The 115,343-nt window shown below is 64.2% G+C and carries 100 protein-coding genes, 1 tRNA gene, 1 other RNA gene, 1 pseudogene and 1 riboswitch (2 of these 104 only partly in view); of the genes and pseudogenes, 42 read left to right on the forward strand and 61 right to left on the reverse strand.

What is annotated here, in order from left to right; all coding sequences use genetic code 11:
* The 6 genes from ARTH_RS13250 to ARTH_RS13275 form a co-directional block, all read right to left on the reverse strand.
* A protein-coding gene (locus ARTH_RS13250; RefSeq protein WP_011692450.1) for a F0F1 ATP synthase subunit B crosses the window boundary here: on the reverse strand, nt 1-61 show its 5' portion. It extends 488 nt beyond the left edge of the window; 61 of the gene's 549 nt are visible here — the first part of the coding sequence; its start codon is at nt 59-61; its stop codon lies beyond the left edge, outside the window.
* A 52-nt stretch (nt 62-113) separates the two neighbouring features.
* Nucleotides 114-332, reverse strand: a complete 219-nt coding sequence (gene atpE, locus ARTH_RS13255; RefSeq protein ID WP_011692451.1) for an ATP synthase F0 subunit C — start codon at nt 330-332, stop codon at nt 114-116.
* An 80-nt stretch (nt 333-412) separates the two neighbouring features.
* A complete protein-coding gene (atpB, locus tag ARTH_RS13260; RefSeq protein WP_011692452.1) occupies nt 413-1,213 on the reverse strand; it encodes a F0F1 ATP synthase subunit A in 801 nt (266 codons plus the stop codon).
* Nucleotides 1,214-1,304: 91 nt separating this feature from the next.
* The gene (locus ARTH_RS13265) at nt 1,305-1,604 is read right to left on the reverse strand and encodes a hypothetical protein (protein ID WP_011692453.1); all 300 of its coding nucleotides are present in this window, start codon (nt 1,602-1,604) and stop codon (nt 1,305-1,307) included.
* A gap of 16 nt (nt 1,605-1,620) precedes the next feature.
* Nucleotides 1,621-2,112, reverse strand: a complete 492-nt coding sequence (locus ARTH_RS13270) for a hypothetical protein (protein ID WP_011692454.1) — start codon at nt 2,110-2,112, stop codon at nt 1,621-1,623.
* 107 nt (nt 2,113-2,219) lie between these two features.
* On the reverse strand, nt 2,220-3,380 hold the full coding sequence (locus ARTH_RS13275; protein ID WP_011692455.1) for an MraY family glycosyltransferase: 1,161 nt from the start codon (nt 3,378-3,380) through the stop codon (nt 2,220-2,222).
* A gap of 296 nt (nt 3,381-3,676) precedes the next feature.
* On the opposite strand from ARTH_RS13275, the gene ARTH_RS13280 reads away from it, so the two are divergent.
* Nucleotides 3,677-4,573 carry a glycosyltransferase gene (locus ARTH_RS13280; RefSeq protein ID WP_011692456.1) on the forward strand — a complete coding sequence of 299 codons (897 nt, stop codon included), beginning with the start codon at nt 3,677-3,679 and terminating at the stop codon, nt 4,571-4,573.
* An 18-nt stretch (nt 4,574-4,591) separates the two neighbouring features.
* Here the strand turns inward: ARTH_RS13280 and ARTH_RS13285 are convergent, their stop codons facing one another.
* The 10 genes from ARTH_RS13285 to argS all read right to left on the reverse strand — a co-directional run bounded on the left by ARTH_RS13285 (nt 4,592) and on the right by argS (nt 17,378).
* Nucleotides 4,592-5,350 (reverse strand): WecB/TagA/CpsF family glycosyltransferase, encoded by a 759-nt coding sequence (locus tag ARTH_RS13285; RefSeq protein ID WP_011692457.1) that lies wholly within the window; start codon nt 5,348-5,350, stop codon nt 4,592-4,594.
* Nucleotides 5,347-6,084 (reverse strand): L-threonylcarbamoyladenylate synthase, encoded by a 738-nt coding sequence (locus ARTH_RS13290; RefSeq protein ID WP_011692458.1) that lies wholly within the window; start codon nt 6,082-6,084, stop codon nt 5,347-5,349. Before ARTH_RS13290 ends, ARTH_RS13285 begins: the two co-directional genes overlap by 4 nt.
* Nucleotides 6,085-6,156: 72 nt before the next feature.
* Complete coding sequence (prmC, locus tag ARTH_RS13295) at nt 6,157-7,053, reverse strand: peptide chain release factor N(5)-glutamine methyltransferase (RefSeq protein ID WP_011692459.1); 897 nt, start codon at nt 7,051-7,053, stop codon at nt 6,157-6,159.
* 18 nt (nt 7,054-7,071) lie between these two features.
* Entirely contained in the window at nt 7,072-8,145 is a 1,074-nt protein-coding gene (prfA, locus tag ARTH_RS13300; RefSeq protein WP_011692460.1) for a peptide chain release factor 1, read from the reverse strand.
* A 108-nt stretch (nt 8,146-8,253) separates the two neighbouring features.
* Complete coding sequence (rho, locus tag ARTH_RS13305; protein WP_011692461.1) at nt 8,254-10,443, reverse strand: transcription termination factor Rho; 2,190 nt, start codon at nt 10,441-10,443, stop codon at nt 8,254-8,256.
* Nucleotides 10,444-10,792: 349 nt separating this feature from the next.
* A complete protein-coding gene (gene thrB / locus ARTH_RS13310; protein WP_043429874.1) occupies nt 10,793-11,779 on the reverse strand; it encodes a homoserine kinase in 987 nt (328 codons plus the stop codon).
* Nucleotides 11,780-11,781: 2 nt separating this feature from the next.
* Nucleotides 11,782-12,888 (reverse strand): threonine synthase, encoded by a 1,107-nt coding sequence (gene thrC / locus ARTH_RS13315; protein ID WP_011692463.1) that lies wholly within the window; start codon nt 12,886-12,888, stop codon nt 11,782-11,784.
* On the reverse strand, nt 12,889-14,205 hold the full coding sequence (locus ARTH_RS13320) for a homoserine dehydrogenase (RefSeq protein ID WP_011692464.1): 1,317 nt from the start codon (nt 14,203-14,205) through the stop codon (nt 12,889-12,891). It abuts the gene before it with no gap.
* Nucleotides 14,206-15,708: a diaminopimelate decarboxylase family protein gene (locus ARTH_RS13325; RefSeq protein ID WP_011692465.1), complete on the reverse strand. Its 1,503-nt coding sequence runs from the start codon at nt 15,706-15,708 to the stop codon at nt 14,206-14,208.
* Nucleotides 15,709-15,713: 5 nt separating this feature from the next.
* Complete coding sequence (argS, locus tag ARTH_RS13330; protein ID WP_011692466.1) at nt 15,714-17,378, reverse strand: arginine--tRNA ligase; 1,665 nt, start codon at nt 17,376-17,378, stop codon at nt 15,714-15,716.
* 165 nt (nt 17,379-17,543) lie between these two features.
* Here argS and ARTH_RS13335 point away from each other — a divergent pair, with 165 nt between their 5' ends.
* The 6 genes from ARTH_RS13335 to ARTH_RS13360 all read left to right on the forward strand — a co-directional run bounded on the left by ARTH_RS13335 (nt 17,544) and on the right by ARTH_RS13360 (nt 22,113).
* The gene (locus ARTH_RS13335) at nt 17,544-18,008 is read left to right on the forward strand and encodes an FMN-binding protein (protein WP_011692467.1); all 465 of its coding nucleotides are present in this window, start codon (nt 17,544-17,546) and stop codon (nt 18,006-18,008) included.
* 39 nt (nt 18,009-18,047) lie between these two features.
* Nucleotides 18,048-18,920 (forward strand): FAD:protein FMN transferase, encoded by an 873-nt coding sequence (locus tag ARTH_RS13340; protein WP_011692468.1) that lies wholly within the window; start codon nt 18,048-18,050, stop codon nt 18,918-18,920.
* Between the two features lie 5 nt (nt 18,921-18,925).
* Nucleotides 18,926-20,437 (forward strand): FAD-dependent oxidoreductase, encoded by a 1,512-nt coding sequence (locus ARTH_RS13345; RefSeq protein ID WP_011692469.1) that lies wholly within the window; start codon nt 18,926-18,928, stop codon nt 20,435-20,437.
* 77 nt (nt 20,438-20,514) lie between these two features.
* Nucleotides 20,515-20,587: transfer RNA gene (locus tag ARTH_RS13350), tRNA-Arg, on the forward strand.
* Between the two features lie 114 nt (nt 20,588-20,701).
* Nucleotides 20,702-21,745 (forward strand): M4 family metallopeptidase, encoded by a 1,044-nt coding sequence (locus tag ARTH_RS13355; protein ID WP_011692470.1) that lies wholly within the window; start codon nt 20,702-20,704, stop codon nt 21,743-21,745.
* A 65-nt stretch (nt 21,746-21,810) separates the two neighbouring features.
* Entirely contained in the window at nt 21,811-22,113 is a 303-nt protein-coding gene (locus tag ARTH_RS13360; protein WP_011692471.1) for a protealysin inhibitor emfourin, read from the forward strand.
* A gap of 56 nt (nt 22,114-22,169) precedes the next feature.
* Here the strand turns inward: ARTH_RS13360 and ARTH_RS13365 are convergent, their stop codons facing one another.
* Complete coding sequence (locus ARTH_RS13365; RefSeq protein ID WP_043429879.1) at nt 22,170-23,138, reverse strand: GlxA family transcriptional regulator; 969 nt, start codon at nt 23,136-23,138, stop codon at nt 22,170-22,172.
* Nucleotides 23,139-23,219: 81 nt separating this feature from the next.
* On the opposite strand from ARTH_RS13365, the gene ARTH_RS24110 reads away from it, so the two are divergent.
* Nucleotides 23,220-23,387 (forward strand): hypothetical protein, encoded by a 168-nt coding sequence (locus ARTH_RS24110; RefSeq protein WP_198011511.1) that lies wholly within the window; start codon nt 23,220-23,222, stop codon nt 23,385-23,387.
* A 144-nt stretch (nt 23,388-23,531) separates the two neighbouring features.
* Entirely contained in the window at nt 23,532-27,512 is a 3,981-nt protein-coding gene (hrpA, locus tag ARTH_RS13370; protein ID WP_011692473.1) for an ATP-dependent RNA helicase HrpA, read from the forward strand.
* 37 nt (nt 27,513-27,549) lie between these two features.
* Here the strand turns inward: hrpA and ARTH_RS13375 are convergent, their stop codons facing one another.
* The 3 genes from ARTH_RS13375 to ARTH_RS13385 all read right to left on the reverse strand — a co-directional run bounded on the left by ARTH_RS13375 (nt 27,550) and on the right by ARTH_RS13385 (nt 30,038).
* A complete protein-coding gene (locus ARTH_RS13375; protein ID WP_011692474.1) occupies nt 27,550-27,978 on the reverse strand; it encodes an HIT family protein in 429 nt (142 codons plus the stop codon).
* A complete protein-coding gene (locus ARTH_RS13380) occupies nt 27,975-29,138 on the reverse strand; it encodes an NAD(P)-dependent alcohol dehydrogenase (RefSeq protein WP_011692475.1) in 1,164 nt (387 codons plus the stop codon). Before ARTH_RS13380 ends, ARTH_RS13375 begins: the two co-directional genes overlap by 4 nt.
* A 63-nt stretch (nt 29,139-29,201) precedes the next feature.
* Nucleotides 29,202-30,038 carry a sulfurtransferase gene (locus ARTH_RS13385; RefSeq protein WP_011692476.1) on the reverse strand — a complete coding sequence of 279 codons (837 nt, stop codon included), beginning with the start codon at nt 30,036-30,038 and terminating at the stop codon, nt 29,202-29,204.
* A gap of 110 nt (nt 30,039-30,148) precedes the next feature.
* Between ARTH_RS13385 and ARTH_RS13390 the strand changes: the two genes are divergently transcribed.
* Nucleotides 30,149-31,243, forward strand: a complete 1,095-nt coding sequence (locus ARTH_RS13390; RefSeq protein WP_011692477.1) for a PLP-dependent cysteine synthase family protein — start codon at nt 30,149-30,151, stop codon at nt 31,241-31,243.
* Here the strand turns inward: ARTH_RS13390 and ARTH_RS13395 are convergent.
* A pseudogene (locus tag ARTH_RS13395) lies at nt 31,240-31,895 on the reverse strand (MBL fold metallo-hydrolase). The gene ARTH_RS13390 and the pseudogene ARTH_RS13395 sit on opposite strands and share 4 nt — an antisense overlap.
* A 120-nt stretch (nt 31,896-32,015) precedes the next feature.
* Here ARTH_RS13395 and ARTH_RS13400 point away from each other — a divergent pair.
* Nucleotides 32,016-32,480, forward strand: a complete 465-nt coding sequence (locus ARTH_RS13400; protein WP_011692479.1) for a Fur family transcriptional regulator — start codon at nt 32,016-32,018, stop codon at nt 32,478-32,480.
* Nucleotides 32,481-32,509: 29 nt separating this feature from the next.
* On the opposite strand, the gene ARTH_RS13405 is transcribed toward ARTH_RS13400, so the two are convergent.
* From ARTH_RS13405 to ARTH_RS13430, 6 genes are all read right to left on the reverse strand, one after another.
* Nucleotides 32,510-33,397, reverse strand: coding sequence for a metal ABC transporter permease (locus ARTH_RS13405; RefSeq protein ID WP_011692480.1), 888 nt, complete (start codon nt 33,395-33,397; stop codon nt 32,510-32,512).
* Nucleotides 33,398-34,234, reverse strand: coding sequence for a metal ABC transporter ATP-binding protein (locus ARTH_RS13410; protein ID WP_011692481.1), 837 nt, complete (start codon nt 34,232-34,234; stop codon nt 33,398-33,400).
* Between the two features lie 39 nt (nt 34,235-34,273).
* The gene (locus ARTH_RS13415; RefSeq protein ID WP_011692482.1) at nt 34,274-35,239 is read right to left on the reverse strand and encodes a metal ABC transporter solute-binding protein, Zn/Mn family; all 966 of its coding nucleotides are present in this window, start codon (nt 35,237-35,239) and stop codon (nt 34,274-34,276) included.
* Nucleotides 35,240-35,374: 135 nt separating this feature from the next.
* Nucleotides 35,375-36,445: a hemolysin family protein gene (locus tag ARTH_RS13420; RefSeq protein WP_011692483.1), complete on the reverse strand. Its 1,071-nt coding sequence runs from the start codon at nt 36,443-36,445 to the stop codon at nt 35,375-35,377.
* Nucleotides 36,442-37,779, reverse strand: coding sequence for a hemolysin family protein (locus tag ARTH_RS13425; protein ID WP_011692484.1), 1,338 nt, complete (start codon nt 37,777-37,779; stop codon nt 36,442-36,444). Before ARTH_RS13425 ends, ARTH_RS13420 begins: the two co-directional genes overlap by 4 nt.
* A 361-nt stretch (nt 37,780-38,140) precedes the next feature.
* The gene (locus ARTH_RS13430; protein ID WP_011692485.1) at nt 38,141-39,619 is read right to left on the reverse strand and encodes a GuaB1 family IMP dehydrogenase-related protein; all 1,479 of its coding nucleotides are present in this window, start codon (nt 39,617-39,619) and stop codon (nt 38,141-38,143) included.
* Nucleotides 39,620-39,929: 310 nt separating this feature from the next.
* Between ARTH_RS13430 and ARTH_RS13435 the strand changes: the two genes are divergently transcribed.
* The 6 genes from ARTH_RS13435 (at nt 39,930) to ARTH_RS24550 (ending at nt 47,617) form a co-directional block, all read left to right on the forward strand.
* Nucleotides 39,930-43,763 (forward strand): multifunctional oxoglutarate decarboxylase/oxoglutarate dehydrogenase thiamine pyrophosphate-binding subunit/dihydrolipoyllysine-residue succinyltransferase subunit, encoded by a 3,834-nt coding sequence (locus tag ARTH_RS13435; protein ID WP_043429882.1) that lies wholly within the window; start codon nt 39,930-39,932, stop codon nt 43,761-43,763.
* A gap of 179 nt (nt 43,764-43,942) precedes the next feature.
* A complete protein-coding gene (locus ARTH_RS13440) occupies nt 43,943-44,542 on the forward strand; it encodes a GDSL-type esterase/lipase family protein (protein ID WP_011692487.1) in 600 nt (199 codons plus the stop codon).
* A 97-nt stretch (nt 44,543-44,639) separates the two neighbouring features.
* Nucleotides 44,640-45,929 carry a serine hydrolase domain-containing protein gene (locus ARTH_RS13445; protein ID WP_011692488.1) on the forward strand — a complete coding sequence of 430 codons (1,290 nt, stop codon included), beginning with the start codon at nt 44,640-44,642 and terminating at the stop codon, nt 45,927-45,929.
* Nucleotides 45,930-46,008: 79 nt separating this feature from the next.
* On the forward strand, nt 46,009-46,836 hold the full coding sequence (locus ARTH_RS13450) for a DUF4097 family beta strand repeat-containing protein (RefSeq protein WP_011692489.1): 828 nt from the start codon (nt 46,009-46,011) through the stop codon (nt 46,834-46,836).
* A complete protein-coding gene (locus tag ARTH_RS13455; protein ID WP_011692490.1) occupies nt 46,837-47,460 on the forward strand; it encodes a PadR family transcriptional regulator in 624 nt (207 codons plus the stop codon).
* An 82-nt stretch (nt 47,461-47,542) separates the two neighbouring features.
* Complete coding sequence (locus ARTH_RS24550; RefSeq protein ID WP_369299106.1) at nt 47,543-47,617, forward strand: 50S ribosomal protein bL37; 75 nt, start codon at nt 47,543-47,545, stop codon at nt 47,615-47,617.
* A gap of 127 nt (nt 47,618-47,744) precedes the next feature.
* Here ARTH_RS24550 and rsrA read toward each other — a convergent pair whose 3' ends face one another.
* Together rsrA and ARTH_RS13465 are read right to left on the reverse strand one after the other, a co-directional pair.
* The gene (gene rsrA / locus ARTH_RS13460) at nt 47,745-48,005 is read right to left on the reverse strand and encodes a mycothiol system anti-sigma-R factor (protein WP_011692491.1); all 261 of its coding nucleotides are present in this window, start codon (nt 48,003-48,005) and stop codon (nt 47,745-47,747) included.
* On the reverse strand, nt 48,002-48,784 hold the full coding sequence (locus ARTH_RS13465) for a sigma-70 family RNA polymerase sigma factor (protein WP_011692492.1): 783 nt from the start codon (nt 48,782-48,784) through the stop codon (nt 48,002-48,004). The genes rsrA and ARTH_RS13465 overlap by 4 nt, the downstream gene beginning before the upstream one ends.
* 375 nt (nt 48,785-49,159) lie before the next feature.
* Between ARTH_RS13465 and ARTH_RS13470 the strand changes: the two genes are divergently transcribed.
* The 11 genes from ARTH_RS13470 (at nt 49,160) to ARTH_RS24415 (ending at nt 57,898) form a co-directional block, all read left to right on the forward strand.
* Entirely contained in the window at nt 49,160-49,708 is a 549-nt protein-coding gene (locus ARTH_RS13470; RefSeq protein ID WP_011692493.1) for a DoxX family protein, read from the forward strand.
* Between the two features lie 6 nt (nt 49,709-49,714).
* Nucleotides 49,715-51,097: a 3-phosphoshikimate 1-carboxyvinyltransferase gene (gene aroA / locus ARTH_RS13475; protein ID WP_011692494.1), complete on the forward strand. Its 1,383-nt coding sequence runs from the start codon at nt 49,715-49,717 to the stop codon at nt 51,095-51,097.
* Nucleotides 51,087-52,202 carry a ribosome small subunit-dependent GTPase A gene (gene rsgA / locus ARTH_RS13480; RefSeq protein WP_011692495.1) on the forward strand — a complete coding sequence of 372 codons (1,116 nt, stop codon included), beginning with the start codon at nt 51,087-51,089 and terminating at the stop codon, nt 52,200-52,202. Before aroA ends, rsgA begins: the two co-directional genes overlap by 11 nt.
* Before the next feature lie 40 nt (nt 52,203-52,242).
* Nucleotides 52,243-53,055: a histidinol-phosphatase gene (gene hisN / locus ARTH_RS13485; protein ID WP_011692496.1), complete on the forward strand. Its 813-nt coding sequence runs from the start codon at nt 52,243-52,245 to the stop codon at nt 53,053-53,055.
* A 230-nt stretch (nt 53,056-53,285) separates the two neighbouring features.
* Nucleotides 53,286-53,399: riboswitch (SAM riboswitch) on the forward strand.
* A gap of 35 nt (nt 53,400-53,434) precedes the next feature.
* Complete coding sequence (locus ARTH_RS13490) at nt 53,435-54,847, forward strand: aminotransferase class V-fold PLP-dependent enzyme (RefSeq protein WP_011692497.1); 1,413 nt, start codon at nt 53,435-53,437, stop codon at nt 54,845-54,847.
* Nucleotides 54,848-54,910: 63 nt separating this feature from the next.
* The gene (locus ARTH_RS13495) at nt 54,911-55,684 is read left to right on the forward strand and encodes a class I SAM-dependent methyltransferase (RefSeq protein WP_011692498.1); all 774 of its coding nucleotides are present in this window, start codon (nt 54,911-54,913) and stop codon (nt 55,682-55,684) included.
* Between the two features lie 31 nt (nt 55,685-55,715).
* Nucleotides 55,716-56,429 carry a metal-dependent transcriptional regulator gene (locus ARTH_RS13500; protein ID WP_011692499.1) on the forward strand — a complete coding sequence of 238 codons (714 nt, stop codon included), beginning with the start codon at nt 55,716-55,718 and terminating at the stop codon, nt 56,427-56,429.
* Nucleotides 56,430-56,444: 15 nt separating this feature from the next.
* The gene (locus tag ARTH_RS13505) at nt 56,445-56,864 is read left to right on the forward strand and encodes a fluoride efflux transporter FluC (RefSeq protein WP_011692500.1); all 420 of its coding nucleotides are present in this window, start codon (nt 56,445-56,447) and stop codon (nt 56,862-56,864) included.
* The gene (locus ARTH_RS13510) at nt 56,861-57,229 is read left to right on the forward strand and encodes a fluoride efflux transporter FluC (RefSeq protein WP_011692501.1); all 369 of its coding nucleotides are present in this window, start codon (nt 56,861-56,863) and stop codon (nt 57,227-57,229) included. The genes ARTH_RS13505 and ARTH_RS13510 overlap by 4 nt, the downstream gene beginning before the upstream one ends.
* 82 nt (nt 57,230-57,311) lie before the next feature.
* Nucleotides 57,312-57,683 carry a hypothetical protein gene (locus ARTH_RS13515; protein WP_011692502.1) on the forward strand — a complete coding sequence of 124 codons (372 nt, stop codon included), beginning with the start codon at nt 57,312-57,314 and terminating at the stop codon, nt 57,681-57,683.
* A gap of 80 nt (nt 57,684-57,763) precedes the next feature.
* Nucleotides 57,764-57,898: a hypothetical protein gene (locus ARTH_RS24415; protein WP_011693993.1), complete on the forward strand. Its 135-nt coding sequence runs from the start codon at nt 57,764-57,766 to the stop codon at nt 57,896-57,898.
* 114 nt (nt 57,899-58,012) lie between these two features.
* On the opposite strand, the gene ssrA is transcribed toward ARTH_RS24415, so the two are convergent.
* The 13 genes from ssrA to ARTH_RS13575 form a co-directional block, all read right to left on the reverse strand.
* Nucleotides 58,013-58,381: a transfer-messenger RNA gene (gene ssrA / locus ARTH_RS23330) on the reverse strand.
* 134 nt (nt 58,382-58,515) lie between these two features.
* A complete protein-coding gene (smpB, locus tag ARTH_RS13520; RefSeq protein ID WP_011692503.1) occupies nt 58,516-58,986 on the reverse strand; it encodes an SsrA-binding protein SmpB in 471 nt (156 codons plus the stop codon).
* A gap of 138 nt (nt 58,987-59,124) precedes the next feature.
* Entirely contained in the window at nt 59,125-60,513 is a 1,389-nt protein-coding gene (locus ARTH_RS13525; protein ID WP_043429885.1) for a peptidoglycan DD-metalloendopeptidase family protein, read from the reverse strand.
* 27 nt (nt 60,514-60,540) lie between these two features.
* On the reverse strand, nt 60,541-61,455 hold the full coding sequence (ftsX, locus tag ARTH_RS13530) for a permease-like cell division protein FtsX (RefSeq protein WP_011692505.1): 915 nt from the start codon (nt 61,453-61,455) through the stop codon (nt 60,541-60,543).
* The gene (ftsE, locus tag ARTH_RS13535; RefSeq protein WP_043429887.1) at nt 61,452-62,249 is read right to left on the reverse strand and encodes a cell division ATP-binding protein FtsE; all 798 of its coding nucleotides are present in this window, start codon (nt 62,247-62,249) and stop codon (nt 61,452-61,454) included. The genes ftsX and ftsE overlap by 4 nt, the downstream gene beginning before the upstream one ends.
* 188 nt (nt 62,250-62,437) lie before the next feature.
* Complete coding sequence (gene prfB / locus ARTH_RS13540) at nt 62,438-63,553, reverse strand: peptide chain release factor 2 (protein ID WP_011692507.1); 1,116 nt, start codon at nt 63,551-63,553, stop codon at nt 62,438-62,440.
* 43 nt (nt 63,554-63,596) lie between these two features.
* Nucleotides 63,597-64,010 carry a pilus assembly protein TadG-related protein gene (locus tag ARTH_RS13545; protein ID WP_011692508.1) on the reverse strand — a complete coding sequence of 138 codons (414 nt, stop codon included), beginning with the start codon at nt 64,008-64,010 and terminating at the stop codon, nt 63,597-63,599.
* A gap of 44 nt (nt 64,011-64,054) precedes the next feature.
* Nucleotides 64,055-64,561 carry a hypothetical protein gene (locus ARTH_RS13550; protein WP_011692509.1) on the reverse strand — a complete coding sequence of 169 codons (507 nt, stop codon included), beginning with the start codon at nt 64,559-64,561 and terminating at the stop codon, nt 64,055-64,057.
* Complete coding sequence (locus ARTH_RS13555; protein WP_043429889.1) at nt 64,542-64,931, reverse strand: TadE/TadG family type IV pilus assembly protein; 390 nt, start codon at nt 64,929-64,931, stop codon at nt 64,542-64,544. Before ARTH_RS13555 ends, ARTH_RS13550 begins: the two co-directional genes overlap by 20 nt.
* 84 nt (nt 64,932-65,015) lie before the next feature.
* Nucleotides 65,016-65,267, reverse strand: coding sequence for a hypothetical protein (locus ARTH_RS13560; protein WP_043429891.1), 252 nt, complete (start codon nt 65,265-65,267; stop codon nt 65,016-65,018).
* A gap of 62 nt (nt 65,268-65,329) precedes the next feature.
* Nucleotides 65,330-66,271 carry a type II secretion system F family protein gene (locus tag ARTH_RS13565; protein ID WP_011692512.1) on the reverse strand — a complete coding sequence of 314 codons (942 nt, stop codon included), beginning with the start codon at nt 66,269-66,271 and terminating at the stop codon, nt 65,330-65,332.
* Nucleotides 66,268-67,122: a type II secretion system F family protein gene (locus tag ARTH_RS13570; protein WP_011692513.1), complete on the reverse strand. Its 855-nt coding sequence runs from the start codon at nt 67,120-67,122 to the stop codon at nt 66,268-66,270. The genes ARTH_RS13565 and ARTH_RS13570 overlap by 4 nt, the downstream gene beginning before the upstream one ends.
* The gene (locus tag ARTH_RS13575) at nt 67,122-68,345 is read right to left on the reverse strand and encodes a CpaF family protein (RefSeq protein ID WP_011692514.1); all 1,224 of its coding nucleotides are present in this window, start codon (nt 68,343-68,345) and stop codon (nt 67,122-67,124) included. The genes ARTH_RS13570 and ARTH_RS13575 overlap by 1 nt, the downstream gene beginning before the upstream one ends.
* A gap of 296 nt (nt 68,346-68,641) precedes the next feature.
* Here ARTH_RS13575 and ARTH_RS13580 point away from each other — a divergent pair, with 296 nt between their 5' ends.
* Nucleotides 68,642-71,131: a lysozyme gene (locus ARTH_RS13580; RefSeq protein ID WP_011692515.1), complete on the forward strand. Its 2,490-nt coding sequence runs from the start codon at nt 68,642-68,644 to the stop codon at nt 71,129-71,131.
* Nucleotides 71,132-71,361: 230 nt separating this feature from the next.
* Here the strand turns inward: ARTH_RS13580 and ARTH_RS13585 are convergent, their stop codons facing one another.
* Genes ARTH_RS13585 through ARTH_RS13610 form a run of 6 tightly spaced genes read right to left on the reverse strand, consistent with a single transcriptional unit; the run spans nt 71,362 to nt 78,074 of the window.
* Nucleotides 71,362-72,642: an oligosaccharide flippase family protein gene (locus ARTH_RS13585; RefSeq protein ID WP_011692516.1), complete on the reverse strand. Its 1,281-nt coding sequence runs from the start codon at nt 72,640-72,642 to the stop codon at nt 71,362-71,364.
* Nucleotides 72,642-73,760: a glycosyltransferase family 4 protein gene (locus ARTH_RS23550; RefSeq protein ID WP_011692517.1), complete on the reverse strand. Its 1,119-nt coding sequence runs from the start codon at nt 73,758-73,760 to the stop codon at nt 72,642-72,644. The genes ARTH_RS13585 and ARTH_RS23550 overlap by 1 nt, the downstream gene beginning before the upstream one ends.
* 19 nt (nt 73,761-73,779) lie before the next feature.
* The gene (locus ARTH_RS13595; protein WP_011692518.1) at nt 73,780-74,814 is read right to left on the reverse strand and encodes a glycosyltransferase; all 1,035 of its coding nucleotides are present in this window, start codon (nt 74,812-74,814) and stop codon (nt 73,780-73,782) included.
* A gap of 11 nt (nt 74,815-74,825) precedes the next feature.
* Nucleotides 74,826-76,250: a sugar nucleotide-binding protein gene (locus ARTH_RS13600; protein ID WP_011692519.1), complete on the reverse strand. Its 1,425-nt coding sequence runs from the start codon at nt 76,248-76,250 to the stop codon at nt 74,826-74,828.
* A 3-nt stretch (nt 76,251-76,253) separates the two neighbouring features.
* Nucleotides 76,254-77,252, reverse strand: coding sequence for a dTDP-glucose 4,6-dehydratase (gene rfbB, locus ARTH_RS13605; protein ID WP_011692520.1), 999 nt, complete (start codon nt 77,250-77,252; stop codon nt 76,254-76,256).
* 51 nt (nt 77,253-77,303) lie between these two features.
* The gene (locus ARTH_RS13610; RefSeq protein ID WP_011692521.1) at nt 77,304-78,074 is read right to left on the reverse strand and encodes a glycosyltransferase family 2 protein; all 771 of its coding nucleotides are present in this window, start codon (nt 78,072-78,074) and stop codon (nt 77,304-77,306) included.
* Between the two features lie 149 nt (nt 78,075-78,223).
* On the opposite strand from ARTH_RS13610, the gene ARTH_RS13615 reads away from it, so the two are divergent.
* From ARTH_RS13615 to ARTH_RS13640, 6 genes are all read left to right on the forward strand, one after another.
* The gene (locus tag ARTH_RS13615; protein ID WP_011692522.1) at nt 78,224-78,973 is read left to right on the forward strand and encodes a glycosyltransferase family 2 protein; all 750 of its coding nucleotides are present in this window, start codon (nt 78,224-78,226) and stop codon (nt 78,971-78,973) included.
* Nucleotides 78,974-78,977: 4 nt separating this feature from the next.
* On the forward strand, nt 78,978-79,421 hold the full coding sequence (locus ARTH_RS13620) for a DUF2304 domain-containing protein (RefSeq protein WP_011692523.1): 444 nt from the start codon (nt 78,978-78,980) through the stop codon (nt 79,419-79,421).
* Between the two features lies 1 nt (nt 79,422).
* On the forward strand, nt 79,423-80,310 hold the full coding sequence (locus tag ARTH_RS13625) for a glycosyltransferase (RefSeq protein WP_011692524.1): 888 nt from the start codon (nt 79,423-79,425) through the stop codon (nt 80,308-80,310).
* 26 nt (nt 80,311-80,336) lie between these two features.
* Entirely contained in the window at nt 80,337-81,431 is a 1,095-nt protein-coding gene (locus ARTH_RS13630; protein ID WP_011692525.1) for an NAD-dependent epimerase/dehydratase family protein, read from the forward strand.
* 12 nt (nt 81,432-81,443) lie between these two features.
* Nucleotides 81,444-82,343: a glycosyltransferase gene (locus ARTH_RS13635; RefSeq protein WP_011692526.1), complete on the forward strand. Its 900-nt coding sequence runs from the start codon at nt 81,444-81,446 to the stop codon at nt 82,341-82,343.
* Between the two features lie 133 nt (nt 82,344-82,476).
* Nucleotides 82,477-84,423, forward strand: coding sequence for a hypothetical protein (locus tag ARTH_RS13640; RefSeq protein ID WP_043429894.1), 1,947 nt, complete (start codon nt 82,477-82,479; stop codon nt 84,421-84,423).
* Nucleotides 84,424-84,485: 62 nt separating this feature from the next.
* On the opposite strand, the gene ARTH_RS13645 is transcribed toward ARTH_RS13640, so the two are convergent.
* Nucleotides 84,486-86,690 (reverse strand): acyltransferase family protein, encoded by a 2,205-nt coding sequence (locus tag ARTH_RS13645; protein WP_011692528.1) that lies wholly within the window; start codon nt 86,688-86,690, stop codon nt 84,486-84,488.
* Between the two features lie 83 nt (nt 86,691-86,773).
* Between ARTH_RS13645 and rfbA the strand changes: the two genes are divergently transcribed.
* On the forward strand, nt 86,774-87,637 hold the full coding sequence (rfbA, locus tag ARTH_RS13650) for a glucose-1-phosphate thymidylyltransferase RfbA (RefSeq protein ID WP_011692529.1): 864 nt from the start codon (nt 86,774-86,776) through the stop codon (nt 87,635-87,637).
* A gap of 56 nt (nt 87,638-87,693) precedes the next feature.
* Entirely contained in the window at nt 87,694-89,691 is a 1,998-nt protein-coding gene (locus ARTH_RS13655; RefSeq protein ID WP_011692530.1) for a DUF6541 family protein, read from the forward strand.
* A gap of 3 nt (nt 89,692-89,694) precedes the next feature.
* Here the strand turns inward: ARTH_RS13655 and ARTH_RS13660 are convergent, their stop codons facing one another.
* From ARTH_RS13660 to glf, 5 genes are all read right to left on the reverse strand, one after another.
* Complete coding sequence (locus tag ARTH_RS13660; protein ID WP_011692531.1) at nt 89,695-91,842, reverse strand: acyltransferase family protein; 2,148 nt, start codon at nt 91,840-91,842, stop codon at nt 89,695-89,697.
* Nucleotides 91,843-91,952: 110 nt separating this feature from the next.
* Complete coding sequence (locus ARTH_RS13665) at nt 91,953-92,678, reverse strand: ABC transporter ATP-binding protein (RefSeq protein ID WP_011692532.1); 726 nt, start codon at nt 92,676-92,678, stop codon at nt 91,953-91,955.
* A complete protein-coding gene (locus ARTH_RS13670) occupies nt 92,679-93,560 on the reverse strand; it encodes an ABC transporter permease (RefSeq protein WP_011692533.1) in 882 nt (293 codons plus the stop codon).
* Nucleotides 93,557-95,572: a glycosyltransferase gene (locus tag ARTH_RS13675; protein ID WP_011692534.1), complete on the reverse strand. Its 2,016-nt coding sequence runs from the start codon at nt 95,570-95,572 to the stop codon at nt 93,557-93,559. The genes ARTH_RS13670 and ARTH_RS13675 overlap by 4 nt, the downstream gene beginning before the upstream one ends.
* Nucleotides 95,569-96,756 (reverse strand): UDP-galactopyranose mutase, encoded by a 1,188-nt coding sequence (gene glf / locus ARTH_RS13680; RefSeq protein ID WP_011692535.1) that lies wholly within the window; start codon nt 96,754-96,756, stop codon nt 95,569-95,571. Before glf ends, ARTH_RS13675 begins: the two co-directional genes overlap by 4 nt.
* A 198-nt stretch (nt 96,757-96,954) precedes the next feature.
* Here glf and ARTH_RS13685 point away from each other — a divergent pair, with 198 nt between their 5' ends.
* The gene (locus tag ARTH_RS13685) at nt 96,955-101,007 is read left to right on the forward strand and encodes an FtsK/SpoIIIE domain-containing protein (RefSeq protein ID WP_043429896.1); all 4,053 of its coding nucleotides are present in this window, start codon (nt 96,955-96,957) and stop codon (nt 101,005-101,007) included.
* Here ARTH_RS13685 and ARTH_RS13690 read toward each other — a convergent pair.
* Nucleotides 100,964-101,419, reverse strand: a complete 456-nt coding sequence (locus ARTH_RS13690; RefSeq protein ID WP_011692537.1) for a hypothetical protein — start codon at nt 101,417-101,419, stop codon at nt 100,964-100,966. The two genes, ARTH_RS13685 and ARTH_RS13690, sit on opposite strands and share 44 nt — an antisense overlap.
* Before the next feature lie 240 nt (nt 101,420-101,659).
* On the opposite strand from ARTH_RS13690, the gene ARTH_RS13695 reads away from it, so the two are divergent.
* The gene (locus ARTH_RS13695; protein WP_003804966.1) at nt 101,660-101,908 is read left to right on the forward strand and encodes a WhiB family transcriptional regulator; all 249 of its coding nucleotides are present in this window, start codon (nt 101,660-101,662) and stop codon (nt 101,906-101,908) included.
* A gap of 83 nt (nt 101,909-101,991) precedes the next feature.
* On the opposite strand, the gene ARTH_RS13700 is transcribed toward ARTH_RS13695, so the two are convergent.
* Genes ARTH_RS13700 through ARTH_RS13715 form a run of 4 tightly spaced genes read right to left on the reverse strand, consistent with a single transcriptional unit; the run spans nt 101,992 to nt 110,358 of the window.
* Entirely contained in the window at nt 101,992-103,461 is a 1,470-nt protein-coding gene (locus ARTH_RS13700) for a sensor histidine kinase (RefSeq protein WP_011692538.1), read from the reverse strand.
* Nucleotides 103,462-103,495: 34 nt separating this feature from the next.
* Nucleotides 103,496-108,349, reverse strand: coding sequence for an NAD-glutamate dehydrogenase (locus ARTH_RS13705; RefSeq protein ID WP_011692539.1), 4,854 nt, complete (start codon nt 108,347-108,349; stop codon nt 103,496-103,498).
* A 57-nt stretch (nt 108,350-108,406) separates the two neighbouring features.
* Complete coding sequence (locus ARTH_RS13710) at nt 108,407-109,717, reverse strand: AAA family ATPase (protein WP_011692540.1); 1,311 nt, start codon at nt 109,715-109,717, stop codon at nt 108,407-108,409.
* Nucleotides 109,714-110,358, reverse strand: a complete 645-nt coding sequence (locus ARTH_RS13715; protein ID WP_011692541.1) for an SAF domain-containing protein — start codon at nt 110,356-110,358, stop codon at nt 109,714-109,716. Before ARTH_RS13715 ends, ARTH_RS13710 begins: the two co-directional genes overlap by 4 nt.
* 154 nt (nt 110,359-110,512) lie before the next feature.
* On the opposite strand from ARTH_RS13715, the gene ARTH_RS13720 reads away from it, so the two are divergent.
* Nucleotides 110,513-110,728, forward strand: a complete 216-nt coding sequence (locus ARTH_RS13720; protein ID WP_011692542.1) for a helix-turn-helix domain-containing protein — start codon at nt 110,513-110,515, stop codon at nt 110,726-110,728.
* A 43-nt stretch (nt 110,729-110,771) separates the two neighbouring features.
* Here the strand turns inward: ARTH_RS13720 and ARTH_RS13725 are convergent, their stop codons facing one another.
* Nucleotides 110,772-111,350, reverse strand: coding sequence for a hypothetical protein (locus ARTH_RS13725; RefSeq protein WP_011692543.1), 579 nt, complete (start codon nt 111,348-111,350; stop codon nt 110,772-110,774).
* A 158-nt stretch (nt 111,351-111,508) separates the two neighbouring features.
* Between ARTH_RS13725 and ARTH_RS13730 the strand changes: the two genes are divergently transcribed.
* Both ARTH_RS13730 and ARTH_RS13735 read left to right on the forward strand, forming a co-directional pair.
* Nucleotides 111,509-112,303, forward strand: coding sequence for a LysM peptidoglycan-binding domain-containing protein (locus ARTH_RS13730; protein WP_011692544.1), 795 nt, complete (start codon nt 111,509-111,511; stop codon nt 112,301-112,303).
* A 53-nt stretch (nt 112,304-112,356) separates the two neighbouring features.
* Nucleotides 112,357-112,905, forward strand: a complete 549-nt coding sequence (locus ARTH_RS13735) for an Rv3235 family protein (RefSeq protein ID WP_011692545.1) — start codon at nt 112,357-112,359, stop codon at nt 112,903-112,905.
* Between the two features lie 131 nt (nt 112,906-113,036).
* Here the strand turns inward: ARTH_RS13735 and secA are convergent, their stop codons facing one another.
* Nucleotides 113,037-115,343, reverse strand: partial view of a preprotein translocase subunit SecA gene (gene secA, locus ARTH_RS13740; protein WP_011692546.1) — the 3' portion only. The gene runs 432 nt beyond the window's last position; only the last 2,307 of its 2,739 coding nucleotides appear in the window; its start codon lies beyond the right edge, outside the window; its stop codon occupies nt 113,037-113,039.

A 115,343-nucleotide genomic window follows, 5' to 3' on the forward strand; every position in this document is an offset into this window, starting at 1 on the left:
AAGGGTTGGGAACGAGCGGATTAGTGCCTTCGGTGGCGGCTGAGATGATCGTCTGATTCATATTTCACCCGTCCTTATCTACTCGGTTCTGGATGTTCGCTAGGTTCTAACGATTAGGAGAGAACGAAAGCGAAGACCAGGCCGAGGATGGCGAGTGCTTCAGTCAGCGCGAGGCCGAGGAATGCGATCGGCTGCAGGACGCGCTGGGCTTCCGGCTGACGTGCCACACCATTGATGTAAGCCGCGAACACGAGACCCACACCGATACCACCGCCGATAGCGGAGAGGCCGTAGCCGATGAGGTTGAGGGAGCCGTTGATGGAGCCTTCCATTTTTCTTCCTTTCAAGATGCCACCCGTGTGGCAGGTTGTTTGGGTTGCTTCATCCCCGCGAAGGGGAAGTATGTGGGTGCCTAGTGGCTGTCCGCGTGCAGAGCGCCTTCAATGTAGATGGCAGTCAGCAGCGTGAAAACGTAAGCCTGCAGCGCCATGATCAGCGCTTCCAGCATGTACATGGCGATAGCGCCGACGAGCACCAGTACGGAGGTGCCCTTGAGGAGGATGTTCTCCTGCATGACGAGGTACTCGATGCCGGAACCGGCAATCATCACGATCAGGTGACCGGCCAGCATGGTGGCGAACAGACGGAGGCTGTGCGTGACCGGGCGGACCAGGAAGTTGGAGATGATCTCGATCGGGATAACGATCGGGAGAATGTAGACCGGCACGCCCGTGGGTACGGTGGCCAGCTTGAAGTACTTGATCCCGTTCTTCTTCACGCCGATGGCGATCCAGGTCAGGTAGACAATGGCAGCCAGCACGTAGGCGCCGCCTACGTGCGAGAAGCTCGGAAGCTGGATCAGCGGGATGGCGCCGTAGATGTTGTTCACCAGGATGAAGAAGAAGAGGCTGAACAACAGCGGGACGTACTTCATGAAGTCCTTGCCGCCAATGATGTCCTTGGCGATGCTGTTGCGGACGAAGCCGTACGCGGCCTCACCTGCGAACTGCAGTTTGCCGGGAACAAGCTGCTGCTTCCGCGCAGCTAGCAGAAAGAATGTAGCGATAATGACGACCGACAGGATTACCAGCAGCATCTGCTTGGAGAATCCGTCTGCCGCACCCCACGGCAGGATTGCCGGCAGGTGCATTTCTTCAATTCCAGGAGGATTGAACTCTCCTGAATCTTGGGCCGGGAGCGCAAGCGCGATCAACGCGTTTCCTCTCTGCAGTGTCCATCATTGGGCGTTGGTGAGGGTCCGGCGATCATCGTGTCCGCCCTTCCCCTTGTGAAATTGTTAGGCATTACTGTTCCTCGTCCTTGGACGGGCCGCTGGCTGCACTGTCTTCACCAGTTGACGTTCTGTTACTGGTGAGGCCGTGCATATGAGAAAGATAGAACCCTCCCGCAGCTCCAAGCAGAGCGCCTGCGAGCACAATCCAGCGGGTTCCCCACAGATAATCCAGACCCCACCCTATCAAACTCCAGACGATGATTCCGCCAATTATGTAGCTGAAGACGGCGATGCCGGCGTTGTATCCGCCGTCCCCGCCATCGGAAGATACGCCTGCTGAACCTTGGGTGGATTTGGGGATTTCCCGCATGTTTTTTCGCTTCGAATTACGGCTGTTCATCATTGCCGTCTTTCACGGGTTGGGGGTCGTTATAAATGCGGAGGCGGGCCTTGCTGAATCCGTAGATCTCTGCTGCCTGCCAAAATACGACGGCGGTAACGGCGCCGATCAGGAACCAGCGGCCATGAAGCCAGGCGGGAGCGCCGATAACTAAGAGCACGACGGCAAAACCCACTACTTTGACGAAGTAGGTGACTACGAAGACCCCGATGGCACCCGATGGATTGTTCCGCCCGACAAAATGGCCAACCAGGAGGCTGATTCCGAAGAAGGCCATCACCAGGAGTCCGCCGAAAGTGCTGGACAGCACTCCCCCGGAGCCGTTGAGCATGGCGGCCGGTATTCCGGCGAGCACAAGGCCGGCAAGCGCCGCGCCTGCGCTCAGCTTCAAAAGTCCCAGCCACAATGACTTTGTGGGACCGGAGACACCAACGGGTCCGTTGCCGGATCTGTGTCCGGGTTCGGCGTTGGAGGTCATAAGATCCCAATCGTCGTGTACTGCGGGCTGGCAAGGGAGCGTGCGGCGAAGAGCTGCACTGAAATTCTACATGAGATAGAAATTATTCGGAAAAGGGTGTCCAAAGGTCACTCCTGCCCGGCCGCTTCAGCTTCGGCCTCTGCCTCCGCTTCCGACCTCGGCCCCGCTCCGGGCGCCTTGTCGCGAAGGTAAGGCCACGCGGTGACCACAGCCATGATGGCGGCCGCAGCGATGTCCACGGCCAGTACCGTCTGCCACGGGAAAATCGCGAAAGCCAGACCACCGAATGCCAGGACGCAGGTCCACGCGTACATCAGGAGGACGGAGGCCCGGTGGGAATAGCCGATGTCCATGAGTTTGTGGTGCAGGTGTCCGCGGTCGGCTGACCAGGGCGAGCGGCCCAGCGCAGTCCGCCGTACGACAGCCAGGCAAAGATCCAGCAGCGGCAGGAACAACACGGCGAAGGGCAGCAGGATGGGAATGATCGTGGGGATACCGTTGGCACGGTCATAAAGGCCGGACGTGATCTGCCCGGTCGACACGATGCCCGCGGAGGCCAGCAGGAGACCGATCAGCATGGCGCCGGAGTCGCCCATGAAGATCTTCGAGGGAAACCAGTTGTGGGGCAGGAATCCCACGCAGCTGCCCACCACAACCGCAGTCAGGAGCGTCGCAAGGTCCGAATAGTCCAGGAGCACGGCCGACCGGTGCACCCAGTATGCGGTCAGGAAGAAGGCTGCACCGCCGATGATAGCTACCCCTGCGGCCAGCCCGTCCAGTCCGTCGATGAAGTTGAAGGCGTTCATGGTGGTCACGATCAGCCCGGCAGTGAGGACAATGCGGACCATCTCGTTCTCGAGGATGATGGGCTCGGGAACAAAGGGGACGATGGTCATCCTTACGCCCCAGATGGCCACCACAATGGCTGCGGCACTTTGGCCGATCAGCTTCACCCACCACCGCAGGTCGAGCAGGTCGTCGGCGAGGCCCACAATGACGATCAGCGTGGCGCCGGCGAGGACCCCCCACGGTGAGGCGTTGCCGCGGAAGATGTCCTTGACGAAGAATGACTGGCTCGCCACGACCAGCGCCACCAGGAACCCTGCGTAAATACCCAGGCCTCCCAGCCTGGAGACCTTGTGGGAGTGGGTGTCGCGGCTGCGGATCGGCGAGAAGAGTTCGAGCCTGTTGCCGATGAACCGTGCGCCCCAGGTCGCGGCGAACGAGACGCCTGCTGCCGTCAGCATCATGAGCAGGTACATGATCATGGGGAAACCACCTTCCCCGCACCGTCAGCGGAACCAACCCCTGGCAGCGTGCATCCCTGCGGCCCGGTCAGTGCAGGGTGGCAGGGATAGCTAGGGTGCGATTGCTGTGGAACTGACTTTCGATAAATGAAACTTCTCCGTCGCCGTGCGCGCGGCAGGCAGTGCGTAGTGCCTGACAGGGCTGTATTACAGTGGACTCTAGTCAAGATACTAATGCCAACGGCTAGCTGGCTTCGCGTCACACGGCCCAATGCCGGCGGGAAAACCACCGGCAGCCGTGTTGAAAGGAACCAGCAATGTCCCTGTCGGTTGCAGTTGCCGCCGTGACGTTCGATCGTCCCCATGAGCTCGCCGTTCTGCTGGATGCGATCAACAGGCAGACCGCTCCGGTCCGCTCGATTTGCCTGGTGGACAGCGGCACCGTGCCCGCAAAAGACGTGGCTTCCCGGCACTCCAACGTGGACTATGTCCGGTCAGAAGCGAACCTTGGCGGCGCAGGCGGCTTCTCCCTGGCCATCCTCAAGGCGGTTGCCAGCGGCGCTGACTGGATCTGGATGATGGACGACGACGCCGAGCCCGGCGACCCGGAGTGCCTAGCCACGCTGCTCCGCGAGGCCGAGGCACGCGGCCTGGACGCCGTGGTTCCGCTGGTTGCCGCGCCCGGCCACCCGGACCGGCTGTCTTTTTTCTTCCGCCTCGACGGCAAAGTCACCCACGACCGCGCGGACGTGGAAAAACTCGGTTTCCTGCCCGATGACGGCCACTTCTTCAATGGCGCGCTGATCCGCTCGGACGTCTTCTTCAAAGTGGGTCTGCCCGACATGCGGCTCTTCATCCGCGGCGACGAGGTGGACTTCACCATCAGGCTCCGGAAAGCCGGCATCCGCTTCGGCACGGTGACCACCACGGCCATCACGCACCCCCACGCTTTTGCAGAGACTCAACACGTTTTCGGCGCCCGGTGGCACGTCATTGTTCCTGAGACCGCGTTCAAGCGCTATTACTACTACCGGAACCGCGGATACCTTATCCGCCGCCATTTCCGGGTGAAGTCGCTCGTGGCTGACGTGGGCGGCTACCTCGGCTACTTCCTGCGTCGCGGCGACTTCCGCGGGCTGGCTGACTGGTTTCGGGCGTTTTCCACCGGCCTCCGGGGCAAGGGCTTCGGGCCCCTGAAGGACCAGAAGTACTAGGCCGCCCGGCGGCGGCTGCTAGCGGTTTGACGTGAGGCGTCGCCGGACCAGAAGCGCGAGGAGCACCCACGGCTCGCCGAACACGCGATAGGCAACCCTGCGCGGATGCAGCATGAGCCGCCAGGCCCATTCCAGGCCCAGGCGGCCCAGCCATCGCGGAGCCAGCTTCTGGATTCCGGCAATCTGTTCGATCGCACCGCCCACCGCGCAATACACGGCAGGGGGAAGAACGGAAAGCCTGCGGCGGAGGACCATCTCCTGGAGCGGCATGCCCAGTCCGAGGAGCACCATCTGGGGACGCAGCTCCTGCAGCCAGGCTACAGCTTCGCCCTCAAGGGCACTGTTCCAGCCTTCGCCTGGCATGCCGGCCACCTTGGCGTTGGGGACAATTCCGGCCAGGCGTGCCACAGCCCTCGCATTGGCTTCCGCTCCGGCTCCGATCACGGCAATTCGTTCAAGCCCTTCGACGCTGCCGAGGGCAGGGATCCAGTCGGTGGAGCCCAGCCGGTAGTCCATGACCGGCCCATCGGCCTCTCCCGATCTCCCCCAGAGCCACAGGACGGGGGCGCCATCGAGCAGCACGACGTCGCTGTCTTCGTAGAGGGCGCGGAATTCCGGGTCCGAATGAAAAAGCGTCACGCTGTGCAGGTTGTGGCCCACCACTGTGCGGGTGCTGCCTTCGGCAACAAAGCGGTTGAGCGTGGCCGTCATCCCGGAAACGGTCAGCGGCGTGGCGTCGACGCCGAGGACGGGTATGTGCTGCCGGGTGAGGATCATTCGGCGCCGTGCTCTGTCACGGGTTCGTTGTCAACGGCCGGCTCAGTCGCAGGGACGTCGGCCGCATTGCCGTCGATGTCCAGGAGACCCGGAACGACCTCGCGAAGCCGTTCGACGCTGATGGCACCCTGGCGGACCACCCTGAGCGGCAGTGCTGTGGCGTCAACGATGGTGGACGGCAGGGCGTCAGCGTCCGCGTCGCCGTCCGGGCGCAATCCCCCTTCGAGGTAAACCTCGACGGATTCAGCGAGCTGGGTCATGGCTTCGGCGGCGGTGCGGGCAGCAGGCTGGCCGGTGCGGTTTGCGGAGGACACCGCCAACGGTCCGGTGAGAGTCAGCAGGTCCTGCGCGACGTCGTCGGCAGGCATCCGCAACGCAACAGTTCCCTTGGTCTCGCCCAGGTCCCAGTCCAGCGACGGCTGTGCGTGGAAAATCATGGTGAGGCCTCCCGGCCAGAACGCCTCAGCAAGCTTGCGGGCCTCTGCAGGGACGTCCGTTGCCAGTCCGTCCAGGGCGTTGAGACGCGGAATCAGAACGGGCGGCGGCATCTTCCGGCTGCGGCCCTTGGATGCGAGCAACAAGGTGACAGCCTGTGGCGAGAACGCGTCAGCACCGATTCCATAAACCGTGTCCGTCGGGAACACGACGCATTTGTGTTGGCGGATGGCCCGCTGGGCATTCTCCAGCCCTTCAGCCCGCTGGTCAGCTGCCGTGCAGTCATAGGTTGTGGTCACTGGCCTATTCTTTCATCACTTCATGCACGGACCCGCATCCACCGATCCGTGCCGCTTACTGGGCTTTGCCGTTTACCGGGCTGTTCCGTTACCCGGTCCTGCAAGGACGGCACTGGTGGCGCGTTCCCTGCCGTTCAGGTCCAGGTGCGTCGTCACGTCGGACCAGAGGCCGGACTTCTTCATCATGGCGGCGATCCACGTCGCCTGGACTTCGGCGTGTTCCATCACGAAGTAGCCGCCGGGAACCAGCAGCCGGGCGGCAGACGCTGCCGCCGCCGTCGGGAGCTCCATTCCGTCCGCTCCCCCGCCGTACAGGGCTTCTGGCGGATCGTGCAGCGCCACTTCGGGTTCGTTGGGGATTGCTTCCGCGGGAATGTAGGGCGGATTGGAGACGACGACGTCGAACGTTCCGTTGTGTTCCGGAAGCGCGTCGCGCAGGTCCCCCCGGAGGAGGGTGACACCGAGCGGGCGCAGGTTCCGTTCGGCCCAGGCGTGCGCAAACTCGCTGAACTCCACGGCGTAGACTTCCGCGCCGGGGACTTCGAGTGCGATGGACCCTGCAATGGCACCGGATCCGGTGCCCAGGTCCACCACCTTGGGGCGGGCACGGCCCTGCAGCCGGTCCCTGTCGCCAAGCCAGTCTATGACCAGCTGCACCACGGATTCGGTTTCCGGCCGGGGAATGAAGACCCCCGGCCCCACGGCAAGCTGCAGGTAGCGGAAATGCGCCACACCGGTGATGTGCTGCAACGGCACCCGGCGCGCGCGCTCGGCCACCAGTTCGGCGTAACCCTCGGGAGCCGGGGAATCGACCAGGAGCATGGCTCTCAGCCTGCCCAGTCCGACGCCCAGGAGGTGGTCGGCCAGGAGCTCCGCGTCCACACGAGGGCTGGGGACACCGGCCTCGGCCAGGAGCGCGGTTGCCTGGCCGACAGCCTCCGCCAGGCTCAGTCCTGTTCCATGTGTCATCAAACGACCGGCCGGGGGCTATTCGCCGATGGCGTCCAGGCGGGCCTGTTCGTCCATCTCGATGGCCGACTGGATGACCGGTTCAAGGTCGCCGTTCATGACCTGGTCCAGGTTGTAGGCCTTGTAGCCGGTGCGGTGGTCCGCGATCCGGTTTTCCGGGTAGTTGTACGTGCGGATGCGCTCGGAACGGTCCATGGTGCGGATCTGCGACTTGCGCTGAGCCGAGTTCTCGGCGTCAATCTGCTCCTGCTGGTGCGCCAGGATGCGTGCCCGGAGCACGCGCATGCCGGCTTCACGGTTCTGCAGCTGGGACTTCTCGTTCTGCATGGCCACCACGATTCCGGTGGGAAGGTGGGTGATACGCACCGCGGAGTCGGTGGTGTTGACCGACTGCCCGCCGGGACCGGAGGACCGGTAGACGTCGATCTTGAGGTCATTCTGGTTGATCTCGAGTTCCTCGGGTTCGTCCACTTCGGGAAGAACCAGCACGCCGGCAGCCGAGGTATGGATGCGGCCCTGGGATTCCGTCACCGGGACGCGCTGCACGCGGTGCACGCCGCCCTCGAATTTGAGTCTCGCGTAGACGCCCTCTGCGGGGTCGTTGGAGTTGCCCTTGACGGCCATCTGGACGTCCTTGTACCCGCCGAGGTCCGATTCGGTGGCGGAGATGAGTTCGGTCTTCCAGCCACGGGACTCCGCATAGCGGGAGTACATCCGCAGCAGGTCCGCAGCGAACAGAGCAGCTTCGTCGCCGCCTTCGCCGCCCTTGACCTCGAGGATCACGTTCCGGGCATCGTCCGGATCCCGCGGGATAAGGAGCCGGCGCAACTTGGCGGCAGCAGTCTCCAGTGAAGCCTCCAGTTCCGGCACCTCCGCCGCAAACTCGGGGTCCTCGTCCGCCATTTCCTTGGCAGCCGCCAGGTCGTCGCGGATGCTTTCCCAACGGTGGTAGGCCTCCACAATTCCGTTCAGCTGGGCAGAACGCCGCCCCAGTTTCCGGGCAAGCTTCTGGTCAGCATAAACAGCAGGATCCCCCAGCTGCGCCTGGATAGCAGCATGCTCATCCAGCAGGCCCTGTACGGACTCAAACATTTTCACAACCTCTTTCGACTCTTACAAGTCTAGTTTCCCGGGACTTAACGACGAACCGCTCAAAGTGTGCCGACCACAGGGTCGGCACACTTTGAGCGGTGAACGTAGCTACTTGTCGTTATCCGACTTCGCACCAAGCGTCGTCTTCTGGACCTGCATGAGGAACTCGACGTTGCTCTGCGTCTCCCGGATCTTGTTGGTCAGCAGCTCAAGGCTCTGCTGCGTTTCGAGTCCGGAGAGGACGCGGCGCAGCTTCCACATGATCTTGACTTCCTCGGGGGAAAGCAGGTTCTCTTCGCGGCGGGTACCGGACGCGTTGACGTCCACGGCCGGGAAGATGCGCTTGTCCGCGAGCTGGCGGGACAGGCGCAGTTCCATGTTGCCGGTTCCCTTGAACTCTTCGAAAATGACCTCGTCCATCTTGGAACCGGTCTCGACGAGCGCGGTGGCCAGGATGGTGAGCGAGCCGCCGTTTTCGATGTTGCGGGCGGCACCGAAGAAGCGCTTCGGCGGGTACAGTGCTGCCGAGTCGACGCCACCTGAGAGGATACGGCCGGAAGCCGGCGCCGCCAGGTTGTAGGCACGGCCCAGTCGGGTCATCGAGTCGAGGAGAACCACAACGTCCATGCCCATTTCCACGAGGCGCTTGGCGCGTTCGATGGAGAGCTCGGCCACGGTGGTGTGGTCGTCGGCGGGACGGTCGAAGGTGGAGGCAATGACCTCGCCCTTGACGGTGCGCTGCATGTCCGTGACTTCTTCAGGGCGTTCGTCAACGAGCACCATCATGAGGTGGACCTCAGGATTGTTGGTGGTGATGGCGTTGGCGATGGACTGCAGGATGAGCGTCTTGCCGGCCTTCGGCGGCGAAACGATCAGGCCGCGCTGGCCCTTGCCGATCGGGGCAACCAGGTCGATGACGCGGGGGCCGATCTTCTTGGGGTCCGTCTCGAGGCGCAGGCGCTCCGAGGGGTACAGCGGGACGAGCTTCGCGAATTCGACGCGGTCCTTGAGCTCCTCGGGGGTCTTGCCGTTGACGGAGGTGACGCGGACCAGGGCGTTGAACTTCTGGCGGGCAGACTGCTGGCTGCGGTCTTCGCCTTCACGCGGTGCGCGGATGGCGCCGACCACGGCGTCGCCCTTGCGCAGGTTGTACTTCTTGACCTGGGCGAGGGACACGTAGACGTCGTTCGGACCCGGCAGGTAACCGGAGGTGCGGATGAACGCGTAGTTCTCCAGCACGTCCAGGATGCCGGCGACGGGCAGCAGGACATCGTCCTCGGTGACCTCGACGTCGTCGACGTCCGGTCCCTGGGCGCGTCCACGACGGCGGTCGTTACGGTCGCGGAACCGGTCGTTGCGGGAGTTGTCCCGGTTGTCCTGGCCCTGGCCGCCTGAGCGGTCGTTGCGGTCGTTGCGGTCACGGCGGTTGCGGCGGTTGCGGCGGCTTCCGCCGTCCGAATCGTCGCTGTCGCGGGTGTTGTCGCGGGTGTCATCGCGGCGGGGCGCACCGGAGGTGTCTCCACCATCGCGACCGCCGCGGGTGCGGGTTGACTGGCGTTCGTTGCGCTGACCGGCGTCGGCTGCTTCGCCGCCCTGGTCTGCACCGCGCTGTTCGCGCTGTTCCCCGGCACGCTGTTCAGTGCGCTGTTCGGTGCGCTGTTCAGCAACACGCTGTTCGGCAGGAGCCTCGGCCTGTGTTTCGCTTTCGGCGGCCGGTGCAGTCGCCTGGGCTGCCGCTTCACCGCGGCGGCGGTTGCGGGTGCGCGGCTGGCGGCGCTCTGCAGCTTCCGGGGCGGCACCTTCGGACACGGCGGCCTGGCCGGCGTCAGGAGCGGACGCGGCCGCGGGGGCCTCGCTGGGAGCAGTTTCCGGAGCCTCGGTGGCGGGAGGGGTGATCACGCCGTCGCTGCCTGCGCGGCGGCTGCGGCCGCGCCGGGCACGAGTGCCTTCCTGGGCGGGAGCCTCGGCGGCTTCCGCTGCGGTTCCGGCCGCAGGGGCGCCCGCTGCAGGTGCAGCTGCAGCCGGAGCCGTGGCCCGGGCCGAGATAGTCTCGCCGGTCTTCTCGGCACCCTTGGCAGGAGCCTTTGTGGTTGGAGTACCCGCACGATGGGCGGAAATGGCGGTCACCAGATCGCCCTTGCGCATGCGGGATCCGCCAGAGATACCCAACTGGCTGGCGAGGGCCTGCAGCTGGGCGAGCTTAAGGCCGGCAAGGCCGCTGCTCTTTGCGGGTGCTGCCGACAACTCGGTAGCAGAAGATGTGTCCACAGCTGGAGACAGCTCAGTGGTTTCGGTCACGAAGGATCCTTCCCCCTCGACGGCGTCCAGACTGGGAGCTGGACGCGATGATTTGATCTGGGCTGCAGTTCAGATCTACAGCCGGATTTCGGCCTTGCCGGATGGAATTTCGGCCAGCAGGGCCGGATACTGATACGCCTCGACCACTCCAACAAGAGACCGGAATGGCGGACTGACGGTTCAGGGGTGCAGAACTATTCTGCAGATTCCTGCGACAGACCAAGCAGGCGGCACCGGAGACTGTTGCGCAGTTGAAGTTCAGAGCAGCAAACGATTAGACAGGCGCCATGGCCAACATCGGATTCTTTTGACTGCGGGTTCTGGTTCTTATAACTAACTGCCTGCGGGATTACCGCCGGTGCACTCCCACTTTAGCACCTTCAACGTCCACCGCCAGCTTCATCACACGCCATCCCACATCCGGCGTGTTGGCCCGGGTATAGGCCCCGATGAAGTCCACCACGGCCGCTGCCTCTTCTTCGCCGTTGGCGAGCACCAGCACAGTCGGCCCGGCCCCGGAAACAACGGCCGCGTGTCCGGCGTAGCGCAGTGCGCGGATCAGGTCCGCGCTGGGGCGCATGGCCTCAGCCCGGTAGCTCTGGTGGAGATAGTCTTCCGTGCCCGCCAGCAGGAATTCAGGCTTGCTGGTGAGTGCGTGGATGAGCAGCGCCGCCCGGCCGGAGTTCATCGCAGCGGCGTGATGGCCCACTGACGCCGGCAGCAGCGCACGTGCGGCTTCGGTGGACAGCTCATAGTCAGGTACTGCGACAACGGGAACCACGGAGTCCGCCACGGTGGCGCAGGTGCTGCTGTACTGGTCACTGTCCTGCCACGACAGCGCCAGACCGCCGAATATGGCCGGTGCGACGTTGTCAGGGTGGCCTTCCATTTCGCTGGTGAGCTGCAGGATCCAGTCCTTGCCGCGGCGCGAATCCTCCGGAACGAGGGCATTGGCCGCGGTAACGGCGGCCACGACGGCCGATGCCGAGGAGCCCAGGCCGCGGCCGTGCGGGTTGACGTTGTCGGCTGTGATCCTCAGGCCCTCATGCCGGAAACCCAACCGGTGCAGGGCCACGGTGATCGCCTTGACCACCAGGTGGCTCGCGTCGCGCGGAAGCGTCTCCGCGCCTTCGCCGCTGAGTTCGAATTCAAGCTCGCCGCTGCCGAGGGTTTCCACGGTCAACGTGTCGTGGAGCGAAAGGGCCAGCCCCAGGCTGTCGTATCCCGGTCCCAGGTTGGCGCTGGTGGCAGGCACGCGGACGGTCACCAGCTGCCCGGCCGGGACTGCCGGCGCGCCTGCGGCGGACTCGGCCGGGACGGTGAGGGTGGTTTCCAAGGCTATTTTTCTTCCAGGCCCAGCTCGGCGGCCACGGTGACCACATCGTTGGACACGTTGACCGGCTGGACATCGCTGCCGTCTTCGGTGCGCAGCGCCCACTGCGGGTCCTTCAGGCCGTGGCCGGTCACCGTGATCACGATGGTCTTTCCGGCGGGGACTTGCCCGGCGGCGTGCTTCTTGATCAGGCCTGCAACGCCGGCGGCGGAACCGGGTTCAACGAAGACGCCTTCCTTGGCGGACAGCCAGCGGTGCGCTGCCAGGATTTCGTCGTCGGTAACCGCTTCGATCAGCCCGCCGGATTCGTCACGGGCGGCGATGGCGCCGTCCCAGGACGCGGGGTTCCCGATCCGGATTGCCGTGGCGATGGTGTCCGGCTCGGTGATGGGGTGGCCGGCGACAAACGGCGCCGCCCCGGCGGCCTGGAAGCCCCACATTTGCGGGGTCCTGGTGGACACGGCAGGAAGGGTGCCGGCAGTGTCGGATTCGAACGGTGCCGAGTACTCCTTGTAGCCCTTCCAGTACGCGGTGATGTTACCGGCATTCCCTACCGGAAGGACGTGGATGTCCGGGGCGTCGCCGAGTGCGTCCACGACTTCGAAAGCGCCGGTTTTCTGCCCCTGGATCCGGGCCGGGTTGACGGAGTTCACCAGGAATACCGGGTAGGACTCCCCCAGCTTCCGGGCGATGTCCAGGCAGTTGTCGAAGTTCCCGTCCACCTGCAGGAGGGTGGCGCCGTGGGCGATCGCCTGGCTGAGCTTGCCCATGGAAATCTTGCCTTCCGGGACGAGCACGGCGCACTTGAGGCCCGCTGCCGTGGCATAGGCCGCCGCGGACGCGGAGGTGTTACCGGTGGAGGCGCACACCACGGCCTCGGCGCCGGAGGCCACCGCGGCAGTCATGGCCATGGTCATGCCCCGGTCCTTGAAGGAACCGGTGGGATTCATGCCTTCCACCTTGAGGTACACGGTGGAACCGGTCAGCTCGGAGAGCTTCTGCGCGTGGACAAGCGGCGTGCCGCCCTCACCGAGGGTGATGACTTTGGTGCTTTCCGTTACGGGCAAACGATCAGCGTATTCGCGGATGACACCGCGCCATTGGTGAGCCACTTAGACTCCTTCTACCCGCAGTACGGATGTAACGGAATTGATGACGTCGAGGCCCTTCACGGCCTGGACGGTTGCTGCCAGTGCAGCTTCGGTTGCGCGGTGGGTGACGATCCGCAGTTCGGCCGATTCCACGTTGGAGTCGGCGTCGCGGTGGATGGTCTGGCGCATGATCTCGATGGACACGCCGTGCTCCGCGAACAGTTGGGCGATCTTTGCCAGCACACCCGGCTGGTCGGCAACGTCAAGGCCGATGTAGTAGCTGGTGTTGACGGCGTCAATCGGCAGGGCGGGGACCTTGCCAATGGTGGTCTCGGTCTGCGCAGGGCCGCCCAGGACAATCCGGCGTGCGGCGGAGACGAGGTCGCCCAGTACGGCCGATGCCGTGGGAGTACCGCCGGCGCCCTGGCCGTAGAACATCAGCTCGCCGGCATTCTCGGCCTCAACGAAGACGGCATTAAAGGCACCGTGGACGGCGGCCAGCGGGTGCTCGCGCGGCAGCAGGGTGGGGTGCACTCGGACAGACACGCCCTCGCTACCGTCTGCGGCGGTCAGCTTCTCAGCAATGGCCAGCAGCTTGATGACGAACCCGGCGTCCTTGGCCGCGGCGATGTCCGCCGCGCTGACGCCGGTGATGCCTTCGCAATGGACGTTTTCGAGGTCAAAACGGGTATGGAAGGACAGCGAGGCGAGGATGGCTGCCTTGGCCGCGGCGTCGAGTCCGCCCACATCGGCGGTGGGGTCCGCCTCCGCGTAGCCCAGGCGCTGCGCCTCGGCCAGGGCGTCCGCGAACGTCGCGCCCGTGGTGTCCATCTGGTCCAGGATGAAGTTGGTGGTGCCGTTCACGATGCCCAGCACCCGGGTAATACGGTCACCGGAGAGGCTGTCGCGGATGGGGCGCAGGATGGGGATGGCGCCGGCCACCGCTGCTTCGTAGGACAGCTGGACGCCTGCTTTGTCCGCAGCTTCATAGAGCGTGGGGCCGTCCTGGGCCAGGAGGGCCTTGTTGCCGGTGACCACGCAGGCCCCGTTCTGGATGGCGGCGAGAATCAGGGAACGGGCAGGTTCGATGCCGCCCATCAGTTCGATCACGAGGTCCGCGTCCTTGACCAAGGTGTCTGCGTCCGTAGTGAAGAGTTCCCGCGGCAGCTCAACGTCACGGGGTGCATCGATGGTGCGTACGGCGATGCCGGTCAGCTCCAGGCGGGCTCCGGTGCGTGCGGCCAGTGCGTCAGCGTCATCAATGAGAATCCGCGCCACCTGGGCCCCAACGTTGCCACAGCCCAGCAGGGCTACCTTCAGGGTTCGCAATTCAGTCATTCAGACTCCCATGTCGCGGTTCAGCAGATCTTGTTCGGTTTCCCCGCGGACAATCAGCCGGGCTGATCCGTCGCGCACAGCGACAACGCCCGGCCGGGCCAGATAGTTGTAGTTGCTGGAGAGGGCCCAGCAGTAGGCGCCGGTCCCCGGTACAGCGAGCAGATCACCGGCTGCCACGTCCTCGGGCAGATATACATCTCTAACAACTATGTCGCCGCTCTCGCAATGTTTGCCCACTACGCGGGACAACTGCGGTGCCGCGCCGGAGGTCCGCGAGGCCACAATCGCCGAATAATCCGCGTCGTAGAGCACCGGGCGGGCGTTGTCGCTCATGCCGCCGTCCACCGACACATAGCGGCGCGGGTACGTAACGTTTTTTGCCGTGTTTCCTGCCTGGTCGGCCGCTGCGCCGTCCGCAGCGGCCGGCGCGTCAACGCGGACGGTCTTGAGCGTTCCCACTTCGTAAAGCGTGAACGTGGAGGTGCCCACGATGGCGCGCCCCGGCTCGATCGAGATCCGGGGGGCCGTGATGCCCAGTTCCTCGCAGGTGGAACGCACGACGGCGGCCATCGCCTGTGCGATCTCTGCGGGAGGCCGTGGGGTGTCCACCGGGGTGTACGCGATGCCGTAACCGCCACCGAGGTCCAGTTCAGGCAGGACGATGGAGTACTTTTCCTGCATTGCAGCCAGGAAACGGAGCAGCTTTACCGCAGCCAGCGCGAAGCCGTCCGGTTCGAAGATCTGTGAGCCGATGTGGCAGTGCAGGCCCAGGAGCTCGATGCCGGCGAAGCCCGTGGCGGCGGCCACGGCCTCCTCCGCCGCGGACAGGCCGGCCTGGTCCGTGGAGTCTTCTGCCATGGAGAGACCGAATTTCTGGTCCTCATGCGCGGTGGCAATGAACTCGTGGGTGTGGGCGTGCACGCCCGGGGTCAGCCGCAGCATGACCCTGGCCGTTTCGCCGCGGGCAGACGCGATCGCGGCGATGCGCTCCAGCTCGGCAAGGCTGTCCACCACGATCCGGCCCAGCTTCATGTCCAGGGCACGGTGGATCTCGGCGTCGGATTTATTGTTTCCGTGCAGGGCGACGTCTGCTCCCGGGATGCCCGCGCGGGCGGCGACGGCGAGTTCCCCGCCGGAGGCGGTGTCCAGGCGCAGCCCTTCCTCCTCCACCCAGCGGACAACCGCGGTGCACAGGAACGACTTCCCGGCGTAGTAGACGTCCACTCCCCCGCAGATGTCGGCGAACGCGTCGTTGAAGGCATCGCTGAAGGCGCGCGCCCGGGCCCGGAAGTCGTTCTCGCTCATCACGAACAGCGGCGTGCCGAACTCATGCTGGAGCTCGCTGACCGGAATGCCGTCAATGGCGAGCTCGCCGGCGTCGTTCCGGGCGACGCCGGCGGCCCACATGGGCTCGTGGAGCGCGTTGAGGTCTGCCGGGACGTCGAGCCACTCCGGGGCCAGGGGGGATGCTTGGTTCAAGGAATTCCCGGGCTGTGCTGACATGGGGGTCACATCCGTTCCGGCGCCGAAACGCCTAGCAGTTCCAGGCCGTTGGCCAGCACCTGGCTCGTGGCATCGTTGAGCCACAGCCGCGTGCGGTTGACGTCGGTGATGGGCTCATCGCCCTGCGGCGCCACGCGGCAGGCGTCATACCAGCGGTGGTAGGCGCCGGCAATGACCTCCAGGTGGCGGGCCACGCGGTGCGGTTCACGCAGCTCGGCGGCCTTGGCCACGATGGAGGGGTAGCTGCCCAGGTACGAGAGCAGTTCATTCTCCGTAGCGTGGTCCAGGAGCGAGGCGTCGAACGCATCTTTTCCATCAACGCGGCGTTCCACTCCGGCAGCCACGGCGTTGCGGGCTGTGCCGCGGGAGCGTGCATGCGCGTACTGCACGTAGAACACCGGGTTCTCGTTGCTGTGCTTCTTCAGCAGCTCGGGATCCAGGGTGAGCGGGGAGTCCGCCGGGAAGCGCGCCAGCGAATAACGGACGGCGTCCTTGCCCAGCCAGGAAATGAGGTCCTTGAGCTCGATGATGTTGCCCGCGCGTTTGGACAGCTTGGCGCCGTTCACCGACACGAGCTGGCCGATCAGCACCTCGATGTTGGCCTCGGGATCGTCTCCGGCGGCAGCGGCGATGGCCTTCAGCCGGTTGATGTAGCCGTGGTGGTCTGCTCCCAGCAGGTAGATCTTCTGATCGAAGCCGCGGTCCTTCTTGGAGAGGTAGTAAGCGGCATCCGCAGCGAAGTAGGTCGGTTCGCCGTTCGCCCGGATCATCACCCGGTCCTTGTCGTCACCGAAGTCCGTGGTGCGCAGCCAGACGGCACCGCCGTCGTCGAACACGTGGCCCTGCTCGCGAAGGCGGGCGACGGCACTTTCGATGGCGCCGGCGTCGTGCAGTTCCTGCTCCGAGAAGTAGACGTCAAAGGCGACGCCGAAGTCGGCGAGGGTGTCCTTGATGTCCTTCATCTGCGCCTTGTACGCGGCGCCACGGATCACCGGCAGCGCCGCGACGTCGGTCAGTTCCCGGATGTCCGGGTGCTCCGTCAGGACGTGGTGGCCCAGCTCGGAAATGTACTCGCCGGGGTAGCCTCCCTCAGGCACCCCGCGTCCGTGCAGCCGGGACAGTACGGAACGGGCGAAGACGTTCATCTGCGATCCGGCGTCATTGATGTAGTACTCGGCAGTGACCTTTGCGCCCGACGCCCGGAGCACCCGTGCGATCGAGTCGCCCAGCGCCGCCCAGCGGGTGTGGCCGATGTGCAGCGGACCGGTGGGGTTGGCGGAGACGAATTCCATGTTGACCACATGCCCGGCGAGCGCCGAGTTGGTACCGTACTCCGGGCCGGCTTCGACGATGGCCTTGGCGAGAGCCCCTGCGGCCGCGGCGTCCACCGTGATGTTCAGGAAGCCCGGGCCGGCGATGTCCACGGCTGAAACGCCGTCGATGGTCGCGAGCCGGGTGCTGAGGACGGTGGCGAACTCCCGGGGGTTGACCCCGGCCTGCTTGGACAGCTGGAGGGCTATGTTCGTGGCCCAGTCGCCGTGGTCCCGGTTCTTCGGCCGCTCCACGCGCACCTCGTCCGGCACGGCGGACGCGGAAAGAGTGATTTCACCGGCGGCGACGGCGTCTTTCAGGCAGGCGGACATGGCGAGGGAGAGTTCTTCGGGAGTCACGCGTCTAGCCTACCGGTGGCCCGCGAAAGCCGCGGAATCGGGGCAAGGCCATGACGCCGATAGCGCGCACAGGAGGGCATGGGCTTGGTCACAGGCTGAACCATTACGCTGATTCCAACGTTGTCCATCCTGTAACTGCCTGCAACTACACGAAACGAGCCCTGCATGAGCTTCCCGGTACGCAAGAGCCTCTTCGTCGGCATCGCCGGCATGTCCCTGATCGGAACCGTAGCCGGCTGCGCGCCGTCCGCCCAGGCACCCGCCGCCCAGTCCGCTGCTGCCACAACCGGCAGCGCCCCGATCGCCGGGACGGGCGCCTCTTCCCCGGGGGCGACCGGCTACAAGGACGGCACGTACAGCGCGGACGGAAATTATGTCTCCCCCAACGGCACGGAAACCGTGGGCGTCGAGCTGACCCTTGCAGGCGGCACGGTCTCCGGCGTAAACATCACCCAGCATCCATCAAACCCCAACACCCGCAAGTTCCAGGGCGAGTTCGCCGGCGGCATCGCGGCGCAGATCGTGGGCAAGAAGCTGGATGAACTGAATGTTTCCGAGGTTGCCGGTTCTTCGCTCACGAGCGGAGGCTTCAACCAGGCCGTGGAGAAGATCAAGGCCGAAGCCCAGTAAGTACCACTGATCCCGCCTACCACGCCAAGAGGAGATAACGTGCCGCACCCGGGCTGGGCAGCGTTCAGTTTCGACGGAATCGGAACCAGCTGGGAGATTTCAACGCCGGGCACCCTGGACGGCGGCCAGCGCCGCCGGCTGCTCGACGTGGTGGAGACGTACGACGCCGCGTGGTCCCGTTTCCGTCCTGACTCGATTGTGGCGCAGGCGGCCAGGGAGCCCGGCCGCTTCCGGATGCCGGACGGTGCAGGCGCGCTGGGCCGCCTGTACCGGAGCCTGTACCGGCTGACGGACGGCGCCATGACGCCGCTGATCGGCGGCAGCCTGGAACAGCTTGGCTACGATCCGGATTATTCGCTCCGGCCGCGCGGAATCCCGCTGCCCGCCCCGCTGTGGGACGAGGTGCTGGACTGGCAGGACACCGTGGTGACCACCAGCGCTCCCGTGGTGCTGGACGTCGGAGCTGCCGGCAAGGGGCAGCTCGCGGATTTGCTTGCCGCGGAACTCCGGTCGCAGGGCATCACGGAACACTTCATCGACGCCAGCGGCGACCTGCTCAATTCCGGCCCCGTGCCCGTGTCCGTGGGCCTGGAGCACCCGTACGATCCCGGCCGCGCCATCGGCACGATCAGCCTGGGCGCGGGAGCCCTGTGCGCCTCGGCAGCCAACCGCAGGGGGTGGGGCGACGGGCTTCACCATGTGCTGGACGGCACCACGGGGGCTCCGGTCAGGACAGTGGTTGCCACGTGGGCACTCGCCGGCAATGCCATGACGGCCGACGCCCTGGCCACGGCGTTGTTCTTCGTTTCCGGCAAGGCGCTTGAGCAGGATTTTGGTTTTTCCTGGCTTACGGTCTTCTCGGACGGAAGCGCCGCCTACTCAGCAGGTTTCGAAGGAGTGTTGTTCGAATGAGTTCCATGATCCAGCGTGCGGACACGTCCTTGAACCGCTTCACCATGTACCGCCTGGTGTTGTGGGTGCTCGCCGTACTTGCCGCGTACAGCCTGCTGCTCAATGTCCTGGGCTGGCTGACGTTCGGCATCCCTGAAATGCTCACGCACCTGGTGCTCTGCCTGGGACTGACCTACGTCTCGAACCGCGGGCTTGCTGCGCTGTTCCATGTCCGGCCGCATTCGGAATCATCCCTGATAACCGGTTTGCTGCTGTATTTCCTGTTCTGGCCCAGTTTTAAGGCGCTGGATATTGGGGGCGTCGCACTCGCCTGCATCCTGGCATCAGCGTCGAAATACGCCTTGGCCTGGCGCGGCAGGCACATTTTCAATCCGGCTGCGGCCGGGGCGTTTGTGACCGGGCTGACCGGCCTTAACATCGCCACGTGGTGGGCGGCCACTCCCGCGATGCTCTTCCTCCTGGTCCCCGGCATCCTGCTGGTGCTCTACCGCACCCGCAAGATGCTCATGGGCGCCGTGTTCACCGTGGTTTCAGTTTCCATCGTGGCCACGGAACTCCTCCGGGCCGGGATGTCGCCGGGCCAGGCACTGTGGCAGCCTCTCGCGCAGCGGCCCGTGCTGTTCTTCGTGGGCTTCATGCTGACCGAACCGCTGACCCTTCCGCCCCGGCGCCGGCAGCAGCTGGCGCTCGCCGCCGTCGTCGGCGTTGTCTTTGCCGTCCCCTACAACCTGGGGTTCGTGGCGAACTCTCCCGAACTGGCCCTGCTGGTGGGGAACCTGCTCGCGTTCCTGGCGGGGCAGCGCGGCGGTATCCGGCTGAACTTCCAGGAGTCGCGGCCCATGACGCCGACGACGACGGAATTCAGCTTCCTGCCCGACCGCGCGGTGCGGTTCGTGCCCGGACAGTACATCGAGCTGCACCTGCCCCATGGCAGGTCGGACGGCAAGGGCCTGCGGAGGGTCTTCAGCCTGACCAGCGCCCCGGACGCACAGGACGTGACGATCGGCGTGGGCACGGCCGAGCCCGTGTCCGCCGCCAAGCGTGCCCTGCTCGCGCTGCGGCCCGGGGACTCCGTGACGGCCACCACGGTGGGTGGCGACTTCGTCCTCCCGGACGGGTCCCGCGGGCCGGTCCTGCTGGTGGCGGCCGGCATCGGCATCACCCCCTACCTTGCCCAGCTCGCCGCAGGTGCGGCCAGGAACCGGGACGTCGTCCTGCTGTACCTGGCAAAGTCGGCGGCAGAACTCGCCTACGCGGATGCGCTGGAACAGTCCGGCGCCCGGGTCATTGCCCGGCTCTCCGACGGTTCCGCGCCGCCGCCGTTCATGGAGGACGCCAGCACGGTCTCCCCGCCGCCGGAGCGGATCGACGGCGCGGCCCTCAAGGAACTGGTTCCGGACATTGCCGCCCGCGAAGTGTTCATTTCCGGCTCGCCCGCCAGCGTCCGCTCGCTCCGGGCTGCCGCCCGCAGTGCAGGTGCGCGGCGGATCCGTACCGATTCGTTTTCCGGATACTGAACGCCGATTTTCCTTTGAAGGCCACCTTCCTGCTAAGCTCTAGGACGTCCCGCCGGAAACGGCAGGAAACCCTGATTGCCCTCGTAGCTCAGGGGATAGAGCGTCTGCCTCCGGAGCAGAAGGTCGTAGGTTCGAATCCTATCGAGGGCACAGACAAACCCCGCCAGCCCAGCTGGCGGGGTTTCCTGCTTAAGGCGTGTCCCGCCGCAATGTCGTAACCCCCTCGTAGGCTGTCTTCATCGCCGACGAGTAAAGGGGACATATATGTACTGCTCCATCATCCCGCCCTACATGCTGCGGCGCCTTGCGGCACAGCACGAACCCCGCCTGTACGCGGTGGCCCGGGCGGCGAAGGAAGCCCTGCTTCATATCAGGTCCATCCAGGCCAGCCGCGCGCTTCCGCTGCCGGCAGTCCCGTCCGGTATCCGGCAGCTGAAGCCAGGTCCGCCGAACCGCACCGTGTATGACGCCGGGACCTCCGAGTCCCTTCCCGGCCAGCTGGTCCGCAGGGAGGGTGAACCCGCCACGGGAGACCCCTCGGCGGATGAGGCCTACGACGGACTGGGACACACCCACCGGCTTTACGCAGAGGCCTTCGGCCGGAACTCGATCGACGGCCAGGGGCTCGCCCTGGATGCCAGCGTGCATTTTGGGAAGCTCTACGACAACGCCTTCTGGGACGGACACCAGATGGTGTTCGGGGACGGCGACGGCGAAATCTTCCAGCGTTTCACTCGGTCCCTGAGCGTCATTGGCCACGAGCTGGCGCACGGCGTGACGCAGCATTCCGCCGGACTCGTCTACCGGAACCAGGCCGGTGCCATCAACGAATCGCTGTCGGACGTGTTCGGCGCACTGGTGGAACAGTACCTCGCGCAGCAGTCGGCATCGGAGGCCAGCTGGCTGATCGGGGAAAACCTGTTCACCGACAAGGTACAAGGCTCAGCCCTGAGGTCGTTGAAGGCTCCCGGCACCGCGTACGACGACGACGTGCTGGGCAAGGATCCCCAGCCGGACTCCATGGATTCCTACGTCCGGACCAGCGCGGACAACGGCGGCGTGCACATCAACTCCGGCATCCCCAACCGCGCGTTCTACCTCGTGGCGTCGGCACTTGGCGGCAACGCCTGGGAAACCCCGGGCCGGATCTGGTACGACGCCCTTACCGGAGGTTCGCTGCCTGCCAACGCAACGTTTACCAAGTTCGCCAAGGCCACGGCCGCGTCCGCCGCAGAACTGTTCGGCGCCGCTTCCCCGGAACATGACGCCGTCCGGAAGGCGTGGGAAACTGTGAAGGTAAAGCTGTAACTGGGATCGCCGCCGGAGCGGTCAGCCGGCGGCCAGGCAGTACAGGAAGCACAGGAAACCAGGCCATGAAGATCACTGTCCAGCGCAGCGGCGGGATTGCTGCGCTCAAGCGGGTGTGGAGCATCCAGGCCACGACCCCCACCGACAAGAGCCGCTGGGAGCCGCTTGTGGAGGCCTGCCCGTGGGACGCCGTGCCGCGCACGGCCGAGGCGGGCGGCCAGCCGGACCGGTTTATGTATTCGATCAAAGCCGGCCAGCACCGCGCCACCCTCCCGGAACAGGCCGTCACCGGCCCGTGGCGCGTCCTTGTCGACAACACCAGGGCAGCGGCCGAGGCTGCAAGGAACGGCGAGCGCCGTCCGGATTAGCAACGCCCCGTCTTCACGTGCCCTGCCCCACCCGCCCTGTCTTCAGGTGCCGGGTGCTAGACGGCGGGTTCCAGGTGGCCGCGGAAGGCCCGCCGGTAGGATTGCGGACTCGTCGCCAGCACTTTGCCGAAATGGTGCCGGAGCAGCACGGAATGGCCGAACCCCGCCTCCCGGGCAATCTCGTCGATGTTGAGCTCCGTTGATTCCAGCAACTCCTGCGCCCGCAGCACCCGCTGGGAGTTGAGCCACGCAGCAGGCGTGGCGCCAGTTTCGGCCCGGAAGCGGCGCGCGAAAGTCCGCGGCGACATGTGGACCCGCGCCGCGAGCTCATTGACTGTGTGGTCGTGTTCGAGGTTCCGGACCATCCACTGCAGCAGTTCCTCCATGGGCTGTGACCCGCAGGACGGAATGGGCCGGTCGATGAACTGGGCCTGCCCGCCGTCGCGGTGGGGCGGGACCACCATGTCGCGGGCGATGCTCGCTGCCACGCCGGCTCCGAGTTCCACGCGCACCAAGTGGAGGCAGGCGTCGATGCCCGCCGCGGTCCCGGCGCTGCTGATGATCCGGCCGTCCTGTACGTACAGGACATTCTCGTCCACCAGCGCCGCCGGGTAGCGGCTGGCCAGTTCCCGGGAAAAGTGCCAGTGCGTGGTGCAGCGGCGGCCGTCGAGCAGGCCGGCACGCGCCAGGGCAAAAGCGCCCGAACAGATGGACATCACCCAGGCTCCGCGCGAATGGGCGGCCCGCAGCGCATCCAGCACCGTTTCAGGGACGTCCTGGTCATGGCCGTAGGGAGCCATGATCACCAGGTCGGCATCCGCAGCCGCCTCCAGGCCCAGGTCGACGTGCATGGTCAGCCCTGACTTGAGCCGGACATCACCCGGCTCCGGCGTGCAGACCCGGAAATCGAAGGCCGGCACACCGCTCCCCCGCGCCGACCTGTCAATGCCGAACACCTCGAAGGCGGTCCCGAACTCGAAGATGGAGAAGTTGGGTACGACAATCACTGCCACTGAGTTGAGCATGCTTCCATTGTGGCAGAAATTAGAGCTTTTTGGGCATTTCTGCCACTGTTCTGCCGAAGGTAACGGGAGAAACATAGAGGCATGGAAACCTTCGGAGTTGTACTCATCGTCCTGTTGCTCATCGTCCTTCCGGCCACCATCGCCGCACTCCTCAAAGACGGTCGGGGCCACACTCCTCCCGAACGCTCGGAGCAGGACTGGTCCGCGCTGGACCTGCCAAGCATCAGCTACACCCTGCGGAACTACTGACAGCGGTGACGCCCGGATTCCGTTTCACCCCGGACAGCGGGCACAAGAACAAGGAAGGACCCGGCCCGCCTATGGGCCGGGTCCTTCGCCGTAGGACAACAGAACGCAGCAGCCGGCCCCGGCCGCAGTAGACTGTGTCCAGCCATGACTTTTCATATTTCCTACCCCGCCGAGCTGCCGGTTTCCGAGCGCCGCGAGGACCTGATGGCCGCCATCGCGGCCAACCAGGTGACGATCATCGCCGGCGAGACCGGCTCCGGCAAGACCACCCAGATCCCCAAGATGTGCCTGGAACTGGGCCTGGGCGAGAACGGACTGATCGGCCACACCCAGCCGCGCCGCCTTGCGGCCCGGACCGTGGCGGAGCGCATTGCCGAGGAACTCGGCGTCGAGATCGGCCAGGAGGTGGGCTTCCAGGTCCGCTTCACCGGCGAGGTCAGCCGGTCCACCAAGGTCAAGCTCATGACGGACGGCATCCTGCTGGCGGAAATCCAGCGGGACAAGCTGCTGCGCAAGTACAACGCCATCATCATCGACGAGGCCCACGAGCGAAGCCTCAACATCGACTTCATCCTCGGGTACCTCAAGCGGATCCTGCCGCAGCGCCCCGACCTGAAAATCATCATCACCTCCGCCACCATCGATCCCGAACGGTTCGCCAAGCACTTCGGCACCGAGGAGGAGCCCTCCCCGATCATCGAGGTGTCCGGACGGACATTCCCGGTGGAAATCCGGTACCGGCCGCTGTCCCAGCCGGCGGGCGGGGTGCCCGGCAGCGGAGACGATGACGAAGCTGTCGCGGCCTCCGACGACGAACTCGAGGAGGACCGTGACCCGCTTGACGCCGTCTGCGACGCCGTCGACGAGCTGGCGCTCGAAGCGCCGGGCGACATCCTTATCTTCTTCTCCGGCGAGCGCGAAATCCGGGACGCCGCCGAAGCGCTCAACGCCCGGATCCAGTCCAACCGGCGGCTGGCCGGCACGGAGGTTCTCCCCCTCTTCGCCCGGCTGAGCCTGCAGGAACAGCACAAGGTTTTCCACCCCGGCAGCAAACGACGGATCGTGCTGGCCACCAACGTCGCTGAGACGTCCCTCACCGTGCCCGGCATCAAGTACGTTGTGGACACCGGCACGGCGCGCATCTCGCGTTACTCCCACCGGACCAAAGTGCAGCGGCTGCCGATCGAACGTGTGTCCCAGGCTTCGGCCAACCAGCGTTCCGGCCGCTGCGGCCGCGTGTCCGACGGCATCGCCATCCGGCTCTACTCGGAAGACGACTTCGAGTCCAGGCCGCAGTTCACCGACCCGGAGATCCTGCGCACCAACCTCGCGGCAGTCATCCTGCAGATGACCGCCATGGGGGTGGCCCGCGGGCCCAAGGACGTGGAGAACTTCCCTTTCGTGGAGCCTCCGGATTCACGCGCCATCAACGACGGCGTCACGCTCCTGCGCGAACTCGGCGCCCTGAGCGCCGCCCGTCCGCAGGGCGCCGCGGGCGCTGCCGCTGGCAGGAACGGCGGCGGACTGACCGCCGTCGGGCAAAAGCTCGCCCAGCTGCCGGTGGACCCGCGGCTGGGCCGGATGATCGTTGAGGCGGGCAAACGCGGCTGCGTCCGCGAGGTCATGATCCTCGCCGCTGCGCTCACCATCCAGGACCCGCGCGAGCGCCCGACCGACAAGCAGCAGCTCGCCGCGGAGAAGCATGCGCGGTTCCGGGACGAGAACTCGGACTTCACCGGTTTCCTGAACCTCTGGAACTACCTCCAGGAGAAGCAGCAGGAACTGTCCTCCACGGCCTTCCGCCGGCTCTGCCGCGCCGAGTACATCAACTACCTGCGGGTGCGGGAATGGCAGGACCTCTTCGCCCAGCTTCGTCAGCTTGCCCGCCCGCTGGGCATCAGCCTGGACAACAAGCGGCTGGCCGACCCCGTGGGCAACCATGAGGGAATCCATATAAGCCTGCTCTCCGGCCTGCTGAGCCACATCGGCATTCTCGACGAGCGCAAGCGCGAATACGCCGGCGCCCGCGGCAGCCGCTTCGCGATCTTCCCAGGCTCGGCGCTGTTCAAGAAGTCCCCCACCTTTGTGATGGCCGCCGAGCTGGTGGAAACGAGCCGGCTGTGGGCCCGCGTCGCCGCGAAATTCGATCCGCTCTGGGCCGAACAGGTGGCGCCGGACCTGGTCAAGCGCAGCTACAGTGAGCCGCACTGGTCCAAGAAGATGGGCTCCGTGATGGCCCACGAAAAGGTCACCCTGTATGGAGTGCCCATCATCCCCAGCCGCCGGATCAACTACGGCAAGGTGGATCCGGAGCTGTGCCGGGAACTCTTCATCCGGCATGCCCTCGTCGAGGGCGACTGGCAGACCCACCACAAGTTCTTCCACCGCAACCGTGCCCTGCTCCAGGAGATCGAAGAGCTTGAGGCGCGGATGCGGCGCCGGGACATCCTGGTGGACGACGAGACACTCTTCGAGTTCTACGACGCCCGGATCGGCAAGGACGTGGTGTCGGAGCGGCACTTCGACAAGTGGTGGAAGGAAGCACGCCAGCAGGACCCCGCCCTGCTGGACTTCGACCAGTCCCTGCTGATCAGCGAAGACGCCGACGCGCTGGATGATTCGGCCTACCCGAAAACCTGGCTGCACAAGGGCTTCGAGCTTCCGCTGAGCTACGAATTCCATCCGGTGGCGCCCGGCTCGCCGCCCAACCCGTCCGACGGCGTCACCGCCGAGGTTCCGGTGCTCTTCCTGAACCAGCTCGACGACGCCGCCTTCCGCTGGCTCATCCCCGGCCAGCGCGTGGAACTGGTCACGGCCCTGATCAAGTCGCTGCCCAAGCAGGTGCGGAAGAACTTCGTGCCCGCCCCGGACGTCGCCCGCCAGGCGGTGGCGGCACTGGAGGCGGACTTCGATCCGACCGCCGACGATCTCGAACCTTCACTGGAACTGGTCCTCCGCCGGATCCGCGGACAGGTCATTCCGCCGGGTTCGTGGAACTGGGATGCGGTGCCCGCCCACCTCAGGGTGAGCTTCCGCGTGGTTGATGCCCAGGGCAAGGTCCTGGATGAGGGCAAGGACCTCGCGGCACTGCAGGAACGGCTGGCCCCGGCCACCCGGCGGGCGATCGCCGAATCCCTGGGGGCAACCCCAGTGACGACAGCCCCGAAGGGTGCACAGGGCAGGAAGTCGGCGGAGGCACCGAAGAACACCGGCACCTTCACGCCGTCCCCAAACGGTGCTGTCGCACCCGGCTTCGCGGAGAAGGCGGGGCTGACGGACTGGACCTTCGGAACCGTCCAGCGACAGGTCCAGGGCATGGTGAAAGGACACACCGTCACCGGCTACCCCGCTTTGGTCGACGAGGGCACGTCCGTTGCACTGCGGCTGTTCCAGACCCCCTCCGAACAGGAACAGGCCATGCGCGGCGGCGTCATCCGCCTGCTCGTGCTGAAGGTGCCCGCGCCGGACCGGTATGTCCTGGAGCACCTGAACAACACCGAGAAACTGACTTTCAGCCAGAATCCGCACGGTTCGGTGTCCGCCCTGATCGCGGACTGCGCGCTGGCCGCGATCGACAAGCTCACGCCGGCCGAACTGCCGTGGGACGAGGCGTCCTTCAAGGCCCTGTACGAACAGGTCCGGGCCGAACTCATCGACACAGTGTTCACGGTCACCGCGGTAGTCGAGCGCATCCTTGCCAGCACGCGACGGATCGAGAAGCAGCTGAAGGGCACCACGAGCCTGGCCCTTATCAGCGCACTCAACGATGTGAAGAGCCAGCTCGAGCAACTCGTCTTCCCGGGCTTTGTGGCACGCACGGGCTACGCCCAACTCAGCCAGCTGCCGCGTTACCTGGCCGCGATTGAGAAGCGCCTGGAGAAACTGCCCGGCAACGTCCAGCGGGATGCCCTGCACATGGCCGCGGTGCAGGCATTGGAAGACGACTACGATGACGCCGTTTCGGCGCTTCTGCCCGGGCGGCGTGCGGGCGCTGAGTTAACGCAGGTGCGCTGGATGATCGAGGAGCTGAGGGTGAGCTTCTTCGCCGTCGAACTCGGGACAGCCTATTCGGTCTCCGAGAAGCGGATCCGGGCGGTATTGAACAAGGCTCTGGCCCCGGCGTAGCGGCCGCCGGGGAACTCCGGCGGCCGGGACCCGACCGTCAGGCGACGGGGACGTGATCGCCGTGGCCGGCCTCGCGTAGCCCCTGGCGGAGCTTTTCGGCATTGGCGTCCAGTTGCGCGGGGTCCGGGTTCTGGTCCACCGAGCCGAAGTCGTAGTCGGCCATGGAGTTGGACGGCCACACATGGACGTGGAGGTGGTTGACCTCGTAGCCGGCCACGATCAGTCCGGCCCGTGCAGCATCAAATACATCGACCTGGACGGCGCCTATCTTCCGGGCTACTTCCATCACGCGGGCCAGGAGGGCGGGCGGCGCGTCCGTCCAGCGGTCCACTTCCTCAATGGGAACAACCAGCGTGTGGCCGTCAGCAAGCGGGCCCATGGTCAGGAAGGCCACCACGTCCTCGTCCCGCCAGACGAAGCGTCCGGGGATCTCGCCGTTGATGATCTTGGTGAAAACGGTGCTCATGCGTCTGCCTTTTCCGAAGGGGTTCCGAGGGTACTGGTGTCCAGGACAAAACGATACTTGACGTCGCCTGCCACCATACGGTCATAGGCCTCGTTCAGCTGCTCCGCACGCACCACCTCGACGTCGGAGACGACGCCGTGTCCGGCACAGAAGTCCAGCATCTCCTGGGTCTCGGCGATGCTTCCGATGAGTGAGCCCGCGTAGGAGATCCGGCGCCGGACCAGTGTCCCCGGGTTGACTGCCGGCATGGCGCCTGAAGGCAGGCCCAGCTGGAAGAGCGCTCCGTCCCGGCGCAGGGTCCGGAAGTAGGGGTTGAGGTCATGCGGAGCCGCCACCGTGTCGATGATGACGTCGATGCTGCGGTCCGCGGCCGTCATGGACGCTTCGTCGCGGGACAGGATGACGCCGTCAGCGCCAAGCTCGCGGGCCGCGGCCACCTTCGACTCCGATGTGGTGAACACCTTCACCTCGGCACCCATCGCCTTGGCGAGCTTCACGGCCATGTGGCCCAGTCCGCCGAGCCCCACCACCCCCACAACGTCTCCGGCCTCAACGCCGAAATGCCGCAGCGGGGAATAGGTGGTGATGCCGGCACAGAGGAGCGGTGCGACGGCGGCGGAGTCAAGGTTTTCCGGAACCCGCAGCACGTAGCGGCGGTCCACCACCACGGACGTGGCGTAGCCGCCCTGTGTGACGACGCCGCCGTTGCGGGCATCCACCGCTCCGTAGGTGCCGGTCATGCCGTTTTCGCAGTACTGCTCCAGCCCGTCGAGGCAGCTGTCGCATTCACGGCAGGAATCCACCATGCATCCCACGCCCACGAGGTCGCCCGGCGCGAAGTCGTCGACGGCGGGGCCTACCCGGCTGACGCGGCCAACGATTTCGTGGCCCGGCACCAGCGGGTATTTCTGCGCGCCCCACTCGCCGCGCGTTGCGTGCACGTCCGAGTGGCAGAGGCCGCAGAACTCAATGGCGATCTCGACGTCGTCGTCCTTCGGGGCCCGGCGGGCGACGGTCAGTGGCACCAGTCCGCCGCCTGCGGCCGTGGCCCCGTAGGCCGCGGCCAGCCGCGGCGGCGCCGGCTGGCTTGAGCCCTGGAGCGGCGGGGTGCCGGGGAGCGGCTTGGCGAGGGGCGGCGGTACGGGGCGTCCGGGAGTCATCCTCAGACGCTACCCCCGCCGCCGGCCGGTGCTCCAATCGGAGCGGTGCTTGCGGCGCCAGCCTTAGGGAGCCGCTCCCGTAGCCACCTCGTTGGCGGGGTCATTGGACCACTGCGAAAAGGAGCCTGGATACAGTGCAGCCGGAAAGCCGGCGATTTCCAGTGCGGCTATTTCGTGCGCGGCGGTGACGCCGGAGCCGCAGTAGACAGCGGTGGGCACATCCGGACTGACGCCCAGGGCGGTGAAACGCCCGCGCAGCTCCTCCGGCGGCAGGAACCGTCCGTCGCTTCCAATGTTTCCGGCGGTGGGGGCGCTCACAGCGCCCGGAATGTGTCCTGCCCGCGGATCCACCGGTTCGACCTCGCCGCGGTAGCGCTCCCCCGCCCGCGCGTCCAGCAGGACTCCCCTCCCGGGCCACTGCGCGGCCTGGGCCGCGTCGATCACGGGCATCGCTCCGTCGGTCAGCGTGACGTCACCCAGCGAGGCCTGCTCGAGGCCGCCCTCCACGGGGTATCCGGCCGCCCGCCAGGCGGACAGGCCGCCGTCGAGCAGGAACACCGTGGACATCCCGGCGTTACGCAGCATCCACCACAGCCTGGCGGCAGCAGTGCTGCCTGTGTCGTCATAGGCGACCACGACGTCGTTGTCCCGGATTCCCCAGCACCGCGCCGATTCCTGGAACTGCTGCAGCGGCGGCAAGGGATGCCTGCCCTGGCAAGGGTCCGCCGGACCCGCCAGCGCGGTAGGCAGGTCGACGTAGATAGCGCCGGGAATATGCGCCTCAAGATAGTGTTCGCGGCCGTGGGGATCGCCCAGCGCCCAGCGCACATCCAGCAGAACGGTGCGCCCGCCGGAGGTCATCCGGTGGTTCAGCGCGGACACGTCCATCAGGGGGTTCATCAAATCTCCTTTGGTTCGGATGACAGGCTGTCCGGCCGGCGCACAACGCGGACGGGCAGCCGGTACCCACTGTATCCGCGGACGACCCCTCTCCCGGGTAGGCTGAATTAGTGAACAAAATAGGCAACCGGCCGGGCAAACAGGACCGGGCGTGGGCGGATGAAGCCGTCCGCAGGATCAACGCCGAAAACAACAGGTCGGCGGACACGCACCTCTACTCTGTTCCGCTTCCGGAGCACTGGGGCGTCCAGCTCTACCTGAAGGACGAGTCCACGCACCGCTCCGGCAGCCTCAAGCACCGGCTGGCGCGCTCACTGTTCCTGTTCGGCCTGGTCAACGGCTGGATCCGGGAGGACACCACCATCGTGGAGGCCTCCAGCGGCAGTACGGCGGTCTCGGAGGCCTACTTTGCCCAGCTCCTTGGCTTGCCGTTCGTCGCCGTCATGACCCGCACCACCAGCCCGGAAAAGATAGCCCTCATTGAGCAGTTCGGCGGGTCCTGCCTCCTGGTGGATCATGCCTCCGAGGTGTATTCCGCCGCAGAGGAAGTTGCCCGCACCGCCCGCGGGCACTATATGGACCAGTTCACCTACGCCGAGCGCGCCACGGACTGGCGCGGCAACAATAACATCGCCGAGTCCATCTTCCAGCAGCTGGCCCTCGAGGAGCACCCGGTCCCCCGCTGGATCGTGGTGGGTGCCGGCACCGGCGGAACCAGCGCCACCATCGGCCGCTACCTGCGCTACCACCGCCATCACACGGAGCTCGCGGTTGTGGACCCGGAAAACTCCGCCTTCTACCCTGGCTGGCGGGACGGCGTCGCCGGCTTCAGCACCGGTATGCCATCCCGCATCGAGGGCATCGGCAGGCCGCGGATGGAACCCAGCTTCGTGCCCGCCGTGATAGACCACATGATCCAGGTCCCCGACGCTGCCTCGGTGGCGGCCATGCGGCACCTGCGGGACCTGGCGGGGCTGCATGCGGGCCCGTCCACCGGAACCAACCTGTGGGGCGTGTGGCAGCTGATCGCCGGAATGATCGCGGAGGGACAGCGGGGAAGCGTGGTCTCGCTGATGTGCGACGCCGGCGACCGCTACGCAGGGAGTTACTACAACGAGGAGTGGCTGGCGGCGCGCGGGCTGGATCCGAGGCCGCACGAGGCCGCGATCAGGGACTTTTTCGATACCGGAAAATGGCGCGCCTAGACCTCCACGGATTCCCCGCTGGAGAGGTGCGCGTACTCGGTGCCGTATTTTGCCCCGAGCCGCTTCACGTGCCCTTCGATCAGGCCGAGTCCGGTTTCGTTGAGCAGGGCGTCGTGGATTGGGAATGCCTTGGCGGCGCGGACACCAATGACGAAATCCACCACCTCACCCACTTTGTTCCAGGGCGCGTGCACCGGGAAAGGAGTGTCCGGACGCCAATCCCGTCCGGAATCACGAACGAGTCCCCGGGGTGGTACACGTTGGAGTCGATCAGGTACCCGATGTTCGCCACCACGGGGATCTGGGGGTGGATCAGGGCGTGCTGGCCGCCGAACGCCTGAACCTCGAAGCCAACGGCGGTGAATGCCTCGCCGGGTTCGACGTCCCTGATCCGGGGGCCGGCAAACGGCGCCTCGGACCGCAGCTTTGCCGCCACTCCCGCCGGGGCAAAGACCTGGAGCGACTCATTGTCCCGCAGCGCTGACACCATGGCCGGTACATCGATGTGGTCGCCATGCTCGTGGGTGACCAGGACGGCTCCGGCCGCTTCGAGGGCCTGCCCGGTTTCGGAGAACGTGCCGGGATCTATCACCAGCACCTGGCCGTCCTTCTCGAGCCGGACACAGGCGTGGGTGTATTTAGTCAGCTTCATGGAGCCAGCCTAGGGTGGGCCGCGCGGCAGTGTCCACGAAGCCGTCCCCGAACCCGTTCGTGAAATCCCGGCTGGTAATCTTGGACATTGCCAACACCCCTTAGGGAAGCGAGTCAATCCATGGCCCACGGCGCCAAAGCCGAAGGCACAAAGCTATCCGCACCGGCTTCCGCCGGCGGCCGGGAGCAGCGTGTCACCAAGCAGCGACTGGCGGTGAGCGCCGCCCTGGATGAGCTGGACGACTTCGTCAGCACCCAGGAGCTCTACCGGATGCTGCAGAACCAGGGCACCTCGGTGTCACTGGCCACTGCCTACCGGATCCTTCAGTCGCTCGCCGACGACGGGCTTGTCGATGTCCTGCGCAACGGCGAGGGCGAGGCCGTCTACCGGAGGTGCGCCGTCACAGGCCACCACCATCACCTGCTGTGCCGCAACTGCGGCAAGGCCGTGGAAGTGGAAGCACCTGCCGTGGAGACCTGGGCTGCGCGGACCGCCGCGGAGCACGGTTACACCGAGGTGGCCCACACCGTGGAGATTTTCGGCCTGTGTCCGGACTGCACGGCCCGCAAGGCCGACGCCGGCTAAGAGCCGCCCGGGCTGACGGACGGCGCCGGCTAAGAGGCGCCCGCCCCTGCTGGGAGGACGCGTCCGTTGAGGCCGCGTCCGGCCCGTATGCCGCCAACGATCCGGCACACAACGTAGATCAGGAATGACAGCGTGGTCACGTAGGGGCTGATGGGTATCCGGCCGCCGAGGGCCAGCATGATGCCGCCCACGGTGGCGGTCACCGCGAAGGCCACGCTGAGAATCACCACCAGCGGGGGCGATGAGGTAACGCGAAGCGCGGCAGCGGCCGGAGTGATCAGCAGGGCGAGCACGAGGAGTGCCCCGACCACCTGGATGGACAGCGCCACGCTGATTCCCAGCAGCACCATAAAGCCGATGCCCAGCGTCCGGACAGGTACGCCGCGGGCTTCCGCCACTTCCGGGTCCACGCTGGCAAAGGTGAGCGGGCGCCAGATGGCCACCAGCGCAATCATCACTACCAGCGCGGCCGTGGCCAGCACCTGCAGTTGAACTGTATCCACAGACACGATCTGCCCCGTCAGGAGGCCGAACTTGTTTGAGGCCCGCCCCTCGTACAGCGACAGAAAGAGAATGCCCAGGCCCAGGCCGAACGGCATGATCACGCCAATGATGGAGTTTTTGTCCCGGGCACGGACTCCCATCACGCCCAGGAGCAGCGCCGCGAGCACCGAACCCACCAGGGATCCGAACACGACGTCGGCTCCGATCAGTAGCGCGAAGGCTGCGCCTGCGAAGGAAAGCTCGGAGATTCCGTGGACCGCGAAGGCGAGGTCCCTTTTCATCACGAACGTACCCATGAGCCCGCCCAACAGACCGAGCAGCGCTCCTGCCCAGAGGGAGTTCTGGACCAGGGCCAGTAGCTCGCCGTAGTTGTCAAAATTGAAGATGGAACGCAGGATACTGTCGAAATCCATTTAGCCCACCTCCCCTGCCACTGAATGTGCGTCCTCGTGGTGGTGGGTGACACCCTCCGGCAGCCCCACCACGACCATCCGGCCGTTGGCCCGGATCACCTCAACCCTGCTGCCGTAAAGTCCGGAGAGCACCTCGGTGGTCATCACCTCTGCGGGCCTGCCTACCCGGAACCGTCCGCCGGCAAGGTAGAGGACGCGGTCCACGTAGTCGATGATCGGATTGATCTCGTGCGTGACAAATACGACGGCACTGTCCTTACTGCGGCACTGCTCGTTGATCAGTGCGCTGACGGCCTGCTGGTGCTGAAGGTCCAGGGACAGCAGCGGTTCGTCGCACAGCAGGACGCGAGGATCCGAGGCCAGCGACTGGGCGACCCTTAGCCTCTGCTGCTCGCCGCCGGAGAGCTGGCCCACCGGGACCTTGGCGTAATCAGCGGCCCCCACCAGGTCCAGCAGCTCATCGATCCTGTGGTTGGCCTTGGCGGCTCCCAGCCGCAGTCCCCAACGGTGGCCGTCCACGCCAAGTCCCACGAGGTCCCGGGCACGCAGTGGCGTATCCGGTGCAAAGGATTTCTGCTGCGGGATGTAGCCGATCAGCCTACTGCCCCGCTCCACCGGGCGCCCGCCCAACGTTGCCGTACCGGAATGGAGGTCCTGCAGGCCCAGCAGGACCTTCAGGAACGTGGTCTTGCCGCTGCCGTTCGGGCCGAGGACCGCAAAGAACTCGCCGGGGTTTATATCGAGGTCCAGGTCCTCCCACAACGTCCGTTTCCCGAACTTCAGGGTGGCTCCGCGGAGGCTCACTACCGGTTTCAACGTTCTTAATCCTCGATTCATACGGGGCGAAGCGCCCCCACCATCCTAGTGACGCCGGGGCTACTTCTGCAGTGCCTGCGCGATGCTGTCCACGTTACTGCCCATCCACTGCACGTAAGTCTTCCCCTCCGGAAGGGTTTCACTGAAGTCCAGCACGGGGACGCCGGCAGCCTCGGCTGCCTTCCTGAGGGCCTGCGTCTGCGGACCTTCCGTCTGCGTGTTGTACGCCAGGAACTTGATGTCCTTTGATCCGGCCAGTTCCGTGGCTTCCTTGAGGGCGGCGGGCGGCACATCGGCATCTTCCTCGATGGCGGCCGTGTAGTCGGCAGGAGTTTTGTTTACCAGGCCCGCGGCCTCGATCAGGTAGAGCGGGACCGGCTCGGTCACCGCAACGGGAGCCTGTGCTGCCGTTGCGGTGAGACCGGCCACCTTTGCGTTCAGCCCGGCGATCTCTTTTTTGAAAGTGGCGGCATTGGCCTGGAAGGTTGCTGCGGAGGCCGGCTCCAACGCCGCGAGCTTGGCTTCGACGGCGTCGGCCAGCTTGGTCATGGCATCGAGGCTGTACCAGACGTGCTCATTGAACGCTCCGTGATCGTGGGCATGCCCGTGGTCGTCGGCGCCAGCCGTGGACCCGGCCGTGGACTCTTCTTCGGGGGCAAGCCCGGAAACCTCGACTGCGCTGATGATGTTGTCATGGCCCACGTTGCTGTCGTCGGCCAGCTTGTGGATGAAGTCGTCATAGCCGCCGCCGTTTTCAACCACCAGCCGGGCCTTCGAGACCGCAAGCTTGTCCTGCGTGGTGGCCTCGTAGGAGTGCGGATCCTGGCTGGCCTTGCTGATCAGTGCTTTGACGCTCACCTTGTCGCCGCCGATTTCCCGGACGATGTCACCGTAAACGTTCGTGGAGGTGACAACCTCAATGGTGCCGGAAGCTGCCGGCTGGCCGCCCGGCGTCGTACTGCAGGCTGACAGCACCAGGCTCAGGCCGGCAAGGGCGGTGACGGAGAAGACTGCGGAACGGCGCACGGAAGGACCTCGGATCTGGTTGTCTGGACTTGCCACATGAGAATCAGGAGCATTAGCAACAAGACGAGTGTAGCCCTAAATAGGAATCATTCCTATTTAGGGCTACCGCATCCAAGTGCAGCCTCCCGCGGACTCCTAGTCGCCGTTCCGCTGGCCGAGCCGGCGGATTCCCTTCGCCTGGGTGGCGTCACGGATCTCGCCCACGAGCTGTTCGATCACGTCTTCCAGGAAAAGGACGCCCCTGGTGTTGCCGTCCGGTCCGATGACGCGCGCCAGGTGCGAGCCGGTGCGTTGCATCACGGACATCGCCTTCTCGATCTCGTCATCCATGGACAGGTTCGCCAGGGACCTGATGCGGCTTTCCGCAATCGGGTGCTCATATCCGGCTTCCGGGATGGACAGCACATCCTTGATGTGAAGGTAGCCCGAAAGCATCCCGTCCTCGTCCATCATCGGGAACCGGGAGAACCCCGTGCGGCTGACGGCTTTTTCAAACTCCACCGGCGTGGTGGGCGACTGCATCATGACCAGCTTGTCCAGCGGAACCATGATGCGGGACGCCGTGTGCTCGGAGAATTCCAGTGCACCGGTGATGAGGCCGGCGTCGTCATCCACGAGTCCATGCCGGGTGGATTCCTGCACGATGGACTGGACCTCCTCCAGGGTGAACGAGGAGTTGACCTCGTCCTTGGGCTCGATCCGGAGCAGGCGCAGGATGTGGTTGGCAGACCAGTTGAGGGCCACGATCACCGGGTTCACAAGGCGTGCGATGAACATCAGCGGCGGCGCCAGCAGCAGTGCCGCCTTGTCCGCGACGGAGACCGAGATGTTCTTGGGCACCATCTCGCCGAAGGTCACGTGAAGGAAGGTCACCGCCAGGAGCGCCACGGCGAACGCCACAACGTCCGCGAGTTCCGTCGGCACGCCCACGGCTTCCAGCGGCACGGCCATCAGGTGGTGGATGGCCGGCTCAGCCACCTGCAGGATCAGCAGGGAGCAGACCGTGATGCCCAGCTGGGCGCACGCGAGCATGAGGGACACGCTTTCCATGGCCCGCAACGTTGTCTGGGCCCGCAGGGACCCTGCTTCGGCCAGCGGCTCAATCTGGCTCCGCCGCGCGGACATCACCGCGAATTCCGCAGCCACGAAGAAGGCGTTTCCGATCAGCAGGAGCACCAGCCAGATAATTCCTACCCAGTCGCTCATGCCGTCCCTCCCTGGCCGGCAGCGTGTTCTTCGCCGAGGACCGGGGCAGGCTTGAAGCAGATCCGGTCGATCCGGCGTCCGTCCATCCGGGTCACGCTCAGGGTGCCCCCGCCGACATCCACGGTGTCCCCGACTGCGGCGATCCGGCCGAGCTGGCTCATGACATACCCGCCCACGGTTTCATAGGCGGACTCATCAGGCACCGTCAATCCGGGGATCTGTTCGGACAGCTCGTCCGGGCGCAGCAGGCCGGGGAAGTACCAGTCCCCCGATGCGCTCTGGAGCAGTCCCGGCCGCACCTTGTCATGTTCATCCGCGACTTCCCCGACGATTTCCTCCACGAGGTCCTCAAGCGTGGCGATGCCGGCCGTTCCGCCGTATTCATCCAGCACAACGGCCAGCTGCATGTTTCCTTCGCGCAGTTCAGCCAGCAGGGCATCAAGGTGGATTGTCTCGGGAACCCTGAGGACGTCCGTCATGATGGCACCGGCCTCGAGGTTGGCGCGCCGTTCCGAGGGGACAGCGATTGCCTTCTTCACGTGCACCAGGCCCCGGATGTCGTCGGCGGACTCGCCGATGACCGGGAAGCGTGAATAGCCTGTCCGCCGGGCGGCATCGATGATGTCCGACACCGGCTGCGCGGCGCCGATGGTTTCGAGCCGGATCCTGGGCGTCATCACGTCGGCGGCGGTCCGGCCGGAGAACTTCAGCGTCCGGGCAATGAAGTTTGCGGTGCCCGGGTCAAGAGTTCCCATGGCGGCGGAACGGCGGACCAGGGATGCCAGTTCGGCCGGTGTCCGCGCACCGGAGATCTCCTCCTTGGCTTCAAGTCCGAAGACATTCAGCACCTTGTTGGAGAAGCCGTTCAATACGATGATCGCGGGCTTGAAGACGGCGGTGAACACCAGCTGCGGCCGCGCAACAGCCTTGCCGATCGGCAAGGACAGTGCAATGGCCATGTTTTTGGGCACGAGCTCGCCGATCAGCATGGACAGGAGGGTGGCGATGGTCATGGCCATCACCAGGGAGACCGAAGCCGCTGCCGCTTCCGGAACGCCGGCCGCGGTAAGCGGCCCTTCCAGCAGCTTTCCTACGGACGGTTCCATGACATAGCCGGTCAGCAGGGTGGTCAGCGTGATCCCGAGCTGGCAGCTGGACAGCTGGGTGGACAGGGATTTAAGGCACTTGAGCAGCGGCACGGCCGCGGCGTCGCCGCTGTCCACGGCCCGCTGGACAGTGGCCTGGTCAAGGGCGACGAGTGAGAACTCCACGGCGACAAAGAAACCCGTACCGAGGATGAGCAGGATGCCTGCTCCTAGCAGTAGCCATTCCATCAGCGGCTTGCCTCCGGCCGTCCCGGGAACGGGATCCGCTTCCGGGAGCCGGCAGGCGCCGGAGAGAGAGCTATCAGGGGGAAGAAGGTGTTGCGGCGAGGACGGACCGGCGGAGGATGGTCGGCCGGTGCCGACCCCGTTTCCTGGAAGGCTGCGGCGCTGACTGCTGCAGAGTGATGGGCGCGTGAACGGGGTTTGCCGGCTCTGTGGGTGGGCTGCGGGGAGCTGGTGTTCATGCTCCGCTGACAGCCCCCAGGCCGGCACCTAGATTTACTGTCCATAAGAATTTCAGTCTACAGGAGCAGCCACAGCCCACAGGAGCCGTACTGCAGGGACCAACCGCTTCCGCTGCGCACATCCGTCACCAGCTCTGTGGAACGGGCCGGCCTTCCTCATAGCCGGCAGCCGACTGGATTCCGGCCACGGCGCGCTCGCGGAAACCGGCGAGGTCCGCGGCACCGGCGTAGCTCATCGAACTGCGCAGCCCTGCCGTGATCGTGTCCACGAGATCCTCCACCCCCGGACGCGCGGGGTCCAGGTACATGCGTGACGTCGAGATGCCTTCTTCGAAGAGTGCCTTGCGGTCCTTTTCGAAGGCACCTTCCCGCTGGTTCCGGTTCTGCACGGCCCTGGCCGATGCCATGCCGAAGCTCTCTTTATAAAGGCGGCCGTTTGCGTCCGCCTGGAGGTCCCCCGGGCTTTCATGGGTCCCCGCGAACCACGAACCGATCATCACCTGGCTTGCCCCGGCCGCCAGCGCAAGGGCCACATCCCGCGGATATCGTACGCCGCCGTCGGCCCAGATCCGCCCTCCGGCGGCGCGCGCGGCAGCCGCGCACTCCAGCACGGCGGACAGCTGGGGGCGGCCCACCGCCGTCATCATGCGCGTGGTGCACATGGCCCCCGGTCCGACGCCCACCTTGACGATGTCCGCCCCGGCATGGATCAGCTCCCGGGTGGCATCCGCCGTTACGACGTTGCCGGCCACAATAGGAACGGCGGGGTCCAGGCTGCGGACCGCCGCCAGGGCGTCGAACATCTTCTGCTGGTGCCCGTGCGCGGTATCGATCACCAGGACATCGACGCCGGCGGCGAGCAGTTCCGCTGCCCGGCCGGCCACGTCACCGTTAATTCCGACGGCGGCAGCCACCTTGAGCTTCCCCGCCGCGTCCACCAGGGGACGGTAGATGGTGGACCGAAGGGCGCCCTTGCGGGTGAGGACTCCCGCGAGGGAGCCGCCGAGCTGGACGGGCGCAAAGTCCGTCCCTGCGGCGTCCATGGCCTCGAAAGCTTTTCGCAGGGAAGCGTCACGGCCGTCCGGGGCCGCGTCTCCCGCCGCCGGCCCGGCACCGAAGGCGGCGGCATCCAGCACCAGGGCCTGGCGCATGACCGACGCCAGCGAGGCAAAGCGGTCCTGCCCGTCACAGTCCGCAGCGCGGACAACGCCGGCAACCTTCCCGGCGTCGTCCATTACGACCACTGCTCCATGGGGCCGTTTACCCATCAGGTGGAGGGCGTCGATGACGGTTTCGGAGGCCAGCAGGCTGACGGGTGTTTCGAAGACTGTGTGGCGCGACTTGATCCAGGCAGTGACGTCCCGGAGTACATCGAGCGGAACGTCCTGCGGAAGGACGGCCAGTCCCCCGCGGCGGGCCATGGTCTCGGCCATGCGCTTTCCGGTCACGGCCGTCATGTTCGCCACCACCAGCGGGATGGAGGCGCCGGTGCCGTCGTCCGCCGCCAGGTCAACATCCAGCCGCGAGGTGACGTCGGACCGCGAGGGCACCAGGAAGGCGTCCGAGTAGGTCAGGTCGGTGGACGGCTCACTCAAAAAACGCACGGCTGCTCCTCGTCGAAAATGGTGTTCCCAGTGCGAGTCTAGGCGAGACCGCGGCCCCCGGCGGGACGGCGCCGGGACGAGCGCCAAGGACGCCTCGCAACGCAGCTCCAGTGGTCGCTCCGAGGGCCGATTCGCCCAATAGTTTCGCCGCTACATGATTTGGGTCACCCTTATTGGCAGTTAACGGAGGATCGTCACTAGACTGGCAAAGGTCTGGGTTCACAGGACGCAGAGAACTGGTTCGATTGTTGTGCTGAGGCACCGAAGGCGACCAGAGGGAAATCAAACTCATGGAAGAGGCGTATTTCAAGTGCCAGAGCAGCCTAGCCACCGTCTACCAGAGGAATTTGGCGGAAACGAGTGGCTCGTTGACGAACTGTACGAGCGTTACCAGCAGGACAAGAACACGGTAGATGCCAAGTGGTGGCCCCTGTTCGAATCCTTCGACGCCGGTGACAGCGCGTCTTCCAACGGGGCCTCGGGTGCAGCGGCTCCCGCAGATCCCGCAACCCGCGAACTTCCAGTTGTAGCTCCCGCTCCGGCAGCACCGGCATCGTCGCCGGCGAAACCTGCAGCGGCCGCAGCTGCGCAGCCGGCATCCCCCCAGACCCCTTCCGCCCAGCCGCAGGCAGCTCCGGCTGCAGCACCGGCGAAGAAAGCACCTGCCACTGTTGCCCGCGACGGCGCAAAGAAGCCCGAAACCGCAGGCACCCCGCCCATCCCCGCCCAGCTGCCCAAGAACATCAAGGCCCCCACCGCTCCGGAAGAGGACGTCGTCTCCGTCCTCCGCGGACCGGCGAAGGCCATCGCTTCCAACATGGTCACCAGCCTGGAAGTTCCCACGGCCACCAGCGTCCGCGCCATTCCGGCCAAGCTGCTGATCGACAACCGCGTGGTCATCAACTCCAACCTGGCCCGCGCCCGCGGCGGCAAGGTTTCCTTCACGCACCTGATCGGCTATGCCGTCATCCGGGCCCTGTCCCAGTTCCCCTCCATGAACGTCTATTACGACGAAGTGGACGGCAAGCCCGTTGCGGTCCAGCCCGCACACGTGAACTTCGGCATCGCCATCGACATGCCCAAGCCGGACGGCACCCGCCTGCTGATGGTGCCGAACATCAAGAAGGCGGAGACCCTCAACTTCTCCGAGTTCTGGCACACCTACGAGGACCTGATCAAGCGCGCCCGCAATGGCAAGCTGACCGCCGATGACCACTCCGGCACCACGGTCTCCCTCACTAACCCGGGCGGCATCGGCACTGTGCACTCCGTGCCGCGCCTCTCCAAGGGCCAGGCCGCCATTATCGGTGTCGGCGCGCTGGATTACCCGGCCGAGTTCCAAGGGGCCAGCGAGAAGATCATCGCGCAAAACGCCATCAGCAAGGTCCTTACGCTGACGTCCACGTATGACCACCGCGTGATCCAGGGCGCCGGCAGCGGCGAGTTCCTCAAGCTCGTGCACCAGCTGCTGCTGGGTGCCCAGAACTTCTACGACGAAATCTTCGAGTCCCTGCGTATCCCGTACGAGCCTGTGCGCTGGAGCCCGGACCTGCAGGTCGACCCGGCGGACCAGATCAACAAGGTCGCCCGGATCCAGCAGCTGATCCACTCCTACCGCGTGCGCGGGCACCTCATGGCGGACACGGATCCGCTGGAATACGTACAGCGCAAGCACCCGGACCTCGACGTCCTCACCTACGGCCTGACCCTGTGGGACCTCGACCGCGAGTGGCCCACCGGCGGTTTCGGCGGCAAGCCCATGCTTGCGTTCCGCGACATCCTCGGCGTCCTCCGTGACGCCTACTGCCGCACCACCGGCATTGAGTACATGCACATCCAGGACCCGGCCGAGCGCAAGTGGTTCCAGGACCAGCTGGAGCACGAGTACTCCAAGCCGAGCCGCGAAGAGCAGCTGCGCATCGTGTCCAAGCTCAATGCCGCGGAAGCCTTCGAAACCTTCCTGCAGACCAAGTTCGTGGGGCAGAAGAGGTTCTCGCTGGAGGGCGGCGAATCACTGATCCCGCTGCTGGACGCCATCATCTCCGACGCGGCCGACGACGATCTCGACGAAGTTGCGATCGGCATGGCCCACCGCGGCCGCCTGAACGTGCTCACCAACATCGCCGGGAAGACCTACGCACAGGTCTTCCGTGAATTCGAGGGAACCCAGGACCCGCGCTCCGTGCAGGGCTCCGGCGACGTGAAGTACCACCTCGGCACCGAGGGCACCTTCACCTCGGACAGCGGCAAGGAGACCAAGGTCTACCTCGCAGCCAACCCCTCGCACCTCGAGGCCGTGGACTCGGTCCTTGAAGGCATCGTCCGCGCCAAGCAGGACCGCCTGGACCAGGGCGAGGCGTTCCCCGTGCTGCCCATCATGGTGCACGGCGACGCGGCGTTCGCCGGCCAGGGCGTGGTGGCGGAAACGCTCAACCTCTCCCAGCTCCGCGGCTACCGCACCGGCGGTACCATCCACGTCGTGGTCAACAACCAGGTTGGCTTTACCACCGCTCCGTCCTCGTCGCGTTCCTCCACCTACTCCACGGACGTCGCCAAGATGATCCAGGCTCCGGTGTTCCACGTGAACGGCGACGACCCGGAGGCCGTGGTCCGCATCGGCCAGCTCGCCTACGAGTTCCGCCAGCGCTTCCACAAGGACGTTGTCATCGACATGGTCTGCTACCGGCGCCGCGGGCACAACGAGGGCGATGACCCCTCGATGACCCAGCCGCTGATGTACAACCTGATCGAAGCCAAGCGCTCGGTCCGCAAGCTGTACACCGAGTCCTTGATCGGCCGCGGGGACATCACCGAGGAAGAAGCCGAGCAACTGCTCCGCGACTACCAGGAACGGCTGGAGCGGGTCTTCGCCGAGACCCATGCAGCACAGACTTCACCGATCCCGATCATCACGGCGGATTCCGCCGCAGTGTCCGACATCGAACGGCCCAGCGCCCAGCAGTCGGACTTCGGCATCAACGCACCCGCGTCCACTGCGATCTCCGCAGAGACGTTGGCGCGCATCGGCAAGGCCCACATCGAGATCCCCGAGGGCTTCACGGTCCACGCCAAGCTCAAGCAGTTGCTGGAGAAGCGCGAACAGATGTCCCGCGAAGGCGGCATCGACTGGGGCTTCGGCGAGATCGCAGCCTTTGGCTCGCTCATCATGGAAGGCGTTCCGGTCCGGCTCGCAGGCCAGGATTCCCGCCGCGGAACCTTCGTGCAGCGCCACGCAGTGTTCCACGACCGCGCCAACGGCAATGAATGGCTGCCCTTGGGCAACCTCTCCGATGACCAGGCCAAGCTGTGGATCTACGACTCCCTGCTGTCCGAATACGCTGCGATGGGCTTCGAATACGGCTACTCCGTGGAGCGCCCCGATGCCCTGGTGCTGTGGGAAGCGCAGTTCGGCGACTTCGTCAACGGCGCGCAGACCATCATCGATGAGTTCATCTCCTCGGCCGAGCAAAAGTGGGGCCAGCGTTCCTCCCTGGTGCTCATGCTGCCCCACGGCTACGAAGGCCAGGGTCCGGACCACTCGTCCGCACGGATCGAGCGCTTCCTGCAGCTGTGTGCCGAAGAGAACATGATCGTGGCCAACCCCACGACGTCGGCTTCGCACTTCCACTTGCTGCGCCGCCAGGCGTACAGCCGCCCGCGGAAGCCGCTCATCATCTTCACGCCCAAGCAGTTGCTCCGCCTGAAGGCTGCTGCCTCTTCGGTGGAGGACTTCACCACCGGTGCGTTCAAGCCCGTCATCGGCGAGCACGAACAGCTGCAGGCAGACGCCGTCGAGCGTGTGCTGCTGGTGTCCGGCCGCCTGTACTACGATCTCCTGTCCACGCGACAGAAGACCGGCGACAAGACGACGGCGATCGTCCGCGTCGAGCAGCTCTACCCGCTGCCCGCCGCTGAAATCGCTGCCGAACTCGCCAAGTACCCCAACGCCGAAGTGGTGTGGGCACAGGACGAACCGGCCAACCAGGGCCCGTGGCCGTTCATGGGCCTGAACCTTCCCGAGGCACTGGACCGCCGGGTGAAGCTGGTTTCCCGTCCGGCTTCGGCATCCACGGCAGCCGGTTCCATGAAGCGGCACGCTGCGGAGCAGGATACCCTCCTCAAGCAGGCGTTTGCTCGGAAGTAGCTTGAACGCTGCCCGGTCGGAACTCGAAATACGCGACTCCGGCCGGGCAGCGCTGCTTAATGGAAGCGGCAGTGCTGCGGGGCCGGACGCTGTTGCCCGCCGCCAGCCTCCGGAGTTGGCCCGGAGCCCGTTTCCATGGAACGCTGAATTTTGTTGCACATTGAGGTTAAGAGGTAGTCGTGGAAGACAGAAAGCTGCGGATCGCGGCTGTTGGGGATGAGCTGTTGGCCGGCTTGGGTGATCCCCGGGCGCTGGGCTGGCTGGGCCGCGTGCTGGCCCGCACCCCGCAGGACGGAATCACCCTTGAGTGCTACGCCCTCCCCTGCCCGCAGGAAGGCACCGAGGGCCTGGCCGCCCGGTGGCTGGACGAGGCCGGCCGCCGCTTTGGCAACAATCACGAAAACCGCCTGGTGATCGGGCTGAGCGGACGGGACGTCGAATTCGGCCTGTCCACCGCCCGCAGCCGCCTGAACCTTGCCAACATCCTGGACTCCGCCTCCCAGAACAAAATCGAGGTCTTTGTGGTGGGTCCGCCCCCGTCGCTGGACCCCTCGCAGAACCGCCGCCTCGGGGAACTGAATACGGCCTTCGCGGATGTCACCACGCGGCGCAAGCACCTGTATGTGGATACCTTCTCCCCGTTGCTCAACCACGAACAGTGGCGCCAGGACCTGGCCGCCAACGGCGGAACGCCGGGACAGGCCGGCTACGGGCTGATGGCGTGGCTTGTGCTGCACCGCGGCTGGTTCCAGTGGCTCGGCATGGCCGCCCCGGAGTAGCGCCGGAGACAGTGCACATGCTGCGGAGTGCTTGACACCCAAGCGCTGGCCGTGACCCAATGGGGCCCATAACGCCGTCGACAAAAGGTGTGGGTCCATGAAAGCTCCCGGATTCCCCAAAAACTCCCCGGCAGCGCTGGCCGTTGCGCTGATGCTCGCCGTGGCAGGTTGCAGTGTCGGCCCGGCTCCAGGCCCGCCCGCTTCCTCTCCCGCGCCATCGGACACGCCGCCCAGCGCCACGGGGTCGGGCACCACGGACGTTACGCCCCCTGCTTCATCCGGTGGCGCACTGCAGCCTTTCGACCAGGCGGCGCTGGAGCAGACCTTCAAGGAGACCGCCCGGGAACTGCGTGTCCCTGGCGCGGTGATGCTGCTGCGGACCCCGGGCGGGACGGCCACATACACCTATGGCGTACGAAGCGTGGGCGGCGACGATCCCGTAACACCGGCGGACCATGTCCGGATCGGCTCCATCACGAAGACCTGGACCACCACCGTCATTCTCCAACTGGTCCAGGAAAAGAAGATCAAACTCGACGATCCGGTGGCCGCCTACCGTCCGGATGTGCCGGACGGCGCAAACATCACCATCGAACAATTGCTGACGATGCGCAGCGGACTCTACAACTACACGGAGGACCTTGAAGTCAACAAGGTCCTCGACACCGATCCCGGGAAAGTGTGGACCACGGATGAACTGCTCGCCGCAGCCTTCCGCCATCCGCCGTATTTCGCTCCCGGCGAGGGTTTCCACTATTCCAACACCAACACGGTGCTGCTCGGCCTGATCGCTGAAGCCCTGGACGGCAAACCGCTCTCATCGGCGTTCCGCGACAGGCTGTTCACCCCGCTCGGACTCAGCGGATCCGTGTTTCCGGATCAGGCGTCCAACGCAATTCCCGAACCGCATCCGCAGGGGTACATGTACGGGAACAACGTGCTGACCCTCGATGACCCGGCCCTCCCCGAGGACATGCAAAAGGCTGCAGCAGAAGGCACCCTGAAGCCCGTCGACCAGACAGCCATGAACGCCTCGTGGGCCTGGTCTGCCGGTTCCGGAATCTCCACGGCGGCGGACCTGGCAACCTGGGCGGAGGCCCTGGGCGGAGGGAAGGTCCTTGGGCCCGAGCTGCAGAAGCTGCGCCTGGACAGCCCCCGGCCGGTGAAGGCAGATGACCCGGGCGGCGCACTCTACGGGCTGGGGATCGCGAAGTTCGGCCAGCTGTTCGGGCACACCGGCGAACTGCCCGGTTTCAACAGCTTCGCGGGGCACGATCCGGCGAACAAGGTCACCCTCGTCGTTTGGACCAACCTGGCCCCGACGCCGGACGGCCGGGACCCCGTAACCACCATTGCCCGCACCCTAATCGGAAAGGTCTACCAGTAGCGCCTTCGCCTATTGCATTTGCGCAAGACGCGATATATCGTCTAACCATATTCACGATATATCGCAACTTGGAGGAACTGTGGACGAGAAAACCTGGACCGTCACCGGTCCGCAGACCATCGATGTCGACGGCGTAAGATCGCTCAAGCTCGGAATCATCCGTGGACGGTTCAACGTGATGACCCACGCCGAGGAGGTCACGCGGATCGAGGTGTCCGACATCCACGGGGACCCGTTGGCCGTGTCCCTGGCCAACGGGAGGCTTGAGGTGCGCCACCAGCTGCACGGGGCGCAGGGCTGGTTCAAGAACCTCATGGGCACCGTCAACAACAGCAGCACCAACTCCGTGGTCATCAGCATCGCACTGCCGGCCGGAGTGGAAGTGGAAGCCGGCACCGTCAGCGGCGACGGCCTGGTCTCGCGTATCAGCGGCCACACGAAGCTGAACACTGTCTCAGGCTCCGTCATGGCGGACAACACCGCCGGCGAGCTCCATGTCAATACCGTCAGCGGCGAAGTCATCGCCCGGAACCACGAAGGCGTCCTCACCGCCAAGAGCGTCTCCGGCGAAGTGACGGCGTCCGGCCGGTTCAGCAACATCCGCGCAAACACAGTCAGCGGAGACATGAGTTTTGACCTCCAGGGATTCACGCACGACTTCGGGGCCAACTCCGTCTCCGGCGACCTCACCATCCGGCTGCCCCACGACGTCGGAGTGGACATCGTGGCCAAATCCGCCAGCGGCGCCGTGGTCATCGACGACCAAAGGTACATCCAGCCCAGCGGCAAGATCCAGACCATCGCCGGCCCTGACGCGCAGCTCATGATCGTTCGGACCAACTCCGTCTCCGGAAAGACCTCCATCATCCACAGCAAGTCGCCCGCGGACGCCGAAACGGAGGCCTAGATGCCTCCCGTCTTCGCCCATGGAGCGCTTCGACTCTATCTGCTTTCTCTTCTGGAGTCCGGCCCCAAGCACGGCTACGAACTCATCAAAGCCCTCAGTGAGCGCTTCGGCGGGACCTACTCCCCCAGCGCCGGAACCATCTATCCGCGGCTCGGCAAGCTGGAAGAAGAGGGGCTCGTGGCCACCGAGGCAGCCGGGCGCCGCACCAACTACCGCATCACCCCGGCCGGACTGGTGGAGCTCAACCGGCGAAGGGATGAACTCGCCGGCGTCGAGAACGACATCTCCGATTCCGTACGCCGGCTGGCCGACAACCTCCGGGAGGACATCCGGGCCAACATGCGCGGGCTCCGGGCCGATCTTGCCGCCACCGCAGAAGCCGCCAGGTCGGCTGCGCGTTCCGCAGCGTTCCCAGACCGCGGCAGCCGGCATACCCCCGAAGGCGACCGGACGATGAAGGAAGCGGAAATGCTGATTCAGGCTTTCAGGGACGACCTCCGGGTTGAGCTTCGGGTACGGTCCGGCGCAGAACCCATCAGCGGCGTCACTCTCGAAACGATCCGGATGGTCCTCGACCAGGCCCGGATTTCCATCCGCAACTCCCTGAACGCCGACAGTCACTAACCGGGCCTGGTTCGCGGCCAGTCGCGTGATGTGGGAGACTTGAGGGCAGCTCTTTTGAGTACCAAGATTAAGGAGGCCAGCTATGAGCAAGCGTGCACGTAAACGTCGTGACCGTAAGCGTGGCGGCGCGAACCACGGGAAGCGCCCCAACACCTAAGCTACGGTTTGGAATATGAGCTTGAAAGCGAAGGGCCCCGGAAACCACATGGTTTCCGGGGCCCTTCGTCGTGAAAATGCCCCGAGGGTCAGGACGGGCCGCCGTGAGGCAACGCCTATAGGGGAAGCTATGCCTCGACGGGGCGGATCGCGTGGATCCGGTCCAGGATGGCACTCTTCAGGTTCTCCGGGGCGGCCTCCGTACAGGATCGCTTAACCACCTTGCGAATGACGCATTCGAGATCGTACTCCTCAAGGCACTCCGGGCAACCGTCCAGGTGATCCTTGATCTCGGCGATGTCGCTGTGTGTCAACGCACCGTCCAGGTATTCGTAAATACGTTGCATCCGGGCGTCGTCGCAATCGCCCAGTCCCTGGCAGTCGCTCATTTCCTGTTCTCCTGTTTTGTGCTTTCGGCCGCTGCGCCGGTTTCGGTTGCGGCTTTGAAACCCCGCTCTGCGGCGTAGTCCCCGAGCATGTCGCGCAGCATTTTGCGGCCGCGGTGAAGCCGGGACATCACAGTGCCGATGGGGGTGTTCATGATGTCTGAGATTTCCTTGTAGGCGAACCCCTCCACGTCGGCGAAGTACACCGCCAGGCGGAACTCTTCCGGAATTGCCTGCAGTGCCCGCTTAACATCGGAATCGGGAAGGTGGTCCAGTGCCTCCGCTTCGGCGGAGCGGAGCCCTGAGGAAGTGTGCGATTCCGCCCGGGCCAGCTGCCAGTCTTCAATGGTGTCCGAATTCGACTGCAGGGGCTCGCGCTGCCTCTTGCGGTAGAGATTGATGTACGTGTTGGTGAGGATCCGGTAAAGCCACGCCTTGAGGTTGGTTCCGGGCTTGTACTGATGGAACGCGGAGAAAGCCTTTGTGTACGCCTCCTGCACCAGATCCTCAGCGTCGGCAGGATTCCGCGCCATCCTCATGGCAGCTGAATACAGCTGGTCGACGTACTGCATGGCGTCGCGTTCAAACCGCAGCCTGCGCTGCTCAGAGGTCTCGGAGACAACGTCCACCTCAGCCTCCGGCTCCGCGGCTTCCAGCCCGGCGTCGGGGCGTACCCCGCCGTCCTTGCTGTCCCCGGCGTCCGCCGGACGCTCGCTGATGGTCTTGGCGTCGTTTCCGGCAGCCTCATATATGGCCGCAACGGCCGGATCAATGGTGCTCATTGCCTTCAAGTCTACTGTGACGCGTCGCGAAGCTCCCGGCGGGCGTCCGCCGGCCTCATCTCCGCGTCCGGAGAACTCCGGTGGCGCAAGGAGTTCCACGCCGTCCCTAACCAATGTCAAAGCTCCATCTCCGCTCTGTGTCCTTGTAACCGGCCCTGTGTAGCTGTGTCGGCGTCCGCGTTGGGGGCGTGCCGGCGCACCAGGCCGAAGCGTGCGGCGTTCGCCAGCGCCCGAGGCCGCGGACAAGTACCTTCCCCACCCACTGGGACCTGCTTTTCACAACCACGGCCGGCGGGCAAATATTCCGCAAAAGTGCAAGACTAGAACCGGTTCCCCCGCAGAAGTCCAGCGGCTCGTCCACCCAGGAGGAAATTCATGTCGTTTGTCCGTATTCTCGCCCGCCCCATGCTGGCCTCCAGTTTCGTTCTCGCCGGCCTGGACAAGCTCAAGAACGCGGATGACACTGCGACGCAGCTGTCCCCCCTGCTCCGCCGGGCAGCGGAGTCCCTTCCCTTCGCCACGAACGAAAAGGTCCTGGCCCGCGTCATCGGCGGCACCCAGGTGGGTGCAGGAGTGCTTTTCGCCCTTGGCAAGTCGGCACGGCTCGCCGCGTCCGTCCTTGCGGTCATTTCCGCACTGAACGCCTTTGTCGAGTGGCGCAGCGCGGACATCACCACCAAGGAAGGCCGGGATGCGCGACGCACCCAGCTGCTGAAGAATGTCACCCTCACGGGCGGGGTGCTGCTTGCATCCGTGGACACCGCGGGCAAGCCGAGCCTTGCCTGGCGGGCCGAGCACCTGGCTGCCGATGCCCGCAAGGGTGCCAGCCACCTGGCCGCTGACGCACGGAAGACCACCACCAAGAAGCTCAAGAAAGCCGACAAGGCGGTCCGCAAGGCCGTGGACCACGCAGTGAAAGCATAGGCACGAATGACAGGCACCGCCCCCACCGAGTCAGCTACTTCAGGACCCGTTGCCGACGTGCCGCACTGGCCGGCACCGTTCGCCGAAGCGCCCGTCGACGCCACGGTCACCGTCCCGGGCTCCAAGTCCCTCACCAACAGGTATCTGGTTCTTGCGGCCCTGGCCGATGGGCCGTCCCGTCTGCGGGCACCCCTGCATTCGCGCGACTCGGCCCTCATGATCGAGGCCCTCCGGCAACTGGGAGCCGGTATCAGGGAAGTTCATAGCGACGGCGCGTTCGGGCCCGACCTTGAGGTCACCCCCCTCCGTGCCGACGCCGCGGCGACCGATGCCGCCATCGACTGCGGACTCGCCGGAACAGTCATGCGCTTTGTTCCGCCGGTGGCTGCGCTCCGCAACGGGGCGACAGTCTTCGACGGCGATCCGCACGCCCGCAAGCGGCCGATGGGCACCATCATCGAGGCACTGGCCGCCCTCGGCGTCGACGTCCGCGCTGCGGACGGGACCCCGCCGTCGGCTCTTCCCTTCACAGTGGCGGGCAGTGGCCACGTACGGGGCGGCCATCTGGTGATCGACGCAAGCGCCTCTTCGCAGTTCGTGTCGGCGCTGCTCCTGGTGGGCGCGCGTTTCACCGAGGGCCTGCACCTTGAGCACGTGGGCAAGCCGGTCCCCAGCCTGGACCACATCAACATGACCGTCGCCGTGCTGAGGGAAGTCGGCGTGTCCGTCGACGATTCCGTCCCGAATCACTGGGTTGTAGCGCCGGGCCGCATCCGGGCCTTCGATCGCCGCATCGAGCAGGACCTGTCGAATGCCGGGCCGTTCCTCGCCGCCGCGCTGGCGACCCGCGGCACGGTCCGCATTCCCAACTGGCCCTCCCCCACCACGCAGGTCGGCGACCTTTGGCGCAGCATCCTGACCGCGATGGGCGCCACGGTCACGCTGGACAACGGCACACTCACCGTCACGGGCGGCCCCGAAATCACGGGGGCGGACTTTGCCGACACCAGCGAACTTGCACCGACAGTGGCCGCGCTGTGCGCACTGGCCACGGGTCCGTCGCGGCTGACCGGCATCGCGCACCTCCGCGGCCACGAAACGGACAGGCTAGCCGCACTCGTCACGGAGATCAACCGCCTCGGCGGCGATGCCGAGGAAACTTCCGACGGCCTGGTGATCCGGCCCGCGAAGCTCCATGGCGGCGTCGTGCACAGCTACGCGGACCACCGCATGGCCACCGCAGGGGCCATCCTGGGCCTCGCCGTTCCCGGCGTGGAAGTGGAAGACATCGGCACTACGTCCAAGACCATGCCGGACTTTCCGCAACTTTGGGAATCCATGCTGACACAACAGCCGGGCCGGCAGACGGAACAGGCCCGTGGGGCGTAGCACCGGTTCCTGGGACGAGTCCGATATCCGGATCCGCCCCAACAAGAAAGGCTCGCGTCCCCGGACCAAGGACCGGCCCAGCCATGACGACGCCGTGACCGGCCGGATCATCACGGTGGACCGCGGGCGCTATACGGCGGTGGTGGGCGAGGACAGCGGGAACGAGCGCACGGTGATTGCCGCGCGCGCCCGTGAACTGCGCCGTTCGCCCGTGGTCGCGGGGGACTTCGTGTCCCTGGTGGGAGATGTTTCGGGGGCACCGGACACGCTTGCGCGGCTCGTGAAGATCCAGGACCGCCGCACGCTGCTGCGGCGCAGCGCCGATGACACGGACCCCATCGAGCGGGCAGTGGTGGCGAACGCTGACCAGCTTGTGGTGGTGGTTGCCGCCGCCAATCCGGAACCGCGCACCGGCTTTATTGACCGCGCCCTGGTGGCGGCATACGACGCCGGGATTGAGCCGTTGCTGCTGGTCACCAAGGCGGACGTCAAGGATCCCACGGAGCTCCTGTCCAACTACCGGCACCTTGATTTCCCCGTGATCATCAGCCGGACAGCCGACGCCGCGGCCTCCGGAATCGATGCACGCTCCGATGACGGACTCTCGGCACGCCTGGACAGCGACGCTGTCTCGCAGCTGCGGGCGCACCTCAACGGCAAGGTCACCGTGATGCTCGGGCATTCCGGCGTAGGGAAGTCCACCATGGTCAATGCCCTGACGGGTGCTGAGCGGGCCACGGGAGGCGTCAACGCCGTCACCGGCCGGGGGCGGCACACGTCGTCGTCGGCGCTTGCCCTGCGGATCAGTGACGCGCCCGCCGGAAGCTGGATCATTGATACGCCCGGCATCCGCTCCTTCGGCCTTGCCCACGTGGATCCCGACCGGATCCTGCGCTCGTTCCCCGATCTGGAACCCGGCACGGATGCCTGCGAACGCGGCTGCAAGCACGATGCCTCCGCCGTCAACTGCGGTGTGGACGCCTGGGTGGCCCAAGGACACGCGGGCCCGTCCGGTGCAGCGCGCCTGGCGTCCCTGCGTCGGTTGCTCGGCACAGACCCCCGGATGGAAGCACAGGATGCCAAGGAACTCGGCATCGTTTCGTGACATCCCGGCCGGCCGGCCACAGAGACGGTAGTTTGGAACCATGACCCAACCCGCTTCGAGCTACAACGATGACCTGCGCCTCGCCCATGTCCTGGCCGACTCTGTTGACTCCCAGACCATGAGCCGCTTCAAGGCGCTGGACCTTCAGATTGAAACCAAACCGGATCTGACGCCGGTAACGGATGCTGACAAGGCCGCTGAAGAATCCATCCGCGGCCAGCTCTCCCGTTCCCGTCCGCGAGATGCCGTCCTCGGTGAAGAGTTCGGCAGTTCCGGGCATGGTTCCCGCCGCTGGATCATCGACCCGATCGACGGCACCAAGAACTTCGTCCGCGGCGTGCCGGTGTGGGCTACCCTGATCGCCCTCGTGGATGAGGGCGAGCCGGTGGTGGGCCTGGTCAGCGCGCCCGCCCTGGGCAAGCGCTGGTGGGCCGCGAAGGGGGCGGGTGCCTACATGGGACGGTCGCTTGCGGCTGCCACCAGGCTGAAGGTTTCGAACGTCTCCAGGCTGTCTGACGCGTCCCTCTCCTATTCGAGCCTGGGCGGCTGGAAGGAACGCGGCAACCTGGACGAATTCCTGGGGCTCACTGAAGAGGTCTGGCGGACCCGCGCCTACGGTGACTTCTGGTCCTACTGCATGGTGGCCGAGGGATCGGTGGACATCGCCTGCGAGCCGGAGCTGAACCTGTATGACATGGCGGCGCTGGTGCCGATCGTCACCGAAGCCGGCGGACGCTTCACCTCACTTGAGGGAGTGGACGGCCCCTTCGGCGGCAACGCCCTGGCCACCAATTCAATCCTTCATTCAGAGGTCCTCAAGCGGCTGAACCCGGAACTGGACGACCTCCTCTAACGCGCGCCCCGCCCCCGGCGTCGGGCCCGGAGCCAAGAGGTTCCGTCGCGGGCGCACCCCGGCAGGCACATTCAAGAGCGTGCCGAATAAACAACGGCGGATGCCCTCCTTAGGGGGTGTCCGCCGTCGTTATATTCGGCGCCGGCCCCCTTCTTCCGCCGCGCGTAACAAAGAGCTTAACAATCGCCCTGACTTTCCCGCGGCGCGGTGAATGTCCTAATCTCGAAACAGGTCACGAGTGCCAGCGCTAAACCCCGGTTTGCTGGCCGGCAACCCTCCATTCGCGGTGGGGTGCCCCGGGTGACGACCAGGCCGGTCCGGAACGGACCCGGCAAGCGCGGATCCCCGGAGTGCGGGGTCCCTTTACAGTGAGGTCCCCATGACTACTGCCACTTTCCCCGCAAACACCGCAACCACGTCCACTGCAGGCCTTCTGGACCCGCGGTTCACCGTCGCCCAGCGCCCCCTCTCCGCCGTTACCGGCGCGGAGATCCAGGCTCCGCTGATCCAGGGCGGCCACGTCCGCTACGCGAACCTGGACTACGGCGCATCGGCCCCGGCGCTGTCCGTTGTCTCGGCCTACCTCAACGAGATCCTGCCGTACTACGCCAGCGTGCACCGCGGCGCGGGCTATGCCTCGCAGATCAGCACGTCGGTGTACGAAAATGCCCGGGACATCGTCCGCGGGTTCGTGGGCGGCAGGGCGGACGATTCCGTCATCTTCACCCGGAACACCACGGACTCACTGAACCTGCTGGCCGGATGCCTGCCGGTGGCCGACGGCCGCCACATCGGCGAAGTGCTGTACCTCGACATCGAACACCACGCCAACCTGCTCCCCTGGCAGGGCGTCCCGCACCGGAGTGTTGTGGCCGCCCCGACGCTCAGGGCCACCCTGGAGAACCTGCGTTCCGAGCTCCGGCACGGTGACATCAGCCTGCTGGCCGTTACGGGCGCCTCCAACGTCACCGGCGAAATCCTCCCCATCCGCGAGCTGGCCGCACTGGCTCACGAACACGGCGCAAGGATCGTTGTGGACGCGGCGCAGCTGGCCCCGCACCGCCGCATCGACATCGCCGCGGACGACGTCGACTACCTCGCCTTCTCAGGCCACAAGCTGTACGCGCCGTTTGGCAGCGGAGTCCTCGTGGGCCGGCCGGACTGGCTCGACGCCGGGACGCCCCACCTCGCAGGCGGCGGAGCCGTACGTGAGGCGCGGCTGGACTCCGTTAGCTGGACCACCGGGCCGGCACGTCATGAAGGCGGCTCACCGAACGTCCTCGGGGCCGCCACCCTGGCCCGGGCCACCCAGGTTATCGGCGCCCTGGACCAGGAACTGTGGCACGCCCATGAGACGGCCATCCGGTCCTTCCTCGTTGAGGGACTGCGGAAGATCGACGGCGTCGCTGTCCACCAGATCTTCAGCGACACGGATGACACCATCGGGGTGGTCAACTTCTCCGTCGCCGGCTACGACGCCGGCCTCGTCGCGGCCTACCTGTCCGCCGAACATGGCGTGGGCCTCCGGGACGGCCGCTTCTGCGCCCACCCGCTGCTGAAGCGGCTGGGACTGCCGTCAGGCTCATTGCGGGCAAGCTTCGGCGTCGGCTCCCGCTTGGAGGATGCCCAGCGCCTGCTCGCCGGGATCGAGGAACTTCGCCGGACCGGCCTCGGCTGGGACTATGTCGTGGACTCGGGCCGCTGGGTGCCTGCCAACGACACCCGCAGCTACCCGGACTGGGCACCCAACACTCCAGGCACCGCCGGCGCAGCGCCCTGCACCGAAGACTGAGGGTGCGGCGTGTGCGGTAAATTCGAGGGGTAAGAATTCCAGCCTGCCCGAAGGAGACTGCACGTGGCACGGGGAGGCCCCAAACTGCACCACCAGCGCCGCTACGAGCTCGGCCGGAGTTTCCAGGACGGCGGCGAACACTATGACCGGGTCCGTCCCGGCTATCCCGCCGATTCCGCGGACTGGCTGCTCCGAAGCGTCGGCACGGTAGCCGGCGCGTCCAGCGCCGCTGACATCGGCGCCGGGACGGGAAAGTACACCGCTTTACTGGTGCAGCGCGGCCTGGCTGTCACCGCAGTGGATCCGTCACCGGACATGCTCGCCCAACTCCGGCTGGCCCTTCCGGGGGTTCCTGCGACCGAGGGCACCGCGGAGGCCACCGGACTCCCGGACTCCGCGTTCGACGTCGTCACCGTTGCCCAGGCATGGCACTGGTGCGATCCCCGCCTGGCCAGCACCGAACTGTCCCGCATTCTCCGTCCGGGAGGCGTGCTGGGGCTGATCTGGAACCAGCTGGATACGTCGGTCCCGTGGGTCCACCGGCTTTCCCGGATCATGCATGCCGGCGATGTGCACAAGCCGGACTTCCGCCCCGCGGTCGGGCCGGAGTTCGCCGGACTTGAGAGCCACCTGACGCGCTGGGAAGACCCCGTGACCACTGAGGACATCGTCGAACTGACAAAGTCCCGCAGCTACTACCTCGCCGCCGGAGAAAGCATCCGGGCCAAAGTCCGCGCCAACCTGGACTGGTACCTGCACGAGCACCTGGCACACTCCGCCGCGGACGTAATCGGACTCCCCTACCTGACCCAGACCTGGCGGGCGTTCAAGGCATGAGTCCCGTAGCCAAAGCGGTAGGCTTGGACTCGTGAAGACCGGCGCACCCTCCTCCTCGATCGAGGACTACGTCAAGGTCATCTACTCCTTCACGGAGTGGCAGGACAAACCCATCACATCCTCGCAGTTGGCCCTGCGGCTCGGCGTCGCCAACTCCTCGGTCTCGGAAATGGTCCGCAAACTCAAGGACCAGGGCCTCGTTGACCACAAGCCCTACAGTGCCATTACGCTCACGGCCGACGGCGTCCGGCTCGCGCTCTCCATGGTGCGTCGCCACCGCCTCATTGAGACCTACCTCGTGCAGGAGCTCGGCTACAGCTGGGACGAGGTCCATGACGAGGCCGAGCTCCTGGAGCACGCGGTGTCTGACACGTTCATCGAACGGATGGCCGGAAAGCTGGGCAATCCACTACGAGACCCGCACGGTGATCCAATCCCGGCGGCCGACGGTACGGTCCACATGCCGCACGCGCACCGGATGAGCGAACTCGACGAGGGTCATACAGGCCGCATTACCCGGATCAGCGACGACAATCCCGAGCTCCTGCGCTATCTATCCGCGCAGGAAATCGACCTGGACGCCGACATCGAAGTGCTGGGCCGGAAACCGTTTGGCGGAGCCCTCGTAGTCAGGATCGGCTCCGCAGGCGCAGACCGCGAGTTCGATCTCGCCGACGAGGTGTCGTCAGCGCTGTGGGTGTACAGCGAATCCCGCCACGCCGGATGCCGGCTGGCGGATGTCTGAAGGGGCGCCGCCTGAATGAGTGCTGCCAGTATCCCGGGCTGGCGGGCGTGGGCGGCGGTGGCTGTCGGGGCGCTGGCAGGCACAGAACTCCGCTATGGCCTGGGCGTCCTCTTTCCGGACGCTGCCGGCGCGATCCCCTGGACCACGTTGGCAATCAACGTGTGCGGAAGCTTCGTCCTGGCCGCCCTCACCACGTTGTGGATTGCCCGCCCCCGGACAGCCTTCTGGCTCAGGGCGGGGATCGGTCCGGGGCTGCTGGGATCCTTCACGACCTTCTCGGCCGTGGTCTTTTCCATTGACCAGCAGGCACGTGCCGGACAGCACGTAACCTGGCTGATCTACCTCGCACTCTCCCTGGTGCTGGGGCTTGCCGCGGCCGCTGCAGGCTGGAAAGCCGGCAAGGCCCTGAGCGACCGGACGGCAGGAGCCTCATGACGGCGCTTCTGGTGGGCATCTTCGGCGTTGCGGGGGGCCTGCTCAGGTTTGCCATCGACACCTGGTTCGCGCATCGGGCGGGGACCCGCCGGCACTGGCCCTGGGCAACGCTGGTGGTCAATGTCACCGGTTCACTGGTCATCGGCCTGTCCGTCGGTGTTACCGGCCGGCTTGGGCTCGGCGAAGAATGGCATGCGGCCATCGCCACCGGACTGGCCGGCGGGCTCACCACGTTCAGTTCCTGGACCACCGCCACCATCCGGCTCGTCAGTGAGGTGCGGTACCAGGCTGCGGCCCTCAACGTTGCCGTCAATCTCGTGGCCGGGCTCTCCGCCGCAGCCGTGGGAATCGCCCTCACCGGCTGAGGGCGCATGGCTGACTGTGGGTGGATGCCGCACCCCCGCCGTCGTGAATCTGAGGCGGCCCGGCGTCCCGTATCGTTAAACGATGGTTACGCGACGTGAAGCAGCTCAGATCCTCGACATTCCCCTGGAAATGGCGCACCGTCACGGTATTCCCGCCCGGCTGTCGGACGCCGAACTGACCGAACTGTTGGACAACCCTCCGGCCTGGCTCATCCAATCAAAGGCCAACCGGACCGGCAAGCGGCCTGTCTGGGTCCAGCTGACCTGTGCCGTGTGCGGTTTCTCGGAGGCTGCCCGGCCGAAGAAGTGGTGGCCGCCGTTCACGTACGTCTGCTGCGTCCATCACGCAGCGGCCGACCTTCCGCCGGTGCTTCCGGGGCTTGTGCGCAGTGAGTACGAGGGAATCGGCAGCCGGTTTGTCGGCATAGTTGACGTTGAAGTGCCCGTTTCGTAGGCCAGTTACATTCGTGGCAAAACAGGCGTACCTTACAAGCACGGGGCTTATTCAAGGCCCCGAGGTAAGGGAGGGGCGACATGCCTGACAAATCGCCGCACCGGCAGGTCACCAAGAAATCGGACAAGACCATCAAGCAAAAGAGGGCCGACAAGAAGTCCAAGCATGATCTGGACACCCACGTGGACCCCGTGGCGCACATCAAGAAGCGCTGACCCCGAGGCCACGGACGGCCGCTGGAGAATGCAGTAACGGTGCAAAAACAAAAGGCCGGAAGCTTTCGCTTCCGGCCTTTTGCACGGGGTGGAACTGCGTTGCCGCCGTCCCGATGGTGGAGATGGGGGGAATTGAACCCCCGTCCGATGTCGTGTTGTCAGGGCTTCTCCGGGCGCAGTTTGCGTCGGATTTTCTCGGCCCCAGCTATCCTGCAAACAAGTAGCTGATCCGGGCCCAGTCATCTAAGAGTCCCGTTCACCCCAATGACGAAGGTAAACAGCAGTGGCTATCTTAATGACGCCAGGAACCGGGACGATAGCAATCCCGGGCTGACGGACTGTCTTACTGCTTAGGCAGCGAGAGCGAAGTCAGTGCGCGTTTGTTTGGCACTTATTGTTTTGCAGACAGCGTTTACGAGATAATTCTGCATCCTCGGCCCGCTTCACCTGTCGCGACTAACATCGTCGAAACCGATCATCCCCGTATTTTGTTACCAAACCGGTGAGGCTCGTTGCCGAATCCTTGCGGATTCCGCGCCGTTCCTTCCCGGACACCAATCATAACGCACTGCGGTCCGGATTCATTCCCGGCGGCCCGCAGGCGGCCCGCGGCAGGTTCAGCCGCGGTTCCTTTCGCGCATGACGCGCAGCGCTTCGCGCTTGTCCTGCTGCTCGCGTAGGGTCTGCCGCTTGTCGTATTCCTTCTTACCGCGGGCGACGCCGATCTCCACTTTCGCCTTGCCGTCCAGGAAATACAGCTGGAGCGGAACGATGGTGAAGCCGGATTCACGGATCTTGTGGGAGATCTTGGTCAGTTCCTCACGGTGCAGGAGCAGCTTGCGCCGCCGGCGGGCGGAATGGTTCGTCCAACTCCCCTGGTTGTACTCGGGGATATGGATTCCCTCCATCCACAGTTCGTCGTTGTAGAACGTACAGAACCCGTCGACCATGGAGGCATGGCCCTCTCGCAGGGACTTCACTTCCGTCCCCATCAGGGCGATGCCGGCCTCGTAGGTGTCGAGGACATGGTAGTCATGCCGGGCCTTCCGGTTGGTGGCCACTACCTTACGGCCACTTTCTTTCGGCACGGTGGAACTCCTCAGCTCTTAGTCTGGATGGTTGCCCCCGGCCGTGGCGGCCTGGGGCTATTCAATTCTACGGCAGGCCCGGTCCTGCCGTCGGTACCGGCCAGCGCCCGACCACGCCGGCCCGTTAGAGCCGGCCTGTCAGAGCAGGACCATGGGGTCGACGGCCTGGCCATTGAGCCACGTCTCGAAGTGCGAATGGCAGCCGGTGGAGTTGCCGGTTGTTCCGGAGTACGCAATGAGCTGTCCCTGGCTGACCTGCTGGCCCACAGAAACCACCACGCTGCTGTTGTGGTAATAGATGGTGGTCAACGAGTTCCCCTGGACCACGCCATGCGAAATCTTGACGTTATTGCCGCCGCCGTCGTTGCTCCATCCGGCTGAAACAATAGTTCCGGCCGCCGGGGCGTAGACGGGGGTCCCGCAACTGGCACCGAAGTCGATGCCCGTGTGCATGTATCCGCCGGAGCCGTAGAAGTCGACGGTGCCGGGCGGGGTGGCGCGCCACCCGAACCCCGAGGTGATCGGGACGTCGGCCGAGAACGGGTGCCGCAGCCCGAAAGCCGAGGGCGGCCCGACCTGGGGGACGTAGGGCTGGGCTGCCTGACCGGCGGCCCTTGCCGCGGCCGCGGCTGCTTCAGCGATACGGCGCTGTTCGGCTTCCCACGCTTCACGCAGTTTCCGGTCACGTTCGACGATTTCAGCGGCCACGGCGTCCTGGGCGGCCTGGACCTTGGAGAGCTGGTTCTGGATGCCCGGCTTGGCAGCCTGGAGCTCGTTGTTGATACGGGTGGTGTCAGCGATCAGCTTGTCCACCTGTTCCTTCTTGGCGGCGGCTTCGTCCCGGGCCGCCTTCTCCTTGGCCAGCGCGGCATCTGCCTTAGCTTTAAGATCCTTGATCTCCGCCTCAACCGCCTGAAGGCGCGCCTGCGAATTGACGTTGGTTGCATTCTGCTGGGAGAGCTTGTCCATCGCGGAGTTCTGGCTTCGCATGGCCTGGTCTGCGAGGTCCATGGTGTCCGTCAGGCTGCCGCCGCTTTTGGATCCAAAGAAGAGCGTGAGGTTCGAGGGGACGCCGCCGGACTTGTAGGCCTGGGTGGCGATTTGGCCGATGAGCTTCTTGGTGTCAGCGATCTTCTGTTTGTCGGTTTCAAGCTGCTGCGTAATCTTGGCTTTGTTCTGCTGCGCCAGATCCACACGTGCCGCGAGTGCTTCGACTTCCTTCACTGCACTCGCAACCCGGCCCTGCGCCTCGAGCAATGCCTGCTGCGCGGCAGGTAGCTGGCCTTGGTAGATCACCAGGTCCCCGGCGGCCTTGGCAATCTTGGCGTCCACAAACTCAAGGGACTGCTGTACGCGGGCCGCCTCAGCTTCAAGTGCAGCCTGTTTGTCTTCCAGCTCGTCCGCGAAGGCCACAGGGGTGGAGGCGCCCAGGCTCGCGGCAAGGATCAGTGCCAGGGCGGCGCTGACAATGCGGCTGCCCTTCCCCGCGGTCCGGTGCCGGCGGGCCTTGCGGTCCAGTTCTGTCATGGTCATTCCTTCGTTGGTATGCACAGCCTAGACCCGCAAATATCTACGTAAGGTCAAGAGAGACGAAATTCCAGCCAAAGTTGCGCCCAGCCCGATCAGCGCCGGCGCGAGGATGAGAGTCTGCGCCGGAGAAATGAATGCCGTGTCGGGGTACTGCTTTGACATGTACTCGCCAAGGAAGAAATGGGCCACGGCCCAGAGCGTGCCCGAGGCCAGCGCCGCACCGATCACGGCGGCAATGACACCCTCAAGAATGAACGGCAACTGAATGACCGTCTTGGAAGCCCCGACCAATCGCATGATCCCGGTCTCCCGACGCCGGCTGAACGCAGAGAGGCGGATGGTGGTGGCAATGAGCAAGATGGCGCAGACAATCATGACGCCGGCAATGATGACTGCTACCAGGGACGCCGCGTTCATCACCGAGAAGAGCCGTTCCAGGACCTGGCGCTGGTCAATCACGGTCTCGACGCCGGGCTGTGAGGAGAACGTCTCACTGATGATCTGGTACTTTTCCGGATCCTTCATATTGATGCGGAAAGAGGCGGGCAGCTGGTCCGGCGTCACCGAGTCGACGATCGGTGAGTTGGAGAACTGCTCCTTGAAGTGCCTGTAGGCATCGTCTTTGGACTCGAACTGGAAGTCATTGATGTATTGCGCCACGGCGGGCGATTCAAGCAGCGTGCGGAGGTTTTCCTGCTGCTCCGGTGTCGCCGTCCCGGTGGCACAGCCGGCCGCGGTCGAGCCGTCGCCGCAGAGGAAGATGGCCACCTGGACTTTGTCGTACCAGTAGCCCTTCATCTGGTTGATCTGAAGCTGCAGCATCCCGGCTGCACCGACGAATGTCAGCGACACGAAGGTCACCAGGATGACCGACACCACCATGGACAGGTTGCGCCTCAGGCCGCTGCCGATCTCGCTGAGGATGAAAGCCAGCCTCACAGTGCCTCCCCCGCCTGGGAGGAGGCGGATCCGTCGCCGGTGTCCGCAGCGGAGCCATCCGGACGCCCGCTGGCGTCCTTGAAACGCCGCGACTGCCCGACCACCGGAATCATAGAGGTGTACAGGGCCCGTGCTTCGTCACGGATGACAACACCGTTCCGGAGTTCCACCACACGCTTGCGCATTTCATTGACGATGTCATCGTCGTGAGTGGCCATGACAACCGTGGTGCCATTCTGGTTGATCTTGTCCAGGACGCCCATGATGCCCATCGACGTCGTGGGGTCAAGGTTTCCGGTGGGCTCGTCCGCCAGGAGGATCCCTGGCCGGTTCACCACGGCGCGGGCGATCGCCACACGCTGCTGCTCACCGCCGGAAAGTTCATGCGGCATACGGTGTTCCTTGCCTTCAAGGCCTACGGTCTTGAGGACTTCCGGGACCGTATCCCGGATGATGCTGCGGCTCTTGCCGATGACCTGCATGGCGAACGCAACGTTCGCGAAGACATTCTTCTGCGGCAGCAGCCGGAAGTCCTGAAACACGACGCCGATGCCCCGGCGCAGCCGCGGCACACGCCAGCTTGAAATGTTCGCAACGTTCTGGCCGGCAACGTAGACGGCGCCGGATGTGGCCCGGTCTTCCTTGAGTACCAGGCGAAGGAAAGTTGATTTACCGGAACCGGAGGCGCCCACGAGGAACGCAAACTCACCACGGTCGATTTCAAGGTTGACAGAGTCCAGCGCAGGCCGGGCTTTCTGGTCATAGACCTTGGTGACATTCTCGAAACGGATCATTGCCCTAAGAACCCTGCAGGACATGGCTGATGGAGCCCCGTACTGCAGCCGGCGCACGGGCTTTCTTTTGGGGGAAGTAGAGCTCCGGCTCCTCGACTATACGCACGGACACCTGCAGAAAAGCTGGAGTCCCGGGGCGTGTCGCAGGATTTCAGCCACCGAATGGACGTCCTGGCGGGGTGGCAGCCCTAGTTGGCGGCGTTCCGGTTGTCTGTGCGCCAGCGGATGCCGGCATCAATGAAGTCATCGATTTCACCGTCAAACACGGCCGAGGTGTTGCCGACTTCGTGCTCGGTCCGGAGGTCCTTGACCATCTGGTACGGGTTCAGCACGTAGGAGCGCATCTGGTCGCCCCACGATGCCTTGACGTCACCGGCGAAGGCCTTCTTTTCCGCGTCTTCCTGCTCCTTCTTGAGAAGAAGGAGCCTGGACTGGAGTACGCGCAGGGCAGCGGCCCGGTTCTGGAGCTGGGATTTTTCGTTCTGCATCGACACGACTGTCCCGGTGGGAATGTGGGTCAGGCGCACCGCGGAGTCAGTGGTGTTAACCGACTGGCCGCCGGGGCCGGAGGACCGGAAAACATCCACGCGGATTTCGTTGTCCGGGATGTCGATGGAGTCCGTCTGCTCGATCAGCGGAATGACTTCCACGGCCGCGAACGACGTCTGGCGGCGCCCCTGGTTGTCGAAGGGACTGATCCGGACAAGACGGTGAGTACCGGCTTCGACACTCAGCGTGCCGTAGGCGTAGGGGGCGTTGACCTCGAAGGTGGCGGACTTGAGTCCCGCTTCTTCGGCATAGGAGGTGTCCATGATGGTGGTCGGGTAGCCGTGGCGTTCCGCCCAGCGCAGGTACATCCGGAGCAGCATCTCGGCGAAGTCCGCGGCATCCACTCCGCCGGCGCCGGCACGGATGGTCACCACCGCTTCACGTTCGTCAAACTCACCGGATAGCAGCGTCACCACTTCAAGGTCCTTCAGCGATTTACGGATGGACTCCAGCTCCGCTGCGGCTTCGCCCATGGAATCGGCGTCGTCCTCGTCCTGTCCGAGTTCCACCAGGACTTCGAGGTCGTCAATCCGGGAGACCAGCGTGTTGAGGCGTTCGAGTTCGCTCTGCCGGTGGGAGAGCCTGGAGGTAATCTTCTGCGCGGCTGCCGGGTCGTCCCAGAGGTTGGGCTCCCCTGCCCGCTCGCTCAGTTCGGCGATGTCTTCCTTCAGCTCCTCAACATTCGAGACGTTTTCGATGGAGGAGTAGGTGGCGCGCAATGCGCGGATTTCTGCGGAAAAATCTATTTGAGCCATGGTTGTTAAAGCCTACGCCATCCTTCCAAGCCGCCCCGCACCGCTACCGGACGAGCCTGGAGCGTGCTGTGGATGTCGCCTCGATCCTGATTCCGTCCGGGATAAGGAAGTTCACGATCGGAGGATGCACCTCGGCACTGAGTACAACGACGGCGGTGGAACCGTCCGGACTCCCGGTCTCGGGTGCGACGGCAAGACCGTCGAACCTGCCGTAGGTGCCGTTCCTGCTCAGATAGTCCGCGGCAATGCTGCGCACCCGCCCGCCGCTAAGCACCGCGGACGGGCCGCCGCCGTCCGTCTCGACCTGGCCCAGTGTGTAGCTGTCCGCCGCGGCTACGGACGCCCCGTCCGCCGCGGACAACAGCTTCTTGTGTTCCAGGTACAGGGAGGACGCCGCCAGCACTGCGGAGGTGACCAGAAGCGCCAGGAGAATGTAGCCGATGATCAGGACCATCATCTGTCCGTCCTCGCCGCCCTGATCACCGTCCCGGTACTGATTTCTCACCGGAATCGCCCCACAACTTGGGTGGCCGAGGCGTCCAGCCGGCTTGCGTTGAGCTGAAACGAGTCGCTGAAGGGTACAAAGGGCAAGGGGACTGTCAGGTGGACAGTAACCGTGACGGCAGACCCCGGGGCGAGGCAGTCCGAGGGCTGGCAACTCGTTTCCATGCGCGCATTGTCCGCCGGATGCCCGTAGTCCGCGAGCGCGAGCATGACTGCCTGTTCCGCTGCCGCGCGGCCGCTTTCTGCATCGGGCTGTGCCACGTAAACCTTTGCGGCCTGGTCGGCCGCACCGACCACGGCGAAGGCACCGCCCTGGATCTGCCCCACGGTAATGATGAAGTACACGAGCGGGACCATCAGGAGAAGGGCGAGGAACGTGAATTCGACGACGGCACTCCCCCGCTCCCCGGGAGTAGCATTCGTGCATGAGGCCTCGTCCGTGCATGAGGCCTCGCGGAATCGGCGTGTCAGGAAGGCGTGAGCCTTACGGCTGGATGGCAGCATGGCCTTTGACCTCCAGTGCCTCCCGGGGACCGATCAGGCCGATCACGGGCAGAGGGGCCCTGACTGTCACTTCGAGGGCCCGGACGCCCTGGTACGTAACTTCGGAGGTGCTCACCTCCTGGGCGAAGTCTGCGTTGAGCGCGATTCCGATTAGTTCGCCCGTGCGGTCCTTGGCATCTGCCGCATTCCGGTCGGCGAGTGTGCCGTACCTCGCGCCCGACGCCGCAGCGTCGATCAGGGTGTTGCGTACGTGCAGCACGAGCGTCAGCTGGATCACCGCCAGGAAGAACATCGTGAGGAGCCCGCCGACCAGGACGAAATCCACAACGGCGGAGCCCCGTTCCCTCACGGATGGGTCACCGCGCCCCATCGGCTTTTCCGCCGCCCGGCAAGGCGCAGGCTCCCCTGCCCGGCAAAGCGCATCGTCCGCCGCCCGGAGCCCTGCGCTCATGTGCTAATTTCCGACCTTGTCCATGGCCTGATTGAACAGCCCCTCCAGGGCTGGTCCGGCCAGGGCCAGCAGCGCAGCCACCAGCACTGCCGACATAAGCGTGATCATCACCCAGCCCGGCACATCCCCTCTTTCCGGATGGTCCGTGCTCCGGTGCAGCTTCCCGCCGCCACTGCCGATGAACACGGCCGTTGACCGGACCAACAGTGCGATGGTGTGGATCACAACCAGGGCGCGGATTCCGAGGTGTTTCATCGAGCTTCCATTCTGTAGTTCTGGCTGGTATTTTCCCGGCAGTCCGGGTGGTCTGGACTCGGTCATAGTCCCAGGCTGATGGCGGCGAGTCCGGGAAACACTGCAAAAATGACGGTCAACGGCAGGACACCAAACACCAGCGGCACCATCATGGCGATTTCTTTCTTTCCGGCCGATTCCATCAGGTCGCGTTTGGCGGTGTCACGGACATCCTGCGCCTGGGCGCGAAGGACGTCCGCCAGAGGTGTCCCCCGTTCAACTGCCACGATGATCCCATCGACGAACCGCACCAAGGGTCCCAGGTCGGTCCGTGCGGAGAATCGCTGCAGCGCTTCGACGAGCGGCTTTCCGGCCCGGGTTTCGCCAAGCACCAGCTCAAATTCCCTGGCGAGTTCGCCGTGTGAGCTGCGGCAGACGCGGTCCAGCGCTCCCGTGGCACTTTCCCCTGCGCTGACGGCGAGTGCCATCAACTCCGCGAGGCTCGGGAACTCTGCCATCATGAGCTTTTCCCGCCTCTTGATCTGGGAGCCCAGGCAGTAATCCCGGAAAAGGAACCCTCCGAGGGCACTGCCCAGAACGGCGACAACGGCGAAGAAAGGATTGAACTGTCCTGATGCGGCTCCTACCAGGATCAGACCGGTGGCGAGCACGAACCCCAGCACTGCCCAGAGCAGTTGCTCGGCCCTGAAGTCGACGACAGACTTTCGGACGCCGGCCTGGGCCAGCCTGCGGCTCAGCGCCGACGAGCCCAGGTTGAATCGCGCCAGGACCGAGAGCCCCTCCTTCAGCATTGGGCGCAGTATGAGCTCCAGAGGCCCGAAGGGGGTGAGGTTGTCTGTGGAGGCCAACAGCAGCTTGGATTCCAGGTTTTGCGACTTCAGTTGCGGTTCGATACGTTCGGCAAAGCTCATTGGCCTCATGAACGGCAACCTCGCAATCAGGAGCCAGAGGCCGGCTCCGAGCAGGAGTCCGCAGATCACGGCAACAGCGGCGGGCGACGTCATCTCAGGACCCGTTGGTCCTCAGGCAGCGCACCGATCCGCAACATAACGGAGTAGCAGATGGTGGAAACCACCAGTCCGCCGAGAAGCACTGCCGCCCCGGTCGCGGTGTTGTAGGCGGCGACCGCTTCGGGCCGGGTGGCTAACAGCACCATGACGATCCAGGGTGCAGCTACTGCAAGCCGTGCTGCATTCACCGTCCAGGACTGCCGGGCCTCCAGCTCGCTTCTGGTCCGCGCGCTTTCCCGCAGGAACTCGCCCAGGGTTCCCAACAGGCGGCCCAGGTCGGAGCCGCCCACCTCCCTCGTGAGCCTGAGGGCTTCCACAATCCGGTCGGCGACGGGGTCTGCAAGCCGTTCCTTGAGCCTGTTGAGGGCTGGATCGAACTGGCCGCCGGCGCGGTAGTCGGCCCCAAAATCCCGAAATACGTGCCGCAGCTCCTCGGGCCCCTTCTCACCCAGTTGGATCAGCGCCTCCGGCAGGGACAGCCCTGCCCTGATCGCGGACCGAAGATGGTCAACGACGTCAGGCCACAACTGACGCAGGGTGGCCGTGCGTTTGCGGGCCCGCCATCTGACGACGGCCATTGGGAGCCATCCTCCAAACAGGCCGAAGCAGGCGGAGATGGGCCAGGACCTGGTCACCGCGAAGAAAACGATGCTGACGAACGCCGCCACGCCTACGCAAGTGGATACCAGGCCGAGCCCGGACACGTTCTCAATCCCGGCAGCGCGCAGCAGGTCCTGCAACCGGCTGGACTGCGGACGCCGCTTAGCGGCCTGGGGCTGTTCCCAGGCCGACCACCAGATGAGGAACAAACCCGCGCCCAAAACCACCCCCAGCATCGGCGCCATTAGCGGACCTCCAGCAGGGCTGCAACGTCAAATCCTGCACCGGCAAACTTCTCGACGGCAGGCATGGAGTTTGCTTTGGGTTGCAGCTGGCCGTCGGTCATCGCAAAGACCATGGACGATTCGATGATGCCGTTTTCCACGCGCCGTCCGAGTGACAGAATTTCCGTCACCTGGCGCCGGCCGTCCCCCTGTCGGCTGCAGTGGACCACCAGGTCAATGCACGAAGCGACGGTCGGCACCACAAAAGCACTTGAGATGTTGTCGCCGGCCAGGAGCGGAAGGGTGCACAGCTTGGTGACGGCGTCATGTGCCGAGTTGGCGTGGACTGTGCACATGCCGGGAAGCCCCGAATTAAGCGCGATCAGCATGTCCAGGCTTTCCGCCTCACGGACCTCTCCCACCACCAGGCGGTCCGGCCGCATCCTGAGGGCTTCCTTGACGAGCCTTCGCAGCGGAATCTCGCCTTCCCCCTCCAGATTGGGCTGCCTGCACTGCAATCCGACGACATCGCGCAACGGAAACTGCAGTTCGAAGATCTCCTCGACCGTAATGACGCGCTCCCGGGCACCGATGCTGGCAGCCAGGCAGTTCAGCATGGTGGTCTTCCCGGCCTGCGTCGCCCCGGAGACCAGGATATTGAGTCCGCTGGCCACTGCAGCGCCAAGGAACCGGGCCGCCTGCGGAGTCAGGGTGCCCAGCTCCACGAGATGTTCGAGCCGGCTCGCCTTGACCACGAACTTGCGGATGTTGACCGCCCAGTGTCGCCGCGTCACATCAGGAATGACGACGTGCAGCCGGGATCCGTCCGGGAGGGCCGCATCCACAAACGGCGAAGACATATCAAGCCGGCGCCCCGAGCTTTTCAGCATGCGTTCCACCAGGTCCCGCACCTGCTGGTCCGAGAGACTAAGCGAGGTGAGTTCGGATTCGCCGTTGCGTGCCACGTAGATTTCGTTGGGTGCGTTGAGCCAAATTTCTTCGATGGTAGGGTCATCCAACAGAGGCTGCAACGCACCGAAACCGGCCACGGCGTCGTAGACATGCCGACGGGCGGACTCCAGCGGGCCGATCGGCGGAAGCGGCCCCATCAATGCGCGTTCGTCATAGTCGCTGACGGCTGCCTCGACCAGGCGCCTGACCTCGCCGGCCTGCCGCAAAGGGTCCAGACCGCGCCGCCGGATCAGCTCGCGAACCTCGTCCTCCACGATTCGAACAGCATCCATGCGTTCCCCCAAACGACTGCCGCCCCCGGCTGAGGCAGTACAACTGCGTTAAAGCTAAAGGAGCATACACATGTCGGCCAAGTCACAGGAACAAAGCTGTGGATAAGCGGGGAATGCCCGCCAAATTTGATTCACACTGGTAACACCAGAATCACTAGTCGCTCCATGCACAGTGGTGTTATGGTAGGCGCGTTAAGTCAGACATATCTCACAGTTCAGTTCGTCCTGCGGGATTCAGCTGTAGATGCGACCTAGTGGCCTGCTCCTGGGAGCAGGCCACTATTCCGGAGCGAAAAATGAAGCGGAATTCAGAGCCCTCCCGACCCAAGCGATGCAGCCGGCTGGGGTCGCTTTTCCTGGCTGTGGCCCTGTTTGCGGGTCCGGGGCTGGCGCTTCCGGCCAGCGCCGCTGAACCGGAACCGACGGCAACGTCGACTGCTTCTGCCGGATCCGCATCCCCGGCATCGGCAACAGCGGCCCCGGTGACGTCGGGCCCTGCTCCGGCGGACGCATCGACGGCCCCTGCTGCCGTTACTACCGAATCCGCCGCACCGGTCGGGGCGCCCACCGCTGCTGCGGTTCCGGACCCGAACTCCGACGCCGACCGCGCAGCGATGGCGAAGGCTGTCGGTCCCGGCGGTGCGGAGATGGGCCAGCGGTCGGCGCGCGTCACAAGCTCCGCCAAACTGTTGCAGGGCAGCAAGTCCCTGACGACGCAGTCACTCGAAACCCAGGGCACGTGGTCCCCGACGTTCGGCGTGAAGGGACTGGACGTCAGCGCCTACCAGTCAACCGTTGACTGGCTGCAGCAATGGAACATGGGAGCCCGGTTCGCTTACGTCAAAGCATCCGAAGGCAACTACTACACCAACCCTTCGTACAGCTCCCAGTACAACGGCTCCCGGAACGTCGGAATGATCCGCGGCGCTTACCACTTCGCCATCCCGAACTGGTCCTCCGGGGCGGACCAGGCCCGCTACTTTGTGCAGAACGGTGGCGGCTGGACGCCTGACGGATACACCCTGCCTCCCGTCCTGGACTTCGAATTCAACCCTTACGAGGGTCGGACCATCAACGGGTTCTACTTCGGCAATACGTGCTATGGAATGTCACCGGCACAGCTGACCAGCTGGGTGCGTGACTTCGGCAACACCATGCTGGCCATGACCGGGCGGCTGCCCATGATTTATACGAACACCTCGTGGTGGAAACTGTGCACCGCGGACGCAGCCGGTTTCGGCGATTACCCACTGTGGGTCGCCGCTTACCCGAGCTCAGCCACAAACGATGCCGGACCGGTTCCGTCCAGCTGGGACACCTACAGCATGTGGCAGTACAGCAGCACAGGTCCTTATGCCGGGGATTCGAATGTCTGGAACGGCGACTACGCCTCGCTGGCGCTGTTCACGGGCACACGCCCCCAGGGCTCTTTCGATTCGGCAGGCATTGAGCGCACCGGCACTACCACCTCACTGAGGATCCGAGGCTGGGCTTTGGACCGGGCATTGCCCGGCGCTACCACCGAGGTACACGCCTATGTCACGGCACCAAACGGCACGAAGACCCTCTATAAGTTTCCGGCAACAACCTACCGGCCCGACGTCAACAAGGTCCTGGGATTGGGCGACTATCACGGATTCGACAACCAAATTCGTATCAACATTTCCGGAAACTACACCATCTGCGTCTTCGCCATCGGCAAGTTCATCAACCCCGGCATAGGCTGCAAGTCGCTCACGGTGGACGGAGCCGAACCGCCGATCGGCAGCCTGGACGAAGTTTCCGAACAGCGGTCTGCGGACAAGGAATCACTGAAAGTACGCGGTTGGGCCGTCGACATGAGCCGGCCGTCCGTCACCGCCGAAGTCCACGCCTACCTCTACGGTCCGGACGGAAGCAGCACGCTCTACAAGATCGCGGCCAACACCTCGCGACCGGACGTGGACCGGATATATTCCGTCGGCTCCAACCACGGCTTCGAAACCAGCATCGACATCAAGAAAGCCGGAAACTACAAGCTCTGCGTGTATGCGATCGGCCTGTACCTCCATTCGGAACTTGGCTGCAGGTCCGTCAACATTGCACCAGGCACGACGCCCGTAGGCACCCTGGATTCGGTGAGCGTCAAGAAGACCAGCACTCAGGCGTCGCTGAACGTTCGTGGGTGGGCCATCGACTACGGAAATACTTCCGCCCAGATCCGGGTACACGCCTATGTCCTGGCACCCGACGGCACTACCACCGTTCACGAAATCATCGCGTCAAAGCCCCGCCCTGACCTAAACCGGGTGCTCGGCGTGCCGGGCGACCACGGCTATGAAACTGACCTTGCGATCAGCCAGCCGGGCAAATACCGAGTGTGCACCTACGCCATCGCCCTCAGCCCGGTCTCCCCCGGCAATCCCCTCCTCGGCTGCACATATATAGACGCCGGATTCAGAGGCAGCCCCATCGGCTACCTCGACTCTGTGAAAATCGAATCCGCGAACGGCGTTGCCTCGGTGATTGCCGCCGGCTGGACTGTGGATCAAGACGTCCCTAGCGAATCCCTCAGCGTCCACACTAACGTGACGGCACCCGACGGTAGCCTCACGAGCTTTGCCGTTACGGCAAACCAGCCCCGTCCAGACGTCAATCAAATGCTGAAGATTAGCGGCGACCACGGTTATACGTCAAAGAAAACCATCTCCCTGCGCGGAACATACAAAGTCTGCACCTATGGAATTGCGGCATCACCATTTACAGCGGGAAACTCGCTGTTGGGGTGTCAGTCCGTAACGTACTGACGCTCCACGAGAGATCGACTGTGACGACCTGCGCTTTCCGTCAGGCCCGACCAGCGGACATCGAGCGGAAAGCCAGTGCTCGCCGCAGTTGTTTTCCGCACCACCGACGACGCTGGTGCCCGGCGGGGGAACGGACGGCGCGGAACGTGTCTGGCAAATTCGGAAAAAACGGCTGGAGCCGTCCCGTTCCTCGTAATACCCGCGCCCCTCGAAAGCCGCGTCCAGCAGGCTTACAGAGCGTGGGAACCTGAGGCCTTTTCCTTGTTTCGCAAGGACAAGAGATGACGGATTGCTGCCGGGCTAATGATAATCAACAGAGCCACTTCGCTCAGCATGAATCCGGCCGCGACGCCGTCGGGGCCGGCAGCCAGGCCCAAAAAGTACATGGCAAAAACGCCTGTTATGGCACCGATAGCGGTACCAGCGAGAACGAACCGGGTTTTCAAAGCCGGGACCAGCAGGTTTCTGATCAATGGCGTAGAGCAGGAGACTGCAAGAAAGGCGCCCCCATAAAACCACATCGATGAAGCTGTGGCTTTGACAGCCGAACCAAAGAGCAGCGAAGTTGCAAACTCGCCAAAGATGCCGAGTGCCACCATGCCAACAACACCCAGAACGGCATGGGCAACAATTGCGCCTACGTGCCGCCTTGTGGCGTTCGGTGCAGTTCGATCCAGTGTCCATGCTTGGAGCGTGTTTCCAAGCGTCGTGACGGTGATCAGTCCGAATCTATAAAGTTTGTCAGCAGAAGCTATAATTCCTGCCTCGGCGGCAGTCCCAGTGGCCCCGGCCAGGGGAACCGGGGCTGAGATGTAGACGCCACCCAGTCCGTCAACCAGGGCCACTCCGAGCCTTTTTCTGAGTCCTGCCAACGTTTCGCTCCAGTTCCATCCCCTGAATATTCTTGGATGTCCGAGGCTGCGCTGAACGGCAACGAGACCCGCCACCGTTGCAAGGATCCACAACATCGGATAAGACCACAGGGACTGCGTCAAGAATATGACCAGCGCGGTGAGCAACGTGGCAGCGAGCCTTGGCAGCATGTCGAACCAAGCAATGCTCTTCGGGTCGCCCGCACCGACAAAAAACCAGTTAGGAGTCAACCCGCCAAGGCTGAAGGCAATTGCCATAGCCATGGTGAATATTTCGAAGCCTGGTCCCGCCAAGAAACCGGAAGTCACAGCGCAGACGGGAACAACTACGGCCGCCAGCAAGAGGCGCTCCCGTAGCGATTCGCCCCACAGTTGACGTCGATCCGACTGAGACTCTGCCGTGGCCACGAGCGCGGGACCAAGGACGTTCCAGCCGTAACTAATGACAATGCTGCCGAAGGTTCCCACCGCTTGGCCCACGGAGAGGCTGTACCACCCGTCAACGCCGCCAACGCGTGCTGCGATCGGAAGCAGGAACAACGGGGCCACCGTTCCCACAAGCGGGATTACCGTGAATCCAGCCAGCCTCTTTAGGAGCGGAGACTTCTGTAATCCCTTGTTCCTGGATTTCGAAGTCACTATCGGCCCAGAATAGCGGCTTCGAAGCGCGAGGCCGCTTTGGCTGGAGTGTTTTCACGCATTGCTGCCATGCCTCGGGTGGCCAAGGAGTCGCACAATTCTACGTCCTCCATGAGCCGCTCCACATTGAGTTGAAGGGCTACAGCGTCCCCCACGGCCGAGAAGAGCGCTGTTCCGTCGGCATAAGCCCTGACGCCTCCTATGTCGGTTGACACCACGGCACAACCGCTGGACATGGCCTCAGCGGGCGGAAGATGCCATCCTTCTGCGTCGCTCGCGCAAAGGTAAATCTTCGACGATTGATATGAGTCACGAATTTCTGATTTGGAAGGGTTCTTAACATGTTTGACATGTGCGCCCAGTGATTCGGGCCGATCACAGGTGCCAAACGTTACTGCACGAAAATTTGGGTATTTTTCGCCCAAAGCGTTAAGTACCTTAACGATGAGATCCGCCCTCTTCCACGGCACATCCGACACCATGGCGCAAACGTCGTTAACGCGGACAGAAGCTCTCGGACCGGATGGGAATTCGACAGGGTCGATTCCGTTGGGAATAAGTTTGCAGTCCTCGCCGAGTTGATGCATATGCTTTTCCAGCCATGGGGCGATAACTATCTTGGTAAGCGGGAGTTTCCAAGTTGCATCTATGAAATCCGGGGTGGCCGACCAGTCTTCGTAGTGCTGGATAAAATAAGAACCAGGAATCTTTGTTTTCTCGACGACTGAAGCGACCAATGTTGCCGTCTGCACTTCCGTTGCCACGATATAGTCTGTGGGGGGAACAAGACTCGGAGTGAGGAACGGCAAGGTCAGGCATTTGATGCGTTCATCAAGAGCAAACCAATCAGGTTTTCTATGGGGTCGCAGGCCTGAAAGGATTGAAGCGATTGGTCGACGGAAGTCCTTCACCTTATGCTGCGCACCTTTTAGGAGCAACGCATGCAAGAGAACGACATCGTGACCCTGCCCGGCCAAAAAATTTGCATATGAATAAACTACTTTGTAGCCGCCAATTGGATACTTACTGAAACCAGGCAGAACTATGGTTATTTTCGACCGTTGATTATGACTGACCGAAGGCATAGCCGATTTTGAATCCTGCTTCTTGCTAAACACATTACTCCCGAGACACTAATTAAGAGACTTGGCTGGAACGGGCTTTGGAGGACCTTCTGCGACTCGTTTCGCGTCCCTTGGTGAAGAGTTCAACCGGAACGCCGGCCACAAACTCGACGAAGCACGGCAAGGCAACGTCGCCGCTGCGCAAGCCGGAAACGAGTGCTCGCGAGGTGGGCAGCCAGCCGTGGCCGGTTTCGAAGGCGGCCACCCCGCCTTCCAAACCAGGAGTGCCGGCAGGTACGCGTTCCCGCAGGGCGTCAGCCATGACCCGGCGCCACCCGAAGCTCAGGTCGTTGGCGGTCCGGAGCATGGCGAGCGGGCTGCTGCTTCCCTGAAATTTTCTGGACAGTGCGGTCACATGCTCAAAGGACTTGACGATGCTCTTCCTGCCACCGACCTCACCGAGGACGTTGCCGCCGTGCTGGACATAGTCCTGGACAACGTCGTCAACTACGAGCGCACCGCCGGTGGCTTCGGCGCAGACGGCCAGCCAATGGTCGTGTACCTGCGAGATCGTGTTCAAACGGGGAAAGGGCAGCGCCAGGTCCAGAAGTTCCCGCCGGAAGACGCACAGGCTTCCGGTCACCTGGTTCTGGGCAAGGAGGGCATCCAGATCAACGTTCTTCCGTTGCGTTGATTCAGTCACCACCTCATTGCCGGGAAGCCGGACAACGCGTGCCTGTCCGGCTACCAGACTGACGTTGTTAAGGTGCGGCAGCAGCACCTCAAGCTTCGACGGATACCAGGAGTCGTCCTGGTCCGACAACGCGATCCACGCCGCTTCGGCCGGCACGTGCTGAAGGACACGTTCAAAGTTGCCGTAGAAACCCAGCCTCTCCTCGAAGCCGAGTACCCGAAACCGCTCGTCACCGCCGAGTTCACGGTCCACGAAGTCACGTATTTCGGCGAAGCTCCCGTCAGCCGTAATGAGGCATTGGAACTGCGAGTGCGTCTGGTTCTGGATGGACCGAAGCTGGGTCCTGAACAGCTCCCAGTCCGGCTGGTACGCCGCGAGGGCGACCACACCGAACGTCGTCGAATCGAAGCGCATGGATCGGACCGCTATTCCGCGGCGGCCCGCCGGCCGAGGTACGTTTCCAGAACGTCCCGGGAAGCCCGCGGTTTGAAGCCCGAGTTCTTGAGCTTGGTCAGATCCAGCACGCTGTTCAGCGGCCGGGGAGCGGCAGCCTTGCCCTTGAAGTATTCCTCAGTGCTCACACCGGTGACGGCAGTCCTCGGCTGTCCAGAGAGCTCGTAGACATCAGCGGCGATGTCGGCCCACGACTGCGGTTCGCCGTCGTTGCTCAGGTTGTAGGTGCCGTAGTCCGCGCCGGAGTCCAGGAGGTGCTGGATGCCTGCCGCGATGTCTTCGGTGAAGCTGAGCCGGCCGATCTGGTCGTTGACCACGGACGGCTCGATGCCGCGGCCGGCGAGGGAAGCCATGGTCCGCACGAAGTTGTTGCCCTCACCGATGACCCAGCTGGTCCGCACGATGTAGTGGCGGGGAACCACGCTGACGACGGCGTCGCCGGCGGCCTTGGTCTGCCCGTACACACCCAGCGGGGTGAAGGGTTCAGTTTCGTCGTGGCTCTCGCGGACACCGTCAAAGACATAGTCGGAGGAAACGTGCACCAGGGTGAGGCCATGTTCGACGGCGGTGCGGGCCAGCCTTGCGACCGCGGCAACGTTGACAGCCCAGGCTGCTGCCCGGCCTTCCGCGGTTTCCGCGGTGTCGACCGCGGTGTATGCGGCGGCATTGATGATTGTCGAGTAGTTCTTCCAGTTCCGCTCCGTGAAGGACGCTTCGCTGCCCAGATCAAAGCCGGACCGGCCGGCGAACTCAACTGTTGCGTCGCCGTCGTACAGTTCCCGCAGCGCCTTGCCCAGCTGTCCGTCGGCACCTACTACCAGGATCTTCTTGGCCGGCATCGGCACAACGTCCGCGAGGCGGGGGTGCGCCTTGTCCTTGTCGGACAGTTCTGCTTCCTCCAGCGGCACCGGCCAGCTGATCGCCGCCGTCTCGTCCGCGAGGTTCAGGAACGTGTATTGGCCCTGGGCGTCCGCCGACCAGTGGTCGTTGACCAGGTAGGTGTAGGCCGTGTTGTCTTCCAGGGTCTGAAAGGCGTTGCCCACGCCGCGCGGAATGAAGATCGCCTGGCTGGGGTCCAGTTCAGCGGTGAAGACGGCCCCGAAGGACGGACCTTCGCGCAGGTCCACCCAGGCACCGAAGATTTTACCGGTGGCCACCGAGATGAACTTGTCCCACGGTTCGGCGTGGATACCGCGGGTGGTGCCGGCCTTCTCGTTGAACGAAATGTTGTTCTGCACCGGACGGAAGTCCGGCAGCCCCAGGGCCACCATCTTCTCCCGCTGCCAGTTTTCCTTGAACCAGCCACGGTTATCACCGTGGACCGGGAGGTCGTAGAGGACGACGCCGGGGATCGGCGTTTCGTGCGCGGTCAGCTTCTTGGAGAACTCGATCGACATCGTCTACTGGCCCTGTTCCTTGTACTTCGCTTCGGTCTGGGCTTTCTGCGGGCGCCACCAGTTTTCGTTCTCGCGGTACCAGGCGATGGTGTCCTCGATGCCGGCGTCGAAGTTGGAGAACTTCGGTTCCCAGCCGAGCTCGTTGCGGAGCTTGGTGGAGTCGATGGCGTAGCGCAGGTCATGGCCGGGGCGGTCCACGACGTGGTCGTAGGCGTCCGGGGACTGGCCCATGTGCTTGAGGATGAGCTCCACGACGTCCTTGTTGTTCTTCTCGCCGTCCGCGCCGATCAGGTAGGTTTCGCCGATTTTTCCCTTGGCGATGATGGCCAGCACGGCCGAGGAGTGGTCGTTGGCGTGGATCCAGTCGCGGACGTTCTCGCCCTTGCCGTAGAGCTTGGGCCGGATCCCGTCGATCACGTTGGTGATCTGGCGCGGGATGAACTTCTCCACGTGCTGGTACGGGCCGTAGTTGTTCGAGCAGTTGCTGATGGTCGCCTGCAGCCCGAAGGAACGGACCCAGGCGCGAACCAGCAGGTCAGAGCCGGCCTTCGTGGAGGAGTACGGGCTCGAGGGGTTGTACGGAGTCTCTTCCGTGAACCGCTCCGGGTCATCGAGTTCCAGGTCCCCGTAGACCTCGTCGGTGGAGATGTGGTGGAAGCGCTTGTTGTGCTTCCGGGCGGCCTCGATCAGCGTGTAGGTGCCGATGATGTTCGTGTCCAGGAACGGCCGCGGGTCATGCAGCGAGTTATCGTTGTGCGACTCGGCGGCGTAGTGGACCACGACGTCGGCATCGGCCACGAGCGTGTCCACCAGTGCGGCGTCGCAGATATCGCCCTGCACGAAGCGGAAGCGCTCCTCCGGGAGCCCGCTCAGGGATTCCAGGTTGCCTGCGTACGTCAGCTTGTCCAGAACAGTGACGTGATCATCAGTGTTCTCAAGAACGTAGTGAACAAAATTGGAACCGATGAAGCCGGCACCGCCGGTGACAAGGAGTTTTTGCATTCAGCCAGCTTACCGGCTGAGCCTTCCCGTTTCTCATCAGCAGCGCTTGTGTCAGGACAGGCGACGAACGCGGCGCCATGCCAGCCCGATGCAGCGGAGCAGCATGACGCGCGCACGAAGGATGACGGACAGTGAGCGCCAGCTCCTGGGCGTGGCGTTGTCGTCATGGATCCTGCGCAGCAATGTTGCCTCGTCCAGATGCCGCATGGAGCCTGCCAGATTCCCGCAGATCGCCAGCCACAGGTCGTGGGACTCGTTCAGGAAGCGGGGAACGGGGGTGAAGACGGGCAGCATGTCGCGCCGGAAAGCCATGCCGCAGCCGTAATAGGCCCGGTATCCCACGAGGATTCCAAGGATGTTTGCGGCGTGACGCCGGCTGTCCTTGGCCCGGAGCCGCGGGATGTTGGGACGGGGCCCGCCCCCGAGCACATCGAAGTTGGAGGCCACGACCCTTGTTGCCTGCAAGGCATCGAGCATCAGCTCCAGCCTCCCCGGCACCCAGACGTCATCCTGGTCGGCGAGCAATATGTATTGCCCCTTCGAGGCCAGGACCGCCTGTTCGAATGACCGGACGTACCCCTGGTTCACGGCCGCTTCAATCAGGCGGATCCGTCCGTCGTGGAAGCCCCTGATCTGTTCGACGGTGTCGTCAGGCGAGGCGTCGTCCACGATGACCAGCTCATCGTCCGGGCCGAGCTGGGCGAGGACGGACTCGAGTTGCTCCTTGATGAAGCGCCCGCCGCGGTAGCTGGCAAGGCAGACGCTCGCCCTCGTGTCCCGGCCACTTACAGGGCCCGGGACGTCCGTAGGATCTGTTTTCAATCTGGTCCTTCCGCCTGCGCGAGATAGTTCCGGGGCTCGCCGGCTGACGTCCGGAGGGCCCGTCCCATCTTAGGGTGTACTGCTTGGGCCTCTCCCCCGCGGCGCCGCGCCGCCGACCCGAATCATGGAATTGATATAGTTTGGACACCATGGAATCCACCCCCAATCCGCGCGTTCTGGTCATCATGCCTGCCTGGAATGAATCGGAAGCCGTCGGCAATACCGTGCGGGAAGTACTGAACACAGACTCCCGTTACGACGTCCTCGTCGTCAACGACGGGTCCACCGACAACACTGCAGCCGTTGCCGCCGAGGCTGGAGCCACGGTGCTCAATCTTCCTTTTAACCTCGGTGTGGGCGGGGCTATGCGCGCGGGCTTCAAGTACGCGCGCCGCTGCGGTTACCGGCAGGTGATCCAGGTGGATTCCGACGGCCAGCACGATCCACGAAGCATCGACGAAGTCCTTGCAGGGCTTGCCCATGCGGACATCTCTATCGGTGCGCGCTTCGCGGACCGCGGGGACTACAAAGTCACAGGCCCGCGGAAGTGGGCCATGCAGCTGCTGGCCAGGGTGATTTCGGGGCTTGCCAAAACGCGCCTCACGGACGTGACCAGCGGGTTCCGTGCAGCCAACGTGCGGGCCGTGGACCAATACCTTGACCACTACCCGGCCGAATACCTCGGTGACACCATCGATTCCCTTGTGGTGGCCATCCGCTCCGGGTGCACTGTGACGCAGGTGCCCGTGGAAATGCGTGCCCGCCAAGGCGGAAAACCCAGCCACAATCCGGCCAAGGCCGCCATATACCTCGGAAGATCGGTGTTTGCCCTGTTGTTCGCCCTGACCAGGAAGCGGTCCCACCTGGCCGTCCCGGCTCCGCAAGCAACGGGAGCCTAAGAGTATGGGAAACATTGCCGCGTTCCTGCTTGCCCTGGCCATTGTTGGCCTGGTTATCGAGATGCTCCGCCGGAAGAAACTCCGGGAGAAGTACGCTGTCCTCTGGCTGATTGTTGGCGTTGCCACGCTCATATTGGCGGCCTTCCCCCGGCTGCTGAATATCGTGGCGGAGTACGTCGGCGTGCAGCTTCCTTCCAACCTGCTCTTCGCGATGAGCATCCTTATGCTGCTTGGCGTCTGCCTCCATCTATCGTGGGAAATCTCCGTGGTTGAAGACGAGACGCGTACCCTCGCGGAGGAAGTGGCGATTCTGCGGGTTCAGGTGGAGGCCCTCAGCACTGCGGGCAGCACCGATTCACCGCTACCGCCCGACTCGCTGGCAACAACGCCAGATACCGCCGGCCCGCACGCTGCGAAGCCAGATACACAACCCAAAGGTTCGGATTAATATGCCGCTGGACATTTTCATCCCCTACTGGGGCGATCCCGAATACATGAAGGAAACGGTCAACAGTGTCCTGTCCCAGGACAGCGATGACTGGCTCCTCACCGTCGTGGACGATGCCTACCCCGGCCACGAAATCAGGGACTTCATGTCCGGAATCAGCGATCCTCGCGTCAAGTACATCCGCAAGGAGCAGAACGCCGGGATCACCGAAAACTACCGGACCTGCGTGGCCATGGCCACGCAGGAAGTCCTAGTGATCCTCGGCTGCGATGACGTCCTGCTGCCGAATTACGTCTCCACTATCCTTGAGGCCCACAAGCGGTATCCCGATGCTGCCCTGATCCAGCCCGGCGTCCAGGTCATCGACGAGGCCGGCCAGGTGGTGGTCACCCTCGTGGACACCGTGAAGCAGAAGCTGATCAAGCCCCGCGGCGGCGGGCGCCAACTGCTCTCCGGCGAGGCCATTGCGTCCAACCTGATGCACGGTGACTGGCTCTACTGGCCGTCACTGGCCTTTCGGACGGACAAGATCCGCCAGGTGGACTTCCGGGACGGCTTCCCCATCATCCAGGATCTCGCCCTGATCATGGACATGATCTACAACGGTGACCAGCTCCTGATCGAGCCCACCGTCTGCTTCCAGTACCGCCGGCACTCCAACAGCGCCTCGTCCACCAAACTGGTGGACGGCTCGCGGTTCGCCGGCGAGCGGGAGTATTTCGCCGTTGCCGCCTCGCAGGCAGAGGAACTGGGATGGAACCGGGCCGCCCGGTCCGCACGGCTGAGGTTCACGTCGCGTGCGCACGCGGCGTCCCTGCTGCCCAAAGCAGTGCTCAGCAAAAACTCCCCCGCCGTCAAGGCCCTGGTCCGCCACACCTTCGGCAAGTAAACGCCGTTCGCTACGAAAGGTCCCAAGTGACTTCCTCTTCATCTTCCACCCGTCCCGGAGGTACCGTCCTGGTCACGGGCGGCGCCGGGTTCATCGGCTGTGCGATCTCCGATGCCCTGGTCAATGAGTTCGACCGCGTGGTCGTCGTCGACAATCTCCACCCGCAGATTCATGCCACGGGCCAGCGGCCCGAGCAGCTTAACGCGGCAGCGGAACTGGTGGTTGCGGATGTGACGGAAGCGAAGACCTGGGACACCGTCCTCCAGGACGTAACTCCCGACGTCGTTATCCACCTGGCGGCGGAAACCGGCACCGGCCAGTCTCTGGAGGAGTCCACCCGGCACGCGCACGTCAATGTCGTCGGCACCTCCCAGCTCCTCGACGGCCTCAACCGCCACGGCAAGCTGCCCCGACGGATCGTCTTGTCCTCCAGCCGTGCCGTGTATGGCGAAGGCGCCTGGAAGGATGCTCACGGCCGGGTCTTTTACCCCGGTCAGCGGACAAGCGAAACCCTCGACAAGGCACAGTGGGATTTCCCGGATGCCTCGCCCGTCGCGATGAAGGCGTCGGAGACGTTCCCGGCGCCCGTGAGCGTCTACGGTGCCACGAAGCTCGCCCAGGAAAATGTCCTCCAGGCATGGGCGAAGTCCTACGGCGTGGAGACCGTGATCCTCCGCCTGCAGAATGTCTATGGTCCGGGCCAGTCCCTGATCAACCCGTACACCGGCATCATGAGCCTCTTTTGCCGGATGGCCATGGGCGGCAAGTCGATACCCCTTTATGAGGACGGCGAAGTTCGCCGCGACTTCATCCTGATCGACGATGTCGCGTCGGCCATTGTTGCCGGGGCGGTCTCCACCACCGTCCAGGCCGAACCGATGGACATCGGATCTGGCGAGTTCCAGACCATCGGCACCGCTGCAAAGCTGATCGCCGAACACTACAAAGCTCCTGCGTCGCACGTCACCGGCCAGTACAGGCAGGGCGACGTTCGTCATGCCTGGGCTGACATCACGGCCGCCGAGAAGGTGCTGGGATGGACCCCGAAGTACAACCTTGCCCAGGGAATCGAACGACTGGCCACGTGGATTGACGCGCAGCCGGATGTCAAGCCTGCCTGATCCGGCAAGCGAATGACGTCCAACGCGACCACTGCGGTCGTCAGCCTGTTCAACGCCGACGAGCACGTCCTGTCCAACGCGGCGGCGCTGCTTGCCCAGGTCGGGCACGTGGTGGTTGTTGACGACGGTAGTTCCCGGGACCCTGCGCCGGTCCTTCGCCAGCTCCAGGACCTGGGTTGCACGGTCGAGCGGCTCGCGGAAAACTCTGGCATCGCTTCAGCGCTAAACGCCGGCATTGCCGTAGCACTGTCCTCTGGGAACCGGCCGGCTTTTATCCTCACCATGGATCAGGACAGCCTGCTCGAGGGCGGCTACGTTAGCGCCCTTGAGGAGGCCGCACGTGCCGCTGAACAGGCAGGAGTCAGGGTCGGCATGGTCGCTCCCGCCTCCATCCGGGGGCTTCCGACCCGGCGCGCCGGCATCGTGAACGGCGTGCAGCTGGGGGGCGAGCCGATCCAATCGGGACTGCTCCTGCCGGTTCCTGTCATCGAAGAACTGGGTCCGTTCCAAAGCGATCTGTTCATCGACGGCGTTGACACCGAATATTTCCTGCGGACCCAGGCGGCCGGGTTTAAGACCGTGATCGCCCCTCAGGCGGCTCTTGGCCACTCGCTGGGAACAATGACGCAGGCCCGCATCTTCGGTACGGACCTTGCCCTGCGGGGCCGGCCGATCAAGGTACGGACCGCAGCCTCGTGGCGCTACTATTACCTGTTCAGGAACCGCATCCTGCTGGCCGCAAAATACGGGCGCCAACACCCGTGGTGGGCCGTCAAAGGCTTCCTGGCAGACTACCGGCACCTGGCGATCGTGACGTTGCTGGCGCCGCGCCGTTTAGAACGACTGTCCTCCGCCGTTGCCGGGGTTGTCGACGGACTGGCGGGGCGCGCCGGCAGGCGCAGCGTCAGCTAAGTTCACCGATACTGGTGAACGCGGAATAACTACGATGGGGGGGTCCGTGAGGCCAGCTTTGAAGCAGGACCCTTCGCCTCTACGCCGGGCCGCACGGGAGTACGAGCGGAGCGCTCACCAGAAGCGGCGAACGATGATTCGGTCACTCCGTGGACCGGCCGCTTTTGCGGCAGCGTCCCTGTTGATTATTGTTCTCCGCCTGAACGGCCTGCTGGACGGCACCCTGGGCCTGTTATTCGCAGCCGTGCTCTTGCTTCTCCTTCCTACCGCGAAGCCCCTCTCCCTGCGACTGCTCTTGAATGGCCTGCTGGCGACGGGCTTCGCGCCGTTGACGTGGTGGGTCCCGCAGCGCATCCTGGGAACCGACCACGGCACTCTCCTGATGGCGTTGTCCGCCGGATTTCTTTCATGGTGGGTCCTTTCGTCTAGGCCGGTGCTGCCGAGACTCCGTCGCCTGATGCCGAGGGTGAAGTGGATCGATGCCGTCCCGTTCCTGGCCGGAGGGCTTGCCGCCAGTTCACTCGGGACCATGCTGTCGGTCAGGTTGCCCCAGGATGCCTTGTCGATCATGACATCCAAATGGGATTACCAATCGCACTTCAACATTTATTTCATGATCCGCAGCCACGGCGGTGTCATACCGACGACTCCCCCTCCTCATTCCGGGGGAGCATGGGGGTTCGCAGAGTATCCGCAGGGCTTCCATGCCCTGCTTGCAACGCTCGCGGACCTTAGCCGGCCGGATGGCAGCTCGCTGGACGCCGAGTTGGTTTCCTTCGTGAATCTCCAGGCCGCTGTCTGCGCCGCGACGGTTGTGCTGGTTATGGCCGGCCTATGTGCCCTGCCCGGGGTCCGGCGGCGGCCGGCGGCGATGGTTCCGGTCATCGCCGTGGCTGCAAGCGCATGGATCTACGGTCCGGGTTCGCTGCCCATCTATGACGGCTTCGCCAACTTTTACTTTGCCTGCGGTCTGGCCACTGCCACGGTGCTGGCGCTACTGAACTTCACGCGCAGGATCCCGCTCTGGGGACTGGCTGCCGTTGGCGCAGGTCTCGTCGGCGTGGCCAATAACTGGGTGTTGCTGATCAGTCTGGTTGCAGCGGTCTGCGTGGGCACGTTCTGGCGTGTAATTCGACGGCCTGGGACTTATGACGGGGTCTGGTGGCGGCGGGCAATCGCCGTGGTGGCATTCACGGCCGCCGGAGTGCTGCTGCCGATAATCCAGCTGTCCCCGCTGGTACAGCAGAGCCAGCAGATACTCGGCCTCACCGGAGGAATCGATCTTCCCGACTTCGGGATTGCCATCGCTGTCATCACTCTCGCCATAGCCCTCGGCTTCGCCAACGCCGCGATGCCGGCGGAGAACCCCTCGCTCGGAGCCGAACGGCGTGGAAGTGCAATGGCATCATTCGGGCTCGTCATTCCCGTCGGCCTCTGTCTCTGGCTCGCCATCTCGCAAAGTGCGAGGGGCGGCTCAGTGTCCTACTACTTCTACAAGTACTTGATTGCCGTGCTGCTTTTTGCATGGCCTGTGGCGGTGGCTGCAGTGGCTTCCGTCCTGCCACTACCCGTTCCCGGGCCCACCGCGGGAACGGGTAGGGCCCTGACGGCAGCCTTGGGCGTTCTTGCTCTGGCGGCAACCCAGGTCTTTGGTTTCTCGGCGACGGTCCTGGCCGATGCCGGACTTCCGCCAACGGCGCGGGCGGTAACCGAAATGGAAAAACAGGCAGCACGGCTGCAAGCAACGCCGGAATACGTTGCCCGGCTCCTGACCAGTGCACGCCAGCCACAACCGGAAGAAACCATCTACGTCGTGGCCCAGGGCACGATGGACAGGGTACTTGCGGCCCGGTGGCACTGGACCTTGCGTGGAAACTCCACGTCAAAGACGACGGCATTGAGCCCGGCGATCGGCGAAATCTACAAGGACTACAGCCGCGCCCCGGACATCATTGCCCGACTCCTCGCGGAGGATCCAACAGTCTCAGTGATCGTGGATCCCGAGCTCTACGACACTGTCCGGCAACACCTGATCCTGAAGGGCCTCGAAGGGCGGCTGATACGGCTGGCCGGTTTCTAGCGGAATGACGATTCCGAGGAACCTCGCCCGCCAAGGAAACCTCCGAGAACGGCCGGTACAGATCAGCCCCGGATGCCCTTCAGCAGTGCACTGGCCATTAGCGGCGCCAGTTCCTCCGAGGCCCGGGCACTGATGTGGTTGATGTCTGCATAAAGTGCCGTGTTCCCAATGAAGGCCGGGCACCGGCCATCGACACAGAACCAGTCCTTGGTTGGCACATAGAGAGCGCCCTGTCCTACGCTGGCAAGCGCTCGGTTCTCCACATCGCTCTGGTTGTCGAACGTGGGTGCTCGATCAGTGACACAGTCATCTGGCGCGCTGAACCGCGTAATGCACAGGCTCGGTTCTGCCTTTGCCGGCGCCGGCGCCTCAAGCAAGACGTAGCGCGCCCCGTTGCGGGTCACGTATTCGGCCATCGACGCAATGTTTCGCTGCCACTCGGCATCGGCCTCGGCTCCAACTGCTTTGCTCGCAAGATGCCCGTCATTACGAAGGAAAGATGACACGACCGTGGTCGGCTCCAGCCTTCGGATCTCGTCCTGGACCCAAGCTTTGAAGCGGATGCACTCCTCAGCAGAGGCATCTTGGCCGGCTGGTACTAACGTCGGGGAACACGCGGCGACAGTGTAAACGTAGATCTTGACGTCTTGGTCCTCTAGAGCCTTGCGGATGCCCGGAACGAAGCTCATCGTTGTTGAGTCGCCGAAAACTATCACCGACTTCGACGCAGTCTCGCTTCCGTAGATGCACCGGGCGGCGTTAGCAGTGACTTCCTCTTCGTGCGCCAAAGGTGAGAGCTCACCACCAAGGCAGCCATCTTGCACCCACTCGAGAGGCTTGGCCAGAGCGCCATCGGCGCCCATCGTCGCAGGGTCGGGGACCAGCCCGGGCCATTCTTCCGCACCTAATGCCGAACTTAACTGCTCCTGCCGCCCTTCAACCGTTGTGGCTGTGGTCGATGCCTGGCTACCCGTCCCATCTGGCGAACCACCTGTGTCAGCCGTCCGCTGCTGCCCTAGAGTCGCAGACGCAGTCAGGGGTGCAGCAATGAGCAGCGCTGCGAAGATCCCTACAACCGCAATCGACCTTCTCCGGCGTTGTTGCAGGCCCGGTTCCCCGACCCGAGCGTTGCCCAGACTGCTCCGACGAATCGGATCTTCGACCAGCTTGAATGACCCGATCGAGAGGACCAACATCAGTACTACGGCAAAAACGTAGAAACGCTTCGAATCCGCAGGGACGAACGTGGAGAGGAAGATTATTACCGGAAAATGCCAGAGATAAAGGGAATATGAAATCTTACCGATGTATCTGCTTACGGGATTTGTCAGGGTCCAAGCCATCCGATTGTAGGCTGCGGACTGCTTCCCGGTTCCTGCGAGGATGACAAAGCAGGTCCCAAGCACCGGGTACAAGGCATTCGGAGCTGGAAAGGGTGTTTCAGGACTGATCAGCAGGGCGGAGGCAGCCAACAATCCAAGACCAAGCCAGAGGAGGGCCACACGCAGAGGATAGACCAAGCCCTTAAAGGACACCGTCAGCACGGCCAAAAGCGCACCCGCCCCCAGTTCCCAGCTTCTGGAGAAGGTGGAGAAGTAGGCGACTGTGTGATTTGTCTGGGTCTCCCAAAGCGCGAAAGCAAACGACAGCAAGAGTGAAAATCCAACGGCAGACGCAAGGATTGCTACCGCGCCACGCGGATTGGAGCGGAGCCGCCGAGCAAGGTACAACGCGCCAAGAATGATCCAAGGCCAGAAGATGTAGAACTGCTCCTCCACCCCCAACGACCAATAGTGCTGGAGCGGCGAGACGGAAGAGCCAGAATTCATGTAGTCAGTCCCGAGCACAGCAAAACGCCAGTTTGCCGAGAACAGGAGTGCCCAAAACGCGTCGCCTGCTATGGATGAAGCACGTCCCCCGTAAAAGACCACGTAAGCAACGGTCACCGTGACAGATAGCACCAGGGCCGCTGCTGGCAGGATGCGTTTCATCCGTCTGATATAGAACTGGCGGAATGAGATGCGGCCAGTCGCCGTGGCTTCCCGGAGGAGAATACCTGAGATCAAATAGCCGGAAATGACAAAGAAGATGTCAACGCCCACGAACCCGCCATGAGGCCAATGCACGAGGTGGTCAAGAACAACGGCTACGACGGCGATCGCCCGAAGGCCCTCGATGTCCAGACGCCGTTGGTGACCGGTTGGAGGGTTGGTCGCCTCGGATCGCGCCCCGACAGCCAGTGCTGAAGACATAGTTATTCCGCTCATATTGGGTCTCTGGGTCAGTCCAGCCTACCAAGCCGTCCTAACTGGTTTGGCGTCTCGGCCCTCGGTACGGGAGGATGGGGAGCATGCGTGGAATTATTTTGGCTGGCGGAACTGGGTCCCGGCTGCACCCGATTACTCTCGGCATCAGCAAGCAGCTCGTTCCTGTTTACGACAAGCCGATGATCTACTATCCGCTCTCCACGCTCATACTTGCCGGCATTCGCGACATCCTCATCATCACCACTCCCCACGACGCAGATCAGTTCAAACGACTGCTTGGCGACGGTTCGCAGTTCGGCATCAACCTTACCTACGTGCAGCAGCCCTCTCCTGACGGCCTGGCGCAGGCGTTTATTTTGGGCGCGGACCACATCGGCGACGAGACTGTCGCCCTGGTGCTCGGTGACAACATCTTCTACGGCCAGGGCATGGGCACCCAGCTCCGGCGCCACGCCGACATCAAAGGCGGCGCGGTCTTCGGTTATTGGGTCAATGATCCGAAAGCCTACGGTGTCGTTGAGTTCGACGACGATGGCAAAGCCCTCTCGCTGGAGGAGAAGCCGGAAAAGCCGCGCAGCCACTATGCCGTTCCCGGACTGTACTTCTATGACAACGACGTCATCGAGATTGCCCGGAACCTCAAGCCTTCCCCGCGCGGCGAGCTCGAGATCACCGATGTGAACCGCGCCTACCTGCAGCGCGGCGATCTTCAGGTGGAGATCCTCCCGCGCGGCACAGCCTGGCTGGACACCGGGACATTCAATGACCTCAGCGACGCCTCGAACTTCATCCGTACAGTTGAGAATCGACAGGGACTCAAGATCGGCGCTCCCGAGGAAATCGCTTGGCGTCAGGGATTCCTGACTGACGACGAACTCCGCGAACGTGCTGAACCGCTGGTCAAGAGCGGCTACGGAAGCTACCTTCTGGGCCTCTTGGAGAACTAGGGCATCTCCGGCCAGCTGGCGGGACTACCGCCGTCGTATTTTCGAGTGGAGTCTCAATGAGTTGGTTTGCTACCGTGCCCGTCGTTCTGGCGTGCCTGGTTTTGCTGTTTGCACCGGGCACGCTGGTGCTTGCCGGACTCGGGCTGCAGCGTTGGTCCTACCTCGCCGTTGCGCCGGTTCTGACGGTGAGCATCGTAGCGGTCACTGCGATTGTGGCGCCCTATCTGGGCATTAGCTGGTCCGTCCTTCCGGTCGCGGTCGCCACTGTCCTTGTCGCAGGCGTGCTTTTCGGAGTCCGCAAGCTCCGGGCTCGCCGCGCTGGGGCCAGCGAATCGCCCCGCGCGCGTTGGGCACTGCGTAGGCCGGGAAAGTCGGACGTAATCTCCGCCGCGGGCTTCCTCGCGGGCTCGGCAGCAATCGCCCTGCAACTCCACCGGGCTTTCGGCAGGCCGGAGAACATCTCCCAAACGTTCGACAACGTATTTCACCTCAACGCGATCCGGTACATTCTGGACACGGGCAACGCGTCGTCCCTGACACTCTCTGGCATGACCAGCGGAGACAGCCCGCCCTACTTCTACCCGGCCGCGTGGCACGGGCTGGCCTCCCTCCTGGTCCAACTGACCGGGACCCCCATCAGTGTGGCAGTCAATGTCGTCAACCTTTCCGTTGCGGCTGCTGTATGGACCGCTGGCTGCATGTTCCTGGCCCGGACAGTCATCGGGCCAAACGCCTACGCAGTCGCCGCCGCGGGCGTGCTGGCCGCAGGTTTTGGATCATTCCCGTTGCTGTTGCTGGACTTTGGGGTGCTGTACCCGAACTTCCTGTCCGTCAGCATGATTCCGGCCGCCCTTGCATGCGTCAGCATTTTTTTCGGCGTCAGCGACGCTCCCGGGCTCATGGGCATAGCCCGGTACATCCTGGCCCCGGTAGCCGCAATCGGAGTTGCCCTGGCACATCCAAACGGGCTCATGTCCCTGCTGGCGCTGTCAATCCCTATCCTGCTGGTGTCGTTTGCCGCGTCCTCGGTGGCAAGATACAGGAACGGCCACGGCCACCGTGGAACCCTCCTTATGGGAGCCGGTCTGCTCGGGATTCTCGGCGTGGTCGCTGTGATGTGGAAGTACATTCGTCCGCCTGCCGCGGCGGCAACCTGGTTGCCCTTCCAGACGCCGGGCCAGGCCGTGGGCGAAATCCTCACCAACTCTGCAATGCAGCGTCCGCCTGCCTGGGCGGTAAGCATCCTGCTGATCACCGGCGTCGTGGTCCTGTGCCGCCGCCACAAGCGGATCTGGCTCCTTGGTTCGTTTGCCGTCATCGCTGCCCTCTTCATTGTGGTCTCTGCCGGTCCGACCGGATGGCTGCGCAATACGCTGACCGGAGTTTGGTACAACGACAGTTACCGCCTCGCGGCTCTCCTGCCTGTTGCCGCGGTCCCGCTGGCAGCCGCCGGTGCAGGCTGGCTCGTCGGAAGACTCCAGCACGTCTGGGTGACGCACCGCGACTCGCTGCGGTTCCTAACTGCCGGGATCCGGAAGTCCCGCCTCATGGTCTCCGCTGTTGTGCCGCTCGCAGTCCTCGGCCTGGTTCTGGTCACCCAAACTGTCCCGCTCGCCGCTTCCATACAGTCAGCAAAGGTCAACTACTCGACGACGCCGGACTCCGCCCTGGTCAGTTCAGACGAGATGACACTGATCGACGAGCTGGACGAGTATGTTCCAGCCGACGCAACCATCGCTGTGAACCCGTGGACCGGAGGTGCAATGGCCTTCGCCATGGCCGACCGCAACACCACGTCCAAGCACACGCTCACTACGTATACAAAGGCCACGGAGCTGCTAAATGACAAGTTGCGGGAGGCCGGCACCGATCCTTCCGTCTGCGAAGCCGCCCGCGCGGACAACGTCCGCTATGTGCTTGATTTCGGTACGCGCGAAGTCCACGGCGGAAACCACGGCTTTGTAGGGCTGCAAATTCCTGACGCGACGCCCGGCTTTGAACTGCTTGCCCGCCACGGTGACGCCAAGCTCTTCAAAGTAACCGCCTGCTACTGAGTTTTAGAGTTGGAGCATCCTCGCCAACGGTGACGCCAGCGTCTTGGCGTAGCTGTTAGTCATATGGTTGTCCCGATAGACCATCACATTGCCGATGACAGAGGGGCACCGGCCATCGGTGCAAAAGTACGGGTAAAGGTCGATCACGTCCACACCGGGCACCCTCGCCGCAGCCGCAGGCAGTGGATCATCCGGGCGGTCGCCCGCCTGCTGCAGGAGAACGCAGGCATCGGAGCCGCTCCCGTTGGCCTGCACACAGTCAGGGGCGGCAAAGTCGGGATACGGAATATCCATTACGACGGCGACCCTGATTCCCGCGTCGCGGAGCGGCTTCAGAAGACCCGCGTATCCCGAGACCAGCGCGTCCGGGTCCTTCCATCCCCACTGCAGGGCGCGGTCGTAGCCTGACGGCGTCATGCCCGAGACCACTACCAGGTCAGGCTTGATGCGCAGGATACGGCCCAGCGTCTCCCGGTTCTGATTGGAACAGTTATGGAAGACCGTGTCTGCGGATTCAGGCGGAGCGAGGGAAAACGGGCAGCCGTTCCTGACCATCGCACGGACGTTCCATCCGGCCTGTTCCCCCACCAGCAGCAACGGATCCACCAGTTGCCCCGCGTGCGAGTCACCAACAACGATCATGGTCTTCCCGGCATCCGGGCGGCCGTAGCGGCATTTGTCCTCCCCCATCTTCGCGGGGTCGAACGCTCCGCACTCGTTCCCGCCCGTCACGGGAACGTCCTTCATCGCCACGGCAGGTTCCGGCCGCACGTCAAGTCCCGAGGGAACCGACGCCGGCCGCTCGCGGTCGAGCGCCATCGCTCCCGGATACTCGCGAAGGTTGAGGGCACCGTTAAGTTGCTGGGATTTCGCCTCAACGATGCCCCACGGAGCAAGCGCCGTCAGCGTGGTTGCCGCCACCAGCCCGGCGGCCAGCACGAAGGACTTGCGGTGGCCACGCGGCGTCCGAACTCCCTCAGCAACCACAACGGCCCGCTGCCGGCCAACATGGCGGAACCTTTGCTCGACCAGGTAGTACGACGCCACTGCCGCAAGCAGGCTGATGACGGCTATCGCGGAGCCATGCAGGACCCCCGGTTCCCGTCCCAGTAGAAAGACGTACAAAACGACCACCGGCCAGTGCCACAGATAAAGGGAATAGGAGATGTCACCGAGGTACTTCGCCGGGCCGGTAGAGAGCAGCGATGAGGCACTAAACCAGCTGCAGACCTTCGTCGGGATCGAGTGGACAGCGGCCGGCGCGGCTCCAGTTGCCAGGGGTGTTCCCGCCGTGAGGACCAGGACAGTGGCCAGGACGGGAAGCAGTGCAACATAACCCGGGAACGCCATGGTGGTAGAGAACGTCGCAGCACACCCGAAAACAGCCAGCAGTCCGGCCCAGCCAAGGAGCGCCCGTAAGCGCTCCCCCGGCTGGAACCGAGGCAGGACGAGCGCGAAGATACCGCCGAGCCCGAGTTCCCACACGCGCGTAGTAGTGGCAAAATAGGCAACGTCGTGGTCCGATGCCGAGAACAAGACGCTGTGCAGAAATGACGCCGCGGACAGTGCAATGAGCACAAAGAGGCACAGCTGCTTCTTTGACACTCGAGTCCTTGTTGCCCAGGATGCAGCTGCAATCAAGCACAGCGGAATGAAAATGTAGAACTGCTCTTCCACGGCCAGTGACCAGTAGTGCTGGACCGGAGAGACCAGGGCCGTGGCCCCCTCGTAGCTGCCGGAGCCGAAAGCCTGGTTCCAGTTCTGGACCTGCAGGGCGGCCATGACCACGTCAAAAGAGATTGATTGCCATCGGCTCTGCGGGAGCAGCAGCACCGTCCCTGCGAGCGTTGCCACCAGGACCAGGCTTGCGGCCGGGAGCAGACGCCTGATTCGTTTCGCGTAGAAACTCCAGAGAGCGATCCGTCCTGTGGCTTCAATTTCGCGGACGAGTGATCCCACAATCAGGAACCCTGAGATTACAAAGAAGACGTCCACGCCTACGAAACCGCCGGGCATCACCGACGGCCAGATGTGGTAGATGATGACCAGACCCACCGCCACCGTTCGAAGGCCCTGGATGTCGCGTCTGGGCGCTGGGCGGGTTGGGGCAAGCGGTGCCGCGTTGGGGACGGCCGCGGGTAGAGATGGCACAACTATCCTTCCGGGTAAGAGCGATAGTTGTCCGCTCCGTTGCTGGACGCTCCGTCAGGGACGGATGATTAACCGATACTGCTCAGGCGACGGCGCCGCCGGCCTGTTGCCTAGGCGCGCAGCAACGCGACGGCGTCGTGAATTGAACCGTCGAACTTCACGTTGCCATGCTCCAGCAGGATTCCACGGGCGCAGATGCGGGACACGAGGTCCAGGTCGTGGCTGACCACCACGAGGGTTTTTCCGTTACGTGCGAGTTCCTGGATCTTGTCAATGCATTTCCGCTGGAAAGGCTCGTCACCCACGGCCAGGATCTCGTCGATGAGGAACACTTCAGGGTCCGTGTGGACCGCAACGGAGAATGCCAGTCTCAGATACATGCCCGAGGAGTAGAACTTAACCTCGGTGTCGATGAACTGGCCAGTCTCGGAGAACTCAACGATGTCGTCGAAGCGGTCGTTGACCTGCTGCTCGGTCATCCCCAGGATGGCGCCGTTGAGGTAGACGTTGTCACGGCCGGAAAGATCGGGGTGAAATCCCGCACCCACTTCGATGAGTCCAGCTACGCGGCCCCGAGTCCGTACGGTGCCGGAGTCCGGAAGCATGACCCCGGAAATGTGCTTAAGCAGAGTAGATTTGCCTGAGCCGTTCAGTCCCAGGAGGGCAACGGTCTCGCCGGTCTTTACCTCCAGCGTGACGTTCTTCAATGCATGGAACTTCTCCGACAGGTCACCCTTCCGTCCCTTGGCGAGCCAGACGACCGCTTCCTTGATGGACCGCGTATGGCGCAGCACGAACTGCTTGCTGATGTCAGAGACTTCGATTGCGTTGACCACTCACAGCTCCTGCGCGAAGCGGCCCTCGAGCCGCCGAAAGGTGAATTGGCCCAGGACCAGGACCAACAGGGCAATGCCCAGTCCCACCGGCGTCCAAAGGCTGAAGAGATTCGGAGGGACGGCAGCGGAGCCGTCCGTCGTCGGGAACCAGAAGGCATAGTGGAAGAGTTCCACGCCGATGGTCACCGGGTTGGCCTGGTAAACAGCGAAAGCCGCTGCGCCGAGCTTCTCCTGCACCATCGTCCACGCGTACATCACCGGTGAAGCCCAGGTGGCCACCATCAGCAGCATGTCCACCAGGTTCTCGGAGTCGCGGAAATACACGTTGGCGGCGCCGAACAACAGCCCCAGACCCGTAGCCAGCAGGCCGACAATTACAAAGCCTGCGACGGCGGCAAGGAGCTGAAACACGTCCGGGTGCCACCCCGCGAAGAGGCAGCCAACCACCAGCACCACGAGTTGCGGGAAAAAGTGGACGCCGGACACCCACACCGACGCCACGGGGAACAGCTCGCGGGGAAGGTAGATCTTCTTGATCAGGTTCCCGTTGTTGACTATCGACCGGGCCGCGTTACCCAACGCCTCCGAAAAGAAGTTAATCAGGACAATGCCCGAAAACAGGTACACGGCGTAATTGGACAGCCCCTCAGGGTTCCTCGGACTGCGTTCCAGTCCGAGGAAGACACCCAGGGCCACATAGAAAACTATGAACTGCACGCCCGGCTTCACATAGGACCAGAGGAGTCCAAGCACCGATCCGCGGTAGCGGACTTTGAGTTCCTTCCGTACCAGGAGTTTGAGCAGGAAGCTCGACTGGCGAAGGTCCCGCAGGCCGCCGCCCAGTCCGGGCGTGGTTAGTTCTCCTGGACTGGTTGCGCTCACTTGATCTCGTTCTGAGTGTGCTGCTCGAACGTTTTCCTCCAGGACTCAATCGACGTGAGGTCGTTCATTGCGGCCTTGTACTTCTTGCTGAGTGCCGGCCAGTTCTGCAGGAGCTGGGAGTGGAGGCGCGCGCTTTCAGCCAGCATCGTTCGAAGCTGTTTCGGATCCCGCCGGTACCACGATGCGCCCGTTCCTTCAGCGTTGGACACTATTGCGCTGTCGTACTGAGCCATCCGCCACCAGCGGTTGTCCTGGTGGGCCACGGTGGCCTGCGGCCGCTCCGCGCTTGAACCGCTCACCGGAGCGGCAAGCTGCCGGATGACAGTCTTGGCGGCCCACGGCAGCAGCGATACCTTGGACGGCTGCGAGATTCCGTGACCCCGGCGCGGGGGCTTGTCCATCTTCGGTGCAGGGAAGTCATCCGGGTCCGGGCGCACGACGGAGTCCGAGTAACCCGACATCATTTCCCGGATCTGCGGCAGCTTGGACGGGAGCAGCTCCCGCAGGGCCTCCGGGCCCTTCAGGATGTCTTCGAGCGCCCAGCCGCGGCCGTGCGCTGTGGCGTACTGCATCGATACCAAGTGCTTGACGTCGATGTACTGGGATTCCCGGACCACGCGTCCGCCATGTTCATAGGGGCTGTGCAGCAGCGCAGCAATGACACGGTTGCGTGCATGGAAGTACGCCTGCCAGCCCACAAGGTCGTCCTTATCGATCCAGGACACGTGCCAGACTGCGGAGCCGGGCAGCGAGACCGTTGGGAAGCCGTGGGCCTTCGCCCGAAGACCGTATTCGGAGTCGTCCCATTTGATGAACAGCGGGAGTGAAAGCCCGATTTCGCGAATCACCTTCGTGGGAATGAGGCACATCCACCATCCGTTGTAGTCCACATCGCAGCGGCGGTGCAGCCAGGACGTCTGCCGGAGGTTTGAAGACATGAAATCGTGCCCGAGGATCATCTCTTCGCTCTGTAGCGACGGCTGGAACCGGTAGGGGTTCACAATCTCGCCAAAAGTATGCAGCACGGTCCGGTTGTACAGGTCGAACATGTGTCCGCCGACGATGGTCGGCGTCTTGCAGCGGTCCGCAAACGTCAGCAGGCGGATGATGCTTTCCGGTTCCACGACAATGTCGTCGTCCATTAGCAGCACGTAATCGCTGCCGTTTTCCACGGCTTCGAACATGCCGCGCGCAAAACCGCCCGAGCCGCCGAGGTTGGACTGGTTGATGATCCGCAGCTTGCCCTGCAGGGAGTCACGGACCTCCGCGAAGCCTTCCGCTTCCGCAACCTTCTGCGAACCCTGGTCCACGATCAGGATTTCCTTGACGTGCTCCAGCGCCTCGGCGTTCTCAGCGAGGAGCCGCAGGTTGTTGAGGCAGAAATCAGTCTTGTTCAGGGTGGTGATCTGCAGCGTCACCGAACCAGGCTGGGTGTCCGCTGCAGGACCCTGCCATTCCGCGTCCAGCATGACGAGGGGTTCCGAGCCGGCCACGAGGTCGAACCAGTACCAGCCGCCGTCACCAAACGGTGCCAGGGATAGATCGAAGAAGTTCTCCGCGATTCCCTCAACCCTGCGGGTGTCCACACGCTGGAGTGATCCGCGGGCGTTGGACTTATAGACGATGACGGACCCGGCACCCTGGGTGCGGACATGAAGCCGGATTTTCTCGACATTGGTCCAACGCCGCCAGTAGCTGGCAGGAAAAGCGTTGAAGTAACTGCCGAAGGAGACACGTTCCCCGGACCGCACGGACGTTGAGAAACGGGACAGGAAGTCCTCCACGTGGGCTTCCTTCGTGGGACTGCTGAAGGCCTGCGGCTTGCTTGCCTTGCCGTCACGATCCCCGACCGTGGGCAGCTGGACACCCGTGGCCGTTCCCATGTCCATGTACAACGGGACCGTGTCCATCTGGCTGGAACTCGGCAGGATTACGCGCTGGAGCGTGTCCCACCGCTGTTCACTGGACTCCTGGCTGTCGGTGCCCTTCGGGCTTTCGGTTGAGACACTCATGCGTCTACGCCTCCGCTTTCAAGCTTTGCGCCACCCTCAAAATGCGGCCGGATCTGGTTGTCAAACATGGTCAGGGCTGAGCCGATTGCCATGTGCATATCGAGGTACTTGTACGTGCCCAGCCGTCCGCCAAAGAGAACGTCCTGCTCCGCAGCCGCGAGGTCGCGGTACTTCAGCAGGCGTTCGCGGTCGGCGGCGGTGTTGATCGGGTAATACGGCTCGTCGCCCTTCACAGCTGCCCGCGAGAACTCCCGCATGATGACTGTCTTTTCAGTCTGGTAGTCGCGCTCCGGGTGGAAGTGGCGCGGTTCGATGATGCGCGTATAGGGGACGTCGTCATCGTTGTAGTTGACCACCGACGTTCCCTGGAAATCGCCGACGTCGAGCACTTCTTCTTTGAAGTCGATGGTCCGCCAGGACAGGTCGCCCTCCGAGAAATCGAAGTACCGGTCGACCGGCCCCGTGTAGATCACCGGGATGTTGCCGACGACCTTGTTCTTGCTGTACTCGTGCGACTCGTCGAAGAAGTCGGTGTTGAGCCGGACCTCGATGTTCGGGTGCTCAGCCATCTTCTCGATCCACGCGGTGTAGCCGTTGGTCGGCAACCCCTCGTACTTGTCGTTGAAGTAGCGGTTGTCGTAGTTGTAGCGCACCGGGAGGCGGGAGATGATCCCCGCGGGCAGGTCCTTCGGATCTGTCTGCCACTGCTTGCCCGTGTAGTGCTTGATGAACGCCTCGTACAGCGGCCGGCCGATCAGCTGGATGCCTTTGTCGTTCAGGTTCTGGGGATCAGTGCCCGCCAGCTCGCCGGCCTGCTCCTGGATGAGGGCCTTGGCTTGTCCCGGCGTCAGGTTGGCGCGGAAGAACTGGTTGATCGTGGCCAGGTTGATCGGCAGGGAGTACACCTCGCCCTTATGGACTCCATAGACCTTGTGCACGTAGTTCGTGAATGTCGTGAACCGGTTGACATACTCCCAAACACGCTCATTGGACGTGTGGAACAGGTGCGCACCGTAGCGGTGCACTTCGATGCCGGTCTGCTCTTCCTTTTCGCTGTAGGCATTGCCGCCGATGTGGTGGCGGCGGTCGAGGACAACGACCTTCAAGCCAAGCTCAGTGGCGGCCTGTTCTGCGATTGTCAGGCCGAAAAAGCCCGACCCTACGATGACGAGGTCAGCGGTCACAAAATCTCCTGATTCGAATGCGGGCAGCCCAATGTTGTGCATTGGCTGCTGCTCTAGCCTACCCGAGACTACGCCGCCACTAGTGAATCCCGGGCCCAGGGCGGGCTTATCCACATACGCCATAGCGGCCGATGTCCCGCGGCGGTGCCCGGCGGTAGCTTGGGCAGAAACCGACTCATTCCCAACGGAAAGCACCTGATGACGCTCCACTGCACCCTGGTCCGGGGGCCCGATGCCTGCAGTGCCGGTCCCCCGCTCGAACTCACTATTGACTCCCCGTCCGGGGGTGCCGGCCTCGTACTGCAACAAGCCCTGGAGCGGGACTACGGCACGGGGGAACTGTCCGTATCCGGCCTTCCGTTGTCCGGCCTCATTGTGGGCACCCCGCCGCTCGTCAACGGGGCCGTTATCGTGGACGGTGCCGGAGAAGGGCCTCCTGAAGCCAGCGGCGGAAGGACCGCGACGCTGCTGGTCGCCGTACACAGCGGTCCGGCGGCGGGGACGGTGGTGCCCCTGCGGCGCGGCACGTACCGGATCGGCCGCAGGGGCACCGAAATCGCCATTCCCGATGCTGCCCTGTCTCGCGAGCACGCCAGGTTGGACGTCACGGATACGGCTGTCACCATCGCCGACCTAAACAGCGTCAACGGGACCTTCGTGGATGGAAAGCTGGTGGCGCAGGCTTCGGTTTCGACCTGCTCACTCATCAGCTGTGGGAATTCGACGCTGTCCATCGTGTTCGGCCCCGGTCCGGCACGCCGGCTTCCGGAGTGGCAGGCCGCCGGAGCCAGTGTGGCCGAGCCACTGAGAGTTCCGCATCGGCCGGAAGGCGGCAACAGAGGCGTCCTGCTCCTCACCGTGGCACTGCCGTTGCTCATCGGCGTGGGTCTGGCAGTCATCACCGGGATGTGGATGTTTCTGGCCTTTACAGCAGTTTCTGCGCTCTCGGTCCTCGTTCCCGTGATGGCCGGCCGCCGCCAGCGGCGCCGGCTCAGGTCATTGATCGCTGCCGCCGTTGAAAAAGACGTCGAACGACGACGCCGGTCCGCGCCGTCGGCGGCCGAACTCGTTCTCAGGGGGCAAAGCGACCACTCCGGTCCACCGGCAGGACCGGCCGTTCCCGACGACATCGCCGTGCGGCTCGGGCTGGCCGAGCAACTGGCCAACATCAGCCTGGATCCGGCCGACCCGGACTTCGAGGCGCCAACTGCGGGGCTCATGCCCGTCATCCTTCAGCTTCCTGGCCTCACATTTATCCGTGGCCCGCAGCAAGACGTCGCCGGCCTGATCCGGTTTGTGATCATGCAGCTCACAAGTTGCCGGTCTTCGGCGCGGACCCGAATCCTGGTGCACGGGTCACCCTCTTCCCTCCCACTGGCCGCCCGCTTCCTGACGCCGGTAACGCTTTCGTCCAACCTGCGAACGACTTCACACCTTCTGGAGCGCAGTATAGACCGGGACCATGAACGTGGCGTACTGATACTGACCGATGGCGTCGACTGCCCCGCCGGACTTCCAGGCATGTCTGCCGCCGCGATCAGCCGCGGCTGGCAGGTCCTCGACTGCACACAGGCCGGTACCGCCGCATCAGGCAGTCTCATCGAACTGGGTGGCCCCGCCGCCCGGGTGTGCGTTGCGGACTCCGCGACGGACTTCGTCCCCGATTTCGTCCCGGAAATATTCTTCGACCGATATTGCCGAAGCATGGCGCCGTGGTTTGAGCCCGGTCCGAGTTCCGGGCCGGCCGTCCCGCAGAACTGCTCCCTGGCCGACGTCCTTGCGGGTTCCGCCGCTGACACCTTGGCTCGTTGGGCCGTCGGCCGCCGGAGTCCGGGCCTCTCCGTTCCCATCGGGATGGCGGCACAGGGTCCCCGCATGCTGGACCTTGAGTTGGACGGCCCGCATCTCCTGGTGGCCGGCACCACGGGTTCCGGGAAGTCCGAACTCCTCCGCAGCCTGGCGGCCGGACTTGCACTAAGCTACCCGCCGGATCGGATTAATTTCCTCTTTATAGACTTCAAAGGCGGTTCGGGGCTAGGTCCGTTGACGGGCCTCCCCCACTGCGTGGGCATGCTCACAGACCTCACCAGGCACGAGTTGGAACGCGCGCTGACTTCCCTGCGCGCGGAAATCCGGTACCGGGAGGAATTGCTTTCCGCCGCGCAGGCCCCGGACCTGGCGGGCTACAGGTCCGGGGGCTCCCCAGCCGGCCCGCTTCCGCATCTGGTCCTCATCATCGACGAATTTCGAATGCTCGTCGAAGACGCCCCCGAAGCCCTGAAGGAACTGATGCGAATCGCAGCGATTGGACGGTCGCTGGGCATCCACCTGATCATGGCCACACAGCGACCCCAAGGGGCGCTTACGGCGGACATCCGTGCGAACGTCACCACCAGCATTGCGCTGCGCGTCCAGTCGGAGATGGAATCGGTAGACATCATCAATTCCAGGGTCGCCGCCGGAATTCCGCTGTCCAGCCCCGGGCGGGCTTACTTCGCCCGCGGGATGGAGGATCCCGTCGAGTTCCAGACGGCGTCCCTGGCCGGCGCCGAAGCTGCGTTGGGTGCTTCCACGGTCCGGGTCCGCGGCGCTGTGGAGGCCCTGGCGGCGGCCCCAACTGACCCGGCCGGGCAGGCAGCCCCTGCGCCGGCGCCCTCTCCGGCCCGGGCAGCCGGTCCTGTTGTCACATCGCTGGTGCAACTCTGGGACGGCATGGGAGGCATCGCGCCCCGTCGTCCCGTGGCCATGCCGTTGCCATCGATGGTGTCCCTTCCCGGCGCCGGCGCGGACGGGACATCCGATCCCGGCGGCTGGTCCGTGCAACTAGGTCTACTGGACGAGCCCGGCCGGCAGCGCGTTTCCCGGCTGGTATGGCAACCGTCCGGCCATGGGCATCTGGCCCTCATCGGCGCAGCGGGCAGCGGGGTGGACGAAGCCCTGGAGCTGACGCTGCAGCAGCTGATCGCGCATGACGTGGAGTCGCACGTCTACCTGCTCGACGCCGGAAACTCCTTCAGCTTCGTCCGTTCCATGCCGCGGGTGGGTGCCGCGGCAGGGCTTCACGAACTCCGCCGCGCCGTCAGGATCCTGGAACGCATTGCACTGGAGCTGTCCCTCCGGCTCAGCCGCCCCGCGGAGGCCGTGCGGCCGCCGATCGTGCTGGTGCTTGCGGGTTGGGGTTCGTGGGTCTCATCGCTTAGGGCCGGGCCACTGGCCTGGGCGGAAGACCTGGTCCAGGACATCGTCCGGGACGGTGCCAAGGCGGGCGTGACGGTGCTCATTGCCGGAGAGCGGGAAGTAGTAACGTCGCGATACTTCGCGTCCGTCCCCAACCGGGCCTTCTTTCCCACCGGCTCCACGGAGGAGGGCCGACTTGCCTGGCCGCGGCTGCCGGACGTCGCAGCGGTCCGCGGACGGGCAGTCGTATTCGGAGCGTTCACCGGCAGCCAGCGATCGGCAGCCCAGTTTTATGCCGCGGCCCTGGCGGGAATGACAAGCCCGGCCGCGGTGAGGGAGCCAGCCGCCCGGCCGTTCAGAATCGAAGCGCTCCCGACGCGTGTGAGCGTGTCCGATGTCCTGGCCCGTGTCGGGACCCTCTCAACGTGCCCGAGAAACCGGGAGGCGGATGCCGGTAGCGTAAACAAGAACCGCAAAATATTCATCGGCGTCGGCGGTGACGAACTTGACCCGGCGGTTGTCCGTCTGCCACCGGGAAGCGTCTTGCCGGTTCTGGGAGGCCCATCTTCCGGCAAGAGTTCCCTTCTTGCCGCCATTCCGCCCTTGAACACTGATGTTCCCGGATGGTTCTTTCCCGGACCCCGGGATATTCCCGCCAACTACTGGGCGGACGTACTGGCCGGCGCTGATTCCGGAGGTCCCAACAACGACTCGATATTGCTCGTGGACGATGCCGACATGCAGACACCGGAAGCGAACCGGCACCTCACAGCCCTGCACGGTCTGGGGTTCACGATAATGCTGACGGCGGGGTTTAGCCCGACACTCAGCCAGCGGGTGCCGCTGGCTGCACACGCCCGCGGCCAAGGCACTGGAATCCTTATCGCGCCGCGGAACATCATGGACGGCGAGTTCTTCGGCATCCGCTTCGAAGTGGAGGCCAACCCGCTCCCCGGGCGGGCCGTCCTGATTGCCGAGGGCCGGACAACTCCCGTGCAGCTGGCGGCCGGACCCGGTACGCACGCGCAGGTCACAGGGCGGGAGGCGCCCCGCCGGCGCGCGACGCGAAACTGATCACTCTCTTGTTGAACAACAACACCACTGCAGTGACTGCCGGAATGACCATGGCGGTTCCCGCGGCAATGTAGCCGCCGCTAAGCGTCGGAAATCCAATCGTCAAGACAAACAACTGGGCCACCAGGGCCCCTGCCCTGGGCCACCGGAATCCCCGGAAGAGGAAATATCCAACAGCGTAGAGCCAGGCGGCAAAGGACAGCAGGAGCGCCAAGGTAAACACAGCTCCCCAAAACGAAAGCACCGGCGCCCCTGTGACCAACTGAATGGCGTACCAGCCCGCTGCCACGAGGAGCGCCGTGGCTTCCACGGCCACGATCAGGGACAGCACGGTGACCGCCGGGGGCCGCGCGGCCCGGGCTCCCGGGGAGACGGAATCGGGGCCGGCGTGGTTCTCTGGGGCTCTTGACACACTGGCACCATACCGGACATAGTCGGTTAGCGGGGAGGGCGCTGGCGACCTATGTGACGTATCGCTCACGCTTAAGAGGCACTTCTTAGACGATTACCCCTTGTTTACACAGCGTTAACATGACACGCTTAATTCAGATGACCAAGGGGACCCGGCAGGGTCCCTTTCTTATGTAGCCTCTAGTGAATATTTTCACAAGATGCTTCCAACGAGTTCCCAGGAATGGAGTGACTGATCAGCATGGATTGGCGTAACCGCGCAGCGTGCCTCGACAAGGACCCGGAGCTTTTCTTCCCAGTAGGAAACACCGGGCCTGCTCTCCTCCAGATCGAGGAAGCGAAAAGTGTGTGCCGCCGCTGCCCTGTGGTGGACACCTGCCTCCAGTGGGCACTCGAATCGGGACAGGACGCCGGCGTCTGGGGCGGAATGAGCGAAGACGAGCGCCGGGCCCTCAAGCGCCGCGCTGCACGCGCCCGTCGGGCTTCCTGACCACCGGGATTTCGGCCTCCGGGCCAAAAGGGAGGGGCCGCGGACTTCACAGTCCGCGGCCCCTCCCTTTTAAGGGTCTTGCCTCATCGATTCTGCAGGTTTAAGACAATCTGCACGGCAGTGCCCCCGCCCTCACGGGGTTTCCACTGGATGCTCCCGCCGAGCTCGCTCGTGACAAGGGTCCGGACGATCTGCAATCCCAGGCCTTCGACGTGCGGTGTCTCCGGCAGGCCGACTCCGTCATCGGCAACAGTAACTGTCAGGAACTCGTCTCCGTCATCACCCTCCGAGCGGTCGGCCAGCAGCCAGACAGTTCCGGTCCTTCCCTCCAAGCCATGTTCGACGGCGTTCGTCACCAGCTCGTTGATCACCAGGGCAAGCGGGGTGGCGAAATCGCTGGGGAGCTCACCGAACAGCCCGGATCTTGCTGTCTTGACCTGCTGCGAGGGTGAAGCGACTTCAGCCGAAAGACGGAACTGGCGGCCAATCAGCTCATCGAAGTCGACACTTTGCGTCAGCCCCTGGGAAAGCGTCTCGTGGACAAGGGCAATCGTTGCGACTCGTCGCATGGCCTGCTCGAGGCCCTGCTTGGCCTCATCACTGACCATCCGGCGCGACTGCATCCGCAACAGCGCCGCCACGGTCTGCAGGTTGTTTTTCACCCGGTGATGGATCTCGCGGATGGTGGCGTCCTTGGTGACGAGTTCCATTTCCCGGCGCCGAAGTTCAGAAACGTCACGGCAGAGCACCAGAGCCCCGAACCGCTGCTGCTCATCCCGCAACGGAATGGCCCGAAGCGACAGGCTGACTCCCCGGGATTCGATTTCGCTGCGCCACGGCATCCTGCCGGTCACGACGAGCGGCAGGGTTTCGTCCACCATGCGACGGTCCCGCAGCAATCCTGCTGTGACTTCTGCCAGGGACCTGCCTTCGAGGGATTCACCGTCACCAAGGCGCCGGAACGCCGAGACCCCGTTAGGGCTGGCATATTGCACGATTCCGTCCGCGTCGAGCCGAATCAGGCCGTCGCCCACCCGCGGGGCGCCGCGGCGGGATCCGGTCGGCGAAGCAAAGTCGGGCCACAGGCCGAGGGTACCCATCCGCAGCAGGTCGTAAGCGCACTGCCGGTAGGTCAGTTCGAGCCTTGACGGCATCCGTGAACTGGACAAGTCCATGTGCGTGGTCACCACAGCGAGCGTCCGGCCGTTTCTGACCATGGGAACTGCTTCAACCCGGAGAGCCATGTCGCTGCTCCAGTTGGTCTCGCTGGAGCGCTCAATGGTCCGGCTGCTCCAGGCCTTGTCAACCAAGGGCTGCAGATCCGACCTGATCCCCTCCCCCACGAAGTCGGTGTGGAACACCGTATGCGTGGTGGAGGGGCGGACGTGGGCCAGAGCCACGTAACCAAACTCAGGATGCGGAAACCACAAGGCAAGGTCAGCGAATGCGAGGTCGGCGACCATCTGCCAGTCGCCCACCAGGAGGTGCAGCCACTCGGCATCCCCCGGCCCGAAATCAGCATGTTCCCTGATGGGGTCCGTAAAGATTGCCACTACACCTCCAGTTTCGACGCTTGGAACGGGGTCCCTAGCGTCGGACGATTGACCTCAAGAGCCTCAATGCTACCGACAGTGACGCCATATCGTCCGCTTCGAGTGAGTTGACCTCGTCAAACATGCTCCTGGCACGGTTGAGCTGCTCGGCATTCAGGCCTTCCCAGTCCAGTACCCGGTCCTCCGCGGGGGCTCCGGCCGACGTGGACTCAAGGACCGACGTCGTAATGTCCGAAATCGTGGAGTAAAGGTCGTCGCGCAAGGCGGCGCGGGCAAGTGCCTGCCAGCGGTCCCGCCTCGGAAGCTTGGTGATCCTTTCCAGGAGGGAGTCCACATGGAACCGGTCAAACACCGTGTAGTACACGTGCGCGATGCCCTCCACCGGCTCCGGACTGATGTGGGCAATCTTGGCGATGTCGAGCAGCACGAAGCTTTCGAACAGCTCGGCCCAGCGGTGGGCAAGATCCTCCGGAAGTTCCCAGCTTCGGGCCTTTTCCAGCCACGCGGCGACGCGGGCACGGTCCTCACCACGCAGGTAATCGAGGAGACGGGCACGCATCGGATCCATCAGCGGCTTGAATTCGTCCACGATTTCCGAAATCGGCCGGGAACCGCTGCCCTGGCCCAGCACCCACCGGACCGCGCGGTCCAGAAGCCGCCGAATGTCCAAGTGGACGGTGCTCCAGTGCTCTGTCGGGAAGGAGGCCGGCAGTTCGTTGAGCTCCGCCACCATGACGTCCAGCTCGTAGATCTCGCGGAGCGCAACGAATGCTTTGGCTACGGCCGCTTCATTGGCGGACGTCTCCTCAATGGTGCGGAACGCAAACGTAATGCCACCGAGGTTGATCATGTCGTTGGCCACGACAGTGGCGATGATCTCCCGACGCAGCGGATGGGTATCGAGCTCGGCGTCGAACCTTTCCCGAAGCTGCTTGGGGAAGTACGCACGCAGGGTCTGCCTGAACCACGGATCGTCCGCGAGATCGCTCTCACGCAGTGCCGTTGCGAGTTCGATCTTCGCGTAAGCCGCGAGTACCGAAAGCTCGGGCGAGGTCAGCCCTTGCCCCTGTTCCAGGCGTTCCCGGAGCGTCGCCGTTGTCGGTAGGGCTTCAAGCTCTCGTTTGAGGTCAGCGGATTTCTCCAGCCAGTCCATGAGGCGCTCATAGCTGGGGCTCCACTCCGCAACACGGATGCGGTCGTTGAGAAGCAGGATGTTCTGGTCGATGTTATCTTCCAGGACGAGCCGCCCGACTTCATCCGTCATCGACGCCAGGAAGTCCGCCCTCTCCGCAGCGTCGAGCTTTCCGGCGGCAACCATGCGGTCAACGAAGATCTTGATGTTCACCTCGTGGTCCGAGCAGTCGACGCCGGCCGAGTTGTCGATGGCGTCGGTGTTCAGGATGACTCCCTGAAGCGCTGCTTCAATACGTCCGCGCTGAGTCATGCCCAGGTTTCCGCCTTCTCCGACCACTTTGACGCGAAGGTCGCGGCCGTCGACGCGGATGGCGTCGTTCGCTTTGTCTCCCACCTCGGCATGCGTTTCGGTACTTGCCTTCACGTATGTTCCGATGCCGCCGTTGTACAGCAGGTCCGCGGGCGCCAGGAGAATGGCTCGTAGGAGTTCCGGCGGGCTCAGTTCGGTGGTGCCGTCCGGCAGTCCGAGGGCGACGCGCACCTGATCAGAGACCGGAATGGACTTTGCCTGCCGTCCGAAGACGCCGCCGCCTTCGCTGATGAGGGATTTGTCGTAATCGTCCCAGGAGGACCGGGGCAGGTCGAACAGCCTCTGCCGTTCTGCGTAGGACGTGGCCTCATCCGGATTCGGATCCAGGAAGATGTGGCGGTGGTCGAATGCCGCCAGCAGCCGGATGTGCTGCGAAAGCAGCATTCCATTGCCAAAGACGTCCCCGGACATATCGCCCACGCCCACCACTGTGAACGGCTCAGACTGTGTATCCAGGTCCAGTTCGCTGAAGTGGCGCTTGACCGATTCCCACGCGCCCCGCGCCGTGATCCCCATGGCTTTGTGGTCGTAGCCCACGGAGCCGCCGGAGGCGAACGCATCGCCAAGCCAAAAGCCGTACTCGGCCGAGAGACCGTTAGCGATGTCCGAAAATGTTGCGGTTCCCTTGTCGGCAGCGACGACGAGGTAGTTGTCGTTGTCGTCATGGCGGACGACGTCGGCCGGCGGAACCACAGCTTCGCCCTCCGGAGTGGTGATCAGGTTGTCCGTAAGGTCCAGAAGCCCGCGGATGAACGTCTTGTAGCTTTCCACGCCCTCCGCCATCCACGCCGTCCGGTCGACGGCAGGGTCCGGGAGTTGCTTGGCGAAGAATCCGCCCTTGGCGCCGGTGGGAACGATGACGGCATTCTTGACGGTCTGTGCTTTAACAAGGCCAAGGATTTCGGTGCGGAAGTCCTCGCGCCGGTCGGACCAGCGCAGCCCGCCACGGGCCACCTTGCCGAAGCGCAGGTGCACGCCCTCCACCCTGGGCGAGTACACCCAGATTTCATACATCGGGCGCGGGAAGGCCAGGCCGTCGATCGCGGCCGGATTGAGTTTGAAGCTTAGGTACGGCTTCTGCTGGTAGAAGTTCGTTCGGAGTGTGGCCTCGATGAGGTTCGCAAACGTCCGGAGAACACGGTCGGCGTCCAACGTGGCGACTTGTTCGATGGCGGCTGCCAGTTCCGCGCGGACGGTCGTCTGGCGCTGCGTCCGGACATCGTCCTCGACGGCGGGGTCAAAGCGCGCCGCGAACAGGGCGCTCAGGGAGCGGGTCACGTCCGGATTGGCCAGCAGCGTGTCGGCAATGAATCCAAACGAGTTCGTGTTGCCCATCTGGCGCATGTATTTCGCATAAGCGCGGAGGACCACGATCTGGCGCCAGTGCATGCCCTCGCGCAGGACCAGCCGGTCGAAACTGTCCGACTCGACATCACCGGAAACGGCGGCGCCGAAAGCGTCCGCCAACAACTGGCCGGTCGCGAGGGGGGCCACCCCGGCGGGGTATTTGAGGCCGAGGTCGTACAGGAAGAAATCCCGCTTGTCGGCCGTCTCGATCTCGAAAGGCCGTTCATCGAGCACTTCAAGACCAAGATTATGGAAGTACGGCAGAATCTGGCTAAGGCTCTTCGGCTCAAGCATGTAGAGCTTGACCCGGGCGTCCTCTTCGAGCGTGGCTCCGGCCCCCTCCGGCAGGTACACGTGGACCCCGGGCCGTTCCTGCGTGCCCTTTTCAGCCAGCTCAGCAGCCGACCCGTACTTCTCGAACCGCGCGATGTCCGTAAGAGCGTCCTCAACCTCGTAGTCAACGCGGTAGCTGGCGGGGAAGGCCTCGGCCCAGGCCGAGGCAAGCCCTTTGTTGTCGTCATCGGTGGCGCTGGCACGCAGCACTTCGGTGATGCCTTCGCTCCACGAACGCGCAGCCCGGACGAGCCTCTTCTCAAGCTCCTCAACATTGACGTCGCTGACGTCGGCATCCTTGGGCAACCGGATACGGAAAAACAACCGGGCCAACGCGGACTCGGTCATCCTGGCTTCGTAGTCAATGGAGACTGCGTGGAAGGTCTCGCGGAGTTCCTGCTCAATGCGGAGGCGGACGTTGGTCGTGTAGCGGTCGCGGGGAAGATACACCAGTGCGGACATGAACCGGCCGTAGATATCAGGCCTCAGGAACAGCCGGGTGCGCCGCCGTTCCTGAAGCCGCTGGATCCCGGTTGCCGTCGCGGCAAGGTCCGAAATCTCGATCTGGAACAGCTCGTCGCGGGGGTAAGTTTCAAGAATGCCCAGCAAGTCCTTGCCGGAGTGCGAGTGCGGCGGGAACCCGGCACTGCGGAGGACAGCTTCTACCTTCTCGCGGACAATCGGAATGTTCCTGACGGAGCCAGCGTAGGCGCTGGTGGCGAAAAGGCCGATGAACCGCTGCTCGCCGTTGACGTTTCCGGCGGCGTCAAAGCTCTTGACTCCGATGTAGTCCAGGTATGCCGGCCGGTGCACTGTGGACCGGGAATTGGCTTTGGTAATGACCAGGGCGCGCTTTTCGCGCGCCTTCTTGCGGCCCGCGACCGTGAGGTGCTGGACGTGGTGTCCGTCGGCGCCGCTGCGCAGCAGCCCGAGGCCGCTCTCCTCCCGCAGTTCCAGCACGTCCTCGCCGGACTCGGTGACGAGGTCGTATTCGCGGTACCCAAGGAAGGTGAAGTTGCCGTCGTCCAGCCACCGAAGGAGGTCCTGGGCCTGGCGCAATTCCTCGATCTGCGAGGGGTTGGCTACGTTGTCCAGGTCCTGGGCGATCTGAAGCGCCTTGTTGCGCATCTTCGGCCAGTCTTCCACAGCGGCCCGGACATCCCCGAGGACGCGTTCGATGCCTTCGATGAGCCGCACATGCGCTTCCTCGCTGGCAAGTCCGATTTCGACAGCGATCCACGACTCCATATGCGAGGCGTTATCCCCCTGGGCAATAAGGTGTGACAGGCTCGGCATGGCTGCAGTGTCGCCGCTGGAAATGCCGATGCTGGACGGGACCCTGTCCACTTTTGTGAGTCGAGCGGTTTCCCGGTTACGCGTCACAACAAAAAGCGGGTGGAGTACGAGATGGATGGCCGAGTTCTGGCGAACGAGCTCCGCGTTTACGGAGTCCACCAGGAACGGCATATCGTCCGTGACGATGTACACCACGCTGCAATCGGGTTCGTCCACAATCCGGACGTTGGCCGTGCCGGGGACGCGGACAGCAGCCACTTCTCGGTGGGTTTCGGCGCGGGCGGCGAGGACATCGGGTGAATACGCCCGGGAGTCCTCCTCCGCAAGGTGCTCGTAGTAGTCTCCGAAGTACCCCTCACGGGCTCCGAGCAAAACGGACTGATCCTCCACGCTGGACCCAGACGACATCGACAAACGCCTCCATCACAAGTTCATAGTTGCCTCTTTGCAACCCTTATGGCGAGCCTAACCCTTTAGAAGGCGCTTCGCTGTGGAAGAAAAGACAGAGGATCGGCGTTTTTGCTGGGCGGGTGCACAAACGATTTCTGCGATCGCTTGCCGGAGTCCTGATTCGGGTGCGGCCTCGAGCAGAAGGTTGCCGGACAAGAGTGCCGTGTCGCAGGCGGCGATGTCTGATGGAAGGAAAGCGGAAATCCCTTCCGCCGGCCCGTACCTTTCCCACGCGTCCCGCAGCTGGCGCTCGGGGAAGCGTCCGGCGGCGGAAGCGCGGACTTTGTTCAGAAGCACCTGCGGCGACGCCTGGGGAACCGCAGCTTCAAGCTCAGAAAGGCCCCGGACCAGCCGCGGCACACCAATGGAGTCGGCTGACCCCACAGCGTAAACGGTGTCCGCGAGTTCAAGGCTCCGAAGCGTGGCGGCATTCCTGCGCGGGGCCATGGTGTCAAAACTGAGTTCCTCGTCTGCCTCGAGGCAGAATCCTGTGTCCACAACCGTATAGTCCGCTACTTCACGGGCTTTCTCGAAGACAACGCCAAGGGCGGATGCGCGCAACTCCGTCCAGCGATCCGCGCGTGTGATCCCGGTCAGAACCTGCAGCGTACCCGTCTTCAGGGCGACTGGGGTTGCGACCTTCAGCAGGGCGTCGGCATCCAGTTGGCCCAGATCGGCCAACCGGCAGGCCTGCGCCAACCCCGCAGATTCGTCCAGCAGTCCCAGGACCCCCGCAACACTCGCTCCATAGCTGTCAGCGTCGACCAGGAGGACTGAGTTCCCCGCAGCGGCCAATTCGCCGGCCATGTTGGCTGCCACCAGCGTCCGGCCCGGTGACCCCGCCGGACCCCAGACGCTGATGATCCGGCCTGCACCGGACGGCTCTGCCTGGAAATCATCTCCCGCCCCCGGCAGGGTCCGGATGGCGGCACCAGGGTCAGCGAAACCGCGGTCATCCGCCTGAAACGAGCCGGGAGGGGCCCACTGGGCAACTGCGCCCGAGATCCTGCCTGCCAGTGCCGCCGAGTCCACGCCCGCCGGCGCAACCGTAACGCCGATCGCTGTCAGGCGAGCCGCCTCCGATGCGCTGTCGGTCAACGCAACGATCACGACGCCCACGGCAGTGAGCCGGTCAACAAGCGAAGCCGTCAGTTCGTCGCTTCCTTCGGCGACGACGGCCGCCCGTGCAAGTCCGCTCTGGCAGGCGGCCAGAAGCTCAGTCAGTTCCGAGCACCTCCTCACGACGGTGACCGGTCCATGAAGGCGCTCCAAGCCACCGACCAGGTCCTCGCGGGATTGCCCGACCGTGACTACCGGAATGCTCATGAGGTTCCACCGCCCGGGTTCCAGACGACCGATATCTTGGCCTTGTTCGCCTGCGCTCCCAACAGCCTCGGCATCTGCTCGTCAGTGACGAGCACCATGACCACGGTAGACCGGGAAGACCCCAGCGCCGTCGAGCCGGGAGTGACCTCGGCGATCTCGGCGCCGGGAAGCAGTAGCTTCGGCTCGCTGAACCCGTTTCGCGCATCCGGAAGCGCCACCCAGGCGTCCACCCGCGAGCCGGCAGCCACTTGCTCCGGCAGGGCTTCGTCGATGGTGATTGCGACCGGCTTGCGGTTTAGTGCATCGGGCTTGCCGAGGCTGTCCCGCGGGACCAACTGGTCCGGGCCGATCCGCTGTACCGCAACCATGCCGTCGGGAAGCCCGGCTTCCGCAGTGACGTAGTGCCCTTCGACGTCACCGAGCCTGACTTTTACCCGGTTGACGTTCTCAGCCGTGAGTCTCTCCCCCACGGCGATCGGCCCTTTTGCCGCATAGACCTCGGTGGTCTGGTCGGCCGCGCCCACCAACGACACAACACCGGCCACGGACGCCAGAACCAGCAGGAGTCCGAGCAGGAGCCGGGGATCCTTCCAGGAAGGCTTCTTCAGCCTGACTGCCGTCGTCGTCGTGCTTGCGCTCACGTACTGCTCCCCCCATCGTTGCCGGCCGGGCTGGTTCGTGCGCCGGACTCCCTCATTGTTACGGCAAAACGGCCGGATCGAAAGTCATAAGGCCAAGCAACGCCAAACTGTGGATAACCGCATCATTCGGCACCAATAGTGGCAAAATGGTGGCATGCCCCGATTCCTGACCCTCGCAGACGTAGCCGAACAGCTGCAGATCAACTCCCCGGCAGCCTATGCGCTCGTGCGAAGCGGCGAACTCAAGGCCATCCAGGTGGGCGGGCGCGGACAGTGGCGTGTCGAAGAAAAGATGCTGGAACAGTACATTGAAGAGCGCTACGCCGAGGCGGACCGGATGATCCAGCAGGCCAAGTCCAAGTCCGTCTGAGCCAGGAGCTGACGCGTAGGCATCCTACGGCCGCGGATGCATCTCAATGATCACGATCCGCGCCGCGGACGGACCGTAGCGCAGCAAGGGACGAAAACGGTACCGACGCAATCTGGCTGACGTTGGCGGCGCGGCGGGCTTCTCCGGGCCGGGTTAAGGCCAGATCGAAATAGTCCCGGCCCACGCGGTCTATGACCCCGCTTAGCCCCGCCGCTTCCGTGGTGCCGCCGACCAAGACAACTGCTACATCCGCCCTGTCACGTGCCAGGCCTCGAAGTGCGCTGGCCAGTCCCAGTTTCCGCCTGACGGATGACGGCTCCGACACTGCGAGCCTGCCCAGGCCGTGGTAGCGGGACGCCGCTGCAAACGGAATCAACACTTGGTGATGATGGTCGTTGAGGAGCAGGCTCTCTGCCCCGACGTGGCTCAACGTTCCCTCGAACGCGTTGCCGGAAGCCAGATGGACCGCCACCCTGAGCCCAAGGGATCCGCGAAGTCTGTCCGCCAACTCTATGCCCGCGACGTCCGCCCGCGACCGCTCGGCGATTTCCGATTCAAGCTCCAAGCGGTCAACTGAGGCCAGCTGCGCCTCCATGTCCTCAAACAAGGCATCCCATCGCATGCCGCAAATCTAGGCCGGTGCCGCCCAGCGGTCAATTCAGGGCCAGCCCGGACACCAAAAAAACAAATCACTGGACAAAAATCGAAACTCAGGGTCAAACTAGATTTATTGACATCAAACAGTATCAAACAGCATCAAACAAAGTTGGGAGCGAGGTCATGGTGGTTTCACGCGGCAGGGTGCTGGGCTCGGACGCAACCCTCGCGGTGGCGATTCTGCTCCTTGGCTTCTTTCTGGCGGCAACCGGGGCCTCGCTTATGGAGCGCTGGCAGCGGTCATCTGCAAAAGCCCAGTCCCTGGGCTTCGAAGACCTGCTCGGATTTGTCGTCAACGCCGCAGGACTCATCGTCGTCACCTGGTGGGTCCTGTCCATGCTGTCAGCATTTGCGTCCGCCGCCCTCGAGCGTGCCGGACGCAACCGGGCTGCGGCGGTCACCGGAAAGTTCAGTCCGGCCTTCATGCGCAGACTCGCCCTCGCCGCAGTCGGAGTACAACTATTGGGCGCGCCGCTTGCCCATGCAGCGGCGGATCCGGCGGACCCTCGGTGGAGTCCAACGTCCAATCCGGCCACCGCAGCGGTTTGGACCCCTACCGGACAGCCGGCTGAAGGCCGCGCCGCCGTTATGTCCGCCTTGTCTGCAGTCTCCACATCCGTTGAGGGCGTGGATCCACGCTGGAAACCGAATGCACCCCACGTGTCCCCGGGCCCCCTGGCGGCACAACCTTCTAGGTCCGCCCGCCAGCAACCTGTCGATGACCGCGGGCACGTCACCGTGGTGGCCGGGGACTCTCTGTGGAGCATTGCAGCCAGGCAGCTGGGCGGGTCCCAGGCATCCGATCTCGAAATCGCCTTGGAATGGCCGCGATGGTATGAGGCCAACAGGGCTGCCATAGGAGACAACCCCAATTCACTTCTCCCGGGACAGGTCCTCCGGCCTCCATCCGGATCGTAGATCCGCAGCCGGCCACAGCTATCAGATATCCGTCATCAATCAGAGGAAGCATCATGAGCGCATTGCACCTGGTCCCCACATCTCCCGCGTTGGAACGACCGGCGGCCGGTGACCAGCCAGCCCGCCGGCTGGCAGCAGTCCCGGCCGCCGGCAGCCCTGCCCCGCGTCAGCACACGGCCGGCACGCCGCCAACGCCTCGGCCGGGTGACCCGGGTGACGCCACCAAGAACGGGCGGGCCCTGCAGATAGTGAGCGAGAACAAGGAGGTCTGCGCAATTACCCGCGGTACCGTCCAGGCCGCCATCGAAGTGCTGGCAGGAACACGTCCCATCCAGCAACTCTCCCGAAGGCTTGATCAGCGGTGCCTGGCCTCACTCCAGCACCGCGCGGCGCTGACCCGTCGGCTGGCGGCGGGACCCTCACCCACGGCAGGACGCCTGCACCGTAATCCCGCAGTCAGATCGGTCCGCGCCTGCGAAGTCGCGTCCGGAGTCTACGAGGCAAGTGCCGTAGTAGTGGATGAACTAAGGGTCCGCGCAGTCGCCGTGCGGCTTGAGCGCAGCAATCAGGTATGGCGGATCACGGCTCTGGAGATCGGCTGAGGCATCGTCCCGTTTGCACCGCCCTCATTCCTGGCGTTCAGGCACCAGCGGATGCAGGTGGGGACCGGAACAACTGTTCCGGTCCCCACCTGTGATCTAGCCTGCTGCCGCTAAAGCGCCACTAATTTTTTCTAGCGCTTCTTCTTTTTCGGGGCCGGCTTCCGGGCGCCGTCCTGGGCAGCCTTCGCCGGATTTCCCGAACGCCCCGACGACCTGCCTTCGACGCGGGTCTGGCTGGCGCCGTCTTCGCCCGGAGCAGTGTATTGCAGCTGTGCGGGCTTCTCCGGTGCTTCCAGTCCTGCTGCATGGATCTGTGGCTCATGGTGTTCTGTATGTTCCCCGGCGCCGTCGGCCACGACGACGTCCTCAGCGGGGGTCACCTCAACCTCAAGGTTGAACAGGAAGCCGACGCTCTCCTCCCTGATGGCCTCCATCATGGCCTGGAACATTATGAATCCCTCGCGCTGGTATTCAACGAGCGGGTCACGCTGGGCCATGGCTCGAAGGCCGATGCCCTCCTTGAGGTAGTCCATCTCGTAGAGATGCTCCTGCCACTTCCGGCCGATCACGGACAGAACCACGCGGCGCTCGAGTTCGCGCATGCTCTCGGACCCGATGGCCTGTTCCCTGGCCTGGTATACCAGCCGGGCGTCGGAAAGAATCTCTTCCTTCAGGAAGTCCACGGTGATGCGGGACTTGCCGCCGGCCTCGTCGATGACGTCGTGGGATGTAACGCTGACCGGGTAGAGGGTCTTGAGGTTCGTCCAGAGTTGGTTGAAGTCCCAGTCGTCCCCGGTGCCCTCGGAGGTTGCTGCGTCGATGAGGGCAGTGATGGTGTCTTCGAGGAAGAACTGAACTTTCTCGTGCAGGTCGTCGCCTTCGAGGATACGGCGGCGGTCCCCATAGATGGCTTCGCGCTGGCGGTTGAGGACGTCATCGTACTTAAGGACGTTCTTGCGCTGTTCCGCGTTGCGGCCTTCAACCTGGCCCTGCGCAGAGGCTATGGCACGCGAAACGAGCTTCGATTCGAGCGCGACGTCGTCGGGAACGGAACTGTTCATAAGCCGTTCGGCCGCACCCGAATTGAACAGGCGCATCAGGTCATCCGTCAAGGAGAGGTAGAACCGCGACTCGCCGGGGTCGCCCTGGCGTCCTGAACGTCCGCGGAGCTGGTTGTCGATCCGCCGGGACTCGTGTCGTTCGGTTCCGAGGACATAGAGCCCGCCCAATTCCAGTACTTCCTCGTGTTCGTCCTTCACCGCCTGCTTGGCGGCCTCGAACGCCGCGGGCCACGCGGCCTCGTACTCTTCTGAGTTTTCTTCCGGATCCAGGCCTTTGGCCGCCAACTCGGCGACGGCAGTGAATTCTGCGTTTCCGCCCAGCATGATGTCCGTACCTCGACCGGCCATGTTCGTGGCGACCGTCACCGCTCCCTTACGGCCGGCCTGCGCGACGATCGCGGCTTCACGGGCGTGGTTTTTCGCGTTAAGGACCTCGTGGCGGATGCCTTCCTTGGCCAGCAGCCGGGAGAGGTATTCACTCTTCTCCACGCTGGTGGTTCCCACGAGGACGGGCTGCCCTTTTTCATGCCGCTCGGCAATGTCCTTGACGACGGCGTCGAATTTGACGGCCTCGTTCTTGTAGACGAGGTCAGGCTGGTCAATGCGCTGCATGTCGCGGTTGGTGGGGATGGCCACCACGCCGAGCTTGTACGTGCTCATGAACTCGGCGGCTTCGGTCTCGGCTGTGCCGGTCATGCCGGAAAGCTTGTTGTACATGCGGAAGTAGTTCTGCAGCGTGACCGTGGCGAGGGTCTGGTTCTCCGCTTTGATCTCGACGCCTTCCTTGGCCTCGATCGCCTGGTGCATGCCCTCGTTGTAACGCCGGCCCGCGAGGATGCGGCCGGTGTGCTCGTCAACAATAAGCACTTCGCCGTCGAGGATGACGTAGTCCTTGTCCCGCTTGAAGAGTTCCTTGGCCTTGATGGCATTGTTCAGGAAGCCGATCAGCGGGGTGTTGGCGGACTCGTAGAGGTTGTGAATGCCCAGGTAGTCCTCGACCTTCTCGATCCCGCCCTCGAGCACGCCTACGGTGCGCTTCTTTTCGTCGACTTCGTAGTCTTCATCGGGCTTGAGCCGGGTGACTACCTTGGCAAATTCGCTGTACCAGCGGTTGGTGTCACCCTGGGCCGGACCGGAAATGATAAGCGGGGTGCGGGCCTCATCGATGAGGATGGAGTCCACTTCGTCAACAATTGCGAAGTGGTGGCCGCGCTGGACGAGCTCGGACTTGTCCCAGGCCATGTTGTCGCGCAGGTAGTCGAACCCGAATTCGTTGTTTGTGCCATAGGTGATGTCCGCGGCGTACTGCTCGCGGCGCACGGCAGGGTCCTGGTTGGACAGGATGCAGCCGCTGGTCAGGCCGAGAAAGCGGTAGAC

Source organism: Arthrobacter sp. FB24, from assembly GCF_000196235.1.
Classification (GTDB): Bacteria; Actinomycetota; Actinomycetes; order Actinomycetales; family Micrococcaceae; genus Arthrobacter.

Excerpts from the sequence above, each read along its gene's own strand:
- rsrA (WP_011692491.1), bottom strand. The coding sequence starts at position 48,005 with ATGAGCGACTGCCAGGGACTGGGCGATTGCGACGACGCCCGGATGCAA.
- ARTH_RS13455 (WP_011692490.1), top strand. The coding sequence starts at position 46,837 with ATGCCTCCCGTCTTCGCCCATGGAGCGCTTCGACTCTATCTGCTTTCT.
- hrpA (WP_011692473.1), top strand. The coding sequence starts at position 23,532 with ATGACTTTTCATATTTCCTACCCCGCCGAGCTGCCGGTTTCCGAGCGC.
- ARTH_RS13365 (WP_043429879.1), bottom strand. The coding sequence starts at position 23,138 with ATGCTCAACTCAGTGGCAGTGATTGTCGTACCCAACTTCTCCATCTTC.
- ARTH_RS13320 (WP_011692464.1), bottom strand. The coding sequence starts at position 14,205 with ATGACTGAATTGCGAACCCTGAAGGTAGCCCTGCTGGGCTGTGGCAAC.
- ARTH_RS13420 (WP_011692483.1), bottom strand. The coding sequence starts at position 36,445 with ATGAGCGACTGGGTAGGAATTATCTGGCTGGTGCTCCTGCTGATCGGA.
- ARTH_RS13275 (WP_011692455.1), bottom strand. The coding sequence starts at position 3,380 with ATGATCATGTACCTGCTCATGATGCTGACGGCAGCAGGCGTCTCGTTC.
- ARTH_RS13410 (WP_011692481.1), bottom strand. The coding sequence starts at position 34,234 with ATGAATCGAGGATTAAGAACGTTGAAACCGGTAGTGAGCCTCCGCGGA.
- ARTH_RS13470 (WP_011692493.1), top strand. The coding sequence starts at position 49,160 with ATGTCGTTTGTCCGTATTCTCGCCCGCCCCATGCTGGCCTCCAGTTTC.
- ARTH_RS13710 (WP_011692540.1), bottom strand. The coding sequence starts at position 109,717 with ATGAGCATTCCGGTAGTCACGGTCGGGCAATCCCGCGAGGACCTGGTC.
- ARTH_RS13575 (WP_011692514.1), bottom strand. The coding sequence starts at position 68,345 with ATGGATGCTGTTCGAATCGTGGAGGACGAGGTTCGCGAGCTGATCCGG.
- ARTH_RS13375 (WP_011692474.1), bottom strand. The coding sequence starts at position 27,978 with ATGAGCACCGTTTTCACCAAGATCATCAACGGCGAGATCCCCGGACGC.
- ARTH_RS13615 (WP_011692522.1), top strand. The coding sequence starts at position 78,224 with ATGGAATCCACCCCCAATCCGCGCGTTCTGGTCATCATGCCTGCCTGG.
- hisN (WP_011692496.1), top strand. The coding sequence starts at position 52,243 with ATGACCCAACCCGCTTCGAGCTACAACGATGACCTGCGCCTCGCCCAT.
- ARTH_RS13625 (WP_011692524.1), top strand. The coding sequence starts at position 79,423 with ATGCCGCTGGACATTTTCATCCCCTACTGGGGCGATCCCGAATACATG.
- ARTH_RS13640 (WP_043429894.1), top strand. The coding sequence starts at position 82,477 with ATGATTCGGTCACTCCGTGGACCGGCCGCTTTTGCGGCAGCGTCCCTG.
- ARTH_RS13445 (WP_011692488.1), top strand. The coding sequence starts at position 44,640 with ATGAAAGCTCCCGGATTCCCCAAAAACTCCCCGGCAGCGCTGGCCGTT.
- ARTH_RS13555 (WP_043429889.1), bottom strand. The coding sequence starts at position 64,931 with ATGGGGCGCGGTGACCCATCCGTGAGGGAACGGGGCTCCGCCGTTGTG.
- ARTH_RS13285 (WP_011692457.1), bottom strand. The coding sequence starts at position 5,350 with ATGATCCTCACCCGGCAGCACATACCCGTCCTCGGCGTCGACGCCACG.
- rfbA (WP_011692529.1), top strand. The coding sequence starts at position 86,774 with ATGCGTGGAATTATTTTGGCTGGCGGAACTGGGTCCCGGCTGCACCCG.
- ARTH_RS13675 (WP_011692534.1), bottom strand. The coding sequence starts at position 95,572 with ATGAGTGTCTCAACCGAAAGCCCGAAGGGCACCGACAGCCAGGAGTCC.
- ARTH_RS13405 (WP_011692480.1), bottom strand. The coding sequence starts at position 33,397 with ATGGATTTCGACAGTATCCTGCGTTCCATCTTCAATTTTGACAACTAC.
- atpE (WP_011692451.1), bottom strand. The coding sequence starts at position 332 with ATGGAAGGCTCCATCAACGGCTCCCTCAACCTCATCGGCTACGGCCTC.
- prfA (WP_011692460.1), bottom strand. The coding sequence starts at position 8,145 with ATGTTTGAGTCCGTACAGGGCCTGCTGGATGAGCATGCTGCTATCCAG.
- ARTH_RS13655 (WP_011692530.1), top strand. The coding sequence starts at position 87,694 with ATGAGTTGGTTTGCTACCGTGCCCGTCGTTCTGGCGTGCCTGGTTTTG.
- ARTH_RS13465 (WP_011692492.1), bottom strand. The coding sequence starts at position 48,784 with ATGAGCACCATTGATCCGGCCGTTGCGGCCATATATGAGGCTGCCGGA.
- ARTH_RS13280 (WP_011692456.1), top strand. The coding sequence starts at position 3,677 with ATGTCCCTGTCGGTTGCAGTTGCCGCCGTGACGTTCGATCGTCCCCAT.
- ARTH_RS13525 (WP_043429885.1), bottom strand. The coding sequence starts at position 60,513 with ATGACAGAACTGGACCGCAAGGCCCGCCGGCACCGGACCGCGGGGAAG.
- ARTH_RS13345 (WP_011692469.1), top strand. The coding sequence starts at position 18,926 with ATGATCCAGCGTGCGGACACGTCCTTGAACCGCTTCACCATGTACCGC.
- ARTH_RS13685 (WP_043429896.1), top strand. The coding sequence starts at position 96,955 with ATGACGCTCCACTGCACCCTGGTCCGGGGGCCCGATGCCTGCAGTGCC.
- ARTH_RS13265 (WP_011692453.1), bottom strand. The coding sequence starts at position 1,604 with ATGCGGGAAATCCCCAAATCCACCCAAGGTTCAGCAGGCGTATCTTCC.
- ARTH_RS13645 (WP_011692528.1), bottom strand. The coding sequence starts at position 86,690 with ATGAGCGGAATAACTATGTCTTCAGCACTGGCTGTCGGGGCGCGATCC.
- ARTH_RS13560 (WP_043429891.1), bottom strand. The coding sequence starts at position 65,267 with ATGAAACACCTCGGAATCCGCGCCCTGGTTGTGATCCACACCATCGCA.
- ARTH_RS13635 (WP_011692526.1), top strand. The coding sequence starts at position 81,444 with ATGACGTCCAACGCGACCACTGCGGTCGTCAGCCTGTTCAACGCCGAC.
- ARTH_RS13490 (WP_011692497.1), top strand. The coding sequence starts at position 53,435 with ATGACTACTGCCACTTTCCCCGCAAACACCGCAACCACGTCCACTGCA.
- ARTH_RS13705 (WP_011692539.1), bottom strand. The coding sequence starts at position 108,349 with ATGTCGTCTGGGTCCAGCGTGGAGGATCAGTCCGTTTTGCTCGGAGCC.
- ARTH_RS13620 (WP_011692523.1), top strand. The coding sequence starts at position 78,978 with ATGGGAAACATTGCCGCGTTCCTGCTTGCCCTGGCCATTGTTGGCCTG.
- ARTH_RS13595 (WP_011692518.1), bottom strand. The coding sequence starts at position 74,814 with ATGCGCTTCGATTCGACGACGTTCGGTGTGGTCGCCCTCGCGGCGTAC.
- prmC (WP_011692459.1), bottom strand. The coding sequence starts at position 7,053 with ATGACACATGGAACAGGACTGAGCCTGGCGGAGGCTGTCGGCCAGGCA.
- ARTH_RS13720 (WP_011692542.1), top strand. The coding sequence starts at position 110,513 with ATGCCCCGATTCCTGACCCTCGCAGACGTAGCCGAACAGCTGCAGATC.
- ARTH_RS13580 (WP_011692515.1), top strand. The coding sequence starts at position 68,642 with ATGAAGCGGAATTCAGAGCCCTCCCGACCCAAGCGATGCAGCCGGCTG.
- ARTH_RS13510 (WP_011692501.1), top strand. The coding sequence starts at position 56,861 with ATGACGGCGCTTCTGGTGGGCATCTTCGGCGTTGCGGGGGGCCTGCTC.
- prfB (WP_011692507.1), bottom strand. The coding sequence starts at position 63,553 with ATGGCTCAAATAGATTTTTCCGCAGAAATCCGCGCATTGCGCGCCACC.
- ARTH_RS13545 (WP_011692508.1), bottom strand. The coding sequence starts at position 64,010 with ATGATGGTCCTGATCATCGGCTACATTCTCCTGGCGCTTCTGGTCACC.
- ARTH_RS13335 (WP_011692467.1), top strand. The coding sequence starts at position 17,544 with ATGAGCTTCCCGGTACGCAAGAGCCTCTTCGTCGGCATCGCCGGCATG.
- ARTH_RS13730 (WP_011692544.1), top strand. The coding sequence starts at position 111,509 with ATGGTGGTTTCACGCGGCAGGGTGCTGGGCTCGGACGCAACCCTCGCG.
- ARTH_RS13400 (WP_011692479.1), top strand. The coding sequence starts at position 32,016 with ATGGCCCACGGCGCCAAAGCCGAAGGCACAAAGCTATCCGCACCGGCT.
- ARTH_RS13380 (WP_011692475.1), bottom strand. The coding sequence starts at position 29,138 with ATGACTCCCGGACGCCCCGTACCGCCGCCCCTCGCCAAGCCGCTCCCC.
- ARTH_RS13270 (WP_011692454.1), bottom strand. The coding sequence starts at position 2,112 with ATGACCTCCAACGCCGAACCCGGACACAGATCCGGCAACGGACCCGTT.
- rfbB (WP_011692520.1), bottom strand. The coding sequence starts at position 77,252 with ATGCAAAAACTCCTTGTCACCGGCGGTGCCGGCTTCATCGGTTCCAAT.
- ARTH_RS13425 (WP_011692484.1), bottom strand. The coding sequence starts at position 37,779 with ATGGAATGGCTACTGCTAGGAGCAGGCATCCTGCTCATCCTCGGTACG.
- ARTH_RS13325 (WP_011692465.1), bottom strand. The coding sequence starts at position 15,708 with ATGTCAGCACAGCCCGGGAATTCCTTGAACCAAGCATCCCCCCTGGCC.
- ARTH_RS13385 (WP_011692476.1), bottom strand. The coding sequence starts at position 30,038 with ATGAACCCCCTGATGGACGTGTCCGCGCTGAACCACCGGATGACCTCC.
- ARTH_RS24415 (WP_011693993.1), top strand. The coding sequence starts at position 57,764 with ATGCCTGACAAATCGCCGCACCGGCAGGTCACCAAGAAATCGGACAAG.
- ARTH_RS13570 (WP_011692513.1), bottom strand. The coding sequence starts at position 67,122 with ATGGCGCCGATGCTGGGGGTGGTTTTGGGCGCGGGTTTGTTCCTCATC.
- ARTH_RS13515 (WP_011692502.1), top strand. The coding sequence starts at position 57,312 with ATGGTTACGCGACGTGAAGCAGCTCAGATCCTCGACATTCCCCTGGAA.
- aroA (WP_011692494.1), top strand. The coding sequence starts at position 49,715 with ATGACAGGCACCGCCCCCACCGAGTCAGCTACTTCAGGACCCGTTGCC.
- ARTH_RS24110 (WP_198011511.1), top strand. The coding sequence starts at position 23,220 with ATGGAAACCTTCGGAGTTGTACTCATCGTCCTGTTGCTCATCGTCCTT.
- ARTH_RS13550 (WP_011692509.1), bottom strand. The coding sequence starts at position 64,561 with ATGCTGCCATCCAGCCGTAAGGCTCACGCCTTCCTGACACGCCGATTC.
- ARTH_RS13565 (WP_011692512.1), bottom strand. The coding sequence starts at position 66,271 with ATGACGTCGCCCGCCGCTGTTGCCGTGATCTGCGGACTCCTGCTCGGA.
- ARTH_RS13735 (WP_011692545.1), top strand. The coding sequence starts at position 112,357 with ATGAGCGCATTGCACCTGGTCCCCACATCTCCCGCGTTGGAACGACCG.
- ARTH_RS13360 (WP_011692471.1), top strand. The coding sequence starts at position 21,811 with ATGAAGATCACTGTCCAGCGCAGCGGCGGGATTGCTGCGCTCAAGCGG.
- ftsE (WP_043429887.1), bottom strand. The coding sequence starts at position 62,249 with ATGATCCGTTTCGAGAATGTCACCAAGGTCTATGACCAGAAAGCCCGG.
- ARTH_RS13355 (WP_011692470.1), top strand. The coding sequence starts at position 20,702 with ATGTACTGCTCCATCATCCCGCCCTACATGCTGCGGCGCCTTGCGGCA.
- ARTH_RS13600 (WP_011692519.1), bottom strand. The coding sequence starts at position 76,250 with ATGTCGATCGAGTTCTCCAAGAAGCTGACCGCGCACGAAACGCCGATC.
- ARTH_RS13695 (WP_003804966.1), top strand. The coding sequence starts at position 101,660 with ATGGATTGGCGTAACCGCGCAGCGTGCCTCGACAAGGACCCGGAGCTT.
- ARTH_RS13505 (WP_011692500.1), top strand. The coding sequence starts at position 56,445 with ATGAGTGCTGCCAGTATCCCGGGCTGGCGGGCGTGGGCGGCGGTGGCT.
- ARTH_RS13725 (WP_011692543.1), bottom strand. The coding sequence starts at position 111,350 with ATGCGATGGGATGCCTTGTTTGAGGACATGGAGGCGCAGCTGGCCTCA.